Raw genomic sequence first — 115,343 nt, 5'->3', positions numbered from 1 at the left:
TGATACAACTGTACAAAGCGTACATCTTTTTCTATTAGCCGTCTGGCTAGTATGCAGTTTGCTGCAAAAGTTCCCGGAATCTGAGAATCAGGACCGTACATTCTAAAGATATGATCCGGTTCATCATCTATATTCATAGTTTCAGGAACAGAGGTTTGCATTCGATAAGCCATTTCATATTGAGCGATACGGCTATTGATTTCGGGATCTCCAAATTCTGATTCTTGTTTATGATTTAACTCACTTAAATAATCCAACATTTTTCTGCGATCTAATCTGGACATTCCATCTGGGTCTTTTAAGTACAGTACTGGATCTTTTCCTGATCGGAATTGAACTCCTTGATGAAGCGAACTCAAAAACCCATTTCCCCATAGCTTCGAATACAAAGGTTGTGCATTGGGCCGCCCGGTTCCTCTGCTTAATAACACAGAAAAGGCAGGGAGATTATTATTGAGACTTCCTAAACCATAGCTCATCCAAGATCCAATACTAGGTCTACCCGATTGTTGCGATCCTGTCTGAAAAAAAGTAATCGCCGGATCATGATTTATAGCATCAGTCTGCATTGATTTTATAAAACATAGTTCATCTACTACTTTAGAAACATAAGGCATCAAACTACTAACCCATGCTCTGGATTCTCCGTATTGTTTAAATGTGAAGTTACTATCTACCAATGGGAAACTTGCTTGACCAGAAGTCATACCTGTAAGTCGTTGACCTTTTCTAACAGATTCTGGTAAATCCTGCCCTCTCATGTCTGTTAGTTTTGGTTTATAATCGAATAAATCTAACTGTGAAGGCCCTCCACTCTGGAATAGGTAAATTACTTTTTTCGCTTTAGGTGCGAAATGGGGTAATTTTAAAGATCCCGGACTTAAATCCAAATTCTGAGCAGTATCTGACGCTCGAAACATTTGTACAGGGTCAATTAAAGAACCTAAAGCTAATCCCCCAATCCCTAATCCTACTTTCTTTAAGAAATGTCTCCTGTTATTATTATTAAAATGCTTGAATAACTCGTTCATGACTATTAACTTTTGGTAATTGTTTCGTCTAAGTTGAATAACAAACTAACTAAAGCCGTATACGCTTTATACTCTTTTTCATCAATACCTTTTGGCAATTCTCTAGTACTTTCTGAAAACTCCTTTGTAATCTCACTTTCGGCATTCTCAATTCGTTGTTCATTCAAGTATGCCGATAACTTATTTACTTCTGACTCATCTGGTTTTCTTGAAGTTATTTTTTGAAATAAAGTTTCAATCTTTTTTGGTTCTGAAGAAGAATTGTTTTTTAATACTTGAATAGCCATCACTTCTGAAGCTTCTATAAACTGTGGATCGTTCATTAGCACTAAAGCTTGCAAAGGTGTACTGGTTTTTTGTCGTTGTACTGTACAAAAATCTCTGGAAGCAGCATCAAAAGTGAGCATCGAAGGAGGAGGTACGGTACGTTTCCAAAAAGTATACAAACTTCTCCTATACAACCCTTCTCCTTTATCCTGAATATATTCGGTAAGACCAACTCCAGAGGTAGTTTCAGCCCAAAGGCCACTGGGCTGGTAAGGTTTTACACTTGGCCCTCCAACTTTCTCAACCAACAATCCACTAGCAGCTAGTGCATTATCTCGAATAGCTTCGGCCGGTAATTTATACCGAACTCCCCGTGCCAATAATTGATTCTCCGGGTCTTTTTCTAATAATTCTGGAGTAATTTTAGAATTTTGCTGATAGGTTGCAGATAAAGCCATTCTTTTTAGCATACGTTTAATATCCCAACCTTCTTCTTTAAAAGTAACGGCTAACCAATCTAATAATTCTGGGTGAGTGGGTAAAGCTCCCTGGTTACCAAAATCATCTGCAGTGGCAACAATACCTGTCCCAAACATTTGTTGCCATAGGCGGTTAACCATTACTCTTGCTGTTAAGGGATTGTTATCATCAAAAAACCAGGTTGCTAGCCCTAATCTATCTTTGCTATACTCTTCAGAAAACGGAAGTACATTTTCTGGTAATGCATAAGGCACTTCCTCTCCTGGGGCGTCATAAAGACCTCGATTCAATAATTTATTTTTTCGGATTCCCTTTTCATCTTTCATTACCATCAATTTGACTTCGGCAATAGAATCAGGTATATTCATAAATGATAACTTGGCATCGATTGTTTTTTTATCGAGAGTGATATACGGTTCAGGTATTTCTCCATAATCCATTTGTCCCTTTTCATTCAATTGATTGAAAAAACTATACATCCCGTAAAATTCTTCTTGAGAAATTGGGTCATATTTATGATCATGACAACGCGCACATTCCATAGTAAGCCCCATAAATGCTTTTGCAGTAGTATTGGTTCGATCCATCACATACTCTACACGATACTCTTCATCTATAACCCCTCCTTCTTGAGTGATTTTATGATTTCTATTAAACCCAGAGGCTACTATCTGTTCTAAATTTGCATTATCAATTTGATCTCCTGCCAACTGCCATTTTACAAATTCATTATATGGTAGATTTTCGTTAAAGGCATGTATTACCCAATCTCTCCAAGGCCACATCGTGCGCTCCAAATCATCTTGATACCCATGGGTATCGGCATATCGTGATACCTCCATCCAGTCTAACGCCATGCGTTCTCCATATGCTTTAGATGCTAGTAATCGATCTACTACTTTTTCGAAAGCATTTGACGATTTATCTTTAACAAAGTCTTCTATATCTTTAATAGTTGGTGGCAAACCCGTAAGATCAAAAGATACTCTTCTTATTAATCTTTCTTTTTTAGCTCTATCGGCAGGCTTAAGTTTTTCATTTTCTATTCGCTTAAGAATAAAAAAATCGATTTCATTCTTTACCCAATCCTGATTTACTACTCTAGGAATCGAAGGTTTTTCTGGAACTTTAAATGACCAGTGTGAATCCCATTTTGCTCCCTGTTCGATCCATTTTTTTAGTACTTCCTTCTCATAATTACTCAAGGTTAAATTAGAATCTTTAGGAGGCATAACTTTAAGAGACTCCTCAGTGTAAATTCTCTTTATCATTTCACTATTTGCAATATCTCCTGGTATTACCGCATAACGATCTTTATTTTCTCCCAAAGCTATATAGGCGCCGTCTTTGGTGTCAAATCGAAGTCCGCTCTCCATTGTTGCTTCGTCCGGCCCATGACACGCAAAACACTTGTCAGATAGAATTGGTTTTACATGAAAACTATAACTTATGTTATTAGGTATCGCTTGTTCTAACTCACCTTCGGCTCCGGTCTGTTCTGTACTTGTCTCTGCGTTTTTTTTGAGTGCTACATATTCCTCATTTGGAGAGGAAAACATCCACTTTATAAAAATTGCAGCAATAAAAAAAATCAAAAAGTACATCAAAGCTTGTCTCTTTTTCATCTGTTGATTTCTTTTGGTTATACAATCAAATTCTTAGTTTATCTTATAATCTGCATTTTTCAATTCATTGTTAACAAGAGAGTTTTTAACAGCATAATTAAATCCGGGTCTTAAGCAATATGATCCATATTCTCCGTTTTTATTTAATGCTATAAAGCCAACTTGTAAATATTCTAAATCGCTGTGATTTTTATGTACTTTATAAATACGTTCTACAACTTCTTTACAAGCTTCATACGGTGATTTTCCTTGTCGCATTAGCTCTACCACCATAGCGCTTCCTGCAGTTCTAATTATGGCCTCACCAAGTCCCGTTGCTGCTGCAGCTCCTACTTCGTTATCTAAAAACAACCCTGCTCCAATTATAGGAGAGTCTCCTACTCTCCCATGCATTTTCCAGGCAGCTCCACTGGTAGTACACGCACCAGATAAATTACCATCTTCATCTAGGGCAAGCATGCTAATGGTATCATGATTCTCTATATTAATAGTTGGTTTGTAATTTGATGTTTGCAACCATTCTTCATATGCTTTTTTAGAAGCAGGAGTAAGTAAGTTTTCTTTCTCAAAACCCTGTTCCAATGCAAACTGTAAGGCGCCTTCGCCTGTAAGCATAATATGCGGTGTATTTTCCATAACCTTACGAGCCACAGAAATTGGATGTTTTATATGTTGTAAAAATGATACAGCTCCACAGTTACTGTTATGATCCATAATACATGCATCAAGAGTTACATTACCTTCTCGATCTGGAAAACCTCCCAATCCAACAGTTTGAATATCGGGATTTGCTTCAGCTGTTCGCACTCCTAATTCCACAGCATCTAATGCATTTCCTCCGGTTTCCAATACTTTCCAGGCTTCTTCATTTGCCGGCACACCATGATTCCAGGTAGAAATTACCACTGGTTTTACCGAATTAACCTCTTCTTTCTTTTCTATATTAAGACTCTCGCTCTTTTTTTCGTTGGTACAACTCAAAAAAACAGCGATTAACATCAGTATGGAATAGCGATATGTATATTTTCTTATTATCATTGATATATCTTATTAATTTCGGGTAATCCCATATTTATAAATTTCGCATCATTGGGTTTATCGCTCATTTCAAATTCTAAAACTCCTCCATTTATAATTGTCTTATGAGTAATAAATAATTGTTCCAGAGACGTTCCATTAAGTGTAACATTTGAAATGTATGTATTCTCCTTTGAGAGGTTTTTGGCCTTGATTGTAAAAACTTTTCCTTCTGGCAATTGTATCACAACTTCTTCAAAAATGGGTGATGTTAAAAGATAAGTTCCTTGTGCCGGGTTTACAGGGTAAAAACCAAGCGAGCTAAAAATATACCAAGATGACATTTGCCCGCAGTCCTCATTCCCGCAATGCCCATTAGGTTGATTTTGATATTGTTTTGATAAAATCTCCTGAGTTAATTCTTGAGTTTTAGAAGGTCTTTTAACATAGTTATACAAGAATGCTACATGATGGCTTGGTTCATTTCCATGGGCATATTGTCCAATCATACCTGTACTAAATATGGGTAATTTATCTCCTGGTTCGGGAGCATAAGAAAACATAGAATCTAGTTTTTGCGTAAATCGTTCGTTTCCTCCCGTCTTTTCGATTAAACCATCGATATTCTGAGGAACAAACCAATAGTATTGCCAGGCGTTACTTTCACAGAAATATGGTGTATATTCTTTGGGGATAAATGGTTCAATAAAATCTCCATTATTGCTTTTAGGTTGTATCCAAGATCTTTTATTGTTATAGACGTTTTCCCAATTTTTTGATCGATTGATAAAGTATTCATAATCATCTTCTCTTCCCAAATCTTTTGCAAACATGGCTATGCACCAGTCGTCATATGCATATTCTAGTGTTTTTGAAACCGACCAATTTTCGTGATGCTCATCGATTGGGATATATCCCAAACTCTTATATACATCAATTTGTCGATCGTTTACCATAGCACTCTCCTTACAAGCTTTATATGCAAGCTCAACATCAAATTCAAATCCTTTAAAATAAGCATCCACAATTACAGGAACCGCATGATAGCCGATCATCATGTTGGTTTCATTTCCTTGCATAGACCACACGGGTAGTTTGTTGGTTTCTTTATAATGTGCCAAAAGAGACTTTATCATATCTGGTACACGTTCTGGTTGAGTAATGGTATATAGAGGGTGTGCAGCTCTAAAGGTATCCCATAGCGAAAATGTATCATACCTATCAAATCCTACTGCACGAGCAATAGTGTCATTGGCTCCTTTATAGTTCCCGTTGGTATCGCTTAATAAAGTTGGTGCCAACATAGACTGATACATCATTGTGTAGAAAATTGTTTTCTTATCTACATCAGCTGTGGTTATCTTCATCTTTTGTAATTCCTTCTCCCATGTTTCCTCTGCTTTTTTCTTGTAATGGTCAAAGTCAAAATCCTTTGTTTCTTGTTCTAAGGAAGCCAATGCTCCTTGAATATCTGCAGTAGAAAGACCTGTTTTTATGACGATCTGTTCATTTTCGGAAGTGTTATAATTGACTACAATTTTTGTATTTTCTCCTTGTACAGGTAAAGAATTTATACTATCATTTTTAAATACCGTATAGCCATGAAATGGCTTAGAAAATTGCATTACAAAATAAACTCTTTGATCCTTTGCCCAACCGGTAGACTTTCGATACCCATGAAGTGTTGAGTCGTTGACTTTTTCTATAAAAGTATCCGTAGGTTTATCCCAATTAAGAGCATACCCTAAATCTATATGTATTGCAGTTGCAGAATCTTTAGGAAATGTATAACGATGTATTCCTACTCTTTTGGTAGTGGTAAGCTCTGCTTTGATACCATAATCTAATAAATCAACGGTATAATATCCTGGTGCAGATTTCTCTTTTTCATGACTAAACTTAGAAAATGGTTTATAATTGTTTTCTTTTATTCTTTCTGAAAACCTGCTATTTGTGGGTATTACCAAAATATCATATAAATCACCGGCTCCGGTACCAGTAAGATGGGTGTGTGAGAAACCACTAATGATAGAATCTTTATAATAATATCCTGCAATACGGTCCCACCCAGGAATTCCTATGTCTGGACTCAGTTGTACCATTCCGAAAGGAAGAGTAGCCCCGGGATATGTGTTCCCGGGACCATCGGTTCCTATAAAAGTATTCACATATGAGGTCAATAATGATTCGGAAAAAGCATTATTCTCCCTCTTGGCTTGTTCCTCTTTACAAGACCAAAGAAATAGCATGATGACGATATTTATGTATACTGTTTTCATTAGTCCGATTTCATCAGGAAATGTGCATTTTAGTTGTTTTTTGAAGATTTTATTACTGCAAACTGCTCATCTGTTATTGCCTCACCGTCGAAAAAAGATACCCCAGAAGCTCCATTGTTTTTTGCCAACTCAATAGCTACAGAAACATCTTTTGCGCTCATAGGTGGCAAATAAATACCCGTATGTAGTTTGGTATTTTTTCCTTTAAGGTCTGCTACTCCTTGTCTAGTAGCAAAACCTACCCAATCTACAGTTTCGTTATAAAAATTATAATAGATCATGGGTAAAACTTCATCTACATTCCATTTATCCCAACGTTGTCGTACCATATGATCTGCCATTTCAGGATAGGGGAAAACCGCTGCCGTCAATTTTTTCCCGTGTTTATGTGCTATTTCATACGCACCATCTACAACCGCTTTGATTTCATTTAATCTAAACTGTTTCCACTCAATATCTATTGCTGGAACTTCAGATTGTCTAATATCTTTACCATATAATCGTTCAAACTTTTCTACCGAAGCTTTAGAATAATCAAAATCAAAATCTGGCAACTCTTCATTTTGTACCAAATTATACTTTGGCAATAGTCCCACGGGTAAATAAACATCTGGATATCTTATATAATCTAGATGTACGCTGGCTACGTCCTTAACTTTTGCCAAACCTTCTACCAAATCCCAAACATGTTGTCGCGCTTCTGGATGACTAGGAGATAACCACTGGTAGTAGTCTACATAGGGTCTATCGTCAAAACAAGATTTGCCACTTCTGCTTACCATATACCAATCTGGATGTTGCAAAGCAATCTTATCATCTGGTCTGTTCATGGTAAACATCCATGCATGAACTTCTAACTCTTCTCTTACTGCCAGTTGGGTTAATTTTTCTAAAATTTTAGGATCTGCAAAAGTATTAATCAACACAGCGTCTATGCCATTATTTTTATATTTCTTGAATTCGGTTGTATACTCCTCATCTGTTTTTTCCTGGTTAGCGGTTATCCATGTCCAATATTTAAAAGGTTCTGTTTTCATTTCTAACACTCCTTCTTTCTGTGTAATTGTTTCCTTTTTTTCTTCGGCTTGACAACCGATAAGAATAAGTATGATTACTAGATATATACCTTTGATCATGTTCATATCAATCTTCTTTTTCAACTATTTTACCGTCTTCTTTTATGATGAATAAACGATTAGTAAATGGGCTCACTACTGTTATATTAAATCCTGTTTGATGATTTTCTAAATTCCGTATAAGTCTATTCCCTTCTATTTCAAGGTTACTTGAAGAAATTTCGTCAAAAGTAGTCCCCCATCGTTTGTTTTTCTTGTAGAACTCTTTTTGTTTTCGATACTGCTCATATAAATATTGTTTCACTATATGATCTTTAGGTATTTCAAAGGCATCTTGCTCTCCAGCTTTTTTTGAGGAGAAATATACGTACCCCCAATCTTCTGGGCGATGCATATTAACCACTCCCATAGGAGACCAAACCCAATTGTATTCTGACTCGAATTTTCCTTGTTTGTTTTTCTTTCTTTGGTATCTATTTTGTTCGAGCTGAAAATCCCAATTTACCCTCGAAAAATTCACTCTCCAAAAAGTATCTTTTGGAATGTTTTTATGATAATAAGAAGTTCTAAAAACTTTGAATGGGATAGCTACTTCAAGTGTCCACCTTTTATCAACATCAGATGGGTTATTTATAGTACCATTTATTTTTACTGCTGATTTTAAGCCATTCGCATCCCAATCGTTTAATACGGGAGTTCCTTCTCTATAAGGTTTGGTAATGAATAAATCCCAAAGCGTATTCAGGGCATTAATTTCGAATTCATAATAGTTATGAGTATCATTATCTGGATCTATAAAAATTTCAAAATCATTATTATAGAAAATAATAGTATCTCTTTGTTTTAAGTTTCCCCAAACATGAGGTTCTTCCATTTTGGCTAAAAAATACACGTATTTTTGATCCCATAACATTTTTACAGATGTTTTATACTTAGGAGTTTTTATACCCTCGATATCTATAAAGTGTTCTGTTGCTTTTACTTTTTTCCAGGATTCTTCAGATTCATTTCCATCTATATCAATAGATTGATCGGTAAAATATGCTATATATTTTTTAGGAGATACCCGCTCATTACTCTCCTGTGCATAAGACCAAAATACTACGAATAGAAATACAATCAAGCATTGTATATTACTATATTTTTCTACGCTGTAAATATGGTCTTTTGTTTGAATCATGATTATAAGGTATTGTCCTTAGTAAACTTAATAATTTCGCTTATCCTTCCAAAGGCAATGGCCACTGAGGTATCTGCGGCACCATAATAAATGGTTACTTTATCTTGTTCTATATCTTGCAGTGTAGCACAAGGAAAAATTACATTGGGCACATCACCTATTTGTTCATAATATACAGATGGAGATAGGAGATAGGGCTTTGTGCGATATTTTACATTTTCAGGATGTTTTTCATCTAAAATTGCTGCTCCCATGGCATAACGAAATCCATTGCAAGTATTAATAACACCATGATAAAACATTAACCAACCTTCTTCTGTTAAAAATGGCACCGAACCTGCTCCAATTTTGGTGCACTGCCAGGCACTTTCTTCAAAGGGGGCAACCTTCATTACATTTCGATGTTCTCCCCAATATTTCATATCTGGACTGTAACTAATAAATATATCTCCAAAAGGAGTATGCCCATTATCACTAGGTCTACTTAACATAGCATATTTCCCATTGATCTTTTGGGGGAATAAAACTCCATTTCTATTAAAAGGTAAAAAGGCATTTTCGCATTGAAAAAACTCTTCAAAATCATAGGTATATGCAATCCCTATTGTAGGCCCATGGTACCCATTGCACCAGGTAATCCAATATCTATCTTCGATAAAAGTGACCCGAGGATCATATTTATAATCGGAATGAATCATTTTGGTATTCCCTTGTTTCATTACTATGGGGTCATGGTTAATTTCCCAATTGATACCATCTTTACTAAAGCCAGCGAAAATATTCATTTGTACTGCCTTATTATCACATCTAAAAACCCCGGCAAAACCATCTTTAAACGGAACCACTGCGCTGTTAAAAATGCTATTTGAGGAGGGGATAGCATTCCTATGAATTATTGGATTTTCCTCATACCTCCAAACTACATCGGTAAACCCTTTTGGCGGGTCCTGCCAGGGAATATTACTCATTGGTTATCTTTTAATAAATTTATGAATATTGAAGTTTTGTTGCCCTTCAAGTTTCAAAATATAAATACCACTATTTAAATTTTGTAAGGCATCAAACTGAATGTGATCTTGCCCTGGTATTACCTTTTTCGCACTCACTAATTGTCCAGAAAGATTGAATATCTTAGCACTTGTAAAACTATGACTTCTCAATAATTTGATTTGTAAAGATTCTTTAATTGGACTTGGATAGATTAACACATCTTTGTCTGCCAAATTACCTATAGGTTCATCGTCGAGTTCATCTACAATATTTATACTTTTATTCATAGTGAGATTAGCCGATCGCGTACTTTCGTAAATTCTAACATTTCTAAATGAACTATTATTGCCGCTACCAGCGTCGTTATCATTTACAAGAATCAGATTCATGGTATTTCCTGTGTAAGAATTACCAATAGGGATCACATATGTTTTATAACTACCGTTAGCATCGTAATTATCATGGGTTCTAATTCCCCAGTTCTGAGTACCATGTACTTTAAAAATTCTATTGCTACTTAATGAATTGTTTTCATCAAAGCCAATACCATGAATTTCTCCTTCATTAGAGCTTTTAAAATCAAATTCTAACATCGTATTAGCTGTTATTGTATATGTACTTGATGACCGTTTCCAAGTATTATTTACCAATCGGGCAGTTTCACCATTATCTTCTATAAAGTATGTCCCATCAGCATCTTGATTAGAATAAGATCCCAATGTTACGGTATTAAAATCGATGCAATCTCCACACCCAACGGGAGGATTGGTAGCACTTGCTGGCCCTATTAATTCAATTTCGCAGATTTGGGTCATTGAGATTCCTCCTCTATTCTTGGTAGTATTTAAACGATAATAGGAATAATTGGTTGTGTTAATGAAGCTAAATTCTTTACGCTGAAACCTAGTAGACCATGTTTGTCCTACCCAACTATTTAAGTTAGTCCAATTGGTTCCATCATTTGATCCTTGAATGTTAAAGTCTTCTGGGTCTCTATCGGGCACATCGTTTGCGCTGGTGATTGCTAGTTTATTTACTACAACGGCATTAGGTAACTGTATCTGAATCCAACTAGGGTTGGCAGCTCCAGGTATCCCACCATTATCTAACCACTTACTCCAATTGGTATTTTGGGTACCATTGGTACTTAAATTATCAAAAGCTCTATTGGCTGATTCTGCACTATTTATTTCTGCCCTAGCGGTAATGGTTCCTGTTCCAACGGGATCTGTATGATCTACCTCATTGGTATTTGTATTGGTGGTAGTAAAGCTCCATACCGTGCCAGTTGTGGTTCCTATGGTATTTACCTCATCTATTCTCCAGTAATATGTGGTATTTGGATTTAAAATACCCGGATTAAAGGTAGTTCCAGGTTGATTTCCCTGAGCATCTCCCGATCCCAAGCTAGAAGTGGTTCCAAAAAACACATTATGAGAAGTCGCTTCAGATCCTGCAGACCAACTTAACGAAATATTGGTACTCACATTGGTTGCATTATTTGAAGGGTTAGGAGCACTAGCCGTTCCTGGCGCATTGCCCGGAGAAAGAGCATTATTAATTGCCGTAGCATATCCAGCCACGTCTGGACTATTATCAAAATCATCATAAATCCACATAAAACCTCCTGTAATTCCGCAACTGTTTTGCCAAGAGTTCATCCTACTTTCTACTGTTGCTATACTAGACTGCCCCGATCCTCCCCAAAGTCCAGGATATACCGGTATTCCAAAATCCCAGGTTGAAGAACAAGGATTATTACCGCTTCCTCCTGCATAGCATTGTAGATAATTTCTATCTATATTGCCAGGATAATCAGCATTTACCTGACTTACCAGAGCACTCCAAAAGCTACTTCTGGTATAGGGTACAATAGCATTTTTATACCCTAATCCTGCAAGCATTTTTGTAAATGCAACTGCTGATGGCACATGATATGTTCCTTCATCATCATTGTTAAATGCATCTATCCCTGGAATGGCATTCTTGAGCGCTAAAAAGTTTTCATACAACGTTGTACCAGGACCAAATCCTTCGGAGTTATAAAAATTGCGAACTGCATCAAATGTTCCAGAACCCGCTGCACTCAACCCAAATTCTACCCTATTAATTGATGTTGGCGCAGTTTTTAACCTAACAATATCGTTTGGAAAGTTAGGATATGTATTACCGCCAACATAAACCCCGTTTTGCACCAGTGGGAACTCTCCATTAAATCCTAAATCACCATTTGCCTCTATATGAATTGTCCATACAATTACCGTAGTGTATCCAGAATTACGTAATTCATCAATCGAAACATTTCTATTATTATAGATTGGTCCTCCGGCATAAATAGCCGTTTCCTGAGCGTTCATCTGAAAACTCACTCCTATCCAAAATAGAAGTAGTATTAATTTGAAAATGAATCTGTATGTTTTCATAATATTAATGGTTTTGGTTGTAAGAGTTATCTTTTTGTATTTATAATAAGTTTATCATACCACGTTTTTTTTAAAATAAATGTTGTTACCAGCATAATACAAATGACAATACTTAAATAATCATATTCTCTGATTATTAAATACATTGGAATCAAGACGAAAGTCATTTGCCAGATCACCCCAATAACACAATTGAAAGTATCTTTCCAAAAATCTGTATTAGAAGTAAATTCGGGATCTTCAATTTTAATTTGGTCGTACACTGGTTTCCAAAACCCCCATGGTTTTGTTGTCTTATAAAAGTGTTTCAAAACCCTCATATCATCAGGTTTACCTAAATAAACTCCTAAAAAACACCCTATAAACGATAATAGAAGTATCAAAGGAAACAGATAAATTGCAGGTGTTTCAGGAAAAAAAACAGGCACAATAGAAGCAGCAATTAAACCTGCCAACATGCCTCCAAAATAGCCATATGAATTAAAACGCCACCAAATCCATTTTAACACATTGGCTGCTGCGTAGCCACCGTACAAAGCCGAGGTCAACCAAACTGTTAGTGTATTAATTGACGAGGCAAAAAAACCAAACAACAGTCCAATAATTACTATTAATATTGATGAAAGGTAGCTGAACCTAACGTATGTTTTACTGGAAGCCTTGGGGTTGATATATTTTTTATAAATATCATTGACTAGATAAGCAGGAGCGGCATTAATAAATGCTGCAAAGGTTCCCATAAAAGCGGCTAATAACCCTGCAAGTAACAACCCTTTAAGCCCCACTGGTATAAATCGTTGAATTGCTAGTGGCAAAATGGTTTCAAAATCTATTCCTGTTCCTGCTATTTGTAACTCTGGTCCTAGATATACCAGTCCCAAAACTGCAAAACCAGTAATCATAAGATAACGTGGTATAGACAATACCACAATAGTTAATGCACTCATTTTTGAAGCTTCCACCTCATTTTTTGTAGACAATATGCGTTGCATATCATAACTTGGTACAGGGCCAGCCAAACTTGCAAAAATACCTTTGAAAATCATCATCATGAATAAAAATCCGAAAAGAGAAAATCCATCTTCTTCGATTTTGGTATTCACACTATCGATATATCCTGTCCAATCTATATCTAGTTTCGTCCCAAAAAACAAATTATCCCAATTTTGAGGTACTGAAGAAGAGATCTGCTCTGCAGAAACTGTTGTAAAAGCAATATATCCTATTACCAGACAGGAAATTGTCATGATTATGAATTGAATCACTTCTGTTCCCACCACACTGTACATTCCTCCTTTCAACGTATAAATTGTAGTAATTGCGATAATTAACAGTGCATAAGACTGCTCTGAGGAAATTAATAAAGAACCAATGGTGAACGAAAGATCCCATGGAAAAAATATAGTAGCAAATTTGCCTATTCCTTCAAAAAAATAAGCGATAAACCCAAGTGTACTAATAATTGCGAATACCGTTACAATGATATGGGATAGTCTTGCTCCCAAGTCTTTTCCAAATCGATATGTGATCCATTGCGCTCCTGTCATAACATTAGATCTTCTTAACCATGCTGCTAAAAACACCATAATAAAAACCTGATTCCATACTGGCCATAACCAGGGCAACCAAGCACTTTTAAGTCCATACACAAACATTGCTGTTACTGCCCACATCGTTCCAGAGATATCAAACATTCCAGAGGCATTCGATAAACCCAGATAATACCACGGAATTTCGTTTCCTCCTAAAAAGTAAGATTTTATATCTTTTGATGCTTTTTTAGAAACATAAAATCCCAGAATAAGAGTAATAATGATGTAACAAATAATTATTACAATATCGATGGTAGCTAGATTCATGTAAAGGTTGTTAGTTCTTTACTCCCCAGTTTTTATTAGGAGATGATCCCATAACAAAATGTAATGTTCCTCCTTCTATGATTTCCTGATGAGTAATATATGATCGATTAATTTCTTTTCCGTTTAATGTTGCCGATTGTATATATATGTTGTTATCTGAAACATGCTCTGCCTCAATGATAAAATCGACCCCATCCTTTATTTTTATGGTTGATTTCTCAAAAAGCGGACTTCCAATTTCATATTCACCAGAAGCGGGATTCATTGGATAGATTCCTAACCCACTAAATACATACCAAGCAGACATTTGACCACAATCTTCATTTCCACTAAGACCATTTGGAGTAGTGTTATATTGTGTTTTTAAGATTTGATTGACCCAATACTGGGTTTTCCAAGGCATATTGGCCTTATTAAACATATAGGCTATATGATGACTAGGTTCATTACCATGTGCATACTGCCCAATTAAACCAGATATATCTGCTGAAACATTGTCTCCTGTTATCTTAGAGTCTTCAGTGAATAATTGCTCCAATTTTGTAACAAAAGAACTTTTGTCTCCAAACAATTGAATTAATCCTTTAACATTATGCGGAACAAACCAACTGTGTTGCCAGGCATTTCCCTCTGTATAATCTGCATGAATACGATGAGCAGAAAATTTTGGATCAAAAGGTTCATGCCATGCAGTGCCTTCCTTATTTTTTCCTCTCATAAAGCCTGTTTCCTTGTCAAACAAATGTGTATATGCTTCGGAACGTTTTATAAAATATTGGTAATCCTCTATTTTATTAAGGGCTTTTGCAATTTGCGCTACACACCAGTCATTATATGCGTATTCTAATGTTATGGTAACCGATTCATCTAATAATTCATAAGGGATATATCCGTATTTTTTATAAAAATCTAACCCTCTTTCATCTTGCATCATGGTTTGCTTCATGGCTACATACGCTTTCTCGATATCGAAATCTCTAATACCTTTTAGATAGGCTTCGGCTATTACCGATACAGAATGGTAGCCTGTCATGGTATTTGTTTCATTTGCATATAAGGTCCAAACGGGTAATATCTTTTTATCCTCATAATATGCCAACATAGATTTAATAATATCTGAAACTTTATCAGGAGCAGTCAAAATAAGTAGCGGGTGCTCTGCGCGAAAAGTATCCCAAAGAGATAATGTAGAATATGCAGTATAATCATTAGCGTATAGAATACTGTCATTCTCTTTCCTAAAGGCCCCATTATTATCACTGTAGGTTACAGGTGCTATTTGCGAATGATACAAGGCTGTATAAAAGATTGTCTTTAGAGAATCTACCTCCGTATCAACGGTTATACGAGAAAGCACATTTTCCCAAGAAGTTTCTGATCTTTCTTTTACCGAATCGAATTCGAAATTATTTTTATGTTCACTAATATTTCTCTTAGCATTCTCTACACTAACCGAAGAGATTCCTACCTTTACTTCTAACTGATTTTTTATCACCTCATTAAAAAATAGTTGTACAGATGTGGCCGTGTCTCGAACGGTATTTGATTTTTCTACTTTAGTATTCCCTTTATATAAATCATAACCATTAATAGATTTTGAAAATTGAAGTACATAATATACTTTTTGATTTTTGGCCCATCCGGTACTGTGTCTAAATCCTGATACCGTGTATTTATCTTCAATGGTGATTTTTGAATCAACTGTTTTGTCCCAATTGACAGTATACCCCAGATCCAGAATTAAAGATTGATCATCACCATCATTAAAGGTATATCTATGAAAAGCAGTTCTAAGATCTGCAGTAAGCTCTGCCTTTATGCCAAAATCTTCGAGAAAGACACTATAATATCCCGGATTTGCCTTTTCATTTGCATGGGAGTACTTAGAAATATAAGGTATGTCATCTCGTGACTTTACAGGAAGAGAAAGGTCAACTTTTTTGTTAATTGGCATTACCCTGATATCCGTTAGATCACCTATTCCTGTTCCACTAAGATGTAAATGACTAAATCCAATAGTTTTAGAATCTGAATAATGGTAACCAGAACACCAATCCCACCCAGAAATACCATTATCTGGACTCACCTGAACCATTCCAAAAGGTACTGTGGCACCAGGATATGTATGACCATGACCACCGGTACCAATAAAAGGGTCTACAAATCCGGTTAAATTTGTTTCTATTATATTTATACCATTGCTACTAGTTTTTTTTCGGTCGCACGAAAAAAATATGATCAATAAAATTCCTAGTAACAGTTTAACATTGTAAAGTATTTTCATCTGTATATAATTTGCGTTTAAATGATTTGTAGACCACTAAAACAACAATAATATAAATATTTACAAATCTTATCTTTAAACGAATAATTTTAGACCAATAACAAAGCAACTCTGTTAAACGTCTAAAAAAAACACGGGGAATATGTTGCAAAAAGTTAGACAACTTATAAATATCACTCCCAGCAATAATTATAATATTACATTAAAGCATCATGTAATATTTTGGCTGGTATATTTCTTATTTACCACATTTAGATGGGGGAGTTACTTTAATGATTATGTGTATTCTTTTAAAACCACGGTATTAGGGTTTATCATACATATGACGTTGAGTTACTTCAACATCTACTTCTTAATGCCAAAATTTATTCATAAGCGTAAATACCTATTATATATCATATCGGTAATTATTGCGTTGTTTTTAATGCTCTTGGCTAAATTTTATTTAACCTATTTTATGGTGAGTCATAATGTTTGGCCCGAAGGTCCAGAAGTCACCAATGAACTTACTTTAAACTATGCCATAGAAATGATGTTGGGTGAGCTCTATGTAATGGCTTTTGTAGCAGCAATAAAGGTTACTTTGGATTGGTTACGTGAACATAAAAAACTAGTAGACGTAGAAAAATTGCAATTAGAAACAGAACTCCGTTTTTTACGAACTCAAATATCTCCTCATTTCTTTTTCAATACTTTAAATAACATTTACTCTTTGGCTGTAGAGAAATCAGAAAAAACACCTAAAACCATATTAAAGCTATCTGAATTAATGAGGTATTTGCTTCATGAAACAAATCAAAAACGTCAACATCTCTCCAAAGAAATTATTTGTTTACAAAATTATCTCGATCTTGAACGTATTCGATATGGTGAACTATTAAAAATCAATATTAACATTTCTGGTGAAATTGAAGATAAAGAGATTGCACCTATGTTATTATTATCATTTGTTGAGAACTCATTTAAGCATGGAGCCAATAAAAACATTGGGGAAGTTGAAATTAATATTGACTTTAACGTAATCGATGATTTTCTTCATTTTAAGATCACAAATCCACTTCCTACACAAATTAATAATAACGAAATCGTATCTTACCCCGGTGGTATCGGAATTGGAAATGTTAAAAAAAGACTAGAACTAGGATATAAACAAGAAGAATACGATTTAACCATAGGGGAAAACAACAACTTATACGTAGTGGATTTAAAAATTAAAGTGTAATGGATTTAAAATGCGTAATTATTGATGATGAGCCATTGGCAATAAATGTTATTAAAAACTATATAGATCAAACCAAAGGGCTCATATTATTGAACTCTTTCAACGATGCAACCGAGAGCGTCGATTACTTACGAAATAACGAACCTGATCTTATTTTTCTAGACATTAATATGCCACTATTGGATGGTCTAAACCTTTTGAAAAGTATCCCCAAAAAACCATTAACCATTATCACTACTGCTCATGAAGAATTTGCAGTCGAGAGTTACGAATTAGAGGTCGTAGATTACCTGGTAAAACCTATTTCTTTTCATCGGTTTTTGATGGGAGTAAATAAGGCATTTAAAATGAAGGAATACCAACAAAAGGATGATTTTGCCTCTCATAATGATAGAGCTTATCTTTTTATAAAAATTGATAAGAAAAAGATGCAGAAAATTTATCTGGATGAAATCTTATCTATTGAAAGTTTAGGAGATTATATCAAAATAAATACTGGGGCAGACAAGTATATGATTCATCAAACATTGAGTAGTTTTACTGATGAACTCCCTTCAGACAAATTTATACGCATTCATAGATCATACACCATATCTATTGAAAAAATAGATGCAGTTGAAGGTAATAGCATAGAGATAGCAGATATTCGTTATCCTATAGGTAGAAGTTATCTTAATGATGTGCGAAATACTATATTTAAGGATAATGAATCTGGATCTTCCTCATAATTTTTCTTTAGAAGAGAAAATCTATAAAAATACTTCGCTAAGGTTTTCTTGCTATAAGTAGGCATTGGGTCTAGTATCACCAATACTATATTTAATCTAAACCATGTTCTTATAGGCTTACATATAAATCTTAACAAAATTTATGTGTTTCAATGCTATTTGGGAATGAATTTTGAGACGTTATTCTTAAGATTTATTACTAAAAACCCCAAAAATCATAAGAACATGTTCTTTCATAAAAAAAATCTCCCCAAGGAGTTATCTCAGATAGATAACTTGTATGGAAAGGTAATTTCAAAATTCCCTGCCGCCAGCCGAATAGATTATTGTGAATCACTAATCTATAGAACACAAAATGATTTAACCAACACTAGATGTAGAATTAAAAAAATGAAATTAAAAAGACTGCTAAAAGCCGCTAAAACAGAAAGAAAAAGCCTGGCAAACTAAATGCACCAGGCTTTTGGCAAGAATCCTAATAATTAAACACCACTCATCATTGCTAATTATTATTTTTTGCTATTACTTTTTTTTATGACGACTACAATGTGAGGAGTTTTTGTTCCCAAAAGTATTTGCGCGTTTCCAAGTACCTGGAGCCGGTAAGAAATTCTGGCTACTTTTGGCAATATTCCCTCGAATATAATTTCTCAATTTTACCATTTCATTAGTATCATACATGATCTGAATCTTTTGTTCGGCACCAGAAGTTCCATCTGCGCTTCCAGCTCTAGTTACAAACACGGCAAAAACTTCGGCAATATCTTCTCCAGGATTTGTAGACGCGTATTGTGTTACAAATCGTTCTCTGTATTTATCATAAAATACCTGAGCATCTTCTTCGGTATTCACTCTTCGATATTCATCCCATATATCTTCCCAATGATTTTTATAGAGTGTATTGATTAATGCTCCATCTCTTGAGCATCCCTCTCCAGGAAAGTAATTTTTACAGTTATTCTGAGAAATAGATGAATCTAACTGGGTCTTATCTAAAGTAAGAATATGCCCAAATTCGTGGACAATGGTATAGGCCAATTCTCCACCAGCATTGAAACCTCCTTGGTACGCAAAGTCGATAGCAATTCCCATTTGCCATTTTTCAAGATCTTGTGTGCGTTCAACAACATAGCCAGCGGTACCACTCTCTTGCCCCATGTAAATCACAAATTCGCTCATTCGAGACCTATAATCTAACGGAACTATCTTTTTCACCAACTCCCATATTTCCTCATGCTTCTTTGTATCTCTTTGAAAACCCAAAGCCGCACCTGTTACGTTATAGTCTATTTCTTTCACAATATTATCTCCCTCGACCCTGTAAAGCGATATATTACCATTACTACTCTCATTACCAACACCTGGATTATCCTCATCATCTATATTAGAGTTTTCTTCTGGTACCGATGCATCATCATCTTTACTACAAGATTGAAATGTAATTGTTATAATACTCAGAAAAATTAATACTATATAGCTCCACTGGTTTACTTTCTTCATAATTCTTTGGGTTTATACTTTAAACTTGATTATATGTATACAACACCAAACTTTTAAATCACCCTATTTTTCTATTCGAATGAAGTTTATGATTTCACTATATAATTATCATAAATAACTGTATATAAACAGTTAATGATTATTTAAACAGCTCTGGAAAACTATCAATTTTTATATCCCAAACTGCAGGTAATAGGAAATAAAGTATAAGAGTGGCAAGCAAAATTGAAATTATATTCATCCATAATCCCACTTTTATCATTCTAGGGATGGTTAAAAATCCTGAGCCAAAAACTACAGCATTAGGAGGTGTAGCGACAGGAAGCATAAAAGCACATGATGCGGCTATGGTACCGGCAATCATTAAAAGATAAGGATGCACGTCGATTGAAAGAGCTAACGCTCCTAAAACTGGCATCAACATGGCAGCTGTTGCCACGTTTGATGTTATTTCAGTAAGAAAATTAACAACAGTTATAATTGAAAAAATCAATAATAGCGTTGGTAATACTTCGAATAGTGTAAATTGATTTCCTATCCATTGCGCCAAACCAGAGACCTTAAAACCTTCGGCAAGAGCCAAACCACCTCCAAAAAGCAGTAAAATCCCCCAAGGAATAGATTCCGCAGTTTTCCAAGTTATGATTCCAAGTTTTTTATTTTTTCCTGATGGAATTACAAAAAGGCTTATCGCACCAGCAATAGCGATTAAAGTATCATTAATTCCAGGAATTATTTTTTTTAATAAAAAAGAGCTAGATATCCAACATAAAGCGACTAGTAAAAAAACTACTAGAACTGCCTTTTCCTGATAAGAGATTTTCCCTAATTTTCGCAACTCGATTCTAATCGTTTCTTTTCCTCCAGGTATTCCTTCAACATCAGATACAAAAACAATTTTGGTTATATAAAACCATCCAATGATGAGCATAAATACCGAAAAAGGAAGCCCCAACATCATCCATTGTGTAAATGAAATTGTTTGTCCGTATACTTCTTCTACTACACCTATGAAAATGACATTGGTAGGAGTACCAATAATAGTTGCAATCCCTCCTATAGAACACCCATAAGCTATGGCCAACATTAATGATTGCCCCATACTTTTTTTGGTATGTTCTTTTGTTTGAATTTGTGATATTACAGCCAGACCAATGGGGAGCATCATAACTGCCGTAGCAGTATTCGATATCCACATGCTCAAAAAGGAGGTGGCAATCATAAACCCTAATATCACTTTGTTCCAATTACTACCAATACGATATATTATGTTAAGAGCTATTCGTTTATGTAAATTGGTTTTTTCTATAGCTACCGCCAAAATAAATCCTCCTAAAAAAAGGAACACCATCTGGCTTGCAAAAGCATTGGTTACATCTTTCACTTGCATTACACCGCATAATGGAAAAAGCACTAAGGGTAATAAAGCTGTCGCCGAAATAGGTATCGCTTCTGTGATCCACCAAATAGCTATCCAGGCAGCTATTGCCATAGTTGCTAAACCTTGAGACGATAAATGTTGTGGATCTAAAAACACTAAAATCAAAGTGAAAAACAAAGGTCCTGCAATCAATCCTATTGATTTAGCTTTCATGTAGTACGGCTTTAATTGTATTAGTTATGGAGCTATGCAGTGAATTTAATAGAAATTTTTGAATATATATTATACTATAACAATTCACTATTCCTTTTTATGTCCTGTACTTCTTAAACATAAGAAAAAAGGCCAAATCTAAAGATTTGGCCTTTTACTGGATATGAAACAAACCATAACTGATCTTTCCTTAAAATCGGTCAACAAAATCTTTTACTTCTTATACTATAGCTAGGGGCGAGTAAATATCATTTTCTTGACCGCGATAAAGATCTCAGTGTAGGCAAATTAGTGACTCATTTTATATTACTTTATTTTAATATTGAAATAAAAACGCACTCATAAAAGTTTGGCTAACCTATAATTTTAACCTTTTAGAACTTCTAGAAATCAACCAAAAAAGCACAAATACCTGAAATAAATTATAAATATTTAAAAGCTTCTTATTATATTGTGCTTTAGGAAAATAAGGTTGCACCCACTTATAATAAAAAATTTATAGTAGGATTCTTCGTTAATATATTCGAAACAATACTGGTCTTGAATATATTAACGATTATTAAGAATCCTTTTAATGGTTGATTTTATTAAATCAATCGTTATTCAGACCCTGCTTTTGTTGGCTCGCCAAAGTTTTACAATTGCGGGGTTGTTTTATTTCTAAGCATAACAAAACCCTTAATTATCTTTTCAAAAAAGAGGATAACAAGGGGTAATTGTCAAATGTATAATTAAATGGTGAGATTTCCTTACGGCTTTCCGTAAGCGCATCTTTTTTTGTCTACAAAAGACCTAAATCTTTGGTCATAGCAACCAGATGAATTGCATTTCTGGCCTTGAAGTTGAATTTTAATTTATTAAGTCTTTTCTCTATAGAACTTATACTATTAGGAGAAATATGATTCTTCTTAAAGTATTCTCCTATTTGTTCCTGGGTTAGCCCATCAGATAAATGTTTCAGCAACAGTAAATCATAATCTCTTAGTTCAAACACATTATTCTTACTCATCATATTTGATACACGTTGAGATATAAATCTACTACCTCTATATACTTCAGATACAGATTGCACCAATTCGTTTAGGCCATACCTCCCTTTACAAACATATCCATCTATATATTGTTCATCAAACATAGCTTTTATCTTTGCTGGGCGGTCTTCCATAGAATAAACTATAATTTTAATATCTGGGTGTATAGATCGTATTTCATCTATCAGTTCAATTCCTGAAGATAGCTTTCGTTCACGATGACTTTCTTTAAAGGAAAGATCTGTTACCAGTAGATCAAAAGGATCTCCATCTTGAAGTGCTCTTCTAAATTTGAGATAAGCATCATCACAATACTGTGCTTGTTGTATCTCTTTTACTCCGGTTCTCTCAAGAAGTATATGGGCTACCCCATGGTTAATACTTCCGAGATCTTCATTAACTAAAACTTTCTTAAACATAAGCTCGCTATTATAATTAATTCGGGAAATGTAATGTGGCTTTGAAGCCTCTTTCAATTTCTGAATCAAATATAAATGATCCTCCGATCGTTTTTATACGGTTTTCCGCATTTCGAAGTCCATTACTATAAATTATATCATCTTTTTTTACCCCAATACCATTATCGGCATAGGTGATTTTTATGTTTTTCTGTCCTTTTTTAAAGGTAATCGCTACCAGATTTGCCTCACTATGTTTTTTCATATTGATCATGAGCTCTTGCAAAATTCTGTAAACGATTATTTTTTTCTCGGGAGTAACCGAGTCCCAAGGTATCTCATCGATATCCTTGATTATAATTTTAGTATAATCTCCACTATAACTACTCATCATATGACCTAACTCTGCAGAAAAGTCCCGACCTTCATTAAAACTACTATTTTCTCGTGAAATATCTCTGGTACTATGGTAAATATCTTCCAATTTGTCTAATACGTCCTGATTACTTTGCTCATTTTGTATTTGCACCATCACATTATAGATATCATTGGCCAACTCATCATGCAATTTTTTAGAAATACGAGCTTCGGCATTGTATACATCTCTTATGATTTCTCTTTTATGTCGTTGTCGTAATAAATACACTACAATTACTGCTATTAAAGCAAGAATAATGGTCCCAAATAAATAAATGATACGTTGTCGTTCTTTTTTTGCAGTCTCAGCTTTAAGCACCAGATTTTCAGTGGTAAGTTTATCATTTTCATATTTGGTTGCTGCATAGATTTCACGGTTACTTTGATTTATTACTTGGCGTTTATCATTAAGCTTTAAAGCAATTTTGGCTTCTTCTTTAGTGTCATCCTTTAACTGTATTAAAAAGCCTAAAGCATCAACCATTGAAACTAATCCATTAATTTTTTCTGCATTTTGATATGCTGCCTCTGCATACTTTATGGCTTTTATTGTATCCTTGTCAAAATAATAATTAGTTAAGTAAATATTACTAGCTATTAAACCTCGCACATCCTTAATATATTCTCGGATGTTTTTGGATTTAAGTAATAATGGTTCTGAATTTAGATTTTGCGGATTCTTTAACCATTCTACATGACCTAAATTACCAAGTACACGAGCATATTCTTCTCTATTTTTCTTAATTAAAGTGTCATTTATAAGTTCCTTGAAAATTGAAATTGCCTCATCGTATTTTTCTTGATCAGATAATATATTTGCTCTAGTATTCCTTAAAATATGCAAACCTCTTACCGAAGTATCAATTTCTATTGCTTTTTGGTTATACTTTAAAGCTTCTTCATAATTTTTTTGTTTACGATTGGCAACAGAAATTCTATGATACAAGCCAGCCAAACTTCTACCATCATTGGTTTTTTCTAGATAAGAAAGACCATCTATAGCGGTGGTTTTACTGCCGGAGAAATCCTCAAAAAAATACTGAATATTAGCCATTTGCAATAAATTTCTTCCTGCTTTTATACTATCTTTTGTTTTCCTTGATATTATAAAAGATTCATTATAATATTTAAATGCCTCATCCAATTGATTATTTTGCCTATGATACAATCCTAATTTGGTAAGAGCTTTTTGAATATAAGAGGTATCCTTATTAAGAACAGCTAAATCATATAGTTCATTAGAATACTTTATCGCATCGGTATATTTTTTGTTTTTTCCAAGAAGTTTGGTTTTCCGCATCAATCCCATATAAACTAGAGAGTCTTGCTTATGTAAGCGCGCGAATTTCAAAAAGGAAGAAACATCACTTATCCTTTCATTAATGTTAATTGAGTCTAAATTACTATTACGATAAAAAACCAAAATGCTATCCAGCTGTTTTTGAGTCATTTTGGGAAGCTCCTTGTCTTGACCAAAAGCTGAAATAGTGATACAGGAAATAAGTCCCCATACACTAATTAGTCGGGGAAAGTTGACACGCCAAAGTTTCATACCTTAAAAGTACTAAATTTAATTCGGTGCATATATTATAAATGTAATACATGCACCGAATTAAAAGTACTTTTGTTTTCTTAAAATTGATAATAAATAATATTTTTAACCTTCATCTTCTTCTTCATATGAACCGTCCGAACCTTGGGTTCCGTACTCTTCAAAGGATACATCTTCGTCTGCAATACTATCGGTTGAACAAGAAGCTAAACTTATGGTCATAAAAAGGGCTGTAAGAATGTAAATAAATGTTCTCATGGGTATGAATTTTTTAGGTTTATGTATTGGATTACCGGCTGGTTTTCACCAACATAAGACACGGCAATCATTTTGAAAGGGAGTACTCCTTTTGATTTGGAAAGTGAAAATCCGATACGATAACTTTTAGTTACTTTCCATTGACCAATGGTTATCGACTTACGGATTTCCGTAAAAACTAAGTCTGTACATTTACTATGTTAGCAATATGTAACTGGAACTAATTTGTTAATGTGAATTTAATGAGAACCCAAATCTATATTCATAAACAATTCCAGGAATTCCAAAGATTCCTAAGAAATCCTAAAGATTCCAATAATTCAAGAACACTATGGAGACAAAAACAAGTATTACTTACAAGAATGAGATTCTTCAGAAGTACCAAAGGGAAAAAGGTGGAGAAATGAGCAACTATCTTTTTCAACCCACTCGCAAACAAATTAAAGAGGCATGTATGTGGCTATTGCCCAGGCGAAAAGGGAAGTATGATGAAGGCATTTTGAACAGATTTTTTAAATTTAAAGAAGGGGAAAACAAGTTGCACGCCATTGAACGTGTAAAAGGAGACAAGTTTAAACCTATTGTAAACTTTTTAAATGGAGAAACCAAGTCGACTACGCCAGCAAACTTAGAATTAATAAGTTGGCTCATCGATTTTAAACCCAGACCATTGTCAGTTTATCTTAAATCTAATCAATCTTTAGACGAGGAAGTTAAATCGGTACGATTTGCGCATCAAACCGATACTTATTATTCGAGGGGTAACCCTTTACAACTTACAAGAGAAGGTGAATTGATCGATATTCCCGAAACTAAGGTTATTGAACAAACCGATAAGAGTATTACGATCATTTCTCAAATTAATCCTAGTTTAAAAATTACAACGATCGTATCCTTGTAATCTTAAACAAAACTGTTAGCCAAAAACAAGTTATAAGAATAAAAAATTACCATTACATCACTTAAGAAAAGCCATAAATACCTTTTTATGGCTTTTTTACTTTATATTTTTCAAATTTACCTCGGTTCGTTTTATGAAAATGAATTTCGTTGTACTTTTACCGGTATAGAACTACAAGTTATGATAACAGTACCTCAGGCAATTCAATTGGTAGAAAAACATACTATACCAACTTCTAATACTATAAACATACCTACTACTGGTTCCTTAGGGTATGTTCTTGCAAAAGATGTAGTATCCCCCATAAACATGCCTCCTTTTAAGCAGTCTGCGATGGATGGATATGCTTTGGGTTCTACAAATCAAACAGAATTTTCCCTTGTCGGAGAGATCAAAGCGGGAGATGCACACATGCCCGAAATAAAAGAAGGAGAAGCTATTAGAATTTTTACCGGTGCACCCGTACCCCCAAAAGCCATGGCAGTAGTTATGCAAGAGAAAGTCGATGCTTCTGGCACCCATATCAAACTACATGAACCCATTGTAGCGAATGCAAATATTCGTCCTATGGGTGAACAAATTAAAACGGGAGACATTGCTTTACAAAAAGGAACCAAAATAACTGCATCTGGCATAGGTTACTTAGCTACTTTAGGCATTACTCATGTAGAAGTATATAAAAAGCCTTCGGTGGGTATCATCACAACGGGTAACGAATTGGTCCCCCCAGGACAATCTTTAAAACCCGGACAGATTTATGAAAGTAACTCGTCTATGTTAACAGCAGCATTATATCAATCTGGTATTACAGAAGTAAGTTGTTATAAAGTAGTTGATGAATACGATGCTACCAGAAATATTATTGAGAGTGCAGTTCAAAAACATGAAATGATTCTTATTTCTGGAGGAATATCGGTTGGAGATTATGATTTTGTGGGTAAAGCATTAAGAGAACTTAATGTCACTGAAATCTTCTATAAAGTAAAACAAAAACCTGGTAAGCCTCTGTTTTATGCTACAAAAGAAGATAAAAATATATTTGCATTACCTGGTAATCCTGCTTCTTCTTTAAGTTGTTTCTATATTTATGTTTTACCTGCTTTGTTAAAGTATTCTGGATTTTCTGAATATCATTTACAAAGAAGTAAAGGTGTTGCTCAATCTAAGTATATTAAAAAAGGGCAACGAGCAGAGTTTTTGAAAGCCATTTGTAAAGAAGGAAAAGTAATTATTCTCGACGGACAAGCCTCTTCTATGTTACGATCTTTTGCCTTGTCAAATGCCCTGGTTTATCTTCCCGAAGATATCACCGAAGTTAACCCAGGAGATACTTTAGAGGTCATCAATTTACCATAAAAAGTGACTGCTAAGACCAAATTTGTTAAAAAAACGCAGGTAAAAATCCTTATTTGCTAAAATTTATATAAAGAAAATGCCTTACTAAAAATTCGTTGTATCTTTAAAAACCAAACGGTTTTAGAAAGAATGAATTACACAATAAAAAGCAGGATTTGGATAGAGTCTGAAGAAGGAGTTTTTTTGGGAGAAGGTAGAGTTCGTTTGCTAAAGGCAATAGAAGAAACAGGCTCCTTACGTAAGGCAGCAAATCTATTAAACATGTCATATAAAAAAGCATGGAATCTTTTAGATAGCATGAACAAGGTAGCCGCAAAACCTCTAGTAATTACTGTCACTGGAGGTAAAGGAGGAGGAGGTGCCCATGTAACCGAGTATGGTAAAGCTGTAATTGAAACTTTTGACAACATCAATCAGAAATGTTGGCAATTTCTCGATAAAGAACTCAAGCAGATTTCACTATGATTGCCAAAACCAAAATAACCGGTATTATTCTGGCTGGAGGTAAGAGTTCTAGAATGGGAACCGATAAAGGATTGTTATTTTTTAATGAGAAGATGTTCATTCAACATATTATTGATAGCATTACACCTTTGGTATCTGAAATACTTATTGTGAGCGAAAACACCGAATATGATCAATTGGGTTATAAGAGAGTGGAAGATAGTATTAAAAATTCAGGACCTATTGGAGGAATTCATGCTGGGTTATCTTCTTCAGAGCGTGAATACAATTTGATATTAAGTTGCGATGTGCCCTTAATCACATCTAAACTCTTGAAGAGATTATTAACTAAGGAAAATTCGGTATTTGACATTGTTCAATTTGAAGCAAACGGCAATACCATTCCGTTAATAGCATTATTTAAGAGGCAATGCCTAAAGAAATGCCAGGAACTATTAGACCAAGGTGAAAAACGTTTAAGAAAATTGGTTCTTGAGCTACGTACAAAAACAATATCTCTTCCAAAAGAAGAACATATCTTGGTAAGCAATATAAATACAATGAAAGATCTTAACGAAATTAAAAATGGAGTTAACTATTAAATATTTTGGTATGCTTACCGAAGCAACAGAGATAGATAAGGAATCTTTTACTACGGAAGCCTGTTCTGTATCGCAATTGCTCAAAAAATTACAATCTACATACCCGAAATTACAAAACGTAGATTTTAAAGTAGCCGTTGATCAACAACTGGTAACTCTTGATTATATAATTAGTAATGAAGCAGAAGTGGCACTATTACCACCTTTTGCTGGTGGATAAAAATGACAATGAATTCATATAACTCTAGATATCACCGACAAATTCTTCTTCCCGAAATAGGAGAAGAAGGTCAACAAAAAATAGCAACAGCCAAAGTTTTGGTCATTGGAGCCGGAGGGTTGAGCTGCCCGGTCTTGCAATACCTTGCGGCGGCAGGAGTAGGAACTCTTGGTATTATTGATTTTGATCATGTAGAAGCATCTAATCTGCATCGACAGATTTTATATGGAAACAGTTCTTTGGGAAAAAACAAGGCCGTAGCTGCAAAAGAGAGACTCTCAGACCTTAATCCTGAAATAACCATTGAAGCCTATCCAGAAAAACTGACTCCAAAAAATGCCATTTCCTTATTTTCTAAATACGATATTATTGTAGATGGAAGTGATAATTTTTCGACTCGATATCTGGTTAATGATGCATGTGTAATAACTAATAAACCTTTGGTTTATGGGGCTATTTTTAAGTTTGAAGGACAATTATCTGTTTTTAATTATTTGAATGGTCCTACTTATCGATGTCTTTTCCCAAATCCCCCGAAAGCAGGAAGCGTACCTTCTTGCGCAGAGATAGGAGTTTTAGGAGTTCTACCGGGTATTATTGGAAGCATGCAAGCCAATGAAGTCATTAAAATAATTCTTGATATTGGTGATGTTTTAAGTGGGCAATTTGTGATGTATGATAGCCTCACTGCCAAAAGCTCAATGTTTTCTGTACAACGAGTAGATTCAGAAGTATCTAAAGTAAAAAACCTAGCTTCAGAGTTCAAAAATACCGATTATGATCTTTTTTGCGGTATCAACACTGTTAAAGAAATTAGTGCTCTAGAAGCTTTTACCAGAAACGAATCTTTATTTATAGATGTTAGAGAAGCCTCTGAGCAACCTAAAATAGACAACCTTCACCCTAAATATATCCCTCTGGGAACAATAGAGCAAAATATTGATCAACTAGATAAAGAAAAAGAAATTGTTGTCTTTTGTCAGTCTGGAATTAGAAGTAGAAAGGCTGTCGAAATTTTGATGGAGCATGGTTTTACCAATGTATGCCATATTAAGGGTGGTGCAATCTCCCTTTCAGAATATCAAGAATCTAAAATCGCATAATACTTATGGAAAAAAAGAAACTAAAAAATGTTTTTATAAACGGTGCCATTTCGTCTGAGTTTATTGGCGAATCTATTGCCAAACACCAAACTAAAACCAGTATTGGAGCACATAACATTTTTTTGGGACAAGTGAGAGCCGATGAGATCGAAGGAAAAACAGTATCTGCTATAGATTATACCGCTTACGAAGAAATGGCAAATCTCAAGTTTCATGAAATTAGAGAAGCAACTTTCGAAAAGTATGATCTTACTTGTATGCATATTTATCATAGCCTTGGCACCGTAAACATTGGAGAGATTTGCCTGTTTGTTTTTGTTTCTTCCCCACATAGAAAAGTAGTTTTTGAAGCTTTGGAATATGTAGTAGAAGCTATTAAAGCAGAAGTTCCGGTTTTTGGAAAAGAAATCTTCGAAGACCAAACACATCAATGGAAACAGAACACTTAATCTATTACTCAATACAAAACATAACCTAATATGGTAGATATCACCCATAAAAGTTCAACATTAAGAATCGCAACTGCGCAAGCCATCGTAAAAGTGAGCTCGTCTAAAACTATCGAGGCCATTGAAAACGGAACTGTTCCCAAAGGAGATGTGTTTGCAATGAGTAAAGCTGCAGGATTGCTCGGGGTGAAAAAAACACCAGATCTACTTCCTGATTGTCATCCATTACCCATAGAATATACCAGAATTGAGTATACCATTAATGACCTTGAGATCCAAATATTGGTAACCGTGAAAACTATTTATAAAACAGGGGTAGAAGTTGAAGCTATGCATGGAGCCAGTATTGTGGCTTTAAACATGTATGATATGCTAAAACCCATTGACAAAGGTGTTGAAATTCACCATATAAAACTACTTGAAAAGAAGGGTGGTAAATCTGATTATAAAGATAAATTTAGAACCGATCTCAAAGCTTCAGTTATTGTTTGTTCTGATACCATTTCTGAAGGCAAAAAAGAAGATAAAGCAGGAAAAGCTATTATTGCTAAGTTAAAACAATGCGATGTTGAAATTCTAGATTACATTATCATTCCTGATGAAAAAGATACAATTCAGGAAAAAGCAAAACATTATCAGGAACAAGGAGCCGACCTTATTATTTATACCGGAGGAACAGGCTTATCGAAACGTGATGTCACTCCCGAAGCACTTAAACCTTTACTAGATCGAACCATTCCTGGAATGGAAGAAGCCATACGTAAATATGGACAGGATCGTATGCCTTATGCAATGCTTTCAAGAAGTGTAGTAGGAACAATTAAAAACACTTTGGTTCTGGCGTTACCAGGTTCTACCAATGGCGCCAAAGAATCTATGGAAGCTATTTTCCCTGAAGCCTTACATGTTTTTAGAATATTAAAAGGAGCCAGACATGACTAAACCAGGTGAGGATAATAACGTACTTGTAGATACTTTCAAAAGAAAGCATAATTATCTGCGTATTTCTCTTACCGAAAGATGCAATCTTCGTTGTACCTATTGTATGCCTGCAGATGGCATTCAACTGTCGCCAAAAGAACATATTATGACCTATGAAGAAATCTACACTATCGCCAAAGAATTTGTAGATCATGGGGTTACTAAAATAAGGTTGACCGGTGGAGAACCATTGGTTCGTAAAGATGTCTCATTAATTCTAGATAAGTTATCTTCCTTACCTGTTGAACTTACTCTAACCACAAACGGGGTCATTGTCGATAGATTTATAGAACAATTTAAAAAATGTGGTATCACTTCTTTGAATGTAAGCCTTGATTCCTTGGATTCGGCCAAAAACGAAAATATCACGAGAAGATCTTATTTTGAAAAAGTGTATAATAACATTCTCTTATTGGTAAAAGAAGGATTTACTGTAAAAGTAAATTGTGTTTTAATGAAGGGGTTTAATGATAATGAAATTATAGAGTTTATTAACCTGAGCAAAGATCTACCTGTTCACATTAGGTTTATAGAATTTATGCCTTTTGACGGCAATCGATGGAATATGGAAAAGCTAGTATCGCTTCAAGAAATAATGGACAAGGTACATTCGCATTTCAATCAAAATGAAGTTGTTAAGTTACAGGATGCGCCTCACGATACCACCAAGAGTTACAAAATCAAAAACTATAACGGTACTTTTGCTATAATAAGCTCTGTAACCAATCCGTTTTGTGATGGATGTAATAGAATTCGGCTCACTGCAAACGGACAATTAAAAAACTGTTTGTTCTCTTCTTCTGAAACCGATTTGTTAACATCTCTACGACAAGGTAAGCCTATTACTCCAATTATAGCGCAGACCATAAAATCTAAACTCAAAATACGTAGCGGAATGGATACGCTAGAAAAATTCAAAAAAATAGATGGACATAATAATCGAAGTATGATTACCATTGGAGGATAATTACTTATTTAACCATACACACAGAGTTAATATTCCCTTTTCCATCATATTCTTTAACAGGATTATGAGGGTCCAAAATCCAGGTATCATCTACAATATATTTATAGTGGTGTTTCCCTCCTGGTAACATCGTTTTATACACCCAACCTTTTGAGGTTTTAGTCATGAGGTAATCACTCTCTGACCAATCATTGAAAGACCCGGAAAGAATAACTTTTTGAGCATCTAAATAGCCATCAAGTATAAAACTCGCCTGAGCCCTAACATCAACCACAGAGTTATACCCATTAAACTCATTTAATACTTTATTTGGATTTACTGGATCTTCGATCCATTTTCCATCTATTATAAATTTATATTGATATTCTCCCGGCCGTATTCTTAAAGTTAACGACCAACAATCTTCGGTTTTATTCATCTTAAAGATTTGCTCATTCCATTTATTAAAGCTACCACTTAGTACTACCTCTTTTGCTTCTTGATATCCATTAAGGGTAAAAGTTATATTGCCAGATAAATCAGGGTATGCCGAATAGATTTTAAGATTATATGCAGGTAGCGCATGCCCATCTTTGAACGCCCTAACCGCATTACCATAATTTTTAGACGGCTCTGCCCATAGGGCATTATTAATCACAAATTTAAATTCCCAGGAGAACTCATCGGTAAAATCACTTAGCTTTTTCTTCAATTCATATCTATGATCATCAACTTTGGTCATGCGCCACTTTTTTTTGGACCAATTATTGAATTCTCCAGCGACTACCACATTTTTAATAGCTAAGTCATCAAAATCAAAAACTTCGCTATATTGATCTGCAGTGGCTATTTTGTAATCTCTTTTATCAAAAGTAAAAATAAGCTCATCTCCCTCTATTCGGTATCCTTTAATGGTTTCGATCTGACCAAAAGTTGGGATACTCAACAAAGCAAGTGTTAGAAAAATGATATGTATTCTATGTCTTTTCAATTTCTTAGTATAGGGCTATTTACAAAATAAAGCTTTTCTTTTTGATAATTGATAATAGTTCTTTTTTGTTGAAAAAATTCATATCCCAAAACTCCATCTAATTTGGTACCAAAAGCAACATTCATTTTATTCAAATTGGTTAGAATTGTATTCATTGGTCCAAAATAGATCGTTTCGCTTAATCGTACTCTAAACAATTTCCCTGCCACTACTTCTATTTTATGATCGCTAGCTCCAGATAATAACATCCTTTTTTTAGGGTAAAACAATTTCAACGCTTTTCTACCTAACTTCTTATCGATCTGGTTAAATTCTGCTGCGGTATCCAATCCAAATGTCACCTTCTTATCTCCAACAAATCCTTCTAAAACGATCGTATGGTTTTTTAATTTAAAGGATACCGTATCTATGATTTTTTCAGCATACACATTCTTATCATACTTATTACCATAAGCATCGACCTTGCTTAAGGTAATTTGATTAAGGTGCATATCGATAAACACCTCATAATCTTTTAATATGTTATACCCTATTATTCCCAAAAGTCTCATTTTTTTAGTTCGTTCAATATGAGATAGGTTAACGATGTCTGAAGTCTTATTTTTTAAATTGAAGTTTTGTAATATAAATTCTTTTACGTTTTGTTCAAATGTATCATCTACCACCTCAATTACTCCTGTGGTTTGTCTTTTTCTATTACCATGTTCATATTTTAAAGGAAAATGTACCTCATTAAGTATCAAGGTTTCTGATCCGGTATCAATAATAAAATTTCCCTTTTTGTTAAGAAGTTCCGCTTCTACAACTATTAGTCGATCTACTAGTTTAAAAGGAATTCGAGCAGTATATTCATTTAAAATTTCAGCCTCAGAAAATACAATATTTTGATCTGACGAGAAGAAAACCGAACGAGCTCTATGATCTTCAGCAATCAACATAGTAATCGCAGAAAGATATAACCATATACAGAGCAGTACCTTCTTCATATTACATTAGACCCCTAAAGGCTTTCAAGCGTTACACTTTTTAGGTGTTTTACGCCAAAATTTAATATAAGATTAAGAAAGATTGCTTGAGCTTTATTATGACCAAAGTCATTTTAATTCTACTATACGCTATCTAATTTTGACTATATAAAATTAAATAGTCATGAAAAACATTTTGCTACCTACTGACTTTTCAAATAATTCAAAAAATGCAATTCACTATGCCATGCATTTATTTAAAAACGAATTATGTACTTTTTACATTCTTAATGTTCAAAAGGCATCAAGATATACCACAGATGACTTAATGTCTGCACCAGCAAATACTTCTATTCATCAAACTGTAATTGGTGACGTAAAAAAGAAGTTATCAATTTTTGAAGATGAACTAAAAACAACATATGCTAATGAGAATTATACGTTTTTTTCATTGACAGATTATGATGTTTTTGTAGATGCTATACGACAAGCTGTAAAAGCTAACAACATAGATCTCATAGTGATGGGATCTAATGGCGCAACAGGTGCATCAGAAGTGTTATTTGGCAGCAATACACTTAAGGTGATTCGAAAAATACCTTGTCCGGTATTAATTATTCCAGAAGGATATTCATTCACTCAGCCCCAAACAGTCTTATTCGCTATAGATTATGGGGATCATTTTGTCACCAAAGGCATAGAACCTTTGACGGACATCTTAAACAAAAACAAAGCTTCTCTACGAATCTTAAAAATAAAAGAAGACGACACACTTACCATTACAGAATTTGATGAAAAAAAACAGATGAAAGAGTTTTTTAAAGAAAATAATCATACCTTTCATTCTATTATTAATGTGCCTACAGCCTTAGCGATTAATAGTTTTGTACAAATAATGGATGTAGACATGACGGCTATATTTATTAAACAGGAGACATTCATGGATCGTTTTTTTAAGGGTTCAGAAACCTCAAAAATAAGTTATGGCACTAGAGTTCCTCTTTTAATTATGCACATGTAACTAATTTGAAAATGCTTCTAGATCCATGATATCTACACTTCTTATTATTGTATATATTCTTATTGGGATCTTTATTGTAGTACGATTACTGCTTAACGGTATTCGTCCTACTAAAACATTAGCTTGGTTACTTGCTATTTTCACAATTCCGGTTGGCGGTATCTTCCTATATTTAATGCTCGGGAGAAATCGAAGAAAAAACAAACTCTTTCAGTTAAAACATACTCCCAAAGTCACCGCATATATACAACGTGCACTTACCCATTATGCTCCTATCTCGAAACATGAATATTTGGAACACCAAAAGCTCATTTCTTTAATTACCAAAAATTCATATTTCGCACCTAGCTCAGGCAACAAATTGAAATTGTTAAAAAACGGAGAAGCTACATTTACTGCTATTTTTGAAGCTCTAAAAAAAGCAAAACATTTTATTCACTTAGAATATTACATTTTTGAAGAAGGCGAGCTTACACAGGAACTATTCGATTTATTTTATCAAAAGATTCAGGAAGGAGTTAAAATTCGCATTATCTATGATGGAGTTGGTAGTATGTCTTTAAGTAAAAAATACATACAAAAACTTCAGGAAATTGGAGTCGAAACCAATCGATTTCTTCCTATACGTTTTGGCAAATTTATAAGCTCTATCAATTATAGAAATCATCGTAAAATCATTATTATCGATGACCAAATCGCTTTTACAGGGGGTATAAATGTATCTGACAAATATGTAAAAGGAGATCCTAATCTAGGTATGTGGCACGATATGCACTTGCAAATAGAAGGACCCGTTGTACATAGTTTACAAACTATTTTTTCTATGGATTGGTATTTAATCACCGAAAAAGAGGATATTCTTGATACTGCTTATTTCTCTGCCCATCATCAACCAGGAAACTCTACCGTTCAAATTGTTCATAGTGGTCCCGATTCTGATTATTCCTCGGCTCAACAATTATTCTTTTCAATGATTAATGAAGCCAAAGACTATGTATATATTACTAATCCTTACATCATCCCTGGTGAAAGTATATTAGAGTCACTTAAAGTAGCCGCACTTAGCGGAATAGATGTACGATTACTTCTATCAAAAAAGTCTGACAGTAAAATCGTAAAATGGTGTGTGCGGTCATATTTTGAAGGTTTATTGCATGCGGGAGTGAAAATTTATTTGTTTCCTGAAGGTTTTTTACACAGCAAAACCATAGTCGCAGATGATACCGTTTCATCGGTAGGAACCTCTAATCTCGATATCAGAAGTTTTGAGCAAAACTATGAAGTGAATGCGGTAGTTTATGATGACTCGTTTGCTGTAGCTCTGAGAAACGATTTTTTAAATGATTCTCAACAAAGTATTCAATTAAACTATGATACCTTTGTAAAAAGACCCTGGCACCATAAAATTAAAGAGGGAATAGCTAAGGTATTTAGCCCTGTCTTATAAATCATTTGACTATGAAAGAAGCAAAGAACATCGGATTAGTTTTATCGGGAGGCGGCTTTAAAGGAGTTGCTCATATTGGGGTTATTCAAGCATTAGAAGAACTAGGGATTTCTACCGCATATATTTCTGGATCTAGTGCAGGAGCCCTTGTTGGAGCCTTATATGCTGCAGGTCATGAACCTCAAACAATTCTTAACTTCTTTAAAAAAACTTCACTCTTTAATTTTAATAGATTTACCAGAAAAAAAGCAGGTTTTTTAGATTCAGAAAAATTCTATTCCGATCTTCTTACTTTCTTTCCTGATAATAGTTTTGAATCGCTTCAAAAAAAAATGTTCGTTACTACAACAAATCTAATAGAAGGTAAAACCGAAGTATTTAGTACCGGGCAACTTATTAAACCACTATTGGCCTCTGCTGCTTTTCCTGGAGTTTTTTCTCCGGTAACGATACAAAACGAACTCTATGCCGATGGGGGTATTTTAGATAATTTCCCGGTAGGTCCACTGCAAAAAAAATGTGATTTCATTATTGGTGTTGACGTATCCCCCATAAAAAAACCAAAAATTAGCGATTTTAAACACTCTTATAATGTAATGCAACGTGCATACTATCTTAGAGCAATGCCCAATGCCGAAGCAATGTTTACGCTATGCGATATTGTTATTCAACCGAAAAAATTGGTGAATCATGGTATTTTTAGCACAAGTGGGTTAGATAAAGTATTCAACTTAGGATATGAAGAAGCAATAGCACAACTTGAACCACTTTTAAAAAACAACTAATAAATGATAGTAGAACTGGAAAAAAGTTACGGACACTTTTTTGAGAAAGATCTTATTGAAGAAATCAACCAAGTGGCTGTCTTCAAAGAAGTTTCTGAAGGCGAAGAATTAATACGCCCTGGTAGCTATATAAAATCGATGCCACTCATTCTTCAAGGAGCTATCAAAATTCTTAGACAAGACGATGATGGAGACGAACTACTTCTCTATTTTCTGGAACGAGGAGATACTTGTGCTATGACCTTATCATGTTGTTTAGGGCATCATAAAAGTGAAATTAAAGCCATAGCAGAAACAGAAGCAAAACTTGTCATGATTCCGGTTGAAAAAATGGAAGAGTGGACAACAAAATACAAATCCTGGAGAAATTTTGTTTTTGATAGTTATCATAAACGACTAATAGAAGCCATAGAAACTATAGATAGCATTGCTTTCCTAAAAATGGATGATCGCTTACTCAAATATCTTCGAGACAAACACAAAGTAACCAGTGATCATATTATACATAATACACATCAACAAATAGCTTATGATCTTCATACCTCCAGAGTGGTAATATCGAGATTACTTAAAAAACTTGAAACCGAAGGAAAAGTGAAACTTAATAGAAACAGTATCGAAGTTATACATATTTGACCTTCTGTAACAATTGTTACTGCACTGTCTTCCTCACAAAATTATTTTTGACCAAAAAAATAATTGATGGAAATAATAGAGGTGTTAGGATTTGCCAGTGCATTGGTAATAGGTGTCGTTTTAGGCTTGATTGGAGGAGGTGGTTCTATACTTACCGTTCCCATATTTGTCTATCTCATGAATATTAATCCGGTGACCGCTACTGCTTATTCTCTTTTTGTTGTAGGTATTTCTGCTTTGGTGGGCACCATAGTAAACCTAAAAAAAAGGCTGGTACATATTCGTACTGCTATAGTATTTTCTGTTCCAGCTTTTATTGCAGTATACCTAACCCGAAAATATCTGGTACCTGCAATTCCGGGATATATTTTTAGTCTTGAAGAGTTTATACTTACCAAAGAAATGGCTATCATGATTTTTTTTGCAGCAATCATGATTCTAGCTTCTATATCAATGATAAGAAATACCAGAAAAGAAGAGCTACCAAAAGAGAAAATACAGTACAACTATGTACTCATTTTAATAGAAGGAATTATAGTTGGTGTTGTAACCGGAATCGTTGGTGCCGGAGGAGGCTTCTTAATTATCCCAGCATTGGTCTTATTGGCAAAACTTCCTATGAAACAAGCTGTAGCTACATCACTGCTGATCATCGCATCAAAATCCTTAATTGGGTTTGTGGGTGATGTACAAAATATAGCTATAGAATGGAGTTTTTTATTCTTATTTACAACGATATCTATTGCTGGAATCTTTTTAGGAATGTACCTATCCAATTTCATTCAAGGTAAAAAGCTCGAAAAAGGATTTGGATGGTTCGTTTTACTAATGGGAATTTATATCATCTTCAAAGAAGTAAGTTATCAAGTTTTGTAACAATAGTTACTGAATTCAAATAATAATTGGCTTATTTTTGACAAATAATTAATGAATAAACTATATTTCGACCCCGAGATAGAAAATTTTCAAAAAAGAAGTAGTACCAAATGAAGATAGAACAAATATATACAGGATGTTTAGCACAAGGTGCTTATTATATAGAAAGTAATGGTGAGGTTGCAATTATAGACCCTCTTCGTGAAGTGAAACCTTATATAGAAAAAGCTGAGGAAGATAACGCCAAAATCAAATATATTTTTGAAACGCACTTTCATGCAGATTTTGTGAGTGGACACATTACTTTGGCCAAAGAAACTGGAGCAGATATCATCTATGGCCCATTGGCAAATCCTTCTTTTAAGGCCATTATTGCCAAAGACGGTCAAGAATTTAAATTGGGAGATATTACTATTATCGCATTACACACTCCTGGGCACACTATGGAAAGTACCACATATCTATTAAAGGATAAAACGGGAAAAGACCATGCAATTTTTAGCGGAGACACTTTATTCCTTGGAGATGTAGGTAGACCAGATTTAGCTCAAAAAGCGGCTCATATGACTCAGGAAGAACTGGCAGGAACCCTTTTTGAGAGCTTGAGAAATAAAATTATGCCTTTGGCTGATGATGTTATCGTATACCCTGCGCATGGAGCTGGTTCTGCTTGCGGGAAAAATATGATGAAAGAGACAGTAGATACCTTAGGTAATCAGAAAAAAATGAATTATGCGCTAAGAGCAGATATGACCAAGGAAGAATTTGTAAAAGAAGTAACCGACGGGCTACTCCCTCCTCCTATGTATTTTCCTCTTAATGTAAAAATGAATAAAGAAGGATATAGCGATATTGATGAAGTCATTGAACGAGGTGCAAGACCTTTAAATCCAGACAATTTTGAAGCTCTAGCCAATGATACTGGTGCTGTGGTTCTTGATGTGAGACACCAAAATGAATATGTAAAAGGGCATATTCCCAGATCTATTTTTATAGGGATCGATGGTGGATTTGCTCCCTGGGTAGGTGCCTTAATCGCCGATGTAAAGCAACCTATTTTACTTGTCGCTCCAGAAGGTCGGGTAGAAGAAACAATCACACGTTTATCTCGTGTTGGTTTCGATAATACCTTGGGGTATTTAGAGGGTGGATTTGAAAATTGGAAAAACGAAGGCAAAGAATTTGACACGATAACTTCTATACCTGCTTTAGAGTTTAAAAACATTGTAGAGACCAATGAAGTTCCTATTTTTGATGTTCGTAAAGAAGGTGAATTTACTGCAGAACATTTAGATAAAGCTCATAACACTCCGTTAGATTATTTAAATGACTACCTGGGGAAATTCCCCGAAGACAAAACTTTTTATGTACACTGTGCAGGTGGATATCGTTCTGTAATTGCAGCTTCTATTTTAAAAAGTAGAGGAATTCATAACCTTATCGATATTGCAGGTGGCTTTAAAGATATAAAAGGAGTAGGCATGGAAACTACGGACTATATATGCCCAACTACACTAAAATAAATTTAGCACTGTGTAACATAAGTTACTGATTCAAAATGTAGCTTTTAATTTCTTTGCCCAAAAGATTAAAAGCATGAATTGGATATATGATTCATGGCCCTGGTATATATCAGGGCCACTTATTTCTCTGGTTATGTTCCTCTTATTAATGATGGGAAAACGATTTGGGATGTCTTCTAACCTTAGAACTATGTGCACCCTTTGTGGTGCTGGTAAAACATCAGATTTTTTCAAATTTGATTGGAAAGCACAACGTTGGAACTTAATCGTTGTTCTAGGAGTAATTATTGGAGGTGCGATAGCAAACAATTACTTATCATTAAATACAGTTATACCTTTAGAAACCAAAGTGGCTTCAGACCTTAAAAGCCTAGGCTTTCAAAGTGCCGGTGAAGCTTATATGCCAGACTTATTATTTTCTGAAGATGCTCTTAAAGATCCTAAAATACTTATACTACTTATTCTTGGAGGCCTGCTAGTAGGTTTTGGAGCAAGATATGCCGGTGGATGCACGTCTGGACATGCAATATCTGGGCTGAGTAATTTACAAATCCCATCGTTACTAGCCGTTATTGGTTTTTTTATCGGAGGGTTAGTTATGGTACATTTTATTTTTCCTTTAATCTTTTAATACTATGAAGTCTATTATTTATTTAATTATTGGGGTGTTTTTCGGAATCGTATTATTTAAGTCTGAAGCTGCATCATGGTTTAGAATTTACGAGATGTTTCAATTTGGTTCTTTTCATATGTATGGTATTATTGGAACCGCAGTAATAACCGGCACTCTTTTGATTCAAATGATAAAGAGAAATCGCTTAAAAACCTTCTACGGAGAACATATCTATATTACCCCAAAAGAAAAGAAACTTACAAGGTATCTTTTAGGAGGGATTATTTTTGGTTTAGGCTGGGCCTTGGCAGGAGCTTGCCCAGGACCTATGTTTGTTCTTTTGGGAGCTGGCTATCTTCCTATGTTTATTGTGATAATCTCAGCTATCTTAGGTACATTTTTATATGGTCTGTTAAAGGACAAATTACCTCACTAATTCTTTGGTTAGTTCATTTGAAGGAGTTTTGCCTTGTTCCCAGCAGTTAATATTGTAAAACGTAGTTTCAGCGATATTGGTTAGTGCTTCTTTGGTTGCAAAAGCCTGATGAGGAGTAATAAGAGTATTTGGTAGCTTCAACAATACCTGTAAGTATTCATCTTCGGGTTTATTTTTAGAATGATCATAAAAAAACAGACCGTTTTCAAACTCATATACATCGGCTCCATATGCCATGATCATTTTTGTTTGCAAAGCTTGAATTAGATCCTTGGTATGCACAATAGCACCTCTAGCCACATTGATCAATATTGTGTTGTTTTTCATTTGTGCTATAGCTTCCATATCAATCAAATGATGAGTTTGACTATTTAAAGGAGCGCTTAAAAATATGACATCTGATTCTTGATACACCTCTCTTAAACTCATATATTCGACACCATATTTCTCTATCATGGTTACCTCTTCATAAGGATCATGTGCAACCAGATTACAACCAAAACCTTTCATAATCTGGACAATTACTTTTCCTATGCTTCCCATACCTATAACCCCGATTGTTTTTTGGTAAAGATCAAAACCCACCAATTCACTTAGTGAAAAGTTATATTCATGTACCTGTTTATGAGATAACATTAATTTGCGGTTCAACGCCAATAATAGTGCAATTGCGTGTTCTGCAATAGCATTAGGCGAATACCCCGCAGCATTGGCTACTTTTACCCCTAACTTTTTTGCTTTTGCAAGATTGATATTATCATATCCGGTAGAACGAAGCGCTATATGTTTTACTCCAAAATCTTTTAATTTTTCTAAAACTGAAGAAGACGCATCATCAGCAGAAAAAATAGAGATTACATCAAAACCCAAAGCCATAACCGCAGTTTTATCGGTAAGACGCTCTGGCACATATTTGATTTGGTGTATTTCGTTATTTGCTATTTCCAGAAATGGAACCTCAAAATCCTTAGCACTATATATCAATACCTTCATCTATAAATTCTTCTATAATTAATAATTCTTGTCCTTTCAATGCCCAAATCACAACTTTCACATAATCACTTACCGCTTTTCTTGTGTTTTCGGGCTCTGTAACATCTATAGATCCTTTCCATATTAATTCTTTGTCCTTATCTGGGCATATACAATACAAGGAAGACTCTGCATGAAAAACCTGGTATTCTTCATAATATTCTTGGTCATGAAATATATCCTGGTTTTCATAGTAATCATCCCTAAAACTTTTAAAGGTTCTATCTAAATTTCTATAGGCTTTCACAACGGTAACTTTATCTTCTACTCCTACAACTTTAGAAAGTAAAATTGCATCAAAACCATTATCTATCAGGTTAGATTCTAATGCCATAATCTCGTCTTCAGTTTTTGGCGATGTTGTAAAGGCTTTCTCAAAAAAGTCCATACTCTTAACGGCATTCACCCCGTTTTTTCCTAATTCAGAAACTAACTTTCTTTCAAAAAATCGTCGATCGTCATCATTAGAGGTGATCCCGATCACTAATACTTTTTGTGCTTCAAAAGTTATTATATCAGGATTTTTCCAGTTTTCAACCAATTCACTGGTAGAGCAACTGCTCAAAACTACTATTGTAATTATCCAGACTAAAGTTTTAATAGTTTTCATTTTATTTTGATTTTAGTATTTGGTCTAATCTATTGACCACAATTTCTGTATATTCTGGAGTCTTTTCGATAATCGACTCTCCAGAAATAACATCGACATTTTTAATAGTTATATGACTACTACCTACGGTAGAAAGAATGATTAATTTATCTGTATCATTAGGGTGATTCTTTATAAATCGCTTTACATTTTTAGGAGGACTACCATATTCCCAGGAATTTATGATCACTAGAGCGTCCCACTTATCGATGTTTGTAGCGAACAAGGTATATACATCTATTACTTTAAAGTAAATTGTATCTTTTTCATAATGACTTAGTATATTTTTCACCAAAGAATCTTTAAATCTACTTCCTTGTGAAGCAATTAATACTTTGGTATTATTGTGTGAACTATTTACTTCAAAAGGAATTACGGTATCCATCGAGTAGGTATATTCATACCAAATCCAAAACCCGGAAAACAATACTAAAATTAATACTACAACTACTTTTAAAGTGCGTTTCATTAAGGTCATCAATTCAAAAAACGTTTTTGTTTATTTTGTTTTATTAGGGGTTTAATAAGATCAAAAACTTTTCTTTTCACTTCCTTATAATTATCAAAATAAACATTAATCTCAATCGCCAATATTCTATGGTTTTCTTTATACCTTTTTTCTCGTTCAAGTTGATCAAGTCCGTCTATTAAAATCATAAGATCATTATGATGAGCTTTGATTTTTTCCATGAGTGGTTTATGTATATTTTCAATTCTATCTAAGTTTTTTACTAGTTCTTTACTTTTCCCAAACTTTTCTTCTGACAACAGGTCTAAAGTGTATTTTTTTACTAATTCGTCTAAAAAAGTACATTCTATTTTTATAAATTCCAGCTCAGATATCCATTGTAGACAAACTTCATGTAATTCTTCTGGGCTAAACCACTCTATATACTTTACATTAAGTTGTACTGGTTTCATTTGATTTCGTTTTAATTGGAAAAGGCAGAGAATAAACCCCATTTTATCTGCTCTGCCTTATAGGTTTAAGCTATATCAATTATTCTTTTAGGCGGTTCTTTTGCTTCTTCTTTCTTAACAAGATTCAGCTTTAAAATGCCGTCTTCATACATAGCTTTTACCTTTTCTTCCTGATTAACACTAGAAGGTAATTGCAGCTTTCTGTCAAATGAACTGTAATTAAACTCTCTTCGAGTATAGTTTTCGTTCTTATCTTCTACTTCTTTTTTTTGCTTTGCACAAATATGAAGCATATCATCTTCTAAGGTTACTTCGATATCCTTTTTAGAAAAACCGGGAACAGCAATTTCAATTTCAAAATCACCTTTGTTTTCTTTAACATTCATTGCCGGAAGATTTCTTTCTCTTGTGAAGAAGTCATCTGCAAAAAAGTCGTCGGTATCTAACCAAGTAGCAACCTTGTCGTTAATCCATGGAAATCGGTTTTTATTAAATTTAATTAATGACATAATGTTAAGGTTTTTAATGAGTTATTATTCAATCTATGTTAAAAGTACTTTCCTAAATTCTTTAAAAAAATGACAATTGTCACGTTGCATTTTTTATTAGTTTTTTCTGTGTTTTAATATGCCTCCGGCATATGCAAATATTTCTGCTTTTAATATTCTGAAATGTTTGTAGAATTTTTCAAAAGTGACACACATTAATTCATGTTCTTGGTAGTAAGAATGATCTTCAGAAATGGTATTACATTCCAATATCCCTCCTAACTCACTTTCATGTTTTCTAATGCTATTGTTAAGTTTTTCTACTTCCTCCTCAACCTTTATCAGGCGTTCTTTAAATTCTTGTAATTTTTCAAAAAGATTGGGAGTATTAGGCTCAAAAACGTACGAATTCAATAACTGATTCATGAAATGAATTTCTCCTTCTATGAACTGAAGGCCTGATTTCCATTCTAAAGTCGTAAAATGTATGTTCTTTAGTTCTTTTTCGGTGCTAGGTATTGTTGTCATAATCGGATAGTTTTTAGATGTATTCGAATTTACCTAACCTTGTTGACGAAAAAAATGACAAATATCAGATTTACTGATAGTTACATTTTAAAAATGGTATTTATTTATATAAAAAAACAGGCAACCCATTAAAATCTAGGTTACCTGTAGTATTTAATCTTTTAAGTATAATAAATTTCGTTACACGATCTGTTCTTTGGTATTTTTAAAATGATCACGTATCAATGCTCTGGTTTGATTCTCGGTCATACTATCGGCTTTAAAAACACCTTCTACGTTTTGTGCAATACTCTTATAATTCAGCTCTAATTCTTTCTTGAACTTCTCTCCAGCCTCTGCTGGTCCAAAAATTGCGATATTATTTGCATCATTAAGAAATGGAACAATTTCTGAGAAATATGCTTTGAACTGGCGTTTTTCCCGTTCAAGATATTTACTATCATGTACCACATCTTGAGGTCCTCCTTTTAATCGAGTTCCAGAACCTCCATGTATACGAAAATTCTCTATATTCGATGTAATTGTAGTCATTTCTTCTCCATTTTCATTTACGGTAATGACATACGCTTTCTCTTTATCCATCCAGATACCTATATTTTTCATAATCTTTAATTTATTTGAAAATCATGTAATGCTAATACTGGAACTTTAGAATGATATCCTAAGTTCTTAACCATTGGTTTAGAGAACATGCTGCCGAAGAAACTATGTTTTCTATTCACAAATGTGATCATATCACTTTCTCTACTTTCTACAAATGCACTCAAGCCGCTTCTTACATCCACATTATGAAGTGTATGAAAACTATACTCTAAATTCTCGAAGTTTTCTTCCAGAAGTTGTTTGTTTCCTTGCTGTTCCTCTGTAAGCTCATCAGACTCTGAAATATGTAAAATGCGTATGGCTGCATTGTTAATCTTTGCTATCTCTATTAGATATTGAAGTTCTCTACGTTTAAAACTAGTTTTGAAATCTGTTGGAAAAACAATCTCTTTCGGTTCTTGGAAACTTGCTTCATTTGGAATTGCCAATACAGGACAATTTCTCACTTTTTCCATAATCAAAACCGTATTACTACCATAAACTATTGTAGCAGCATCTGTGTCTCCCTTTGTTCCCATTACCACAAGTTCTATGTCCTTCTTATCGATTAAGTCTTTAATTCCGTCAAGAAGACTGTTAAACTGAGAAACTATAAAAAACTTATGATCTGGGTTATCATCCCTAAATGTTAATCGCTCTAGTGTTTTTGCCAATCCAATTTCAGATTTTTCCTTTGCTTCTTCATATAAACGCTCTCCTGGTTCTGGAACCATCATACTTTCCAACGCATAACCCGTTGTGCTAAACGTATTTAAAACATAAAAATCACATGCTTCATTCTTATATAACTCAATAGCATATACTATTGCATTCCAAGCGTTTTTTGAAAAATCTGTTGGTAATAATATCTTTTTTTTCATTACTCTGGTTTTTTAGATTTATAATATAAATGTATAAGTAACGTATACAGAAAACTATGATAATTATCAGCTCGAGGTAGGAATTACCAAAAAAGGAATATCTGCTGCAAATCCTATTTTTTTAACTATAGGTTCATGAGTAATGCTCTCTATAATACTGTGCCTATAACGTAGCATTACTAGTATATCTATTCCCATTTGATCAATAAAAGTTTGAATAGTTTCTGATTTTTGACCAGAACTTGGCACCCAATGTATACTGAACTCTGTTTCTTTGAAGTATTCTCTGAGTTTTGTAATATTATAATCCTGCTCTTTGGTTAACTTTTCTTCTTCATTGACGTGCAGGATATGAATCGAACCTCCAAACAACTCGGTCATTTTTATAAGAGGCTCTAGCTCTTCTCTACTATACAATCGACTAAAATCTGTAGCGAAAGCAATACTTTTAGGAACTCTAAAATCATATTCATTAGGTATAGTGAGTATCGGACAGTTTTTTATTTTCTGAATAACTTTCACCGTGTTACTTCCCATAAAAACTTCTTTTAACCCACTAGCTCCTTTAGTACCCATTACTACCAAGTCTATCTTCTTACTCCGTATGGTTTTATTGATGGTTTCTGCAAGATCTTTAGATACCGAAATGGTCTCGAAGCTATGCTCATAATCTTCTGTATCTCTCACGATTTTATGTGATATTTCGATAAGATTATCTTCAGACTCTGCACTTAATTGCTTATACAAAAGATCCCCTTTACTTGTATCTAGCCTACTCGTTAGTCCAGGAGTATTTACATCAAAAGTGTTTAATATAAAAAACTCGCAAGGTTCTTTTTGAAATAGCCGAGTTGCATAAAAAAGTGCACTATATGCATTATTTGAAAAATCTGTAGGAACAAGTATTCGTTTCATGATCGTCGTTTTATAAATTACTTGATATAAAACTATTCCGTAAACGTGAGGAATACTATGACAATTCTCAGTTATCTGCAGGAATTATTAAAAAAGGAATAGTAGTATGAAAAGATATTTTTTTAATAACTGGCTCTCTCATTAAACGTTCTATAAAACTATGTTCATATTTAACCATTACTAGTATATCTATTTCAAATTCCTCGCAAAACGCCTGTATCGCTTTTTCTATGGTAGAAAAATCAGGAATGACATGAAAATCATATTTTATGTTCTTAAAATACTGTTCTAACGAATTCGAATTATAACGCTGCACATGCGATAGTTTTGGGTCATCATAAACATGAATCATTCTTACTCTGGCATCATAATATTCTGCTAAATTTATGATAGGACGAACTTCTGATTTATAGTACATTCTCTCAAAATCGGTTGCAAATGCTAGTTCACTAATGTCTTTAAAAAAGGATTCTTCGGGTATAACTAAAACAGGGCAATGGTCCACCCCTTTTATCAAATTTTGGGCATTACTACCTAAAAATAGTTCCTTGGCACCTGTTGCGCCTTTTGTTCCTATTACAATCATATCAAAAACAGATGTTGTAACTAGGTTTTGGACAACCTCAACAAACGAACCTTGCTTTGAAAATGTTTTAAAAACATGAGCAGAATTTGTTCGACAATTATTGATGTCGTCTATTATCATTTTCAAACCTTCTTGTGACTCTTCCTTTACTGAATCATAAAAATACCCTACTCTCTGCGAGCTCAACGTACTCGCCAATTGCACTGATTTTAATTCGTAGGTATTTAATAAGGTAAACTCACAAGGAATATTTGCATAAAGTGCCATGGCGTATACGATTGCATTCCATGAATTATCAGAAAAATCGGTAGGAATAAGAACACGTTTCATATCAATATATATTAAGGTTAAGATTGTATTCTTTCCTCTGAAGGAATAACCAAAAAAGGAACATTAGTATGATATGCTATTTGATTAATGACTGGAGTGAACAATAAATTCTCAAAAAAAGAATGCTTATTGTGAACCATTACCAGCAAGTTTATTTTGTAAGTATCCTGAAAATCTTCTACAGCCTCCAACACATCAACCCCAACAGCAAGATGAAATATATGCGCATGTTCTTTGAAATATTCATCTAAGAACGTCTTGATTTTTTCTTGAGCTTCGTTCAAAGGCTCTCCATAGTATGCATTTAATATATTCAATCTACTTATATGTTTATTACAGACCTCTTTAAGAAATTGTAAATAAGGGTTATTCACACTTAGTTTGTAATCGGTAGGAAACAAAATATCTTTTGGCGTTTCATATACAAACCCTTCAGGAACAGCCAGAACAGGACATTTTACTTTCTTAATGGTGTACATAGTATGTGTGCCAATAAATACTTCTTTGGCTCCGGTAGCCCCCTGAGTTCCCATAACAATGAGATCGATATTGTGTTTATTGACTACTTCTTTGATTTCCCCGATAAGCGTATTAAAAGCAGATAACCTCACAAATTTATGATTAGGGTTGTTAAATTCTTTCTTCACTTTCTCTTCAATTCTTTCAACCTCTCTTTTCGAATTTACCATAGCAACATCTTCTAAACCAAAAATCGTTGGACTTTCTATTAGATAACCAGCATGATAAGAAACCGGAGTAAATGTATTTAAAATGTAAAAAGTTACTTTTTCATCTTTAAAAAACTGCATAGCATATTGTATAGCGTTATATGCATTGTCTGAAAAATCGGTTGGTAATAAAACTCGTTTCATAACACTAAATTTTAATATCGTTGTAAATTCTGCATGATTAAAAAAGGAATTTTGATCTGCAATCCTATCTTGTCTATTGTCGATTGATACAGTATATGCTCCAAATAAGAGCGTCTGGAGTTAAACATCACTAGCAGGTCGGTAGGGTTATCTATCATAAATTTATTAATTGCCATCGTAAGATCATCAGATGCCACACTGTGAAACTCCAACTCCAAATCGGGTAAGCAATCTTCTAAAAACTGCTTATGATCTTCTTGTCGAAGGGATAGATTTTGATATTTAGAGACAAATAGAAAATTGATTTTAGATCTGAAACTCTTTGCTAAAGTGCTTAATAATTTTAGTTCTCTTTTCTTATATGGTAACAAGAAATCTGTAGGGAGTAAAAGGTTTTTAGGTTGCGTATATGAACTCTCGCTAGGAATCGCCAGTACCGGGCATTTTACATATTTTATTACTTGCAGCGTATTGCTTCCGAAAGTTAAGGCTCTATCATTACTCTTACCTTGAGTACCCATAACAACTATGTCTATGTTCTCTCGATCGACCAGCTCATTTGCTTCATCAACCAGAGTTCCAAAAACCGAAAGTGTTTCATAAGTGTGTCTGGGGTTGGGTGAAATCTGTTGTATATCATCAAGTATTTTTGATAATTCCTTGTCAGAATTTTTGAGGGTAGCTACTTTTAATTCTTCCAAAGCTTGCCTAGATACCGTAGTATCATGATCATATACCTCATCGGCATATGCATGCATAATCAAAAAATCGCTGCGCTCATATTTAAAAAGCTCTACAGCATATCGAATGGCATTCATTGCATTTTCAGAAAAATCTGTAGGTATCAATATCTTTCTCATCATTTACGGTTTTAAAGAAAATCTTCTCAAAACTAAATAATGACCCCGCCAAAAAATATGACTTTTGTCATTCCTGCAACCCATCTTTATCTCATGATTTTCTGCATTATGACTATTATCATATTTTACACTCACAAATTTTTTGATTTTTGCGACAAACCATGAATATATGGCAACATCGACTTGTTTTCACTGCGGAAATGATTGTGAAAAAACCGTTGTAAACTTCGACCATAAAACCTTTTGTTGTAATGGCTGCAAAACTGTATATGAAATTTTTTCGAGCAATGATTTATCCTGCTATTATGATTTACAATCTACTCCTGGAGCCATTCCTAAAGAAATTGAAGGAAAGTACGATTATCTCGATAATCCTGATATTATCGAAAAACTAATTGAATTTAGTGATCAAAATGTTCATGTTGTAACTTTATACATACCTCATATACATTGTAGTTCTTGTATTTGGATTCTAGAAAATTTGAATAAGCTTCATTCTTCAATTTCTACCTCACAAGTAAACTTTCCAAAGAAAACGGTTAGAGTTACTTTTGATACTTCACAAACTACCTTGAAAGAAGTAGTTATCTTACTTAACTCTATAGGATATGAACCGTATATAAGTTTAGATGATTATACCAAAAGCACACAACATATTAACCGAAGTCTATTCTATAAACTAGGAGTAGCAGGTTTCGCTTTTGGAAATGTAATGTTTTTATCTTTTCCCGAATATTTTGAAGTATCAGAGTTTTGGCTAGAGCAATATAAATACGTTTTTAGATGGTTGATGTTTGCTTTTTCAATACCTGTTGTTTTTTATGCTGCTCAGGAATATCTGGTATCTGCCTATAAAGGACTACGAAACAAAATACTAAATATCGATGTACCCATTGCTCTGGGTATTCTAGTACTTTTTATTAGAAGTACTATCGAGATACTATTTGATCTGGGCACAGGTTTTTTCGATAGCCTAACTGGCTTAGTATTCTTTTTATTATTAGGTAAGTTTTTCCAACAAAAAACATATACGTTCTTATCTTTTGAAAGAGATTATAAATCCTATTTTCCTATTGCAGTCACCAGAATTTCTTCGAATCAAAATCTAGAAGAAAACATTCAGGTTTATGAAATCAAGCAAGGAGATCGTTTGTTAATCAGGAACGAAGAGCTAATTCCGGTAGATAGTATACTTATTAATGGTAACGCCCAGATAGATTACAGTTTTGTAACAGGAGAAAGTGAACCTGTTTCTAAACAATCTGGAGATAAACTTTTTGCAGGAGGAAAACAACTTAACGGAGCAATTGAAATTGAAGCACTAAAATCTGTAGAGCAAAGTTACCTCACTCAATTATGGAGTAATGATGTTTTTAAAAAAGACAAAACCACTTCTTTTACCAATCTCACCGATATGGTAAGCCAATACTTTACCTTAATTATTTTCTGCATTGCTATTATTGCCACTGGCTACTGGTTATTTGTAGATGCTTCCAAAGCAATCAATGTTTTTACTGCGGTCTTAATCATTGCATGCCCCTGCGCTTTGGCGTTGGCTAGACCATTTGCACTTGGAAATGTTCTAAGGTTCTTTGGTAAACATAAATTTTATCTCAAAAATGCCGATGTCATCGAGCAAATGGCAAATGCCGATACCATACTGTTTGATAAAACCGGTACTATTACGGTAAACAAGAAAAACAACATTGAATATCACGGGCAACCTTTATCATATAACGAAGAAGCCTTGTTAAAAAATGCACTACGAGCTTCAAATCACCCTCTTAGCAGATCTTTATATGATACACTCGCAGAACATGAAATTATGACTCTAGATGAATACCAAGAGTATATAGGTAGTGGTATAGAAGCAAAACATGCCGAAAACTCTATCAAAATAGGTTCTACAAATTTTGCAGGAAAACCAAATAGCGAAAAACAACTTAATACCTCGGTGCATATAAGCACAAACAATAATTACAGAGGTCACTTCATTTTTTATAATCAATATCGAAAAGGATTCGAAAAACTATTCAAAACATTATCTAACACCTATAATGTATCTGTTATTTCTGGAGATAACGAAGGAGAAAAATCATATTTACAACGAATACTACCCAACCCTACCTCATTACTTTTTAATCAAAAACCAAAAGACAAGCTTTCTTATATCAAGAACTTACAAGAAAATAATCAAAACGTAATTATGATTGGAGATGGGCTTAATGATGCAGGCGCACTAGCACAGAGCAACGTAGGAATTGCTATATCAGAAAACGTAAATGTATTTTCTCCAGCTTGCGATGCCATTATGGATGCATCTGTATTTGAAAAAATTACCGATTACTTGAGTATTTCAAAAAGAACTATTCGAGTTATTAAATCGAGTTTTATCTTATCTTTTTTCTATAATGCAATTGGTTTATACTTTGCTGTAACAGGCCAGTTATCACCTATTATAGCTGCTATTCTAATGCCATTAAGCTCTATTTCTATTGTAATTTATGTGACAGTGTTTACAAATTTCCTTAGTCTTAAATTATATCATAAAAAGAATGGAGATATCGAGAAACCATAACCCTATTGAACACTTTCAACAGTGGTTTCATGAAGTGCTCAACTCACATCCCGAGGATGAAGTAAATGCTATGCAACTTGCTACTATTGGAATAGACGGTTTTCCAAAATCTAGGATTGTTTTATTAAAGAGGTTTACCTGGGAAGGGTTTATCTTTTTTACCAATTATAAGAGCGAAAAAGGAAAGGCAATTGCAAATAATAATAGAACCTCGCTTTCGTTTAACTGGCGTAAATCAAAAAGAGAAGTACGTGTTTACGGCCATACCGAAAAAATATCTGAAAATCTATCTGAAGGGTATTTTGAATCCCGTCCTAGAGGAAGTCAACTCGGCGCTTGGGTTTCTAAGCAAAGTACCGTTATATCCTCTAAAACTGTTCTCGACAGGCGTATGGAACAATTCGAGCAGAAGTTTAAAAACAAAGATATTCCTAAACCAACATATTGGGGAGGGTACATCGTTAAGCCCATTCAAATGGAATTTGTAAAATACAATTCATTAACCACAGAACATGAGGTTATCAAATATACACTTCAACAGGATTATAATTGGCTCAAAACAATTCACTTAGATTTCTACAAATAGAACCAATAATTGTTCGCTCTTTTTAACAAAGCTTATTTTTCTGGATATGGGGAAAATATATCCAAAACCATTTCTACAATTCCCGTATTGTAAAACAGATAGGCCACCAGAATTCCAATACCTATAATTATTAATCCCGTGGTAACTTTTCTTCTAAAATTAAATTTGCTTAAAGTCGTTTTCATCACTAAAAATTTAAACCATTATTTACTTCTCAAAAGTTCATAAATAAATAAGGTTTAAAAGCTGATAAATGTCATTTTTTAAGAAAAGGTTCACCCATACTTTTGAAGCATAATAAAATAAGTATGGGTGTTATTTATGTGCTCTTAACGATTAGTATTCTAGTAGCGATTGTCTTTTTTATTGCTTTTGTGTTTTCTATAAAAAATGGACAATATGATGACGTTTATACGCCATCTATACGTATGCTTTTTGAAGACGAACTTGTAAAGGAAGGCAAAGAAAAATCTTCAGCACCTCCTAAAACCAAACAATCTTAACATGGAAATGGAACAGTTCTATTACGATAATAAAATCGTAAAAAAATTCTTGTATGCTACAATGCTGTGGGGTATTGTAGGAATGTCGGTTGGTCTACTTCTGGCATTTATGTTTTTATTCCCAAATCTTACCGACGGTATATCATGGTTGAGTTTTGGTCGACTAAGACCTTTACATACCAATGCTGTAATCTTCGCGTTTGTGGGGAATGCTATTTTTGCTGGAGTCTATTACTCTACACAACGTTTACTGAAGGCAAGAATGTTTAGCGATATTCTTAGTAATATTAATTTCTGGGGATGGCAATTAATTATTGTAGGAGCCGCTATTACACTTCCTTTAGGTTTTACAACATCCAAAGAATATGCAGAACTCGAATGGCCATTCGATATTGCTATAGCAGTAATTTGGGTTGTTTTTGGATGGAACCTTATCGGAACCATATTAAAGAGAAGACAACGCCATTTATATGTCGCCATTTGGTTCTATATAGCCACAGTAGTGACCGTGGCAGTATTGCACATTTTCAATAGTCTCGAACTACCTGTTAGTGCATTAAAAAGTTACTCGGTATATGCTGGGGTACAAGACGCATTAGTACAATGGTGGTATGGTCATAACGCAGTGGCTTTTTTCCTAACTACTCCTTTCCTGGGATTGATGTATTACTTCATTCCTAAAGCTGCAAACAGACCCATTTATTCATATCGGTTATCGATAGTCCATTTTTGGTCGCTTATTTTCATATATATCTGGGCTGGGCCACACCACCTATTGTATTCTTCATTACCCGACTGGGCGCAAAATCTTGGGGTTGCTTTCTCGGTAATGCTTATTGCTCCTTCTTGGGGGGGAATGATTAATGGTTTACTTACCCTTCGCGGAGCCTGGGATAAGGTCCGCACCGATCCTGTCCTTAAATTCATGGTAGTGGCTATTACAGGATACGGTATGGCCACTTTTGAAGGCCCTATGCTGTCCCTTAAAAATGTAAACGCTATTGCTCATTTTAGTGATTGGGTAATCGCTCACGTTCACGTAGGAGCATTGGCCTGGAACGGGTTTTTAACCTTCGGAATGGCATATTGGTTAATTCCTAAGCTTTTCAAAACCAAATTATGGTCTACAGGACTAGCAAATGTTCATTTTTGGCTTGGTACCTTGGGTATTATCATGTATGCGCTACCTATGTATGTAGCGGGATTTGTTCAAGCATCTATGTGGAAACAATTTAATCCGGATGGAAGCCTGGTTTACGGTAATTTCTTAGAAACTGTAAATGAGATAATACCTATGTATTGGATGCGCGCTATTGGTGGAAGCATATATATATTAGGAATATTCATTATGCTATATAATGTTGTGAAAACCGTGAAAAGTGGAAGTAAAGTCGCAGACGAACTTGCCGAAGCAGCTCCTCTTACCAAGGTAACACGACACAGAACTGCCAAAGAAGGATATCATACCTGGTTAGAACGAAGACCTGTAAAGCTTACCATTTTTGCAACTATCGCTATTCTCATAGGGGGAGCGATTCAAATCATACCTACATTAATGGTAGATTCAAATATTCCTACAATAACGAGTGTTAAACCTTATACACCTCTTGAACTCGAAGGACGTGATCTTTACATCAGAGAGAGTTGTGTTTCTTGTCACTCTCAAATGATTCGCCCTTTCAGAAGTGAGGTAGAACGCTATGGAGAATATTCAAAAGCAGGAGAATATGTCTATGATCACCCTTTCTTATGGGGTAGTAAACGTACAGGACCCGATCTCATGAGAATAGGAGGAAAATACTCAGATAATTGGCACCTCAATCATTTTTATGATCCACAAAGTACCTCATCGGGTTCTATCATGCCTAGTTATAAATGGCTCATAAAAAACAAACTCGACAGATCTCTAACAGAGACAAAAATGGAAGCCATGGTAGCTTTAGGAGTTCCCTATACTCCTGAAGAAATAGCAAGAGCACAAGAATGGATGGATGAACAAGCAACACAAATTGAAAAAAATCTATATACCGATCCAGATTTTGCCAAAACCTATGAAGCCGATAAAAAATATGCCGAAGAAAATGGGTTAGACTTTGTCGAGATGAGACATCGGGAAGTAGTAGCTCTCATCGCCTACATCCAGAGATTAGGAACAGATATTAAAGTCAAAAATCAAGACGAAGAAACTATAGTACAAACTAAAGAATAAAGCCATGCTAAAATTTGTAAAAGGTCATATGGAAAGTATTGAAGGAATAGAGATCTACCCTATGATTTCCCTACTCATATTTTTCATCTTCTTTGCCGCATTGTTCTGGTGGGTCATTTCGGCTAAAAAAGAACACATTAAAGAAGTAAGTCATATCCCACTAGAAACCGAAATGGATAAAGATCTAACATTATGAAAACGACTGCATCATACATCAGAGTATTTACCTTTTTACTCATTGCTTATATTTTAATAGAATTAACAGTTGAAACCAATGGTAATTCAGCTTTTATTGAAGAACCTCTTAGCTGGTTAGGACTAGGTATGATTGCCTTATTTGCCATTGCGATAGAAATTAGTCTAGCAGCATTGCAAAATATACTTTTCCAATCTCTAAAACCAGATGCTCAAGAACGTTATATACTAACGCAAAAGGTGAAGAAGGAAAACCAGTTTAAATGGTTAAAAGATATTTATCTAAAACTGCTTGACAGCAAACCGGTAGAACAAGAAGATGAAATCATTCTTGACCATAATTATGACGGTATTAAAGAACTAGATAACAATCTTCCTCCATGGTGGGTATACGGATTTTATGCTACGATCATTTTCGGTGTCATTTATATGATTCGTTTCCACGTGTTCAATGACTATACCCAAACCGAAGAATATGAAACAGAAGTTGCAGAGGCCAAAATTGCGATTGAAGAGTACAAAAAGACCGCCAAAGATTTAGTAGATGTAAATACAGTAACGCTATTGACAGATGCAGCCGATCTTAGTGCAGGAAAAGCCATTTTTGCGACCAATTGCGTTGCTTGTCACAAAGCCGACGGTGGTGGTGGAATTGGGCCAAATTTAACCGACAAATATTGGATTTTAGGTGGTGGAATTAAAAACATATTTCGCACCATTTCTGAAGGAGGTAGAGATGGTAAGGGAATGGTAGCCTGGAAACAAACACTAAAACCTGCCGAAATGGCTCAGGTGGCCAGCTACATCGTCACTTTGGGCGGAACAACTCCTGCCGAACCCAAAGAAGCCCAAGGAGAATTATGGGTAGATCCTGATACTCCAAAAGAAGAAAAATCAAACGAAGAAATACAAGAATTAGTATCAGATTCAACCACTGTTGCACTGAACGAATAATTGAAAATTAAGACTCTTGGAAACGCCAACAAATGAAAAGTTCAGAGATTCGATTGCTACTGTAAATGCAGAAGGAAAACGAGCATGGGTATACCCCAAAAAACCAAGTGGAAAATTCTATGCCTACAGAAAATGGGTAAGTTATGGGTTGTTAATCTTCCTATTTTCTGCTCCGTTTATTAAGATTAACGGAAATCAATTCTTGCTTTTTAATGTCTTGGAGCGACGGTTCAATATTTTTGGAGCCCCCTTCTGGCCTCAGGACTTTCATTTGTTTGTAATTTCTATGATTATAGGAGTCATATTTATAACGCTATTCACTGTAGCGTTTGGAAGACTTTTCTGCGGGTGGGTTTGTCCACAAACTATTTTCATGGAAATGGTTTTCAGAAGAATCGAATACTGGATTGAAGGTGATCGCGGAAAACAAATTCGACTTGACAAGCAAGCCTGGGATGCCGAAAAAATCAGGAAAAGAATAACAAAATGGAGTATATTTTTCATTATTTCCTTCTTAATTGCAAACGTATTTTTGGCCTACCTTATTGGTAGCGATCAATTATTACAATATATATTTGATGGTCCCTTAAAACATGTTAGCACTCTAATTTCATTGCTAATTTTTACGGCTGTTTTCTATTTTGTTTTTGCATGGTTTAGAGAACAAGTATGTATTATTGCCTGCCCATATGGTCGGTTGCAAGGTGTATTGCTTGACTCAAAATCAATCGTAGTTGCATACGATTACAAACGTGGAGAAAAAGAGGCAGGTAGAGCAAAATTCAAGAAAAATGAAGACCGACTAAGCACCGGAAAAGGTGATTGTATAGACTGTTTTCAATGTGTACATGTATGTCCTACAGGCATCGATATTCGTAACGGCACCCAACTCGAATGTGTAAACTGTACTGCATGTATAGACGCCTGCGATCATATGATGGAAAGCGTAAATCTACCCAAAGGACTTATTCGATATGCCAGCGAAGAAAACATTGCAAAAAAGTCAAAATTCAAATTCACTCCCAGGTTAAAAGGATACAGTGCAGTACTATTCATTTTGATAGGTGTGCTTACCGGGATGCTATTTTTAAGGAATGACGTAGAAGCTAATGTTCTAAGATTACCAGGACAGCTTTATGAAAGAAAAGAGAACAATATAATTAGTAATGTATATACGTATAAATTGGTAAATAAAACTACCGAAGATATTACCGATGTACATTTTGAATTGCTATCCCACCAAGGAAAAATCGAACAGGTAACACACAAAAACTTTATTGTTCCTAAACAAGGAATAGCCGAAGGAACATTATTTATTGAGGTTAATGCATCTGCTCTAAGTGGAGATAAAGACAAACTAAAAATAGGGGTGTATAGCAACAACACTCTCATAGAGACTACTTATGCAGCCTTTTTAGGGCCAAGAAGTTATAGATAGAATTATAAAATCTAAGAAAATGAAAATAAACTGGGGAACCGCAATCGTATTGGTATTTATAGGATTCATTTCTTTTATTATGTACTTCGTTGTGCATATGAATACCAATAAGAAATATGAACATGACCTTGTTACCGAAGAGTATTACAAAAAGGAACTTGCTTTTCAGGAAGAAATTGATGCCGAAAAAAATTCAAGAGCTCTCTTGAATGACGTTTCTATGAAAAAAACACCTCAAGGACTGTCTATTCAATTTCCACAGGAGAAAGAATTCCAGAAAATTAGTGGAGTAATTTCATTGTATCGCCCATCAAACAAACAACTGGACTTTACTATCCCCATTACTCTCCAACAAAATAGTATGATAATTCCCGATGAAAACATGATAGAAGGAAAATGGAAAATCACTATCGATTGGGAGTATGAAAACACTCGTTATTTATTTAAAAAATCATTTGCATATTAAGTGCTGGTATCTGCATTCATATTAGGTCTTTTAGGTAGTTTTCATTGCATAGGAATGTGCGGCCCTATTGCGTTTATGTTACCTGTACACAAGTCGAATAGTGCTAAAAAACTATTTCAGGTTTTTTTATACCATTTTGGCAGGTTATTGGCATACGGAATTATTGGTTTTTTCTTTGGTGTATTGGGTAAGAGTTTTCACATATTTAATTTACAACAGGGATTATCAATTATCATTGGAATTTTGATGATACTTATAGTTATTGTACCTTCTCTTCAAACCAAAAAACATGCTTTCACCCGACCTATATATCGTTTAATTACAAAGGTAAAATCTGCTCTGGGTTATAACTTGCAAAAGAAAACAACAGATACATTTTTAACCATTGGTTTTTTAAACGGATTTTTACCATGTGGTCTTGTATATATGGCTGTATTTGGCGCCATAGCTTCTTCAAACATTCTAATGGGTAGTATGTATATGATATTATTCGGATTAGGCACCGTACCTATGATGACCATTGCCGTGTATACTGGTAATTTTATTACCGGAAAAACACGTAATCGAATACAAAAATTGATCCCCATATTTATAGTAATCATGGGAATACTTTTTGTTTTGAGAGGAATGGGACTCGGAATTCCCTACCTCTCTCCTGAAGCTTCTTCAGAAATAGTTTCTGCTAATTTTGAATGTCACTCCTAGTTTTATGGGCAGAACTAATTAAGTGTAACCATTGTTACATACAGTCTATTTTAAAAACCTTACATTTAAACATAAAAAGTGACATCAGGATTGGGTAATATATGATGAAAAATTTCGTCTAATGATATCAAAACCAATCATAACTTTTTACAGTACTATGGAAAAATACCTCACTGCATTTACCGATGCTTTTATGAATAGTGTATTATGGACATGGGATTCTATTTTGTTTGAGGTTCCTTGGTATATGAATTATTTCTGGGGACTTACCATTATTTCTTTATTAGTCTGGGGTTTAGAAATTGTGTTTCCATGGCGAAAAAACCAATCTATATTCAGAAAAGACTTTGGGTTAGATGCGTTTTATATGTATTTCAATTTTTTTGTCTTTACCATTGTAATAAGTGGTGTCTACAAACTGCTATCCCTGGCTTTTTCAGGTATTGGTATACAAACAAAGAGTCTAACTATTTTTGATATTTCTGAATTACCTATGTGGCTACAATTGGTCATATTCTTTATCATTTTAGACTTTGTGCAATGGTTTACACATATGTTACTACACAAATATCATTTTTTGTGGAAGTTTCATAAAATTCATCATTCGGTAAAAGAAATGGGGTTTGCAGCTCATCTTCGTTACCACTGGATGGAGAATATATTTTATAAACCTCTAAAAACATTGGGGGTGATGATTATTGGTGGTTTTGAACCAGAACAAGCCTATATTGTTCATTTTTTGGCCATTACGATCGGACATTTTAATCATGCTAATATTAAAATTACCTGGGGACCATTAAAGTATATTTTTAATAATCCGGTAATGCATCTTTATCATCATTCTTATACCCTACCCCAAGGTTCATTTGGTGTTAATTTTGGAATTAGTTTAAGCCTTTGGGATTACATTTTTAAAACCAATTATATTCCAGAAGATAGTGGTAAAATTCCTCTTGGGTTTCCCGGTGATCAACATATTCCCAGTAATTTTGGTGGGCAAGTGTTATATGGCTTTAAAAAGATGAAAAGTATAGATACGGAAAAGTAAATTTAAACGGTCATTGAAAAAAGTTGTGTTTCCGGTTTATTACGCTGTAATCGCACGTCAAAAGCCATGCAAATATTACGAACAAAGGGCTTCCCTTTATCCAATATTTTCATTCCATTATCAGAAACCTCCAGTAGTCCATCAGTTTTCATTTCATCTAATTTAGATAAAACCAAAGGCAATTCCTTAAAATATAAATCTTTACCCCAATGGGTTTCAAAATTGCACATTAAGTTTAAAATATGTCGGCGTATAATTTCATCTTCTTGATTTAACATATGACCACGATATACCGGAATAATACCTTCTTTTACCAAATATTGATACTCTTCAATATTTTTTACATTTTGAGCAAACCCATACCAACTATCACTAATAGAAGATACCCCCAAACCTATCATTAATTGTGTTTTAGAAGCTGTATATCCCATGAAATTTCGATGTAAATTTCCGTTTTCCATTGACTTGTATAATGTGTCTTCTGGTAGTGCAAAATGATCCATTCCTATTTCTACATAGCCCACTTGAGACAGCATTTTTTTACCAGTTTCATATTGTATTCTTTTATGTTCTGCAGACGGTAAATCTGCATCTTGAAATCCTCGTTGTCCATTACCTTTTTGCCATGGCACATGGGCATAACTGTAAAATGCTAATCGATCTGGGAGTAACTCTTGGGTCTTTAAAACGGTATGTTTTACAGCAGCTTCGGTTTGAAAAGGTAATCCAAAAATAATATCATGCCCAATAGAAGTGTATCCTATTTCTCTGGCCACCTGAGTGACATATTCAACATTTTCAAAAGGCTGCTCCCTATGAATCGCCTTTTGCACCGTTTCGTTATAATCCTGCACTCCAAAGCTTACTCTTCTAAAACCAACATCATACAAAGCTTGCAAATGCTCTCGAGTAGTATTATTGGGATGTCCTTCAAAACTGAATTCGCAGTCTTCGGCTTTTTCTGCCTGCCAAAAAATTCCTTCAATCAGATATTTCAAATGTTTTGGCGAAAAAAACGTTGGGGTCCCACCGCCTAAATGTAGTTCTTTAATTCTAGGTTTCTTATCAAAAAGCTCGAGGTATAACCTCCACTCCTCGAGTACAGAATGTATATAAGGCAACTCCACTTCATGACGTTTTGTAATTCTCTTATTACAACCACAAAATGTACACATGCTCTCACAAAACGGTAAATGAATGTATAAACTAATACCATCTTCGACATTAGTTTCTTCGAATGATCTTTGCACAGACGCTGACCACTGTTTTAAAGAAAATGTATCCATATCCCAATATGGAACTGTGGGATAACTGGTATATCTCGGACCTGGTATATTATATTTTGTAACTAAATTTGTACACATATGGAGATAAATTAATGAGGTTGTATTATTCGTGTAAGACTAAAAAAGGAATATCAATATGGTAGCTGATTTTCTCAACCGTGGGACGGAACAAAATTCGCTGAAAAAAGTTGACATTTTTAGCAATCATAGTAATCATATCGATGTCTCTGCTTTCAACAAAACACTGTACTGCTTCTTCAATATTGGTATTAGAGAGAAAGTGAAAACTATGTTCTATGGTATCTCCCAAATAATCATGCAAAAAATCTTTATTCCTCTTTTGAAGTTCTGACAGTTCTTTTTCTTTTTTTGCTATATGTAGCACTCTTAAAGAAGCATTACTTAGTGAAATAATACCAGTTATAGTATCTAATATCTTGCTTTTGTAGTTTAAGTTATAGTCTGTAGGAAAAGCTATTTCTTTAGGTCTTACATATTTTGCGTTTTCCGGAACTACCAAAACAGGACATTTAACCTTGGTAATTACATCTCCTGTATTACTGCCTATAGTTCTTTCTTTTAGGCCTGAAGCTCCTTTGGTACCCATGACTATATAGTCAATTTCTTTTTCTTCAACCTGTTTTCTAATGGCATCGATAAAAAAAATGTATTCATGAACAGAATAAAAATGATGTTTGGTATTTAGAGAGAGTTTTTCAATCTTTTGAAGTAGCTTTTGCATTTGTTCTCTACCATTATATGTTATCCTTGCCGTAATAGTATCTTCGGTATGAAAAAAAGTATCACTTCCTACCACTTCATCATAGGGAGACACATGCAAGAAGTAAAAATTACAACCTACTTTTTTAAAAAAGGATAACGCATATATAATGGCGTTCCATGAATTTTCTGAAAAATCTGTTGGAACAAGAATATTTTTCATCTCTAATACATTGTTACCAAACAAATGTATTGAGACGTTTTCTAGAAAAGTATGACAAAAATCAGTTTAGCCTATTATTCCATTAATTGTAAAGCTGGTAAATCAAGAATTCTAATATTCCTTCCTTCAATTTCAATAAGGCCATCTTTCTTAAAACTTGAAAGAGTTCGTATCAAACTTTCTGTAGCTATTCCGGCTACACTGGCTAAATCATTCCTGGAAATTTTGATATTGTCTTCGGGTTTTTTGTTCAATATTTCGGCAAACTGAAGAATGGTCTGAGCTGTCTTTTTTCGAACAGAGCTATACGCCATTTGTAGCAATTGTTCTTTTATTTCAGAAAGGTTATCAGTAAGTAATTCCATAAGTTCTAAAGAAATATTTTTGCTCTTCTCCAGAATATCCTTCAGATCATTTTTTGATATTCCTGCCAGTTCTACATTCTCTACTGCAGTAGCCGACTCTTGGTAGGGTATATTATCTATAAACGAGGTAAATCCAAGAAAATCATCGGCTTTATACAAAGCGGTAATTAATTCTTTTCCGCTTTCATCCATTTTATGGCTCTTTATAACTCCTTTTAAAATGAGATATATTTTATTCGAATGCTCACCTTCTTTATATACAACATCTCCTTTTTCAAATTCGAAAATCTCTCCATTGTCATCAAAAAAATTCTTGAGTTCATGCAGGTTACGCAACCCATCATCATTTGTGGCATCCTGTATTTGTATAGTCGCTTGATCGGCGATGATTTTTGATAAGATTTGCGCTTTTGCTAATCGACTCTCGATCGCACTTAATAACTCCTCCTCTTCAAAAGGTTTGGTGAGATAATCATCGGCTCCCATATCCATCCCTTTTCTTATTTCCTTATGCTCAGTTTTGGCCGATAAAAATATGAACGGGATTTGATTTGTGGTTGGATCTTGCGACAATGCCTCTAGCACTCCATACCCATCTATTTCAGGCATCATGATATCACAAACAATAATATTCGGATGTTCTATTTTTGCTTTTTCTATGCCCACCTTACCATTTGGAGCTGTACACACTTCATAATCCGACAATTCTAGCAATTCAGCAGTGTTCTCTCGTAAAGCAGTATCGTCTTCTATCAATAGAATTTTAGTCATTTTGGTGATTGTTTGTTATTGGAATTAAAACCTTGAATGTAGTCCCCTTACTCTCTTTACTAGTAAAAGTAATACTCCCTCCAAGGTTTTCCAAATGGCTTTTTACAATATTGAGACCTATCCCGGTACCTTGGTCTAATAATGCATTTTCTGCTCTAAAATATCTGTTAAAAATGAACTTTTGTTCTTCCTCTGGTATACCTATACCTTCATCGATGATTTCAAAAACATATTCTTTATTTTCAACATTAACGTTAAGGCTTATTATTGTATGCTCTGGTGAATATTTGATTGCATTCCCTATCAAATTGGTAAGGATTAACTCCAATATTTTTTCATCAAATTCAATAATGTAATCATCAATATTAGCGGGGTAGTTTATTCTTTGACCGTCTTTTAGTAGCATATTTGCATCATAGACCACTTCATTAATTACTTTGCTCAAAGGAAAAGTAGAAAACTTATAATTTACTTTTCCACTATCAAGTCGTTCAACCGATAAAAAATCGGTCAAAATATTATCTAAATACTTTACTTTATTTTTAATAGTATCAAGGTGTTTATCTCTTTTCGCCTGTTGATCGGTTTTAGTGTATTTTCCTATTAGGGTGGTAGAAGTTAAAATCCCACTTAATGGTGTTTTAAACTCATGTGAAACCAATGATAAAAACTTTGTTTTTAATTCATTAAGATCTCGCTCTTTTTGTAAAGATTCTTTAGCCTTTGCTTCAGCTTCTACCCGAAGTTTCACCTCTTCTTTTAACTCTTCGATAGTTTGATGTAACTCTTTGGTGCGAAGTGCTATTTTTTGCTCTAATTGAGTATTTAGTTCTTGAATCTTTTGTTCTTGCTCCTTTCGCTCACTAATATCTATTACCAATGCCATTACATACTCATTGTCATAGATGGTGAAAGGATTTAATCCTGCCTCCAGAGGAAATTCACTACCATCTTTACGAACTCCAAAAATATCTCTTCCTCTACCCATGTTACGTCTTTCAGCCTTATTTATAAAACTTTTAAAATGTGCACCATGGTTATGATGATACTTTTGTGGTATTAAAATATTTAGTGATTTCCCAATAAGTTCATCTCGATCATATCCAAAAATTTCATCGGCAGAACCATTCGTAGCAACTATAGTTTGTTCTTTATTTACTACCAGAATTCCTTCGGAAATTGCTTCTGATAAAATCTTAAAAACATTACTCTGTTTTTCAAAAACCTTCATTTTTCAAATTTACATAATTTGATTTACGGGAACTGACGAATATCATAAAAAGCCTCATAAAAGGTACTTAATTTTATCATATAAATTATTTAATACAATTAAAAATGGATACAACACAAAATATAGGAATTACTTTTTACCAGAATTTGGGAAAGCTTTTTTATGCTGTCGCAGCATCAGATAAAGTGGTTCGAGAATCTGAATATAATTCTCTTCGGAAAATTGTAAAATCAAAATGGTTACAGGTAGATGATATAGTAGATGAATTTGGTGCAGATGCAGCTTTTCAGATTGAAATTGTTTTTGATTGGATGGATTATGAAACTCCAAATGCCGAATCTTGTTTTAAAGAATTTGAGACATTTTACAACGACTATAAAACTTACTTCAGTAAAAGGATAAAACAACTTATTTGGGAAACAGCAAATAATATTGCTGATGCTTTTTCTGGCAAAAACAAATCAGAATTAATGATGCTTGGCAGATTAAAAATAACTCTGGAAAACTGATTTTTATCATATTCTAAAAGTTTTTGTCCCTTTACTTTTACATCAAATTTAAAACACTTCATTATGACACTATATGCAAAATTGAATGCCGATTTTACCGAAAATTATACAGGATATTCAGCTCTAGCTATCATAGTTTCTACTTGTCTTGGATCTATAGCTATTATGACTACTTTAATGAATGGAAATGCACCACTGCAAATGTTCATGGTTTTTATAAGTGTTGTGGTTTGCAGTGCTCATAACGCGGCAATTCTAACGGTTCAAAAACCTAAATTAGTATTCGATCTTTTAATCACCAGTTTGGTAGTAAATACCCTAATAATTATTGGAAACGGGCTTTTTTAATCACACTACATATATATTTCTTTAAAAGGTGAGTTTTTAAGAAAACTCACCTTTTTTCTCTTATTCTCTATACCCATGGAAGAGCTGATCAATATCATATTTTTAAATGAGTAACTCTTTTAATTTTAGCATACAAAATTAATAAAGCATGCCAAGACCAAAGAACAAGAAAGAACTAGTAGAGTTAAGTACCAATAATTATCGCAGGTTGGTTGAAATGATACATTCTTTTTCTGAAGAGCACCTGCATCAAGAGTTTCCTAAAGGTACCCTAAACAGGAATATAAGAGATGTATTAGCCCATTTACATCATTGGCATATAATGATGCTCGATTGGTATTCTGTGGGAATGACAGGAAAGAAACCAGATATGCCAGCAAAAGGATACACCTGGAAAACGACACCAGATCTTAATCGGGAAATAAGAAAGAAATATCAAAACACAGATTTAAAAGAGGTTATAAACATGCTTGAAAAATCTTTTAAAGAATTACAAAAAATAATAAATAATCACACCGAAAAAGAATTATTCGAAAAGCGAAAGTATAAATGGACAGGAACCACTTCATTGGCTTCATATCTCATTTCAGCAACTTCCAGTCACTATGACTGGGCATTTAAATTAATTAAAAAGTGTATTAAATAATAATATTATGAAAACCTTAATCTCTTGTCTCGTTTTACTAAGTTTTATAGCTTGTAAAAAATCATCATCCCCAGAACACACTATAGAAACTCCAGAAATAGAAAATGAAACTCTTCAAAACACTCCAAACCAAAGTGTCCAGGATTCTTTGGCTGTATTCTCTGAAGAAAGCTTGGAATTAAATCAAGAAAAAACAAAGGCAATAAAAAGAGAAAAGCTCATCAAAGCTCAAGACGACAAACCTCAATTACAAGAATTAGTGGTCTCTAAAAAACTCTACAAAGAAGAAGATCTGTATATTCTTGATTATCAATACCCATACTTAAATGAAAAACACCCAGGTAGTGTTATATTTAATCGATACATACAAGAAAACTACTTAGATATTGAAAAAACCGAAAATCAAATTCTTGAGGACAAAGAGTTGTTATGCGATACTTTAAAAATTAATCGATTCAGAGATAAACGAATTATCGATTACAAAATTTACAATGCCAAAAATGACCTCATCAGTGTAGTATTATACAAAGAGAATTATTATTCTGGCATGAAGTATTCTACCTACCTTTTTGATTGTATTAACTATGATCTTAATACGAACGAATTCATATACTTTGAAACCTTTTTTGAATCGGGATCTGAAACAGTGGTATTCAACACCATTAACACAATAATAACCGATCATATTAACTCTGGAGAATTATACTATGACTGTTGGGAGTTATCTCAAGGTGATTTTATGGCGTATAAAAATAACTTTGTAGTAGACGATAATGTTGTAAAATTTTATTTTGATGATTGTGTGATTTGCCCTTCCTACACCGGAACGTACGCCATAGAAATACCAATATCTAAAATTATGCATGTACTCAAAAAATACAACGATCCTCCTGAAGTAAGTTAATACAATATAGTACCTTAGTCCCTAAAATTTAGCTGTAGTATGAAAAGTAGTTTTAGTGAAATTATAAATTCTGAAAAACCTGTATTGGTAGACTTTTTTGCAGATTGGTGCGGACCCTGTAAAATGCTAGCTCCAATATTAAAAGAAGTAAAAGACGAACTTGGTGATACTATTAAAATCGTAAAGATTGATGTAGATAAAAATCAGCCATTATCGTCAAAATATCAGGTTAGAGGCGTTCCTACTATGATATTATTTAAAGACGGAAAGCAGCTTTGGAGGCAATCTGGAGTATTACAGAAACAAGATATTATAAATGTGATTACTTCACACCAATAGATCATGCAGCTTAATACCTATATAGATCATACCCTATTAAAACCAACGGCATCGGTAGACGACATTAAACAACTATGTACCGAAGCCAAAGAGCATCAATTTTATGCAGTTTGTGTGAGTAGTTATTATGTAGCATTGGCTCATAGCGAATTAATGCATACACCACATAAAGTCGCTGCGGCTGTAGGGTTCCCTCTGGGTTCTACGACTATAAAAATTAAAGTTCTTGAAGCCAAACAGGCCATAGAACAAGGAGCAAATGAGATTGATATGGCGCTCAATATAGGGCTTTTGAAGTCTGGATATTATAAAATCATTGAGGATGAGATAAAAGCTGTAAAAAAAGCCATAAACGATACTGTATTAAAAGTCATTTTTGAAAATTGTTACCTAACAGAAGAAGAAAAGAAAATGGCTTGCAGATTATCTTTAAACGCCGGAGCAAATTTTATAAAGACTTCTACCGGTTTCGGCATAGGGGGAGCAACTCTTGAAGATATACAACTTATGAAAAATGAAGTTGGAGATTATATGCAGATAAAAGCTTCTGGAGGAATAAGGGATAAACAAACAGCCTTACAATATATAGATCTGGGAGTTTCCAGGATTGGCACATCTTCTGGAATCGCTATTGTTACTTCATCTTAATTTCAAAAAAAGACATACAAAAACTGAGATTGTTAAATAATAACAATCTCAGAATTAGTCATTATACGGACTATCAAATTTTAAAAGTCATCACTGGTTTGTTTGCATGATTGGCGATATCTTCTCCAATACTTCCATTAAAAAAGTGGGCCAACCCTCTACGCCCATGAGTAGGAATCGCTATTATATTTGCTCCAATCTTATTGCTATAGTTAAACACTCCACTTTCTACCGAATAATCACTGTAGTATACCACTTTATCATGCATATCTAGATTACCCGAATCGGCTTTGAAAAGAAAATCTTTCACCATTTCTTCCATCTGTTCAGAACTCCTAAACCGCTCTCCAGGAAGATTAACGTATAACAAATGAACATTGGCTCCCATAGCATTAAACAAGTTCATTGCATTTCGATATGGTCTTACGTTTTCTATCTTAAAATCGCAGGCAAAAACAACTTCTTCCATCTTAAAATTAACCCCAGAGCCTTTGATTACCAACACAGGAATATCTGAAGTGCGCACCACTTTTTCGGTATTAGAACCTATAAATACCTCTTCGGTAAATCCACTTACCCCATGAGAACCCATAACAATAAGATCAACATCATGCTCATGTGCAGCTTGGTTAATTTCGCTAAATATCTTATAATTCTGTACAGTCTCATGAACCTTTATCCCTTTAAGATATTCTTTATCTAAGAAAGTATCGAATCTCTTTTCGGCTAATTTCATATAATACACAGCCTCGGCAACTTCTTGACTCTCATCTTTGGTAAATACAGCTTCAGATAAACCTAACATATGCAATACTACTATTTCTGCCTTTTGTTGTTTTGCAATTACTGCCGCAGCTTGTAAAGCATACTCAGAATACTCAGAAAAATCCACAGGTACTAGAATCTTATTCATTTTGATATATTTTTTAGGGTTATATAGTTCAAAGCTAATTGAGAATAACACCAAATCATATGATAATTATCATGTAATGAATATCAATTGTAGTATCTTTAACTGTACTAACTTACAATCATGAAAAAACACTACAATATTACTGTTTCTGGTACGGTTCAGGGAGTTTGGTATCGAAAAAACACTTTAGAAAAAGCTATTGAACTGGGAGTAACGGGATATGTAAAAAACCTTATAAACGGTAATGTATACATAGAAGCCGAAGGAACTAAAGAACAATTACAAGCTCTTTTAGATTGGTGTGCAATAGGCCCAGAATATGCAAAAGTAGATCAAGTTTCTTTTGAAGAAGGAGCTCTTATGTCGTTTGCTCGTTTTGAAATTGAAAGATAATTTATAGTAGTACTCCTTTTTCATTATCTCCTTATATCTGAACCGAAAAGCAAGACGATCTAACCTTAAAGAAACAAAATGCAAGACCATTCGTCTTCCGTAAAAGAGGGGTCACTTATGGATAGTATAAAAAATAATGTTTGGGTACAGATTTTTATAATTTACACCAGATACCTTATTGGAGGTACATTTGTTTTTGCCAGTATTATCAAGATCAAAGGAGACCGATTTACGGGAAATAGCGGAGCACTAAACCCTATCGATAGTGCGTGGCATTTTTTTGAAACCATCTACCAATCTGGATTATATTGGCAGTTCATAGGATGGAGTCAACTCATCGCAGGTTTTTTATTAATGACTCAACGATATTCAAAACTTGGAGCACTTATCAATTTCCCGATTATACTAAACATCTTTGTCATCACCTTATCCTATTATTTTGCATATACCCCGGTCGTTACAGGATTAATGTTATTCGCCAATATTATCTTATTGCTATGGGAATGGGATGAACTCAAAATTTTAGTACATCTGAACCCAAAATTCAATACCACCATGAGATTAGAAAAAGACGTTTTATGGCAGGTCTTAGGCTTGATATTATTTTCTTTTTCGATTATATACAGAGCTTCAGTAGAAAAATACAATATCATCCTCTGGTTAGGGGTCTGTTTTTCGCTAGGACTTACTGGCCTAATTCTAGGAATATCGCGAGAAAAAAGAAGAAACAGGCAGTAAAACTACCTGTTCCCTACTTTTCTACATATAAGGTTTCATTTCTTGTTTACGTTTCTTAAGTTGTTTTTCTATATCACTTAAAGATTCTTTAAATGCCATTTCAAAATTTTTCTCATTAGAAGTTGCATATATTTTTGGGCCAGGAAGACTTAATTCTACATCACAGATTTTCCCTTCTCCTTTGGGGTCATTTTCTTTTTTAAAGGACACATCAGATTTTATGACCCAATCATATTTTTTGTATAGTTTATTTAGCTTTTCATGTACATATTCTTCCATACTTTCACTAGTTGGCATCTGTACAAATTGAATGTTAGTTTTCATAGATATTTATTTTAGTTTCTGAATTTTTATCTTGATTCTTTAATTTTTGAACAACACTAGTTGCTACATTTTTTGCTATTCTTTCTGCTAGCTTAACATTTGATTGCTCTTTTTGTGATTGATCATTTGGTTTCACTAACCAAAGTGATTTTGATTCTATAAGCTCTGCCTCTTTTTCAATAAGTAAACGTTCTAATATTCTTTGTGCTCTTTTAGTAGAACCACTCCCCAAAGTAAAGGCAACCACTTTTTTACCTCTTAGTTTATGAAGGTTTTTTATATAATCTTTGATGGCTTTATCTGGTGCCCAATTATATGTGTTGGCACAAAAAACGTACAGATCAAAATATTCGTCTTCTATTTTGGAAGCCGAGGCCACAGTTATTATTTTCGTCATCCAACCACGTTCAGAAAGTCCTTGGGCAAATGATCTACATACCTTTTCATCTAAATTATAAATAGGATCCGGATCATAAACGATTACAGCTTTTGGATTTTTATTCTCTTTTCCAATAATAATCTCTTTTTCTGGTCCCGGTTTTGCAACAAAAAAAGTCAAGAGCAACCAGGAGATTAAAGTCAACCCGAAAAGTACCAATGCTGTTATCATAATTCTTTTAAATCTCATTATTTGCTAATTTCAATACCTCACCCAGCCATAAGCAGCATTCAGTAAAAACACACCTGACAAAAACAAAAACATGTAGATTACTTGCACTAGCTTAATGTTTATGAACTTCAACCACATTGTAGTCATAGTTGGAAACATAAATAACCCAAGACCAATTCCTAAGGACGTCCAACCAATTAGTGTAATAATGATAGACCAATTAGCCTCCCAAACATTGTGAAAAAGGATATTAAGCAACCCAATAAGAATAGCTATAAATGAAGTGATGATTGAAAACTTTTGATCGTTAAGGTCTTCAAATATTTGTTTTATTCGACTTGGGTTGAAACTAAGTATCAGAAAAAAAATGATAAGATACCATCCCCAAAATTTCGCTAAAAAGATAGATACATCCATAATCTTAGATTTAATAATCTACCCAAAAATATTAGCTCCTTTTCATTCTAAATATGACAAATATCATGCTGTATCAATTGTTTAAACATTGACATTTATCATGGTTTTCATCATCATTTTCATATAGATTTGGCTTAAAACTATAAAACCATGAGAACTACGGTAACGATACAAAACCTAAAATGCGCAGGTTGCGAAAGTACTATAGCAAAGAAGCTACATCTACTAGAAGGAATACAAAACATCGAAATAGATCAAGAAAACTGTACCATTTCCTTTAGCTACAACACCGAAAACGGAATAAACACCGTTGAAAAAGAATTGTCCCGATTGGGATATCCTGTAGAAGGTGATAAAAACACATTGCAAAAAAAGGCAATATCCTATATTAGTTGTGCCATAGGAAAACTAAGTACCTAACATCTTATTTTTGAATTATGAAAGAAACAGCAAAAAAAGAAGCTTCATCCAGTAAAATTTACGGACTTGGTTTTATAGGGGCTGCAATTTATTTTATTGGTACCGCTACTAGTTTTTGGACAGGTGTACTGGGGTTTTTAAAAGCAATTGTATGGCCCGCATTTCTGGTTTATGAAACCTTAAAATTTTTAGGAGCATAATTAAACTTGTGTTATTCAGTAATATCATTTTCTATTGTATATTTACTGAAAACATAGTCTATGTCTTCTCAATCACGATTAGATCGTGCCTATAAAAAAGCAAAAGTAATTCCGTTTGACGATAACTCTAAATTTATACTATTTAGTGATTGCCATCGTGGAGATAATAGCTTTGCTGATGATTTTGCAAACAACAGAAATATCTATTTTCATGCATTAAGACACTATTACAACGAAGGGTTTACCTATTGTGAATTGGGAGATGGAGATGAGCTATGGGAAAATCTTAACTTTCAAACCATTTTTAGAGCGCATAAAAATGTGTACGAATTGCTTCAGCAATTTTATAAAGAAAATCGTTTAGAGATGATTTGGGGGAATCATGATATGGTATACCGTGACCCCAAATATGTCAAGAAACACCTTAGTTCTTATTTTGATCATAAAACAGATGCTATAGTTCCTCTTTTTCCTGGCATACAATATCAGGAAGCAATAATCCTAAAACATAAGCAGACCCAACAAGAGATGTTTTTATTACATGGCCACCAGGCCGATTTTATGAACTACATCGGATGGCGAATTAATAGGTTTTTGGTAAGAGTACTATGGAAACCTTTGCAAGTAGTTGGTATTGCAGATCCTACCAGCCCCGCCAAAAATTATAAAGAGACCATTAAGGTAGAGCGCCGAATAAAAAAGTGGATTGCCTCCAAAAACAATTTATTTACCATTATTGGTCATACTCATAGACCACGTTTTCCTGAAGCTGGTGAATTGGCACTGTTCAATGACGGAAGTTGCGTTCATCCCAGATCTATTACGGGTATGGAAATTCAAAATGGAAGTATTACACTTATCAAATGGCAAATCGCAACTACAGATGATGGTATATTAAAAATTATAAGAGTTCCTTTGGAAGGACCACAAAAACTAACTGATTTTGTGACCTCATAATGTATACTTGATTATGGATACCGTTCAGTACGTTATAGACCAAATTCCTATTCGCCATAATGCAGTCTCATACTTTATTTTTCTTGGTGTTTTTACCGGAATTTTACTGAGCTTGGTCATTCTGTTTAGAACCTCAAAAAAAGCTACTTCTTTTAAAGTATTCGGGTGGTCCTTACTCTTTCAATCCTTATTAGCTGCAGATGTTTTTTTATGCTACACAGGATTGATGAAATATGTGCCGCACCTCAATGACAGTACAGAACCATTGGTATTACTTCTGGCACCTTCAATCTATATGTTTGTGTATTCTTTGCTAGAACGCCAAACTATAACTCTAAAAAAACATTGGTTTCATCTTTTACCAGCTGTAGGATATTTTGTGACACAAGTTCCATACTATCTTCAATCAAAAGCCATTAAAATCAATGCATATTTAGGAGCCTATCATGATCATCTTGACAGAATACCTATTCCTAACGATATTACATATCCGTATTTATGGATTAAAGATGAATTTAGATGGCTTATATTATCTAGCTTTTTATGTTATATTTTACTTAGCATACGACTAGTGCTTAAACATTTATATGCCCGTAAAACAACCAATGCCGAGAACATAAAACTTAACAAATACAATTTTTCAAGAAATACTATTATCGGCTTTCTGGCCACTTTTATTCTAATTTTTATCGTTTTTCTCAATTTTGAAGATGATGGAGGCGATCATTACATCTTTATATTTCATACTGTACTAGTCATCACTACTTGTTTTGTATTATTATCTGAATCCAGGTTTTTTGAAAGTTCATGGATTGCCGATAAATATGAAACTTCGGGATTAACCTCGCATACATTATCTATTGATGATATTAGGAAGTATGTAGAAAAAGAGAAGTTTTATATCTCTGCGTCTGCGTCATTAAAAGATCTTGCAAATTCAATGGGGGCAAGTGCCAATTACATCTCCCAAATCATTAATACCTCAACAGGGTTAAACTTTAACGATTTTATTAATACCTATCGCGTAGAACTCTCTAAAAAACGGTTATTAGATGATCGGTATAAGCATCTCACTATAGAAGCTATAGGAAACTCTGTGGGTTTTAAATCTCGATCTGCTTTTTACAATGCTTTTAAAAAACATGTACATATGTCTCCGAAAGCGTTTATAAATGATCAAAACATATCTATTTCAAAATAAAATGTCCAGAATTACAATTTGAGACATTATCCATCAAAATCTGCAAGGTCATTGTTTTCAAAATGTACAATTTTGATCAACAAAAATTAAAACATTATGAAAACAAAAATAAGAAGGTATGACCTTGATTGGTTACGAGTAATCGTTTTTGGATTATTGATTTTCTACCATGTAGGAATGTTTTTTGTACCGTGGGGTTGGCATATAAAAAATAACCATATAGTAGAATGGATTCGCTGGCCAATGTTATTTTTAAATCAATGGAGATTACCTATCCTTTTTGTGATCTCGGGTATGGGCACCTATTATGCATTATCTTCAAGAAATCTATGGCAATTTAATCTAGAGCGTTACATACGATTAGGTATTCCACTGGCTTTTGGTATGCTTCTTATTGTTCCTCCTCAGGTTTATTTCGAACGTTTAGCAAACCATGAATTTACAGGTTCATATATGGCATTTCTCAGCGGGCCGGCCTATAAAGGTATCTACCCTGACGGAAATATAAGTTGGCACCATCTCTGGTTTTTACCCTATTTATTTTTGTATTCACTACTACTATCTCCAATATTGATTTTTCTCAAGAGGAAAAAGACTCGATTTATAACCTGGGTTTCCAATCTTTTGCAAAAATCATTCGGTTTCTATCTTTTTGTTATACCCCTTTATTTTGTTGAAGTCTTGATAGAACCTTTCTTTCCGGTAACACATGCTTTGGTAGATGATTGGTTTACCTTTATCAATTACTTTATTTTATTTTTCTATGGATTTGTCTTGCTAGCTACAGGAAATGTATTTTGGGAACAAATAGATCGAATTAAGAAAAGAGCACTTTGGATAGGCTGTGTAGCGTTTTTGATTCAAACGACCATTTGGATAATCGGTAAAGACAGTATCCTCATTCATTTTACAGAAGGAATGATTAAAGTTATTAATCTTTGGTCATGGATTTTAGTACTTTTTGGGTATGCAGCAAAATACCTAAATCGAAAAAGTAGCACTATTTCCTATTGTAACAGAGCTGTATATCCGTTTTATATTTTGCACCAAACCATAACTATTACCATAGGATACTACCTTATGGATCTGCACTGGAATACGGTTTCTAAATTTATAATTATGGTACTAGGAACTTTTCTGGCAAGTTGGGTATTGTATCACTTTGTGATACTAAAAATCCCTTTTCTTCACCCATTGTTTGGACTAAAAAAGGGATATTCATCTTACGATAAAAAATCTTGAAAATAACCTAAACAGGTTATCCAACATTTAAGACTTCTTCTATTTGTGGAGCATATTTCTTAATCGTCATTTCTACTCCAGATTTTAAGGTCATTTGGTTTACACTACAACCTACGCATGCACCTTCTAACTGAACTTTTACAGTTTTATCATCCTCAATGGCGATTAGGGAAATATTGCCTCCATCACTTTCTAAAAAAGGTCTTATTTCATCTAATGCTTTCTCTACATTTGCTTTTAATTCTTCAGAAGTCATTTCTTATTTTTTTACAGCAGAACAACCTGCCATTGTTGTTATCTTAATTGCTTCAGTAGGAGGTAAGTTTTCATTTCTTTGTACCACTTCCTGCACCACATTCTTTGTCAATTCTTCAAACGCCTTCTCGATAGAGCTTGCTGTTTGAAGTGCCGCTGGTCTTCCAACATCTCCTGCTTCTCGTATACTTTGCACTAACGGAATTTCTCCTAAAAACGGGACATCAATATCCTCTGCCAGATGCTTTGCACCTTCCTTCCCAAAGATATAATATTTATTGTTAGGAAGCTCCTCAGGAGTAAAATAAGCCATATTCTCTACAATTCCTAACACAGGTACGTTAATACTATCCTGCTGAAACATTGCCACTCCTTTTCTGGCATCTGCCAATGCTACATTTTGAGGTGTACTTACCACAACTGCACCAGTAATAGGTAATGATTGCATGATAGAAAGATGGATATCACCAGTTCCTGGAGGTAAATCTAGAAGTAAAAAGTCTAATTCTCCCCACGCAGCATCAAAAATCATTTGGTTTAAGGCTTTTGCCGCCATTGGGCCTCTCCAAACCACAGCTTGATTAGGCTGAGTAAAAAAGCCAATAGATAATATTTTAACCCCATAATTTTCTATGGGTTTCATTTTAGATTTGTCCCCAACCTTTACCGACAATGGTCGTTCTCTTTCTACATCAAACATTATCGGAGCTGAAGGACCATAAATATCGGCATCTAAAAGACCTACATTAAATCCCATTTTTGCCAGAGTAACTGCCAAATTTGAAGTTACTGTAGATTTACCAACTCCTCCTTTTCCAGATGCTACCGCAATAATATTCGAAATTCCAGGAATAGGTTTTCCTTTAATTTCATTTTTTGCAGGTTGTGCCGCTGGTGCAGCTTCGACCTTAATATTTACTTTTATTTTTGCCTTTTCATAAACATGTTCATGAATGGCTTTTAAGACATCAACCTCGGCTCGTTTTCTTATATGCAGAGCAGGTGTCGATAATACCAAATCTACTATAACCTCATCACCAAATGTGATTACATTTTTTACAGCTCCACTCTCTACCATGTTTTTCCCTTCACCGGCCACTGTAATAGTCTCAAGCGCTTTTAGTATCTCAGATTTTTCTAATTTCATGTATCTTTTTCTTTTCCAATACAAACAAATTCATCCAGAATTGTTCTTACTGCAAAGATAGTTCGAAAAGTTAAGATTATAAAGCCTCAAAATCGAAAAGGTTTATAACCATATTGTGGTTAGTGATACTTCATAAATAGAAAAAACATATCATAATTACGTGTTTCATTTTTCTTGCTCGTCAAAACTACACAGACAAAACAAAACGACTAAAACATGAAACACATATTTTTATTCTTATTTACTTTTTTCTTTTTAGGTACTATTCAAAATTACAGCCAAGGAAAAATTGATAAAGCAGAAAAAAGTCTATCACAAAAACAAGAGCAAAATAGAATAAGTTCAAGATCAAGAAGTAATAATGATGATGACGATCAATACTATGGTGATAGTTTTCTGGCCGATTCCTTCGGATTTATTTTGGTTGATATATTTTTATATTCATCATATTATGCATTGGTAGAAACTCCTATAGAACGAGAATATGCCGGCAGCAGGGCATCGATTACAAAATACCCTTACCTTTATGACCAGAAAGGAAATTACTCCTATGAACAAGATGATACTACCACCTTATTTAGGACCACTTTCTCAAGTCGATTTGTTGCAGAAAACAACAAACTGTACGGAAATCATCTCAACCTAAACATGCGATTCTTACACAGATTTGGATTAGAAGTAGATTATCTTCAACTATGGGAAGAAAACAGCAACTTTGGAACCAATACCCTCGCAATGTACACCGCCTTAGCAAAATATCATAGAGTGAGAACAGAGCGTTTTGATGCCTGGTGGGGTTTAGGAGCGACTTATGTAGATGGTGAAGTAGACGAATGGGGATTTACCTATGGAATAGGTGCAGAGTGGTTTTTTGCAAAACCGTTTAGTCTAGAAACTAATTTTAATCAAACCTTTATAAATGACAATACAGTAAATAAGTTTAATGCATTTGTAAACTATCATGTAAATCGATATAAGTTTTCTGCTGGATATGAACACCTCAAAATAGGGAGTGCAGATTTTTCGCTATTCACAGCTGGGGTTAGTATTTCTTTTTAGAGCTCTTTCATAGGGTCCCAAAACACTTTATCAAAATGTTGTATCTGGTTATCGATAACCTCTACCCCTTCATTTTCAAGGAGCTGTTGCATTAGATTGGTTCCTTGAAAATGGTGTTTACCAGTTAGAATCCCTTTGCGATTCACCACACGATGGGCGGGCACATCGTCACGACCGCCACAGGCGTTCATTGCCCAACCAACCATACGTGCACTTCTAGCAGCACCAAGGCACTTTGCTATAGCACCATAAGAGGTAACTCTACCATATGGAATTAATTTTGCAACTTCATAAACACGATCAAAGAAACTAGTGTCAGAACTGGTATTATCATTCTTTTTTACTCCCATGTGTATATAATTCTTGCAAGGGTAATTACTACTAAAATAAGCATTAAAATCCCCATAAAATAGTTAGAGTATTTTGTAATGGTAGCTGTTTTCTTTTCGATTTTTAAAAACGAAAACACATAAAAATAAAGAGTAACAAAAGTTCCAGATCCTGCTGCCAGAATAAATGTTATAATTTTTGGGGCATCATACTCAATTTTTCCGCTAACACTCATCCCTGCTGCAATAGCTACGAAATAGGGTATTGGCAAAACATTTATTGCCGACATCATCATACCTTTAAAAAAGCTTCGGGTATTATTATGCCTGTACACTTTTATCTTTGTTCTTCTTTGTTTAGCCTTAGCAAAAAAGTAAATAGCCATCAAAAAAAAGATTACCGCTCCGGTACGTAATAAAATATTTCGAACATAAGGGCTGAAAAAGATATATTTTGCTAAAAGAATAGCTACTAAAGCCTGAAGCACTACCACTATTGAAGCGCCAATTGCTACTAAAACACCATTTTTTTTACCGCGTTCCAGACAGGTTCTCGCGACGGTCATATTTACGAGTCCCGGTGGAATTACTCCTACTAATGAAGCAAAAAATGTAACGAGAAAGAGTTTGGTAGTTTCCAAAATCGCAATGCAATTAAGAGATTTTAAATTGGATGTAAGTTATGGGTTTATTTTGTTCTAAATATTGTTTTTCATAAAAAGTTTGAATCGAGGTAACTATCTCTGGAGCACCCTCATTATGATACACATTATGGTTAGCATATAACACTTCATGCCCTTCCCCATGCAACAAACCAAGAGTGTAACCATGCATAAATTCACTATCGGTTTTGAGATGAACTAGTCCATTGGGTTTGAGTATCTTTTTATAGCGTTGTAAAAACTCATGATTAGTGAGTCTATGTTTTGTTCTTTTATATTTAATCTGAGGGTCGGGAAAAGTAATCCAGATTTCATCTACTTCACCTTCATCAAAAATATACGCTATCAATTCGATCTGGGTTCTAATGAATCCTACATTATTCATTTCATTCTCAATTGCAGTTTTGGCTCCTCTCCAAAATCGAGCTCCTTTGATATCTATACCTATGAAGTTTTTATCAGGATATTTCTCTGCCAGACCTACCGAATATTCGCCTTTACCACAACCTAATTCAAGAACAATAGGTTGATCGTTTTTAAAAAACTTCTCTCTCCATTTTCCTTTGTATCCTAATGTATTATTAAGCACTTCATCTCGTGTAGGTTCGACTACATTATGAAATGTTTTATTTTCATTAAATCGTTTTAACTTATTCTTACTTCCCACCTATGTATTTATTTCTTGTATAAACTAGTCTATCGGATTATTGATTTGTTACAAAATTCTTGTATTACCTTTATCAGTTGGCATTGCTTTTTATCACCCCGTTTTATCTAAAGATAATTTTTTGGTAAAATTAAGGAAATATACGTACATGAAAATAGATTTAATTTTATTCTTAACATCAAATAGTTATTCAGTCTAACAAACTAAAAACTAAGACATTTGGACAAAAAAGTACTTGTAGCTCCATTAAATTGGGGATTAGGCCATGCCACACGTTGTATACCAATTATAAACGCTTTACTTCATGAAGGGTTCGAACCCGTTATAGCCTCAGACGGTGTTGCTCTTGCACTTCTAAAAAAGGAGTTCCCAAATTTGAGAACAAAAGAGTTACCTTCATATAAGATTGAATACTCAAAAAAGGCTAGTAACTTTAAATTAAAGATGCTTTTAAACAGTCCTAAGATTGCTCATGCTATAAGTGCTGAAAAAAAGGCCATAAAAAAGCTTGTTGAAGAAGAAAAATTTGCTGGTATTATCTCTGATAATCGAATGGGGGTACGCCATAAAAGCATTCCATCTGTTTTTATAACTCACCAATTAACGGTACTGAGTGGAAACACTACATCTTTCAGTACCAAAATTCATAATAAATACATTAAAAAATTCGACCTCTGTTGGGTTCCCGATATGGCAGATGACCCCAATCTAAGTGGTGAACTGGGGCATCCCAAAAAAAGTAGTGTTCCTGTTACATATTTGGGTCCGTTGAGTAGGTTTGAACATCAGGTAATGCCAAAGAAGTATGATATCATGGTATTGCTTTCTGGGCCCGAACCACAACGAACCTTGCTTGAACAAAAGCTTTTTCAGGAGTTTGAACAAAGTGATAAAAAAATAGTTTTTGTACGTGGTGTTATAGAAGAAACTCACAAAACGTATGTAAAAAACAACATCACAATTCACAATTACCTCATGGGTAAGGATCTGGAAAATGCTATTAACAGTAGTAATTTGGTAATTTCAAGATCGGGATACACCACTGTAATGGATTTAGCAAAATTAAAGAAAAAGGCATTTTTTATTCCTACCCCGGGTCAATTTGAACAGGAATATCTGGCACAAAGGCTAACCTATAATAAATTGGTTCCAAGCTGTGACCAAAATGAATTTACTTTAAAAAAGCTTCGGGATTTAAATATGTATAAAGGGTTAAGCAGTTTTAGTACCGACATCGACTACGGGGAACTTTTTCACTTTTTCCAAAGTAAATGAGAATTCGCTTCCTACGCGGTAATCGCTTTCTACATAAATACGCTCATGATGGGCTTCGATTATATGTTTTACAATAGCCAATCCTAGTCCGGAGCCTCCTTCTTTTCGGGAACCACTTTTATCAACTCTATAAAAGCGTTCGAATAAACGAGGAATATGCGCTTGAGCGATACCTTCTCCATTATCGGTTACTCTCACAATAACTTTATTACGAATAAGGTCTTCGATACTTACCTCGGTAGTACCGTCTTCTTTCCCGTATTTAATTGAATTTACAACCAAATTTGATAACACCTGTTGAATCCGCTCTTTATCGGCATGTACCATAATCGGATTCTTATAATTCATATCGAAAGCGAGTGCTATATTTTTTTTTGCAGCCTTCATTTCAAAAAGATCAAAAACACTCTGCACCAACTCTACAATGTCAAAATTGGTATAATTTAAATTAAGATCCCCCACCTCGAGCTTCGTAATCATATCAAGATCATTTACGATATAGATCAACCGCTCTACACCTTTATTGGCTCGATTAAGATACTTGTTTAGTATTTTAGGATCTTCCATAGCTCCATCTAGTAGCGTTAAAATATATCCTTGTACGGTAAAGAGTGGTGTTTTTAATTCGTGAGAGACATTCCCCATAAATTCTTTTCGGTAAGCTTCTCTAACTTTTAAGGTTTCGATTTCCGTTTTTCGATTTTGAGCAAACTTCTCTACTTCCTTAATCAAAGTTCTCATATCTGTGGTAACCGGACTGTCTTCTATTTTATCGACATCTAACATTTCGATATCATCATAAATTCTCCTTACTCTACGATAGATAAAGCGTTCTGCCCTATACTGCACAACGATAAAACAAATCGCATAGCACGCCACCGCAAAACCCAAAATAAAAAATGGATTTATTACCGATTGCATGTATAAAAAAACGCTCAGAGCGAGCGTTAATACTATAGTTATGTATAAAGACGAAAGGTATGCGAACCTATACGACTTCTTAAAGTTTTCTGCCATTTACACTACAAACTTATATCCAACTCCTTTAATCGTCTTAAAGCTATTGTCTCCTATTTTTTCTCTTAGTTTTCTAATGTGAACATCTATCGTACGTCCTCCTACAATAACTTCGTTACCCCAAACCTTATCAAGAATATCTTCTCGCTTAAATACCTTACCTGGTTTTGAGGCAAGTAAAGATAATAATTCAAACTCTTTTCTTGGTAAGATGATCTCTTTTTTGTCTTTTACAATTTTATATTCATCTCTATTAATGACCAAGTTTCCGATCTTTACAACATTATCTGAAGATTCATCTTCTTTCAATCTTCTTAATAACGCCTTTACTTTACTTATTAGAACTTTAGGACGAATTGGTTTTGTGATGTAATCATCTGCGCCAGCATCGAAACCTGCCACTTGCGAATAATCTTCACCTCGTGCGGTTAAAAAGGTTATAATAGTATTTTGTAAATCGGGCAGTTTACGAATTTGCTCACAAGCTTCGATACCATCCATTTCGGGCATCATTACATCCAAAATGATTAAATGTGGCTTCTTTTTTTTAGCTAATTTTACAGCTTCTACCCCGTTTTCGGCAGTAATAACATTATACCCCTCTGCGGTAAGATTATAACCAACGATTTCTAAAATGTCTGGTTCATCATCTACCAATAATATTGTAATATCTTTTTTATTCATTTTTTTGTTGAATTATATCACGACAGGTAAATATACATTGTTACTTCCAAAGTTTTAACAACTATTTCGCTGTAAACAATAAACTAACGTAAAAATCTTATAACCATAACATTTACTTAACGTAATGGATGATGAATATTTAATCTTGATGATCTCTATAAGTAGCCAATAAGTTCATTGTAGCAGTGATCAAATCTTTAGTTTCAGTTAGTAAACTAAAATATAAAGTTGTGTTTTTGGGACTACTTTCTTCGGTTCTGGTTCTTTCTATCTGTTTTGTGATTTTTGTACTCACCAGAGTATATAACTCTTGACGTTCTTCAATGATCCCGTTGAGTTTATTGAACTCTCTATTATCGAAAATAGTCTTTATATGACTAAAGAAATTGGCTAATTGATCCTCAATTTCTTTCAGGTCTTTTATCTGATTAAATCGTAAACGTTTATGATTATTATTCACATGTTTATGACTCACTTTTGCTATATACTCCAGAGATTGGGTAATATCTTCGAGATATCCCAGAATTGAAATATAGAAATCACTGGCACCAACGCTGGCCTCATCGAGGTTTTTAATGAAATAGAAAATACTGTCTCTTAACTCTTCGACTTCTGTTTCCAGTTTGGCAATTCCTTTTCTACTTTTCTTCAATGCTGCCAAGTCATATTTAGCAAGACTTTCTATAGTATTTCCGTATATCTTATTTCCTCTATTAATAAATGAAGTAATGTTATCTGAACTTTCTTCTATTACGCCCTGAATAGAACTACTTTCAGATTTTTTCAATCTATCTTCTGCTCTTTCTGCTCTTGTTTTGTTGCGGTATTTGATAGTACTTCTTACCAATAACAATATCGCAACCAATAACAATACTCCTGTCATTATGGGCTGGTGTAAATTGATAAGAAAAGCGATAGTTGCTGCTGCAAGAAATGCACTTATTGCAGTGAAGAACCACCCTCCAATTACATTAAGCACTCCAGCTACACGATATACTGCACTTTCACTTCCCCATGCTCTATCAGCCAAAGAAGTACCCATAGCTACCATAAAAGTTACATAGGTAGTAGATAGTGGTAATTTCATAGAGGTAGCGATCGATATCAAAATACCGGCTACCATAAGATTCACTGCTGCTCTTACCAAATCGAAAGCAGGTTTGTCTTCTTTTTTCGATGCAAAAAGAGAAGCGACCGTCGATTGTTCATCAAATTGTTTATCTGCGAAACTTTTGAAAGAACCTGGTGTTATTGCAGAAAACCACTCCGAAACTGAAATAGTCGTTCTCACAATCCCCCGTGATAAAAAGTTTGGTCTAAATTTTTCATCACCTTCTCCTTGTCTAGATAGGTCTATCGAGGTTTTTACAACATTTTGTGCTTTGGCAGAAAACCATAAGGTTAATACCATAATTAAACCTGCAGCTAGTAACAAATATGTAGGAGTAGCTACTTTTGATGCTAAAATACCCATGGTAAAAGTTTCTGCAGGCATACCCGACGCCGACCAAGCTTCATATGACTGCCATGCCGCAATGGGAACCCCAATAAAGTTTACCAAGTCATTACCAGCAAAGGCCAAAGCCAAAGCAAAAGTCCCTACAATAATAATAACTTTATAGATGTTTGTTTTAAATACAGAAACAATGATATAAGAAAGTAAAGACCAAAATACAAAACCTAAAGCCACGATTAATAACACATTGGTTTCTAGAAAACCTCTTAAGGTTAAAGCTATGGTTCCCGCTTCTGCATCTATCTCATATAAATCTTTTTTAGCCTTGATAAGTTCCTTTACAGATTCAAAAGAACTATTAAAGTAAGTATTTGCCCAATCTAATAAACCTTCGGCACCTCCATTATAGAGCATATCAACAGCAAGTTTGGCATAATTTGTTCCTTTAATACCTTTAATAAATATAAAATACAAAATCGCGGTAAGGGCTATACCCCCAAAAAGGGCTCCCACCCACTTCGCCTTTTTCTCGAAATTAAAAGATAGTAATAAGCGAGATATATATTGCACAATAGCTCCTACCGAGAACGCTACTACAACAGATAACAATATTCCGGTAATAATCTCTCCAGCTTTTTTGGTATTGATATAGTCTCCTAAATCACCTATAGAAAGTGATGCATCTGCAGATATCTTTAATAGCGCAACACACACGGCCGCTCCTAAAAGTTCAAAAACAATAGATACCGTAGTTGATGTAGGCATCCCCAAAGTATTGAAGAAATCAAGTAACAAAATATCGGTGATCATTACTGCCATAAAGATGATCATAATCTCATCGAAATAAAACTCGCCAGGAATAAATATTCCTTTACGAGCTACTTCCATTAGACCACTTGAAAAAATTGCTCCGGCAGCAATTCCCACACTAGCAACAATCATTATAGTTCTAAACGAAATCGCTTTAGAACCAATAGCAGAATTCAAAAAATTTACAGCATCATTACTAACCCCAACAATCAGATCTGCAATAGCTAGCACCGCTAGTGCTATGATCATGAATATGTAAATATCACTCATATATTTAATCAATACTTATAGACCACAAAAATGTTACTAATATTCAATCCACATGTTATTGAAATGTTATCTTTTCACTGCCTTTTGAGCATTAACGCCATACAATCAAAACTAAGGTTTACTGTTTACACCAGATTACCATTACTTTAATGCCCTACCTTCATATAACAAACAAAACCTCAAACATATGCTAGTTAAATATTAAATATTTGATTTTCAGTATTTTACTATATCTTCGCAATGATATTGAGTAAGATTTCTCCGCATTTTCCGAAAACGAAAGCGCTCATTTAGAAACGTTTGTTAAATCAATCAACCAAAAAAATAACATTACAAATACTTTATTATCAATGTTTTACGTATTCAATGTTAATTTAATGTTACGTAATTGTTGTTCAAAAGTAAAATTAATGTTACATTTGTAATGTAATCATTAAGAACCCCGAACAAAATATATTAAGACATGAAAAAAATAATTATAACATTGGCATTGTTGTTTTCGGCAACAATCTTTGCTCAAGAAGTAAAACCTACATTTGAAAAACAAGGAGATTTAATTAAAGGAACCTTCTACCATGAAGACGGAACTGTAAGACAACAAGGTTTCTATAATAAGGAAGGTAAGCTACATGGTGAATGGAAATCTTATGATGAAACTGGAAAGAAGATCGCCATGGGACAATATAATAATGGTGTTAAAACTGGAAAATGGTTTTTCTGGACAGCCGACAAGCTATCTGAAGTAAACTACTCAGACAATCAAATTGCTGATGTTACCACTTGGTCTAATAAAGACAACGTTGTGGTGAACTACGACAATAATTAATTGTTGAGAACAATAAAGTACAAAAAACGCTTCATGAATATGAAGCGTTTTTTGTTTGCTATACCCTCAAAAAATTATGAAAAGATATAGAGCAATTGACATTTTCAGAATTATTGTCTTTAATATTTTATTTACATTTTTATTCCAAAATTAACCTGCTTAACATAAACTTTTAAAAAGGTAAAGCCCAATAAACTCTTCAAAAATATTTTATTCACAGTACATTAAAACACGAATAACATACACCTAATGTTAAGAAAACATTTTACAAACAAACGCTGATAACAATTACCTAACATTATCATGACACATAATTAATTTTTGAATAACGAACATTTAACACTAAGATTCTTTCTTTGCCCGGAATTTCAGATCAAGTTAAATGAGAAAAATTGTTACCTTTTTTGCGTTCTTAATTGTAGGAATAACCTTCGCGCAAGAAACCGGATCAGTAACCGGAACATTATTAGACAAAGAATCTAATAACCAACCCCTTCCTTTTGCGAATGTGATCATTAAGGGAACCACAAAAGGAACCACTACCGATTTTGATGGTTTATATACTATCGAGAATTTAGAAGCAGGGACATATACATTAGAGTTTAGCTTTGTAGGATACGAAACTTTAGACAAAGAAGTAGTCATTACTGCCGGTCAAACTACTACCGTAAATGCAACTATTGGAGCTAGTGCCGCAGCACTAGACGAAGTGATTGTAAAAGCGACAAGCGTAAAGAAAGAAAGTGTGCAAGCACTACTTTTGGAACAACAAAACGCTGTTGTTCAAAAACAAAGTATTGGAGCTCAAGAACTTTCGAATAAAGCAGTAAGTAATGCTGCCGCAGCAGTTACCAAAATATCAGGAATCTCAAAACAAGAAGGCGGTGGTAATGTATACGTACGAGGTCTAGGAGACAGATACTTGAATACTACTTTTAATGGTTTATCGCTTCCTGCTAATAATGTAGATAAGAAAAATATGGATCTTAGTCTTTTTGCATCTGATGTTATTCAAAATATTGGTGTGAGTAAGACTTATGCAGCTAACTTTTATGGAGATTTTGCCGCAGGTAATGTAGATATCAAAGCAAAAGAACATAGTGGAGACGCATTTATTGATGCTGATCTAGGAACCAATATCAATACTGCCTCTGTTGGAAAAAACTTTTTAAAGAGTGAAGGAACTGGACTATTTGGTTTTTACAACAGATATAGTAATGACCCATTTGCTGTGATCTTATCTCATGGTGTTGACCCAGTTTCATCAGAAGGTCCTGTAGGTCTTTCTGGATCTATTACGGGAGGTAAATCTTGGGAGATAGGAGAAGAATCAAAATTAAGTGTGTTTGCTACTGCTTCTTTTGGAAGTAGCTACGAATATAAAAGAGGACAAGCGGCAAACGTAACTGCGGCAGAGAATCAAATATTCAGAGATTCTGAAATCTTCGAGTACAGTCGTACTACCACTGCAATGGCAAATATTGCTTACCGCATTAACACAGATCATAAAGTAAAATTTACATCTTTATTTATTAACGATGCTACCGATGAAGTAGGACGTTTTGGAATAGATGGAAATGGCTTTAATAGAAATACAATTGCCGATATAGACGACTTTGGATTTTTTACTCAAAACGTACAGTTTGAACAAGACATGATCTTTGTTAATCAAATATCGGGTACGAGTAAAATTAATGACAAGTTGAAGTTAGATTACGGAGTTGGTTTTAACAAGGTGTTAGCTCGCCAACCAGACAGAAAACGTATCGCAATTGAGCAATTTGATCTTGCTTTAGACAACGACCCAAATAGCAATCCTGTTCTTTTTCGCAATGTAGATTTTGACAACCAACGCTATTTTCAAAATATCGAAGATGAAGAATTGAATGCCAGAATAAATCTAGCCTATGAACATTCAGAAAATCTTTCTTTCAACTTTGGATACAACGGTCGTATAAAACAACGTGAATTCGACAACCAACGTTTTGGATTAAGTATTATTGAACCAAGAACAGAAGTTACAGATGTAAATAACTTAAACAGCATTTTTAATAGAGATAATCTAGGTGTTGTATTTAATACAGTGGTGATTAACCCTATAAACCCAGCAATTGGATTAGGAGACACCAATCTTCCTGGACTTCCTGAAAATACATATACAGGAGAACTAGATATACATGCGGCTTACGCAAGTGCTGTGTATAAAGTTGGCGAAAAGTGGACCTTCGTACCTGGATTACGTGTAGAGTCTTTCAATCAAAGTATTGAATATGATGTGATCAACCTTGCTTTTAACAATCCAGGACGCAATGAAGCTAGCGAAACTTTTTTCTTACCAAGTTTAAACATAAAATATGCGTTAAACGAAGATCAAAACATTCGTTTTTCGGCTAGTAGAACAGTTTCTAATCCAGAATTTAAAGAAGTTGCTCCTTTTGTTTATGAAAATGTAACCGATCGTATTGGAGGTAACCCAGACTTATTAAACGATCCTGCGTTCTCTTCTATTTTCAATTTAGATTTAAAATACGAATGGTTCTTTGAAAAAGGGCAGGTATTTTCTATTGCAGCTTTTGCCAAACAAATTAACGACCCTGTAAACTTAGTATCTGCAAATGATGCTACAGGAACACAACGTTTCTTTAGAACAGGTGATAAAGCAGAAGTATTTGGTATAGAATTAGAGGCACGTAAAGCACTTTTATTAGATGCCGAAGAAGAAAGTCTTCTTTCTGCCGGTTTAAACGTTACTTATACCTCTACTAAGCAAGATTTAAAGACGGTCTCGGGAACGTTTAACACAAACTTTAATAGAGATTCTGACGAATTACAAGGAGCATCTCCATTTTTGGTAAATGCAGATGTAAGCTATACTCCAACCTTTGGAAAATATAAACCTGTAGCAAACCTAGTGTTCTCATATTTCTCTGACAGAATAGATGCTCTGGGAGCAGGACAATTAGGAAATATTGTAGAAAAAGGAGTTCCAACACTTGATTTTGTATGGAAAAACAAAGTACATGATAACTTTGAAATCAACCTAAGTGTTAAAAATCTATTGAATCCTACAATAGAGAGAGTACGAGAAAATGCTACTATTTCAGAAGATGTACTTACTACTTACAACATTCCATTTACAAGAAATGCCAATAACGAGATTAATCCATTAGACGAATTTGCTCTTTCTAGCTATAAAAGAGGAGTGAATATCGGATTACAATTTAAATACACATTTTAACTGAATTAAAACGAACACAATTTTATTAAATTTTAGAACAAATGAAAGCTAATATACTTCTTTTAAAAACGGTTATTCTAGCAATGCTTTTTGTAGGATGTGCTAGTGATGATACCGCTGATATTACTATTAATATTGATGGAAATGGTAATACAAATGTAGATCCTGCCGATTTAATAATCGGAGGTACCTTGACAGAAGACCTAACCCTAGTAACAGGAACTGAATACTCACTTAATAGTGCATTAATTGTACCAGAAGGTTTCACCCTTACTGTAGAACCTGGTGTAGTGGTAAGAGCAGCTACTGGATCTGATGTATATATCGCAGTATTGCAAGGAGCAACTATCAACGCCGAAGGAACTTCATCTAATCCTATCGTATTTACCTCAGCTTCTACAACTCCTAATCCTGGTGATTGGGGAGGTCTAATTATTCTTGGTAGAGCACCTATAAACTCTGTAGTAGGGGGTGATGCTACTTCTACTTCTGAAATCGGAGGATTACCATATGGTGGTAGTGCAGTAAATGACAACTCTGGTATCCTTAGATATGTTCGTATCGAGTATTCTGGAGGAGCGGCAGATGCAGCTTCAGAAAATAATGGATTCTCTTTTTACGCAGTTGGAAACGGAACTACTATCGAGTACATACAGGCTTTCGAAGGAGCTGATGATGGAGTAGAGTTTTTTGGTGGAACCGTTGATGCTTCATTCATTTCTGTAATTGGAGCACAAGATGACTCTGTAGACTGGACAGAAGGATTTACAGGAACATTAACAAATGTATATATTGAGCACAGACAAACTCATGATAAAGGAATAGAGGGTGACGGCTTCAATACTGATATAGGGAACAACTCTAGCCCGGTATTTTGGTCTGCTCCTAGAGTAACCAATCTTACTATTAACGGAATTGGATCTTCAAACGAAAATGAAGCTATCAGATTACGTGCTGGAACAAGAGCAATATTTACCAATGTTTCTCTACAAGGATTTGCAGAAGGTTTTGACCTTGATGACTCTGAGACTGGAAACGGTGTTTTAGATGGAGAAACTACTGTAACTGACATTACTTTTGACGATATCACGCTTAACCTTAAAAATGATACAGGAGCTACCTTTGTAGAAGCCGATGTAATCTCTGGTGTAGGTAACGGTACTGGTGCAGACTACAGTTCATGGAACTCTGGATGGACTCGTAACTAGTAGCATTCAAAATATTTTAAAAGAAAAACCCTGGGAAATCCTAGGGTTTTTCTTTTAAATAATGGTAACTACCTAAAAATCAAATGAAAAGATACTTTTAACAAAAAACAAAAAGTACAAATCTTGAATTTTGTCAATTAAACTTTATCCCAATGTTAACCGTAATGACTCCATTTTTACAGTTTTAACGGTTACATAACTTTTCTATAATATTTTAGGAATATCAACTTTTTAACAAGCTTACCTCTACATTCCTAATAATATCTTCGTAATTTAAAAATCTCTACATTGGTCAACTCTCTGTTTTTTAGCCCTATTAAGCAGAATTTTCTTACTGAATCAAAGTCTAAAATTTCCCCCAAAACTCTGCAATATTTGAGTTTAAAGAATCCCTAACATGCATCACAATCCCTTAAAACAACCATAATGGTGGCATAAAATCAATTACTGTAAAACCGTATTTATTTGTATCAGATTTGAAATTTAGAAATGAGAAAAATATTTACAGTTTTAGCACTAGTATGCTTTGGAGCTACTTTTGCACAAGAAACCGGTACGATCGCCGGTAAATTATTAGACAAAGAATCGAACAATCAACCCCTTCCATTTGCCAATGTAGTCGTAAAAGGAACCACTAAAGGTTCTTCTACAGATTTTGATGGTTTGTATGAAATTACAGATGTTCCTGTAGGTACGTATACATTGGAATTTAGTTTTACAGGTTATCAAACCGTAGAAATTCCAAATGTAGTAGTAGAAGCAGACAAGGTTGCTGTAGTAGATGCAACTATGGGGGCTACAGCTGCTGCACTCGAAGAGGTAGTAATCAAAGTAGTTACCAATCGAGAAAGAGAAGAGGCACTATTGCTTGAACAGAAAGAAGCTGTTACTCTTAAAACATCGATCGGAGCTCAAGAACTTGCCAAAAAAGGGGTAGGTGATGTAGCTACCGCAGTATCTAAAGTAACTGGTATCTCTAAGCAAGAAGGATCAGGAAATGTTTTTGTAAGAGGTTTGGGAGATCGCTACAATGTAACAACCTTTAACGGATTACCTTTACCTTCTAATGACCCGGCCAAAAAGAATATTGATTTAGGTATTTTTAATACCAGTATTGTTGAGACAATCGGTATTGATAAAACTTATAACGCTCAAAACTTTGGTGATTTTGGCGGTGCCAATATCGATATTGTCTCTAAAGATTATAAAGGTACCGGATTTATCGAAATAGGATTCAATGCCGGAATTAACACCGAAGTTACCGGAGTAGATGACTTTTTCTTAACAGATGGACCTAACCGTACCGGATTTTATGATGCAGATATTCCTGCATTTCCATTAAACAACTACAATTTTACAACAAGCTGGGACAGAAGAGAAAGTTCTGCTCCTCTTAACTCAAGTTTTTCTCTAAAACTTGGAGATTCATATAACATCTTTGGTGGAGACACAAAATTGAGTGTTTTTGGTGTTGGATCATTCAGCAATAAATACACCTATAGAGAAGGTATATCTAGAGGAGGTGTAACGGTAAACTCTGTAGCAAATAGCGACTTCGATTTCTTCAACTATAATTACAATACCAATACCACCTTAATGGGGAATCTTGGTTTGAAGCATGGAAACAACAAAATTAGCTACAATGCATTGTATTTAAACACTTCTAGTGAGCAACAACAAGAGTTCTTTGGTATTATTGATATTGAAGATGACGCACCAAATGGTGGAGGTTTTATTCAAAGAGCTGTATTTTTAAGAACTCAATTGATCACACACCAATTACTTGGAGATCATGAGATTTCTGACAATTTTCAAATTAATTGGGGCGCTTCTTACAACTTCCTTGAAAGTACAGAACCTAACAGACGACAAGTAACATTGGTTCCTAGAGTAATTAGTGAGCCTGAGGGACCAAGATCATTCTTATTGGTATCTGCTGCCTCAGACAATCATAGATTTTATTCTGACCTAATCGAAGAAGAAATCGCTGGAAATTTTAAAGCTGATTACAAATTCAGTAAAAACGCTGAAGACGAATACAGAGGTAAAATTACCCTCGGATATAGCGGTAGATTTAAAGATGTAGATTTTGAAGCTACACAATTTAACTTTCAGATATTTCCAAGAGCAGAGCAACCCAATGTAGATATCTATAACGTTGATGCGTATTTTAACCAACAAAATCTTAACAATGGTCTTTATAGAATAAACACTTTCAGAGGAACAGTTGATGTACCTAATGCATTAGACCCACAGTTCTATAGAGGTGACCAAACGATTAATGCAGGTTTCCTAAACTTTGAGTATGCTTTTTCTCCAAAATTCACTCTTCTTGCTGGTGTAAGAGGAGAACAGATTAACCAAAACATCGAATGGTCTACTTCTTTAGAACCACAAGGAGACGAAAGTGAATTAGACACTTTTGAAATTCTCCCTTCACTTTCATTGAAATATGCTGTAGATGAAAGAACGAATCTGAAATTTGCTGCTAGTAAGACATACACACTTCCTCAATACAAAGAAAGAGCACCTTTCTTATTCCAAGAAGTAAACCAGGATTATTTTGGTAATGAAAACTTAGATATTTCTACAAACTATAACGTTGATCTTAAATGGGAATTCTTTCCAAAATCCAGCGAAATCATATCGGTTGGAGTATTCGGGAAACTTATTGAAAACCCTATCAATTCAATAGTGATTCAATCTGCATCCAATGATATTACCTGGGTAAACACAGGAGATCAAGCTACTGCGCTTGGTGCTGAATTAGAGTTAAGAAAAACGCTTTTCGACAACGAGGTAGATAAAATTGATTACAGCTTAAAAAACAGCTTAACCGCCGGGTTAAATGTGGCATACATGACCACCACTCAAGAACTTGATGGTGAAAAAGTACTAGAAGACACTGGTCTAGGTTTTATTCCTACCTATACCGATACTGGTATATCGGGTGCTTCAGACCTAGTCGCAAATGCCGACGTAAGCTTTTACAACGACTTTTCAGAACATAGAAACATCCGTTTGACACTTACCGCTAATTATTTTTCTGACCGAATTTTTGCCATCGGTAACTTCGGAAAAGGAAATATTATCGAAAAAGGAGTGCCTACAGTTGATTTTATCGCAAAAGCACAATTAACAGAAAATATCACATTAGGATTATCTGCCAGAAACCTTTTAAATCCAGACATCGAGAGATTTCAAGAGGCCGTAGACGGTGATACTAATGATGACCCAAGTTTAAATTTAAATTTTCAGCAACGAGACATTACTGTGTTATCCTATAAGAAAGGATATGACTTAAGGTTCTCATTTGCCTATAAATTCTAATTAAACCAACCTACTCTTAAACCTAAAAAAAAGCGAGAACAAATTTTAATCAAAATTCAAAAACAATGAAAAAAATCTTTTTTACATGTATGTTATCTTTAGCTGCTGTAGCGATGATTGTATCGTGTAACAGTGATGATGACTCTCCAGGTGGTACGGCATCTTGTACTGATGGAGTTCAAAATGGCGATGAAACTGGCGTTGATTGCGGTGGTTCTTGTGAGCCATGTGAGGTAAACAACACCCTTAATGGTGATGTTACTGAAGACACAACATTAGATGCTTCTATCGAGTACCAATTAACAGGAGCATATGTTGTAAAATCTGGTTCGGCATTAACTATTCCTGCTGGAACGGTAATTAAAGCGACCGGAGGAACAGCTGCTTATATTGCAGTTGAGAGAGGTGCGCAAATATTTGTAAATGGAACTTCTGCCGACCCTGTTATAATGACTTCTGGTGCTGCTACTCCTGCTCCTGCAGATTGGGGTGGATTAGTTGTGGCTGGAGATGCTCCAACAAACAAAGGATCTAATGTAACTTCTGAGGTAGCAGACCTTCAATATGGAGGTAGCAACGCTACAGACAACTCTGGATCTATTCGTTATTTAAGATTAGAATATACTGGAGCTACGTTCTCTAACGACAAAGAATTTAATGGTTTATCTCTTTTCGGTGTTGGTTCTGGAACTACTGTAGAGTTTGTACAGTCTTTCAACGGGGGAGATGACGGAATCGAATTCTTCGGTGGAACTGTAGATGGTAAAAACCTAGTTTCTACATTTAGTGGTGACGATTCTATCGACTTCGCTGATGGATGGGCTGGAGAAGGAGAAAACTGGTATATCTCTGGTGGTGCAAAAGCTGGTATCGAAGGATCTAACAATGGAGACGATGGTGATGCTACTCCTGTAACTATGGCTACGCTTTCAAATATTACTGTAGTAGGACCTGTAACAGAAGGTGCTCTTTTCTTCAAAGAAGGCGGAGGTACTTTCACTATTAATAACTTCTACACTAGTAATGTTGATCTTGGAGTAAACGTAAAAGATACAGATGCTGAAGCTGCTGTAAGAATCGAAAATGGTGATTTAACCATTACAAATATTCAATTTGCTGATGCTCCAGCAGGTCTTGAAGCAACTAACTATACTGGTGCTAACCAATCTTTCTTTACTGAAGGTATTGCAACTGGTGCCGGTAATGGTGCGGCTGCTCCAGATTGGGCAGCAGGATGGACTACTGGTCTTGATAACAGTTCTGCTGGTTCTGAAAATATTGCAGGTGAAGTAACTGGTGATGTTACTTTAAACGCTAATGTAGAATACATTCTTACTAGTGCTTTTGTTGTAAAATCTGGTGGATCACTTACGATTCCTGCAGGTACAACTATCAAAGCTACTGGGGGTACTGCTGCTTATATAGCTGTTGAAAGAGGTGCACAAATTTTCATAAACGGTACTGCTTCTGACCCTGTAGTTATGACTTCTGGTGCTGCTACTCCTGCTCCTGCAGATTGGGGTGGATTAGTAATTTGTGGAGATGCTCCAACAAACAAAGGATCAAACGTAACTTCTGAAGTTGCAGATTTATTATACGGTGGTAGCAACGCAACAGATAACTCTGGATCTATTCGTTATTTAAGAGTTGAGTACACTGGTGCTACATTCTCTAACGATAAAGAATTTAACGGTGTATCTCTTTTCGGTGTTGGTTCTGGAACTACATTCGAATTCGTACAATCTCTTAATGGAGGTGATGATGGAATTGAGTTCTTTGGTGGAACTGTAACTGGTAACAACCTTGTTTCTATCGGAAGTGGTGACGACTCTATCGACTTCGCCGATGGATGGGCTGGAAACGGATCTAACTGGTATATCTCTAAAGGAGCTAAAGCTGGTATCGAAGGATCTAACAACGGTGATGATGGTGATGCTACTCCTGTAACTACTACCACACTTTCTAATATTACTGTAGTAGGACCTGTAACTGAAGGTGCTCTTTTCTTCAAAGAAGGTGGAGGTAACTTTACAATTACAAACTTCTATACAAGTAATGTAGACCTTGGAGTAAATGTAAAAGACACAGATGCTCAAGCAGCTGTAAGACTTGAAGCAGATGCTCTTTCTATCAATCCTATGCAGTTTGATAATCCTGCTACTGGATTAGAACAAACAAATTATACTGGCGCAAACCAAGACTTCATCACTGTTGGTAACAACACTGGTGCTGGTAATGGTGCTGCAGCTCCAGACTGGGCTACTGGTTGGGCCATTGGCTTCTAACCAGAGACTCTTATTTCTAAATAACGAAAAAGGCTGCCAGTTGGCAGCCTTTTTTAATATTCAAACAGTTTAATGTATGTTACACTTTTACTTCTTTCCAGGTTCCTTTCTTAAACCAAATAATACCAATAACAGCAATTAAAACTTCTGCAAAGGTAATGGCTAGAAAAACACCCATAGCTCCCCATTCAAAAACAAGAGCAGCTAAATAAGCAAACGGTAGTTGAAAAACCCAAAAACAAAAGAAGTTAATGATGGTAGGTGTTTTGGTGTCACCCGCACCATTGAACGATTGAATAATTACCATCCCATATGCATAAAATACATATCCAGCAGCAATAACTCGTAAACTAAGAGCTCCATATTCTATAATTAATGCTTCACTACTGAAAACTTTGATAATCATCTCAGCGAATAGCAAATAAAACAATGAAACACCTAGCATAAAATAGGCATTGTATTTGCCTGTTTTCCAAACCGATTGCTCGGCACGATCGGGTTTTTGAGCACCCAGATTCTGTCCTACCAAGGTAGCTGCAGCATTACTCATCCCCCACGAAGGCATTAAAGTAAACATTAAAACACGTATGGCTATAGTATAACCTGCTAGTACTTCACTACCAAATTCAGCCATTATTCGCATTAAAAACACCCAACTCGATGTTCCTATAATGAATTGCCCTATTCCACCTAAAGAAACTTTGACAAGATTCATCATTGTTTGTGCTCTAAACACCAAATCTTTGAATCCTACTTGTATAGAGCTCCAACCATAAAAAAGGATAAGCAATTGAAAAATCACCGCACTACCGCGTCCAATGGTAGTGGCAATAGCAGCTCCCTGAACTCCAAAAGCAGGAACAGGGCCCCAACCAAAAATGAATAATGGGTCTAGTAGTATATTAAGCACGTTAGAAAATATGAGTACTCTCATCGCTACAGAAGCATCTCCTGCCCCTCTAAAAACGGCATTTATTAGAAACAGTAACATAATAGTCACATTCCCTCCGAGAAGTACCTGAGTATATTTATATCCTTCACTAATAAGGCCAGATTCACCTCCCATAAGCCCAAGTATTTCTTTAGGAAAAAGTATCCCAATTGCACTTATGATAATAGCGATTCCTACCCCTAGAAAAATAGATTGTACCGCAACCTGAGAAGCTCCATCTCTGTCTTTCTCTCCTATGCGACGAGCTACAATAGCCGTAACTCCCATACTTAATCCAATGGCGACTGCATATACCAATGTTAACACAGATTCTGTTAATCCAACGGTAGCAATAGCATTAGCTCCCAAGCTTGAAACAAAGTATGCATCTACCAGAAAAAATACAGATTCCATCATCATTTCCAGTACCATAGGTACCGAAAGCATAAAAATGGCTTTGCGTATACTACCAGAAGTAAATTCTTGCTCTTTACCTGCGATTGCAGCTTTAAAATAAGAGAATAAACGAGATATATTGAGTTTATTTTGAGTCATGATGTAAAAGAATTATAATTTAAAATATATGTAGTGTGAGGCTAAGGAAGAAATTCTTAGCTTCTAAATCGCGGAGTGACTATGTGCACAATTATGTACATAAATTCTTTATAACTTCATGATGCAACAAATATGCGGCATTATTTTTGAATATCAAAACATAATTTGAGGCAAAAACCATACTTTAACATACGGGTTAACCTTTTTTTAAGGATTTAACATAAAAGTACTTAGATCTTTTTAAAAGAATTAATTTTAAAATTGTATCTTTATTGCCCCAAAATAATTTTGTATGAAAAAAATCTACTTGCTATTAATATTTGTCGGTTTGATATGCTTGTCCTTCACCTCTGGGATTCAGGCGCAATCAAACACACCTCAGCGACAAGAAACCAAGGCCTTACAAAAAATCGAAGGACTTCGTGTTTACCCGAACCCTGCAACTGGTGACATATTATACATCACATCATATCTTCAACTTACTAAAACCGTTCAGATTTATACTGTTCTAGGCAAGAAAGTTATGTACAAAGTTTTAATTGGCAAGGAACTAGATATCAGTAATTTAAACCCAGGTGTTTATGTAATTAAGATCACCGAAGGAAAAAATCAAGATACACAAAAACTTATCATTGACTAGGGATACCTATGTTTCGTCAGCACTTATCCTTTTGTTTGAAATTTTCATAAAAAACTAGAAATAGAAACCGTTTTTTATACCTTTGTTCTACATGTTAATGTAGAACTTTTTTATGCTGTCAACTTCCATATTTTCTATTCAAAACAATTCTGATTTTGAGCAAGTAGCATTAAAAATTTTTCACCATCAATATATAAACACCAAAATTTATCAAAGATTTTGCAACCTTCTTGGAGTTACAAAAACCTCTGTAAAACATTTAGAAGACATCCCATTTCTTCCTATTGAGTTCTTTAAACAAGAAAAAATTGTAAGTTCTACTTTATCTCCTCAACAAATATTTACCAGCAGTGGCACCACGGGTAGTGTAGCCAGTAAACACTATGTTACCGATCTCAATATCTACGAAAAAAGCTTCAGAAAAGGGTTCAAACATTTCTATGGAGACATAACTCAATTCACCGTGTTAGCACTACTTCCTTCGTATCTCGAGAGGAAAGGCTCTTCATTGGTATATATGGCCGAAGAACTTATAAAAGATAGTTCTCAACCTAGAAGCGGATTCTATTTGTATGACACAGAAAATCTGGTTTCTATATTACGAACACTTGTTTCAGAAAATAAAAAAGCCATATTACTAGGCGTTTCATTCGCTTTGCTAGATCTTATTGAACAACACAGCATATCGCTGAACGAAAACATCATCGTTATGGAAACTGGCGGTATGAAAGGAAGAAGAAAAGAACTGATACGTCATGAGCTGCATGATGCACTTAAAAATGGCTTTGGAGTTTCAAAAATTCATAGCGAATATGGTATGACCGAACTACTTTCTCAAGCATATTCTAAAGGAGATAGTTCTTTTTCTTGCCCCCCATGGATGAAAGTGATGGTGCGAAGTCCAGAAGATCCGCTATCTTTTTTAGCAACAGGAAAAACCGGAGGCATCAATGTTATAGATCTGGCCAACATCAACTCTTGTTCTTTTATAGCCACTCAAGATTTGGGGAAAATTAATCCTGATGGAAGCTTTCAGGTATTAGGAAGGTTTGACAACAGTGATATACGAGGATGTAATTTAATGGCATTATAAGATGAGTAAAAAAACAGGATCAGGTTGTTTTTCATTTTTAGCCATAATTCTAATCTCACTAGTTTGCAGTAGCTTTATAAAAGTATTTTTATCTGTTTCTTCCTTTGTCGCCTTTATACTTACTCTATTTTTTATTTCATTCCTTTACGGAAGAATAACGCACAAAGAAAGCCAAAAGTCTACCTGGAGATATGTAAAATACAGTGTATTCTTTCTCGTTTTTTTATTAGGGATTCGATTTCTATTTCAGAATATCTCAAATACGATACAAGAGTTTCAACAACCGCAAATTTCAGAAAATATTTATACCGAAAAAATATATGAAAAAGGGGACTCTATTGTTGTACTGAGTCAGAATAGAAGGTGGAACGACAATTACGGAAACTCATTTCAAGGCCACTTTTCGGTTCGCGAAAAAGACTATGAATTAGCGAATGAAGAGTATTTTAAGTCGCATTCAAAATACAATTCCGGCACTTGGGGAGATCTATATCAATCCTTGGCAAATAACGATACCCCAAGGTTAGACCTTATCTTAAATCAATTGCAAGAAATACAATCATCAAATTCACTCAATCAATTCGAATTTGCCGATATGGTAGTTACTTTCATACAAGATATACCATATGCTCTTGTATTTCAACGCGCCTGTGAAGCACCAGAAAACTATGAAGAATCGATTAGAACTATACTTGAAAAATGCCCAAGCTGTTGTATTGGAAACATACCACATGGAGTACAGAATCCAGTAGGATTTATGGGGAACTTAAAAGGGGATTGTGACACTAGAACCGTAATTATTTATGCAATACTTAGTCATTTTGGCTATGATGTCGCCATATTAAACAGTGAATATTACAGGCACTCTATTTTAGGACTTAACATTCCCGCAAAGGGAACATACAAATTACATCAAGGGAAAAGGTATTATGTATGGGAAACTACCAATAAACATTATACCATTGGGACACTTCCGGATACCTTTGACAATATAAACCATTGGCAAATCATGCTTACTAACACTCTACATCATGGAAACTAAACTATTAACATTAGCTTTTATTGAAATCGCCCTTGCCATTTTGGTTTCTGTATTAATCTTATTCATTTCGTTTAAAATTCTACAAAAAGTCTTCTTTAAAAACATCTCTTTGAGTGAAGAAAATATGGCATTTTCTATTTTCTCTGCTGGAATTATCTTATCCATTGGAATTATACTTGCCGAAATAATTCCGTCTATAACCAATATGGTAAGATTATCGATGAGTTCGAATAACAACATTTCATTTGGGCAAATTATTCAATACTCAGGATTATATTTACTTATAGGATTTGTCTTTGCTATCCTTATTAATACTTCTGTATTTTTATTATTCTCTGCGCTTACAAAAGGGATTAATGAATTCAAAGAAATTCAACAAAATAATGTATCCACAGCCATCATAATTTCTGCAACCCTATTATCGATCACTTTAATAGCAAAAGACAGTATTGGTTTACTCATAAGCGCTCTTGTACCTTACCCAGAAGTTACCAACTACCTGATGTAACCCCTTAAAAATCTTATAATTATGTTAAACTTGTAATGATTATATTTTTTTTCGACTCAATACATGAAACTACAAGAAACAAAGGATGAAAAAAATAATAACTGCTTTATTATTGGTTGTAGTGACCACAATAAGCGCTCAGAATATCGACTATAATACGAGTAAAAGTTTTGTCGCTGAGGGTTATGATGTAACTGAATATTTCAATAACAAAGCAGTGAAAGGAAACAGTAAGTTTGTGACCACTCATGACAATGTAAAATACAAATTTGCTAATCAGGAGAATCTTGAAAAATTTAAAAAAGATCCAAATAAATACATACCACAATATGGAGGTTATTGCGCTTACGCAGTAGCGGTAAATAGTGAAAAAGTAGATATTAATCCCAAAACCTTTGAGATAAGAGACGGAAAACTATATCTGTTTTATAATTCCTGGGGAATAAACACTCTCGACAAATGGATTGAAGAAGATGCAGAAAAACTGCAAATCAAAGCAGATCAAAATTGGCAAAATATTAAAACAAAAAAATAGAAGATACTTTTGGTGTGGTAGCGTCGAGCCACATTGATTGCTAAGTTTTTTTCAATAATTGATTGGTTAGTTGACAAAGCCTACGAAGATTTCTCTAAGTAGGCTTTGTTTTTTTATGATTACAAATATCATTGAATAAAAATTACATCTTTCATCGCAACAATCTTCTTTAAACCCTTGTTTTAATACTATTTAAAACATTAAAGCTTTGATCTTATCTGCATACCCTCTACTCACTTTTACATTTTCTTGATTTAGAAGAATAAGCATATAACTTTTGCCATATTTTGCAACTTCTTTAATCTTATCAAGATGTACAATGGTACTGCGGTGAATACGTAAAAATTCCTTTGGATCTAGTTTTTCTTCTAATGTACTGATACCATGATTACTTATAAAAGTATCTGAAATTGTATGTAATTTAGAGTAATCTCCATATGCTTCTATATGGTAAATTTCATTTATACTTAAGGTAACATACTTTGTACCTTTCTGCACAATAATACGTTTAGGAAATTCATGTTTTTGCTCTATGTGATCTTCGGCTAAAGGAATAATTTGTTTTATATCCCCAATACGTGAAATAGCAGTATCAAAACGATCTTTGGTATATGGTTTTAGCAAATAATCTACTGCATGTACTTCAAAAGCTTTAAGCGCATACTGATCATATGCAGTACTAAAAACAATCTGTGGAAGCTCTTCTAAGTGCTCCAAAACATCAAAACCATTCATTCCTGGCATTTGGATATCCATAAATACCAAATCTGGCTTAAATTCATTGATAATCTTTATGGCATCTACACCATTATTAGCTTCTCCTAATAAAACTAAATCAGGATGCGATTCTAGGTATTCTTTAATCAAAGAACGACCAGATTTTTCGTCGTCAACTATAACTACTTTTTTCACATCTTTTTATATTACTGTTTTTGCTCAAATACTAAATTGCACTATTAAACCTTGTGGCTTATTATCAGCTAAAAACAATCCCGAGTTATACATTTTCTCTAATCGTTTTTGTGTATTACTCAAGCCTACCCCTGTGTTCATAATGTTAACTTTATCTTTAACTCCTATTCCTGTATCTCTAATTTCAAATAATAGCCTTCCTTTTTCCTCTTCTTTTATGATAATAGTCACTTTACCACCTTCGGTTAAAGGAGAAATCCCATGTTTTACAGAGTTTTCTACCAAAGGTTGTAATAACATTGGTGGAATTTTGCGATTCAATAACCCCTCATCGACTTGAATATCTATATGCAAACGATCCTCAAACCGTTTTTGTTCCAAATCTAAATATTTACGCACAAAGTCTAATTCATCCTTCAATGGAACCATATCTTCTCTACTCGCTCTCAGTTGATATCGAAATAAATCTGATAGATCTGCAATCATCTCACGAGTACCTTCCATCTCTTTAGGGATACTCGCATTTATAGTATTAAACACATTGTATAAAAAATGAGGGTTAAGCTGTGCTTTAATAGCACTAAGTTCACTTTTTAATGCTACATTTTTCAATTCGATTTCATATCTGATTTTACGTTGATTACTTATATAAGATTCATAAGCATGAAATATTGAAAACTGGATAAAATAAATTAAAGCCGGAATATAAATATCCCATTTTTCTTGATCTCCTACCAAATGACTTACACCTAACTGATCACAAACCCAGTAATAACCTTTCCAAACTACGATTATAAAAAATGGTAAGGTTAACAAATGTAATAATAAACGATAACGAAGTTTCCAGTGTTTGTATATTCTAAAAATTAATACCCAAATCCCAAAGGTGGTTAAAAGCATTATTAAATAATGTAATCCAGCATTATCAAACCATTCCCAAACACTGAAGAGTAATTTTAACGGATCTGGTTGATTTAGGTAAGAGGTCCAGAGTGTTAAACGATAAATACAAGAAAACAACAAATAGCCAGCAATAACAACTGTAAATTCCCCCAACCTAATACCAAATATACTTTTATTCCACATAATTATTAGTCTTTTGATTCATTAAAAACATATACTCGTATCATATATAACCACATGCCCCATATCTCCCAAAAGTTACACTATAGATATTCTAAGATACTGAACTAAGTTAATTCTAAACAAAACCTTAGAGAAGAATTATTCGATCAGTGGTACTATATACCGTTGAATCGCCCTAGGACCACTAGTCGATCTATTGGGCCATTCAACCAAAACACCTTTTAACAATAATCGAAAGTCCACATCTTTGAATCAAATCAGAAATTATGAAATCGTTACTATTTATTTTTATGTACTTCATTGCAAGTACCATTAATCTTCTTTACGCTCAAACAATTAGCGGAAATGTTAAAGATTCAGCTAATCAACCTGTACCATATGCTAATGTCATTTTAAGGAATTCTAACCAAAAACTGGTGAAAGCCGGAATAACAGACGAAAAAGGTACATTTTTACTAAAAGATATAGAAAACAATACTTATCAGCTTACCATTAGCAGTATTGGTTTTACCTCCTATAATAAATCCATTTTATTTTCTACTCCGTCTTTAGAATTGGAAACTATAGTTTTAGAACAAAACACAGAATCTCTTGAAGAAGTTACGGTTACTGCCAAAAAACCCATTGTAGAGGTTAAGCCTGACAAAACAGTATTTAATGTAGCCGAAACAATTACATCGTCTGGAAACAATAGCTTAGAAGTACTTCGTAAAGCTCCAGGAGTACGTGTAGACAATAATGATAATATTGTAGTAGAAGGTAAAAGTGGTGTTCTTATATATATTGATGACCACCAGAGCTTTCTTCAAGGTGATGATCTTACTTCTTTTTTACAATCATTACAAGCAGATGAGATAGAAAGTATAGAGATCATTACTCAACCCTCATCTAAATATGATGCCGCAGGAAACGCAGGAATTATCAACATACGCCTAAAGAGAGAAAAAGGACTTGGTACAATTGGCAGTTTTTCGAACACTTTAACTTATGGTGATTTTCTAAGAAATAATAGTCAAATAGGAATTACAACCAAAACTAAAAAATGGACATTAACTGCCAATTACAGTAATTTCATCGGAAAATCGACCAACTTCATTAATTTATTTCGAATACAAGGAGATAAAATATTTGATGCCCGTTCTAATACCGAAAATGATGTTACTAATCACAATATTAGAACCTCGGCAGATTATACAATTAACAAAAAAAATACGATTGGGATATCTGCCAACTTATCTCATAGAGATGCTTCTTCTGAAACAAATTCAAGGACTCCAATTATACAACGAAACACAGGTGTAATCGATAGTATATTGCTAGCACCAAATAACAGTGACAATGAAAGTTTAAATTTAAATACTAATTTCAATTATCGTTATAAAGATACACTGGGTAGAAGCTTGCTAATTGACCTAAATTATGGCTTTTACCAGAGAGATCGCTTCAACAATCAACCAAACTTTTATGTTACTGCTGATGGGAGCCCCCTAAACCAAAATATAACCGAACAAGACACTCCTATAGATATAGATATTTATGTTGCCAAAGCCGATTATGAACAAAAACTAGGAAAGGGAAATCTTTCTATAGGATCAAAGCTTTCTTTTGTTAAAACTGATAACATATTTGATTTCTTTACCATCGAAAACGGAATTCGTTCATTAGACGAGAATCGCAGTAACACTTTTGTTTATGATGAAGTTGTTACCGCAGGTTATATAAATTACAGCTTTGGAATTAAAAAATTCAAAATACAAGCAGGTCTTCGTGTAGAAAACACTGATTCTAAAGGGAACCTTACATCATCTAGTCAAAATGATAACGAAATTGTAGAGCGAAACTACACAGATTGGTTTCCCTCTGGAGGTATAACTTACCAAGCCTCAAGAAATAATTCTTTAGCTTTACTATACAGTCGCAGAATACAACGCCCAAACTACCAAGCATTAAATCCTTTTGAATTTCAACTAGACGAACTAAGTTTTAGGAGAGGTAATCCATTCTTACAACCGCAGTATACCGATAACATAAAACTATCCCATACTTATAAATATACGCTTACCACCAGCTTGAGCTATTCTTATATAAATGACTTTTTCGCACAGGTAACTGAAGCAGAAGGTGAAAACAGAAATTTTATTAATACTCGAAATGTTGCAGATCAAGAAGTCATTAATTTGAGTATTTCATATCCAAAAAAAATAAATGACTGGTGGAGTGTTTATATGAGCGGGTACATATTTTACAGTAATTTTAAAGCTACTGATCCTTCCTTTATTCCCGTTGATCAAACAACCTATGGCGGTTATGCCCAAAGTACATTTAAACTTGATAAAGGGTTCAATTTAGAGATTAGCGGTTGGTATAGCAGCCCTTCTATTTGGGGTGGAACCTATAATACAGATTCTCTAGGAGCATTAAATATTGGACTACAAAAGAAATGGGATAACTGGACCGTTAAGCTCACCGGAAACGATATCTTATATACCATCCCTTGGAGGGGAACTACCCAATTTGGAGATCTTTTTATTGACGGAAACGGAGGTAGCGATAGCCGAACAGTACAATTTTATATAAGTCATTCTTTCGGTAATAAAGATGTAAAAACCAAAAAACAGAGAAAATCTGGACTAGAAGATGAACAAGACCGAATAGGTAATTAATCGAGGGCATTCATCAATCGAAAAACCTTGTTCTATTCAATAAAAAATCTCTTGATTCCCAAAGCATAAACTCTATCTAGGAATCAAGAGATTTAATAATTTTAAATATGTAAAAGCACTTAAATAGCTCTTATCACAAAATAATTCTTCTTACCTCTTTGCAGTAAAACGAACTGACCATTAATCAAGTCTTCTTCTGTAATAGAAAAACCTTCTTTTACCTTTTCTTTGTTTACAGAAATTGAATTCTCTTTTAAAGCTCTTCTGGCTTCTCCATTAGATTTTAGGAATCCTGTCCCCTCTGCCAATGCCCCAATAATATCTAGACCAGTAGCAATAGTTTCTTTTGACAATTCTGCCTGAGGTACACCATCAAAAACATCTAAAAAAGTAGCCTCATCCAATTGCTTTAAATCTTCCGAAGTAGATTTTCCAAATAAAATATTCGAGGCTTTGATAGCATTATCTAAATCTTCTTGAGAATGAACAATTACCGTAACCTCATCTGCTAATTTTTTCTGTAAAATTCGCATATGTGGCGCTTCTTTATGCTCTTTTATAAGTACATCTATTTCTTCCTTACTTAAAAACGTAAATATTTTGATATACTTTTCTGCATCTTCATCACTAGTGTTTAACCAATATTGGTAAAACTTATAAGGAGATGTTCTTTTGGCATCTAACCATACATTACCCCCTTCAGATTTCCCAAACTTAGAACCATCAGATTTTGTTATTAACGGACAAGTAAGCGCATATCCTTTTCCTCCAGCAATTCTTCGTATAAGCTCAGTGCCAGTAGTAATATTACCCCATTGGTCACTTCCTCCCATTTGTAATGTACATTCGTGTTCTCGATACAGATGTAAGAAGTCATATCCCTGTACCAATTGATAGGTAAACTCTGTAAACGACATCCCTTCTGAAGATTCTGATGAAATTCGGTTTTTTACCGAGTCTTTGGCCATCATATAATTCACAGTAATGTGCTTACCAACATCTCTAATAAACTCTAAAAACGAAAACTCCTTCATCCAGTCGTAGTTATTCACCAAAACTGCGGCATTAGGAGCATCGCTTTCGAAATCTAAAAATCTTCCTAATTGCTTTTTTATAGCTTCCTGATTATGGCGAAGTGTTTTTTCGTCTAAAAGGTTACGCTCTGCAGACTTTCCTGAAGGATCACCAATCATACCTGTAGCTCCTCCTACAAGAGCAAATGGTTTATGCCCTGCTCTTTGATAATGCGCCAATAACATAATAGGAACCAAATTACCAATATGCAATGAATCAGCAGTAGGATCAAAACCTACATAGGCAGATCGCATTTGTTCTATTAGATATTCTTCGGTACCAGGCATTGCATCATGTAGCATTCCTCTCCAGCGTAATTCTTCTATAAAATTCTTAGCCATTTTTATATCATTCTTTTTAAGAGCGACAAAGATAAAAATAAGCACGAGATGTAACTAAAGTAATGGTATAGAAAAACTATGAAGATTCTATGGTAACATTTTTACGATATTTGATATTAACTATATAAAGGATATAAACTAATTAACATGACGCTACCTCGACCACCTATGCTGGTTAAAACCATATGGTTTTTAATTTTTATAATTTCATTTAGTAGAGGAGAGGCTCAAGTAGAACAGGATAGCGTATTAGAGTCACAATATCTTAACAAAACACAGTTTAGGTTATCAAAAAAAGAGTTAGGCACATCTCTTACTTATTTGAAAAACGCACTGGACTTTGAGTTACAGCGGATCGACCAAGATCAAGAGAAAATCTTGATTTACTACGCCCAGATAGGATTTGTTTATAGAAACCTTAATGAATATGAAATTGCCCTTGATTACTTTAGAATATTTTTAAAGTTAGCAATCCAAAGATATGGAAAGAATCATTTATATACTGGATACGGTTTTTTAAACCTTGGTGTCACCTATAAAAATTTGTTACGCCATGAAATGGCCTTAAGAGCTTATAACAAATCTCTAATAGTCTTCCAATATTGCAAAAAAGCAGATATGGTTGCATTTGTTTATAATAGTATTGGGGATATTCTTGCTAAAAAAGGGGAATTTAGTAATGCTATTGATCTTTATGAAAGGAGCATACATATAATCGCCAAATTATTTGGAAAAAATTATGTTGAAAATGGCAAAAATTATAAGAATATAGGAGCGCTCTATTATCTTAAAGAAGATTATGAAAAAGCATTATTGTTTTACAAAAAAAGTTTAAATATTCTAATAGATGTTTATGGAGAAAATCGCTTAGATGTCGCTGATCTTTGTTTAGACATCGGAAATATTTACAACGACAAAAAAGAATATGATAGTGCACTAAAATATTATCACAAAACTCTTAATGGGTACATGAACGTCTTAAGCAAAGATGATCAAAAAATCGTAGATTTAAATTTGTTAATAATAGACGTTCAAGTCAAAAAAAAGAAACTTAATGAGTTTAACAAAACTATTTCCTATTTTGACAAGGCTATAGTATCAAATAAGAAACCATACTCCAAAGACAACAGGGATACATTTACCCCAAGTGAATATTACGACTCAAAGCTATTACTAAAAATTCTACACGGAAAAGCGAAAGTATTACAAGAGAGATTTATTAAAGATAAAAATATAAGAGATTTAAATAGTAGCTTAAAAATATATGAACAAGCTGACATACTAATCGATTATATTAGAAAATCTTACCAGAGCCATAAAGATAAAATGGCATTTGCCAAAAATGCAAGAAAAGTCTATGCTGACGCCGTTGATGCAGAATTTCTGCTATATAAAGAAGCAAAAACTCAACAAACACCTCAAAAAATAATCTATTACGTAGAAAAAAGTAAAGGTAATACCTTAAAGGATTTAATTAATGAAGCAAAAACAAAGGAATTTTCTGGGTTATCAGACAACCTATTAGAAATGGATAGAATTCAAAGAATTAATAGAGCATTTTACCAATCCCGAATCATTGAAGAAAGTTCTAATATCGATATAGATCAATCAAAAATTCAAGAATACGAAAAAAAGATAGCTAATATCGACAGAATAGAGGATTCTTTATCGAATATTTTTAAAGACAAACATCCCAAATATTATCGGCTTAAATTTCAAAACTCTGTCATTCTAGTAGATGAAATTCAAAAAATGTTAAATAAGGAGACCGATTTGTTAGAATTTTTTACCTCAGAAAGTACTACATATGTTTTTGCGATAACAAAGGACAAAATCGAAATAAAAGCACTTAATATTTTAAATATTCCCAAAAAAATAACACAATTTAGACGGGCAATCGCCAACAAACATACCAAAGCTTATAAAACAATTGCTCACCAGTTATATCAGGATCTTATCTCTCCTATTGCCCCATTATTAAAGGGTAGGGAGCTTATAATTGTACCCGATGGGTCTTTATGGCATCTCAATTTTGATTTATTACTTTATCAAAAGGACATTTCTAACAATCCGAAAGAACTATCTTATCTATTAAAAAAACACATTGTTTCATATGCCAATTCTGCTAACTTATTGTTTTCAGATCGAAATGAGAGTATTTTTGATTTTTTACACGTGCAAAAAGAGTGTTTAGCATTTTCTTTTTCCAGCAATGCAAGTTTTCAAAGTCCCAACAGTATAAAAACACACGCTATTTCATCTAAAGAAAGTGACTTACCAGGGACTCGAAGAGAGATTAAGTCTATTTCAAAAATTATGGAGGGCCAATATTTTTTTGGAGATCAAGCTATAGAAGCTAATTTTAAAAAAAATGCAAGTAATTACAATGTTCTACATCTTGCCATGCATGGTAAAGTTGATCATGAAAACCCTGAGAACTCTAAACTTCTATTTACAAAAAGTGAAAATTCAGAAGAAGATAACAACTTATATAGCCATGAGCTTTTTGGACTGAATATCCCTGCTGAGCTTGCTGTACTAAGCGCTTGTAATACTGGCAGTGGTAAAATAGCCAAAGGGGAAGGTATTATGAGCCTGGGCCATGCATTTCAGTATGCCGGTACCAAAAGCCTATTGCTATCTAGCTGGGAAGTCTCTGACGAAACCACCCCAGAAATAATGAAATATTTCTACACTTATCTTAAGCAAGGAATGAAAAAAAATGAAGCATTACAAAAAGCTAAGTTAACCTACCTAAACTATGCAGATGCTGATCGAACACATCCATTCTACTGGGGAAGTTTTTACTTAATTGGAGAAACTACACCAATGCATTTTGATAACCACAAATGGCTTTATTGGATTACTAGTATATGTATCTTAAGCATAATCCTTTTTCTATCATTCAAAACCAAAATTCTCAAATATAGAAGGTTAATTCCTTACATTAGCATTACAGAACATACATAATGATATTAGTAACAGGAGCAACAGGTTTAGTAGGTGCCCATCTGGTAATGAAACTGGTACGGGAACAAAAAAAAGTAAGAGCACTCTATCGTTCTGAAACCAAAAAAGAGCAGTTTAAAAAATTGTTTGATTATTATTTTGAACAAGATGAATCCTTATATAACACCATAGAATGGTATCAAGGAGATCTTACCGATATTCCTTCACTCACAGATGCTTTTGATAATATTACGCAGGTGTATCATTGTGCTGCCAAAATAAGTTTCGATCCATCGCATTTTAAAAAACTGCGTAAAGTCAATATTGAGGGTACAGCCAATATTGTTAACCTTTGTTTGATTCATTCTATTAAAAAGCTTTGCTATGTAAGTTCAATTGCCGCCTTAGGAGAAAACAGTACGGGAGAGTATATTGATGAAACAGCAGAATGGAATCCCGAAATTCCTAACTCTGTTTATGCCATAAGTAAATATGGCGCAGAAATGGAAGTATGGAGGGGAATTCAAGAAGGATTACAAGCAGTAATCGTAAATCCGGGTATTATTATTGGTCCAGGTTTTTTTAATAGTGGTAGCGGAATTCTATTTAAAAGAATCAACTCAGGAATGAAATATTATACCACCGGTACATCGGGATACATCGGGGTTAATGATGTAGTAGATATCATGTATTTACTTACTACGGGGAATTACTCAAATCAAAGGTATATTCTCACTGCCAAAAACATGAGTTACCAAAGTGCATTCACACAAATTGCAAAAGCATTAAACAAACCGGTTCCCTCAAAAAAGATTTCTCCTTTTACTATGAATATCGCTTATGAGTTACAGAGAATTGGGCACTTTTTGTTTAGAACGAAACGATCTATCTTTAAATCGTCGATACGAAGTGCATTTACCGTTTCTTTATATAAGAATGATAAAATAAAAGAAACTCTTAATTACAAATTTACTCCTGTTGAGCAAGCCATTAAAGAAACCGCTACTCTTCTTCTGAAGAATTTTTGAATCTTTTATTTCGGGCTTTTTCAATCTCTTTTTCCATTTCTTCTTGAGATGGCACCAATTTATCTTTTACATCAAGAGTATCTTTTGCCTTTTTGATAGAATCTTCTATTCTTTTAATTGAATCTTCTTTCTTTTTAATTTTTTCAAAACGCACTTTTGAGCTATCAACGTTTGCTTTTACTCTTTTAAAAATTTTCTCATATCTCTCCAGCTGACCCGAATACCACAAGTTATTTTCAGCAAAAACAATACTATCGATATCATACTTCTTAAGAATATAAGACTCAGGATTGATCATTTTTTCTTCAAAAACTTTTCTACTAGAAGCTTTGGCTGCCTTTATAAAGGCTATTTCTGTAAGTATTTCTACCATCAGATCTTCTTCAAGAACGACTTCTGGTTTAGAAAATTTTTCTATACTCTGGCATGAAAAAACTAGAACAAGAACAAAACAAAATAAAACTCTTAGTATCATCTTTCAAAAGTTAATCTTTGTGCGTTTTTAACATCATAGAATTTAAAGTTCTTATACACCAGACTTCCATTAATGAATGTATGTGTAATTCTAGATTTAAATGTGGTTCCTTCAAATGGAGACCACCCACATTTGTAGGCAATATTATCTTTATTTACGGTCCATGGAGCATTTAGATCCACCAAAACCGCATCTGCAAAATAGCCTTCTTTGATATACCCTCTTTTTTCTACCTGAAATAAGATTGCAGGGTTATGACTCATTTTTTCAACTATTTTCTCCAAACTAATTTTACCTTTATGATAAAACTCTAACATAGCTGGCAACGCATGCTGTACCAATGGTCCTCCAGATGGCGCTTTGGTATACATGTTTTTCTTTTCTTCAAGCGTATGAGGAGCATGATCTGTAGCAATCACATCTAATCTATCATCTAGTAATGCTTCGAACAACGCATCTCTGTCTTTGGCTGTTTTTACTGCAGGATTCCACTTAATATGTGTTCCTTTTTCTTTGTAATCCTGATCAGAAAACCATAAATGGTGAATACACACTTCGGCAGTTATCTTCTTTTCCCTAAGGGGTATTTTATTGGTAAACAGCTCTAATTCTTTAGCTGTTGAAAGATGAAAAACATGTAACCTGGCCCCTGTCTTTTTGGCCAAAGCTACAGCATTAGATGAAGAAATATAGCATGCTTCTTCACTTCTAATAATAGGATGTAGTTCAATAGGAATATCATCCCCGTATTGCTCTTTATATTTTGCAGTATTATCTCGTATTGTTTGCTCATCTTCGCAATGTACCGAGATTACCAAATCTGTAGAAGAAAATATCTTTTCTAACACTTCTGGATTATCTACCAGCATATTTCCTGTAGAAGAGCCTAAAAACAACTTAAGGCCTGCAACATTTTTAGGATCTACCTTTAAAATTTCTTCAAGATTATCATTGGTTCCACCAAACATAAAAGAATAATTTGCATAACTGGTCTTAGCTGCAATTTCAAACTTCTCCTCTAGTTTTTCTATAGTTGTAGTTTGCGGAACCGTATTTGGCATTTCTATAAAAGAGGTAATACCCCCAGCCACAGCTGCTTTAGATTCAGTTTCAATATTTGCTTTATGAGTAAGACCTGGTTCTCTAAAATGAACCTGATCATCTATTACTCCTGGCAATAAATATTTCCCTTCAGCGTCAAAAATGTGAATATCTGGAGATTTTGCGCTTATCTGTGCAGCTATTTCCTTAAAAACTCCATTCTCGATATACACATCTCCGTTAAAAATTTTTCCTTCGTTAACAATGTTGGCATTTTTGATTAATACCTTATCCATAATCATATTTCGTAACTTTTAAACAAGCTTTTTAATTTCATTTTAATCACTCCAAAAACAGCTTCAGAAATAATTCCTTTGCTCATTTTTGAATTTCCTCGTGTTCTATCGGTAAATATTACCGGCACTTCTTTAATTTTAAATTTCAGCAAATACGCTTTAAATTTCATTTCTATTTGAAAAGCATATCCTACAAATCGTATTTTGTCTAAATTAATTTTTTCTAAAACCTCTCTTCTATAACAGATAAATCCAGCAGTTGTGTCATGAATATTCATTCCTGTAATAAAACGAACATATTTTGAAGCCAACCAGGAAAGTAAAACCCTGCTCATTGGCCAATTAACCACATTTACTCCTGTGACGTATCTTGACCCAATTGCTACATGTGAACTCCCTTTGGCACATGCATTATATAATCGTATTAGGTCATTGGGGTTATGAGAAAAATCGGCATCCATTTCGAATATGTATTCATATCCTTTTTGCAAGGCCCATTTAAATCCGGAGATATAAGCAGTTCCCAGACCTAGTTTACCCTTTCTTTCCAAAAGAAAAAGACCTTCTGGAAATTCAGATTGTAATTTTTTCACCTCTGCAGCCGTACCATCTGGAGAATTATCATCAACAATAAGAATGTGAAAATTTCTTTGTAATGAAAAAACATTCTTAATGATTCGTTCTACATTTTCTATCTCATTATAGGTAGGAATTATGACTATCGCGTCTACCATCTAGACCATTTTTCACGCAAATATAATTAAATAATTACTAGATTTTTTCTTGTTTTTGTGAGTTATTTGATTGTAATTTTACCCTTAACAGTTTATGGAAATTATTACACGAAACATCATTGCAAATAATTGGCTTACTATTCTCATTATAGCTTGCCTTGTTTTACTGTCTGTAGCTAAAAGGATTAACAGTCTTTCATTCTCAAATTTCATGATGCTTTTAAGCAATAATAAATACATTATTTCTTATCAGAAACCAAATCGACTTTCGACCAGTTTCAATAGTGTTTTATTGCTTTTTCAGATCATCTCGGCATCACTATTTCTATACTTATGCTTTAACGTTTTTGATTCGCAAGTTACTTCGTCAGAAATCAACTTATATTTTAAAATTCTTATTATATATACTGTAGTCGTTATTTGTAAACTATTAATAGAAAAAATAATAGGAACTATTTTTGCTATTGACACCATAATTGACGAATACTTGTTTTACAAGGTATCTTATCGCAATTTTATGGGAGTGGTTCTACTTATTGCCAACATTCTATTTATTTATACATTTACCCCATCCAAAATTGCACTTATCGCTCTCGTTATAGCATTGCTTGTCCTAAATACTATCGTGCTTATTTCTTTTTACAAGAAAAATGAAAACATAATTTTAAACCATAAGTTTTATTTT

Annotated in this window: 111 protein-coding genes and 1 pseudogene (2 of these 112 cut by a window edge); 58 read left to right on the top strand and 54 right to left on the bottom strand. The window is 34.2% G+C overall.

All coding sequences use genetic code 11. The features are described 5' to 3' along the window. The 10 genes in view from M0D21_RS05415 to M0D21_RS05370 are tightly spaced (at most 33 nt apart) and all read right to left on the bottom strand, a layout consistent with a single transcriptional unit that may run on beyond the window. Positions 1–1,031: the 5' portion of a DUF1501 domain-containing protein gene (locus M0D21_RS05415; RefSeq protein WP_248327432.1), read on the bottom strand. 442 nt of this gene lie to the left of the window's left edge; the window shows 1,031 of its 1,473 coding nt (coding positions 1–1,031); it begins with the start codon at positions 1,029–1,031; its stop codon lies beyond the left edge, outside the window. 5 nt (positions 1,032–1,036) lie between these two features. Continuing rightward, on the bottom strand, positions 1,037–3,403 hold the full coding sequence (locus M0D21_RS05410) for a PSD1 and planctomycete cytochrome C domain-containing protein (RefSeq protein ID WP_248327431.1): 2,367 nt from the start codon (positions 3,401–3,403) through the stop codon (positions 1,037–1,039). 33 nt (positions 3,404–3,436) lie between these two features. Next, positions 3,437–4,441: an isoaspartyl peptidase/L-asparaginase family protein gene (locus M0D21_RS05405; protein WP_248327430.1), complete on the bottom strand. Its 1,005-nt coding sequence runs from the start codon at positions 4,439–4,441 to the stop codon at positions 3,437–3,439. Further along, positions 4,438–6,699, bottom strand: coding sequence for a GH92 family glycosyl hydrolase (locus tag M0D21_RS05400; RefSeq protein WP_248327429.1), 2,262 nt, complete (start codon positions 6,697–6,699; stop codon positions 4,438–4,440). Before M0D21_RS05400 ends, M0D21_RS05405 begins: the two co-directional genes overlap by 4 nt. Before the next feature lie 29 nt (positions 6,700–6,728). After that, positions 6,729–7,841, bottom strand: a complete 1,113-nt coding sequence (locus M0D21_RS05395) for a family 10 glycosylhydrolase (protein ID WP_248327428.1) — start codon at positions 7,839–7,841, stop codon at positions 6,729–6,731. Position 7,842: 1 nt separating this feature from the next. Then, a complete protein-coding gene (locus M0D21_RS05390; protein ID WP_248327427.1) occupies positions 7,843–8,955 on the bottom strand; it encodes a carbohydrate-binding family 9-like protein in 1,113 nt (370 codons plus the stop codon). Positions 8,956–8,957: 2 nt separating this feature from the next. After that, a complete protein-coding gene (locus M0D21_RS05385) occupies positions 8,958–9,923 on the bottom strand; it encodes a glycoside hydrolase family 130 protein (RefSeq protein ID WP_248327426.1) in 966 nt (321 codons plus the stop codon). 3 nt (positions 9,924–9,926) lie between these two features. Continuing rightward, a complete protein-coding gene (locus M0D21_RS05380) occupies positions 9,927–12,368 on the bottom strand; it encodes a T9SS type A sorting domain-containing protein (protein WP_248327425.1) in 2,442 nt (813 codons plus the stop codon). Between the two features lie 26 nt (positions 12,369–12,394). Beyond that, complete coding sequence (locus tag M0D21_RS05375) at positions 12,395–14,227, bottom strand: sodium:solute symporter family protein (RefSeq protein ID WP_248327424.1); 1,833 nt, start codon at positions 14,225–14,227, stop codon at positions 12,395–12,397. 10 nt (positions 14,228–14,237) lie between these two features. Beyond that, positions 14,238–16,511 (bottom strand): GH92 family glycosyl hydrolase, encoded by a 2,274-nt coding sequence (locus M0D21_RS05370; protein WP_248327423.1) that lies wholly within the window; start codon positions 16,509–16,511, stop codon positions 14,238–14,240. A gap of 142 nt (positions 16,512–16,653) precedes the next feature. On the opposite strand from M0D21_RS05370, the gene M0D21_RS05365 reads away from it, so the two are divergent. Both M0D21_RS05365 and M0D21_RS05360 read left to right on the top strand, forming a co-directional pair. Next, complete coding sequence (locus tag M0D21_RS05365; protein ID WP_248327422.1) at positions 16,654–17,733, top strand: sensor histidine kinase; 1,080 nt, start codon at positions 16,654–16,656, stop codon at positions 17,731–17,733. After that, on the top strand, positions 17,733–18,461 hold the full coding sequence (locus tag M0D21_RS05360; protein WP_248327421.1) for a LytR/AlgR family response regulator transcription factor: 729 nt from the start codon (positions 17,733–17,735) through the stop codon (positions 18,459–18,461). The genes M0D21_RS05365 and M0D21_RS05360 overlap by 1 nt, the downstream gene beginning before the upstream one ends. 522 nt (positions 18,462–18,983) lie before the next feature. Here M0D21_RS05360 and M0D21_RS05355 read toward each other — a convergent pair. The 5 genes from M0D21_RS05355 to M0D21_RS05335 all read right to left on the bottom strand — a co-directional run bounded on the left by M0D21_RS05355 (position 18,984) and on the right by M0D21_RS05335 (position 25,211). Beyond that, positions 18,984–19,961, bottom strand: a complete 978-nt coding sequence (locus tag M0D21_RS05355; protein WP_248327420.1) for a zinc-binding metallopeptidase — start codon at positions 19,959–19,961, stop codon at positions 18,984–18,986. 139 nt (positions 19,962–20,100) lie between these two features. Continuing rightward, positions 20,101–21,555: an SLC13 family permease gene (locus M0D21_RS05350; protein ID WP_248327419.1), complete on the bottom strand. Its 1,455-nt coding sequence runs from the start codon at positions 21,553–21,555 to the stop codon at positions 20,101–20,103. 781 nt (positions 21,556–22,336) lie between these two features. Beyond that, on the bottom strand, positions 22,337–23,005 hold the full coding sequence (locus M0D21_RS05345) for a response regulator (RefSeq protein ID WP_248327418.1): 669 nt from the start codon (positions 23,003–23,005) through the stop codon (positions 22,337–22,339). Positions 23,006–23,021: 16 nt separating this feature from the next. After that, a complete protein-coding gene (locus tag M0D21_RS05340; RefSeq protein WP_248327417.1) occupies positions 23,022–24,953 on the bottom strand; it encodes a tetratricopeptide repeat-containing sensor histidine kinase in 1,932 nt (643 codons plus the stop codon). Positions 24,954–25,058: 105 nt separating this feature from the next. Then, positions 25,059–25,211 (bottom strand): hypothetical protein, encoded by a 153-nt coding sequence (locus tag M0D21_RS05335; protein ID WP_248327416.1) that lies wholly within the window; start codon positions 25,209–25,211, stop codon positions 25,059–25,061. 331 nt (positions 25,212–25,542) lie between these two features. On the opposite strand from M0D21_RS05335, the gene M0D21_RS05330 reads away from it, so the two are divergent. The 9 genes from M0D21_RS05330 to moaA all read left to right on the top strand — a co-directional run bounded on the left by M0D21_RS05330 (position 25,543) and on the right by moaA (position 32,234). Beyond that, the gene (locus M0D21_RS05330) at positions 25,543–26,112 is read left to right on the top strand and encodes a hypothetical protein (RefSeq protein WP_248327415.1); all 570 of its coding nucleotides are present in this window, start codon (positions 25,543–25,545) and stop codon (positions 26,110–26,112) included. An 87-nt stretch (positions 26,113–26,199) separates the two neighbouring features. After that, on the top strand, positions 26,200–27,468 hold the full coding sequence (locus tag M0D21_RS05325; protein ID WP_248327414.1) for a molybdopterin molybdotransferase MoeA: 1,269 nt from the start codon (positions 26,200–26,202) through the stop codon (positions 27,466–27,468). Positions 27,469–27,597: 129 nt separating this feature from the next. Beyond that, positions 27,598–27,933, top strand: coding sequence for a winged helix-turn-helix domain-containing protein (locus M0D21_RS05320; RefSeq protein WP_248327413.1), 336 nt, complete (start codon positions 27,598–27,600; stop codon positions 27,931–27,933). Beyond that, positions 27,930–28,514, top strand: a complete 585-nt coding sequence (gene mobA / locus M0D21_RS05315) for a molybdenum cofactor guanylyltransferase (RefSeq protein ID WP_248327412.1) — start codon at positions 27,930–27,932, stop codon at positions 28,512–28,514. The genes M0D21_RS05320 and mobA overlap by 4 nt, the downstream gene beginning before the upstream one ends. Beyond that, positions 28,498–28,734, top strand: coding sequence for a MoaD/ThiS family protein (locus tag M0D21_RS05310; RefSeq protein ID WP_248327411.1), 237 nt, complete (start codon positions 28,498–28,500; stop codon positions 28,732–28,734). The genes mobA and M0D21_RS05310 overlap by 17 nt, the downstream gene beginning before the upstream one ends. Positions 28,735–28,742: 8 nt before the next feature. Next, positions 28,743–29,837 carry a HesA/MoeB/ThiF family protein gene (locus tag M0D21_RS05305; protein ID WP_317249746.1) on the top strand — a complete coding sequence of 365 codons (1,095 nt, stop codon included), beginning with the start codon at positions 28,743–28,745 and terminating at the stop codon, positions 29,835–29,837. Between the two features lie 5 nt (positions 29,838–29,842). Beyond that, complete coding sequence (locus tag M0D21_RS05300; protein WP_248327409.1) at positions 29,843–30,286, top strand: molybdenum cofactor biosynthesis protein MoaE; 444 nt, start codon at positions 29,843–29,845, stop codon at positions 30,284–30,286. A gap of 30 nt (positions 30,287–30,316) precedes the next feature. Next, positions 30,317–31,228 carry a bifunctional molybdenum cofactor biosynthesis protein MoaC/MoaB gene (gene moaCB / locus M0D21_RS05295; protein WP_248327408.1) on the top strand — a complete coding sequence of 304 codons (912 nt, stop codon included), beginning with the start codon at positions 30,317–30,319 and terminating at the stop codon, positions 31,226–31,228. Beyond that, the gene (moaA, locus tag M0D21_RS05290; protein ID WP_248327407.1) at positions 31,221–32,234 is read left to right on the top strand and encodes a GTP 3',8-cyclase MoaA; all 1,014 of its coding nucleotides are present in this window, start codon (positions 31,221–31,223) and stop codon (positions 32,232–32,234) included. Before moaCB ends, moaA begins: the two co-directional genes overlap by 8 nt. A 4-nt stretch (positions 32,235–32,238) precedes the next feature. Here moaA and M0D21_RS05285 read toward each other — a convergent pair whose 3' ends face one another. Continuing rightward, positions 32,239–33,159, bottom strand: a complete 921-nt coding sequence (locus M0D21_RS05285) for a hypothetical protein (protein ID WP_248327406.1) — start codon at positions 33,157–33,159, stop codon at positions 32,239–32,241. 41 nt (positions 33,160–33,200) lie between these two features. Then, the gene (locus M0D21_RS05280) at positions 33,201–34,190 is read right to left on the bottom strand and encodes a retropepsin-like domain-containing protein (protein WP_248327405.1); all 990 of its coding nucleotides are present in this window, start codon (positions 34,188–34,190) and stop codon (positions 33,201–33,203) included. 163 nt (positions 34,191–34,353) lie between these two features. Here M0D21_RS05280 and M0D21_RS05275 point away from each other — a divergent pair, with 163 nt between their 5' ends. The 8 genes from M0D21_RS05275 (at position 34,354) to M0D21_RS05240 (ending at position 41,506) form a co-directional block, all read left to right on the top strand. Beyond that, the gene (locus tag M0D21_RS05275) at positions 34,354–35,190 is read left to right on the top strand and encodes a universal stress protein (protein WP_248327404.1); all 837 of its coding nucleotides are present in this window, start codon (positions 34,354–34,356) and stop codon (positions 35,188–35,190) included. Positions 35,191–35,215: 25 nt separating this feature from the next. Next, the gene (cls, locus tag M0D21_RS05270) at positions 35,216–36,637 is read left to right on the top strand and encodes a cardiolipin synthase (protein WP_248327403.1); all 1,422 of its coding nucleotides are present in this window, start codon (positions 35,216–35,218) and stop codon (positions 36,635–36,637) included. Positions 36,638–36,648: 11 nt separating this feature from the next. After that, the gene (locus M0D21_RS05265; RefSeq protein ID WP_248327402.1) at positions 36,649–37,422 is read left to right on the top strand and encodes a patatin-like phospholipase family protein; all 774 of its coding nucleotides are present in this window, start codon (positions 36,649–36,651) and stop codon (positions 37,420–37,422) included. Positions 37,423–37,425: 3 nt separating this feature from the next. Beyond that, positions 37,426–38,058, top strand: a complete 633-nt coding sequence (locus M0D21_RS05260; RefSeq protein WP_248327401.1) for a Crp/Fnr family transcriptional regulator — start codon at positions 37,426–37,428, stop codon at positions 38,056–38,058. A gap of 66 nt (positions 38,059–38,124) precedes the next feature. Next, positions 38,125–38,934, top strand: coding sequence for a sulfite exporter TauE/SafE family protein (locus M0D21_RS05255; RefSeq protein ID WP_248327400.1), 810 nt, complete (start codon positions 38,125–38,127; stop codon positions 38,932–38,934). Between the two features lie 110 nt (positions 38,935–39,044). Further along, a complete protein-coding gene (locus tag M0D21_RS05250) occupies positions 39,045–40,457 on the top strand; it encodes an MBL fold metallo-hydrolase (RefSeq protein WP_248327399.1) in 1,413 nt (470 codons plus the stop codon). Between the two features lie 73 nt (positions 40,458–40,530). Then, positions 40,531–41,088, top strand: coding sequence for a YeeE/YedE family protein (locus M0D21_RS05245; RefSeq protein WP_248327398.1), 558 nt, complete (start codon positions 40,531–40,533; stop codon positions 41,086–41,088). 4 nt (positions 41,089–41,092) lie between these two features. Continuing rightward, complete coding sequence (locus M0D21_RS05240) at positions 41,093–41,506, top strand: DUF6691 family protein (protein WP_248327397.1); 414 nt, start codon at positions 41,093–41,095, stop codon at positions 41,504–41,506. On the opposite strand, the gene M0D21_RS05235 is transcribed toward M0D21_RS05240, so the two are convergent. The 12 genes from M0D21_RS05235 to M0D21_RS05180 form a co-directional block, all read right to left on the bottom strand. Beyond that, the gene (locus M0D21_RS05235; protein WP_248327396.1) at positions 41,495–42,499 is read right to left on the bottom strand and encodes a 2-hydroxyacid dehydrogenase; all 1,005 of its coding nucleotides are present in this window, start codon (positions 42,497–42,499) and stop codon (positions 41,495–41,497) included. The two genes, M0D21_RS05240 and M0D21_RS05235, sit on opposite strands and share 12 nt — an antisense overlap. Further along, on the bottom strand, positions 42,480–43,148 hold the full coding sequence (locus M0D21_RS05230) for a hypothetical protein (protein ID WP_248327395.1): 669 nt from the start codon (positions 43,146–43,148) through the stop codon (positions 42,480–42,482). The genes M0D21_RS05235 and M0D21_RS05230 overlap by 20 nt, the downstream gene beginning before the upstream one ends. Position 43,149: 1 nt before the next feature. Continuing rightward, positions 43,150–43,656, bottom strand: a complete 507-nt coding sequence (locus M0D21_RS05225; RefSeq protein ID WP_248327394.1) for a hypothetical protein — start codon at positions 43,654–43,656, stop codon at positions 43,150–43,152. An 8-nt stretch (positions 43,657–43,664) separates the two neighbouring features. Next, positions 43,665–44,108, bottom strand: a complete 444-nt coding sequence (locus M0D21_RS05220; RefSeq protein ID WP_248327393.1) for a hypothetical protein — start codon at positions 44,106–44,108, stop codon at positions 43,665–43,667. A 65-nt stretch (positions 44,109–44,173) separates the two neighbouring features. After that, a complete protein-coding gene (locus M0D21_RS05215) occupies positions 44,174–44,617 on the bottom strand; it encodes an Hsp20/alpha crystallin family protein (protein ID WP_248327392.1) in 444 nt (147 codons plus the stop codon). A gap of 96 nt (positions 44,618–44,713) precedes the next feature. Beyond that, positions 44,714–45,124, bottom strand: coding sequence for a hypothetical protein (locus M0D21_RS05210; protein WP_248327391.1), 411 nt, complete (start codon positions 45,122–45,124; stop codon positions 44,714–44,716). A 180-nt stretch (positions 45,125–45,304) separates the two neighbouring features. After that, complete coding sequence (locus M0D21_RS05205; RefSeq protein ID WP_248327390.1) at positions 45,305–45,727, bottom strand: hypothetical protein; 423 nt, start codon at positions 45,725–45,727, stop codon at positions 45,305–45,307. Between the two features lie 5 nt (positions 45,728–45,732). Beyond that, entirely contained in the window at positions 45,733–46,587 is an 855-nt protein-coding gene (locus tag M0D21_RS05200; RefSeq protein WP_248327389.1) for a universal stress protein, read from the bottom strand. 66 nt (positions 46,588–46,653) lie between these two features. Continuing rightward, entirely contained in the window at positions 46,654–47,502 is an 849-nt protein-coding gene (locus tag M0D21_RS05195; RefSeq protein WP_248327388.1) for a universal stress protein, read from the bottom strand. 67 nt (positions 47,503–47,569) lie between these two features. Further along, positions 47,570–48,418, bottom strand: a complete 849-nt coding sequence (locus tag M0D21_RS05190) for a universal stress protein (RefSeq protein ID WP_248327387.1) — start codon at positions 48,416–48,418, stop codon at positions 47,570–47,572. A 17-nt stretch (positions 48,419–48,435) separates the two neighbouring features. Beyond that, entirely contained in the window at positions 48,436–49,290 is an 855-nt protein-coding gene (locus M0D21_RS05185; protein WP_248327386.1) for a universal stress protein, read from the bottom strand. Positions 49,291–49,301: 11 nt separating this feature from the next. Next, positions 49,302–50,153, bottom strand: coding sequence for a universal stress protein (locus tag M0D21_RS05180; protein ID WP_317249736.1), 852 nt, complete (start codon positions 50,151–50,153; stop codon positions 49,302–49,304). Between the two features lie 166 nt (positions 50,154–50,319). Between M0D21_RS05180 and M0D21_RS05175 the strand changes: the two genes are divergently transcribed. Then, positions 50,320–52,728: a heavy metal translocating P-type ATPase gene (locus M0D21_RS05175; protein WP_248327385.1), complete on the top strand. Its 2,409-nt coding sequence runs from the start codon at positions 50,320–50,322 to the stop codon at positions 52,726–52,728. Then, positions 52,706–53,314 carry a pyridoxamine 5'-phosphate oxidase gene (gene pdxH / locus M0D21_RS05170; RefSeq protein ID WP_248327384.1) on the top strand — a complete coding sequence of 203 codons (609 nt, stop codon included), beginning with the start codon at positions 52,706–52,708 and terminating at the stop codon, positions 53,312–53,314. Before M0D21_RS05175 ends, pdxH begins: the two co-directional genes overlap by 23 nt. A 32-nt stretch (positions 53,315–53,346) precedes the next feature. Here pdxH and M0D21_RS05165 read toward each other — a convergent pair whose 3' ends face one another. Further along, the gene (locus M0D21_RS05165) at positions 53,347–53,499 is read right to left on the bottom strand and encodes a hypothetical protein (RefSeq protein ID WP_248327383.1); all 153 of its coding nucleotides are present in this window, start codon (positions 53,497–53,499) and stop codon (positions 53,347–53,349) included. 123 nt (positions 53,500–53,622) lie between these two features. Between M0D21_RS05165 and ccoS the strand changes: the two genes are divergently transcribed. From ccoS to M0D21_RS05125, 8 genes are all read left to right on the top strand, one after another. Continuing rightward, entirely contained in the window at positions 53,623–53,817 is a 195-nt protein-coding gene (gene ccoS / locus M0D21_RS05160) for a cbb3-type cytochrome oxidase assembly protein CcoS (RefSeq protein ID WP_248327382.1), read from the top strand. Position 53,818: 1 nt separating this feature from the next. After that, positions 53,819–56,026, top strand: coding sequence for a cytochrome-c oxidase, cbb3-type subunit I (ccoN, locus tag M0D21_RS05155; protein WP_248327381.1), 2,208 nt, complete (start codon positions 53,819–53,821; stop codon positions 56,024–56,026). A gap of 4 nt (positions 56,027–56,030) precedes the next feature. Then, positions 56,031–56,222 carry a CcoQ/FixQ family Cbb3-type cytochrome c oxidase assembly chaperone gene (locus tag M0D21_RS05150; protein WP_248327380.1) on the top strand — a complete coding sequence of 64 codons (192 nt, stop codon included), beginning with the start codon at positions 56,031–56,033 and terminating at the stop codon, positions 56,220–56,222. After that, positions 56,219–57,175 (top strand): cbb3-type cytochrome c oxidase N-terminal domain-containing protein, encoded by a 957-nt coding sequence (locus M0D21_RS05145; RefSeq protein WP_248327379.1) that lies wholly within the window; start codon positions 56,219–56,221, stop codon positions 57,173–57,175. Before M0D21_RS05150 ends, M0D21_RS05145 begins: the two co-directional genes overlap by 4 nt. A gap of 16 nt (positions 57,176–57,191) precedes the next feature. Beyond that, on the top strand, positions 57,192–58,613 hold the full coding sequence (gene ccoG / locus M0D21_RS05140) for a cytochrome c oxidase accessory protein CcoG (protein WP_248327378.1): 1,422 nt from the start codon (positions 57,192–57,194) through the stop codon (positions 58,611–58,613). Between the two features lie 19 nt (positions 58,614–58,632). Then, complete coding sequence (locus tag M0D21_RS05135; RefSeq protein ID WP_248327377.1) at positions 58,633–59,079, top strand: FixH family protein; 447 nt, start codon at positions 58,633–58,635, stop codon at positions 59,077–59,079. Continuing rightward, positions 59,080–59,784: a sulfite exporter TauE/SafE family protein gene (locus tag M0D21_RS05130; protein WP_248327376.1), complete on the top strand. Its 705-nt coding sequence runs from the start codon at positions 59,080–59,082 to the stop codon at positions 59,782–59,784. Between the two features lie 157 nt (positions 59,785–59,941). Next, entirely contained in the window at positions 59,942–60,832 is an 891-nt protein-coding gene (locus M0D21_RS05125; protein WP_248328217.1) for a sterol desaturase family protein, read from the top strand. A gap of 2 nt (positions 60,833–60,834) precedes the next feature. Here M0D21_RS05125 and hemN read toward each other — a convergent pair whose 3' ends face one another. From hemN to M0D21_RS05105, 4 genes are all read right to left on the bottom strand, one after another. Continuing rightward, positions 60,835–62,196, bottom strand: a complete 1,362-nt coding sequence (hemN, locus tag M0D21_RS05120; protein WP_248327375.1) for an oxygen-independent coproporphyrinogen III oxidase — start codon at positions 62,194–62,196, stop codon at positions 60,835–60,837. 25 nt (positions 62,197–62,221) lie between these two features. Next, on the bottom strand, positions 62,222–63,061 hold the full coding sequence (locus tag M0D21_RS05115; protein WP_248327374.1) for a universal stress protein: 840 nt from the start codon (positions 63,059–63,061) through the stop codon (positions 62,222–62,224). 74 nt (positions 63,062–63,135) lie between these two features. Continuing rightward, entirely contained in the window at positions 63,136–64,197 is a 1,062-nt protein-coding gene (locus M0D21_RS05110; protein ID WP_248327373.1) for a response regulator, read from the bottom strand. Next, the gene (locus M0D21_RS05105) at positions 64,190–65,428 is read right to left on the bottom strand and encodes a PAS domain-containing sensor histidine kinase (protein ID WP_248327372.1); all 1,239 of its coding nucleotides are present in this window, start codon (positions 65,426–65,428) and stop codon (positions 64,190–64,192) included. The genes M0D21_RS05110 and M0D21_RS05105 overlap by 8 nt, the downstream gene beginning before the upstream one ends. Positions 65,429–65,532: 104 nt before the next feature. Here M0D21_RS05105 and M0D21_RS05100 point away from each other — a divergent pair, with 104 nt between their 5' ends. Further along, entirely contained in the window at positions 65,533–65,937 is a 405-nt protein-coding gene (locus M0D21_RS05100) for a hypothetical protein (RefSeq protein ID WP_248327371.1), read from the top strand. Between the two features lie 63 nt (positions 65,938–66,000). Beyond that, positions 66,001–66,285, top strand: coding sequence for a hypothetical protein (locus tag M0D21_RS05095; RefSeq protein ID WP_248327370.1), 285 nt, complete (start codon positions 66,001–66,003; stop codon positions 66,283–66,285). A 125-nt stretch (positions 66,286–66,410) separates the two neighbouring features. Here M0D21_RS05095 and M0D21_RS23115 read toward each other — a convergent pair. After that, positions 66,411–66,479: pseudogene (locus M0D21_RS23115) on the bottom strand (hypothetical protein); the annotation flags it as partial. 14 nt (positions 66,480–66,493) lie between these two features. On the opposite strand from M0D21_RS23115, the gene M0D21_RS05090 reads away from it, so the two are divergent. Genes M0D21_RS05090 through deoC form a run of 4 tightly spaced genes read left to right on the top strand, consistent with a single transcriptional unit; the run spans position 66,494 to position 68,822 of the window. After that, entirely contained in the window at positions 66,494–66,931 is a 438-nt protein-coding gene (locus tag M0D21_RS05090; protein ID WP_394802452.1) for a ClbS/DfsB family four-helix bundle protein, read from the top strand. Positions 66,932–66,938: 7 nt separating this feature from the next. Then, positions 66,939–67,835 (top strand): DUF3298 domain-containing protein, encoded by an 897-nt coding sequence (locus tag M0D21_RS05085; RefSeq protein WP_248327368.1) that lies wholly within the window; start codon positions 66,939–66,941, stop codon positions 67,833–67,835. 39 nt (positions 67,836–67,874) lie between these two features. Then, positions 67,875–68,174: a thioredoxin gene (gene trxA / locus M0D21_RS05080; RefSeq protein ID WP_248327367.1), complete on the top strand. Its 300-nt coding sequence runs from the start codon at positions 67,875–67,877 to the stop codon at positions 68,172–68,174. Positions 68,175–68,177: 3 nt separating this feature from the next. Next, positions 68,178–68,822 carry a deoxyribose-phosphate aldolase gene (gene deoC, locus M0D21_RS05075; RefSeq protein ID WP_248327366.1) on the top strand — a complete coding sequence of 215 codons (645 nt, stop codon included), beginning with the start codon at positions 68,178–68,180 and terminating at the stop codon, positions 68,820–68,822. A gap of 73 nt (positions 68,823–68,895) precedes the next feature. Here deoC and M0D21_RS05070 read toward each other — a convergent pair whose 3' ends face one another. Then, positions 68,896–69,735 carry a universal stress protein gene (locus M0D21_RS05070; protein ID WP_248327365.1) on the bottom strand — a complete coding sequence of 280 codons (840 nt, stop codon included), beginning with the start codon at positions 69,733–69,735 and terminating at the stop codon, positions 68,896–68,898. A 120-nt stretch (positions 69,736–69,855) separates the two neighbouring features. On the opposite strand from M0D21_RS05070, the gene M0D21_RS05065 reads away from it, so the two are divergent. Both M0D21_RS05065 and M0D21_RS05060 read left to right on the top strand, forming a co-directional pair. Next, positions 69,856–70,128 carry an acylphosphatase gene (locus M0D21_RS05065; RefSeq protein WP_248327364.1) on the top strand — a complete coding sequence of 91 codons (273 nt, stop codon included), beginning with the start codon at positions 69,856–69,858 and terminating at the stop codon, positions 70,126–70,128. Between the two features lie 117 nt (positions 70,129–70,245). Further along, positions 70,246–70,866 carry a hypothetical protein gene (locus tag M0D21_RS05060; RefSeq protein WP_248327363.1) on the top strand — a complete coding sequence of 207 codons (621 nt, stop codon included), beginning with the start codon at positions 70,246–70,248 and terminating at the stop codon, positions 70,864–70,866. A 21-nt stretch (positions 70,867–70,887) separates the two neighbouring features. Here M0D21_RS05060 and hpf read toward each other — a convergent pair whose 3' ends face one another. From hpf to M0D21_RS05045, 3 genes are read right to left on the bottom strand one after another with little or no spacing between them, the layout of a single operon-like run. Then, a complete protein-coding gene (gene hpf / locus M0D21_RS05055; protein ID WP_248327362.1) occupies positions 70,888–71,190 on the bottom strand; it encodes a ribosome hibernation-promoting factor, HPF/YfiA family in 303 nt (100 codons plus the stop codon). Beyond that, a complete protein-coding gene (locus tag M0D21_RS05050; RefSeq protein ID WP_248327361.1) occupies positions 71,180–71,818 on the bottom strand; it encodes a flavodoxin family protein in 639 nt (212 codons plus the stop codon). The genes hpf and M0D21_RS05050 overlap by 11 nt, the downstream gene beginning before the upstream one ends. 12 nt (positions 71,819–71,830) lie before the next feature. Next, on the bottom strand, positions 71,831–72,217 hold the full coding sequence (locus M0D21_RS05045; RefSeq protein WP_248327360.1) for a hypothetical protein: 387 nt from the start codon (positions 72,215–72,217) through the stop codon (positions 71,831–71,833). Positions 72,218–72,367: 150 nt separating this feature from the next. On the opposite strand from M0D21_RS05045, the gene M0D21_RS05040 reads away from it, so the two are divergent. The 5 genes from M0D21_RS05040 to M0D21_RS05020 all read left to right on the top strand — a co-directional run bounded on the left by M0D21_RS05040 (position 72,368) and on the right by M0D21_RS05020 (position 76,237). After that, the gene (locus M0D21_RS05040; RefSeq protein WP_248327359.1) at positions 72,368–72,637 is read left to right on the top strand and encodes a heavy-metal-associated domain-containing protein; all 270 of its coding nucleotides are present in this window, start codon (positions 72,368–72,370) and stop codon (positions 72,635–72,637) included. A gap of 17 nt (positions 72,638–72,654) precedes the next feature. Next, positions 72,655–72,837, top strand: a complete 183-nt coding sequence (locus M0D21_RS05035; protein ID WP_248327358.1) for a hypothetical protein — start codon at positions 72,655–72,657, stop codon at positions 72,835–72,837. Between the two features lie 60 nt (positions 72,838–72,897). After that, positions 72,898–73,794: a metallophosphoesterase family protein gene (locus M0D21_RS05030; RefSeq protein WP_248327357.1), complete on the top strand. Its 897-nt coding sequence runs from the start codon at positions 72,898–72,900 to the stop codon at positions 73,792–73,794. A 13-nt stretch (positions 73,795–73,807) separates the two neighbouring features. Further along, a complete protein-coding gene (locus tag M0D21_RS05025; RefSeq protein ID WP_248327356.1) occupies positions 73,808–74,995 on the top strand; it encodes a helix-turn-helix domain-containing protein in 1,188 nt (395 codons plus the stop codon). A gap of 96 nt (positions 74,996–75,091) precedes the next feature. Further along, a complete protein-coding gene (locus M0D21_RS05020) occupies positions 75,092–76,237 on the top strand; it encodes an acyltransferase family protein (protein ID WP_248327355.1) in 1,146 nt (381 codons plus the stop codon). Between the two features lie 16 nt (positions 76,238–76,253). Here the strand turns inward: M0D21_RS05020 and M0D21_RS05015 are convergent, their stop codons facing one another. Together M0D21_RS05015 and M0D21_RS05010 are read right to left on the bottom strand one after the other, a co-directional pair. Beyond that, positions 76,254–76,493, bottom strand: a complete 240-nt coding sequence (locus tag M0D21_RS05015) for a NifU family protein (RefSeq protein WP_248327354.1) — start codon at positions 76,491–76,493, stop codon at positions 76,254–76,256. A gap of 3 nt (positions 76,494–76,496) precedes the next feature. After that, positions 76,497–77,639, bottom strand: coding sequence for an Mrp/NBP35 family ATP-binding protein (locus M0D21_RS05010; RefSeq protein WP_248327353.1), 1,143 nt, complete (start codon positions 77,637–77,639; stop codon positions 76,497–76,499). Positions 77,640–77,855: 216 nt separating this feature from the next. On the opposite strand from M0D21_RS05010, the gene M0D21_RS05005 reads away from it, so the two are divergent. Beyond that, the gene (locus tag M0D21_RS05005) at positions 77,856–78,698 is read left to right on the top strand and encodes a porin family protein (protein WP_248327352.1); all 843 of its coding nucleotides are present in this window, start codon (positions 77,856–77,858) and stop codon (positions 78,696–78,698) included. Here M0D21_RS05005 and M0D21_RS05000 read toward each other — a convergent pair. From M0D21_RS05000 to trmB, 3 genes are read right to left on the bottom strand one after another with little or no spacing between them, the layout of a single operon-like run. Beyond that, a complete protein-coding gene (locus M0D21_RS05000; RefSeq protein ID WP_248327351.1) occupies positions 78,695–79,048 on the bottom strand; it encodes an MGMT family protein in 354 nt (117 codons plus the stop codon). The two genes, M0D21_RS05005 and M0D21_RS05000, sit on opposite strands and share 4 nt — an antisense overlap. Continuing rightward, on the bottom strand, positions 79,039–79,668 hold the full coding sequence (locus tag M0D21_RS04995) for a LysE family translocator (RefSeq protein WP_248327350.1): 630 nt from the start codon (positions 79,666–79,668) through the stop codon (positions 79,039–79,041). The genes M0D21_RS05000 and M0D21_RS04995 overlap by 10 nt, the downstream gene beginning before the upstream one ends. 13 nt (positions 79,669–79,681) lie before the next feature. Next, positions 79,682–80,356: a tRNA (guanosine(46)-N7)-methyltransferase TrmB gene (gene trmB / locus M0D21_RS04990; protein ID WP_248327349.1), complete on the bottom strand. Its 675-nt coding sequence runs from the start codon at positions 80,354–80,356 to the stop codon at positions 79,682–79,684. 219 nt (positions 80,357–80,575) lie between these two features. Between trmB and M0D21_RS04985 the strand changes: the two genes are divergently transcribed. Then, positions 80,576–81,631, top strand: coding sequence for a glycosyltransferase (locus M0D21_RS04985; RefSeq protein ID WP_248327348.1), 1,056 nt, complete (start codon positions 80,576–80,578; stop codon positions 81,629–81,631). Here M0D21_RS04985 and M0D21_RS04980 read toward each other — a convergent pair. From M0D21_RS04980 to M0D21_RS04970, 3 genes are all read right to left on the bottom strand, one after another. Then, positions 81,569–82,648 (bottom strand): sensor histidine kinase, encoded by a 1,080-nt coding sequence (locus tag M0D21_RS04980; RefSeq protein WP_248327347.1) that lies wholly within the window; start codon positions 82,646–82,648, stop codon positions 81,569–81,571. The genes M0D21_RS04985 and M0D21_RS04980 overlap by 63 nt on opposite strands. Then, positions 82,649–83,332, bottom strand: a complete 684-nt coding sequence (locus tag M0D21_RS04975; RefSeq protein WP_248327346.1) for a response regulator transcription factor — start codon at positions 83,330–83,332, stop codon at positions 82,649–82,651. Positions 83,333–83,471: 139 nt separating this feature from the next. After that, on the bottom strand, positions 83,472–85,868 hold the full coding sequence (locus M0D21_RS04970; protein ID WP_248327345.1) for an inorganic phosphate transporter: 2,397 nt from the start codon (positions 85,866–85,868) through the stop codon (positions 83,472–83,474). A 463-nt stretch (positions 85,869–86,331) separates the two neighbouring features. Here M0D21_RS04970 and M0D21_RS04965 point away from each other — a divergent pair, with 463 nt between their 5' ends. The 5 genes from M0D21_RS04965 to M0D21_RS04945 all read left to right on the top strand — a co-directional run bounded on the left by M0D21_RS04965 (position 86,332) and on the right by M0D21_RS04945 (position 96,755). Next, positions 86,332–86,694, top strand: coding sequence for a toxin-antitoxin system YwqK family antitoxin (locus tag M0D21_RS04965; RefSeq protein ID WP_248327344.1), 363 nt, complete (start codon positions 86,332–86,334; stop codon positions 86,692–86,694). 382 nt (positions 86,695–87,076) lie between these two features. Then, a complete protein-coding gene (locus M0D21_RS04960; protein WP_248327343.1) occupies positions 87,077–89,932 on the top strand; it encodes a TonB-dependent receptor in 2,856 nt (951 codons plus the stop codon). A gap of 41 nt (positions 89,933–89,973) precedes the next feature. Beyond that, the gene (locus tag M0D21_RS04955) at positions 89,974–91,140 is read left to right on the top strand and encodes a multidrug transporter (RefSeq protein ID WP_248327342.1); all 1,167 of its coding nucleotides are present in this window, start codon (positions 89,974–89,976) and stop codon (positions 91,138–91,140) included. Between the two features lie 489 nt (positions 91,141–91,629). Next, complete coding sequence (locus M0D21_RS04950) at positions 91,630–94,470, top strand: TonB-dependent receptor (protein WP_248327341.1); 2,841 nt, start codon at positions 91,630–91,632, stop codon at positions 94,468–94,470. A 65-nt stretch (positions 94,471–94,535) separates the two neighbouring features. Next, positions 94,536–96,755 (top strand): hypothetical protein, encoded by a 2,220-nt coding sequence (locus tag M0D21_RS04945; RefSeq protein ID WP_248327340.1) that lies wholly within the window; start codon positions 94,536–94,538, stop codon positions 96,753–96,755. Positions 96,756–96,834: 79 nt separating this feature from the next. Here M0D21_RS04945 and M0D21_RS04940 read toward each other — a convergent pair whose 3' ends face one another. After that, positions 96,835–98,241 carry an MATE family efflux transporter gene (locus M0D21_RS04940; RefSeq protein WP_248327339.1) on the bottom strand — a complete coding sequence of 469 codons (1,407 nt, stop codon included), beginning with the start codon at positions 98,239–98,241 and terminating at the stop codon, positions 96,835–96,837. 292 nt (positions 98,242–98,533) lie between these two features. Here M0D21_RS04940 and M0D21_RS04935 point away from each other — a divergent pair, with 292 nt between their 5' ends. From M0D21_RS04935 to M0D21_RS04915, 5 genes are all read left to right on the top strand, one after another. Next, positions 98,534–98,881: a T9SS type A sorting domain-containing protein gene (locus M0D21_RS04935; RefSeq protein ID WP_248327338.1), complete on the top strand. Its 348-nt coding sequence runs from the start codon at positions 98,534–98,536 to the stop codon at positions 98,879–98,881. Between the two features lie 112 nt (positions 98,882–98,993). Then, positions 98,994–99,974, top strand: a complete 981-nt coding sequence (locus M0D21_RS04930; protein WP_248327337.1) for a LuxE/PaaK family acyltransferase — start codon at positions 98,994–98,996, stop codon at positions 99,972–99,974. A gap of 1 nt (position 99,975) precedes the next feature. After that, a complete protein-coding gene (locus M0D21_RS04925) occupies positions 99,976–101,016 on the top strand; it encodes a hypothetical protein (protein WP_248327336.1) in 1,041 nt (346 codons plus the stop codon). Then, a complete protein-coding gene (locus tag M0D21_RS04920; RefSeq protein WP_248327335.1) occupies positions 101,006–101,524 on the top strand; it encodes a DUF350 domain-containing protein in 519 nt (172 codons plus the stop codon). Before M0D21_RS04925 ends, M0D21_RS04920 begins: the two co-directional genes overlap by 11 nt. A gap of 85 nt (positions 101,525–101,609) precedes the next feature. Then, complete coding sequence (locus M0D21_RS04915) at positions 101,610–102,059, top strand: YHS domain-containing (seleno)protein (protein WP_248327334.1); 450 nt, start codon at positions 101,610–101,612, stop codon at positions 102,057–102,059. Positions 102,060–102,251: 192 nt separating this feature from the next. Here M0D21_RS04915 and M0D21_RS04910 read toward each other — a convergent pair whose 3' ends face one another. After that, on the bottom strand, positions 102,252–102,971 hold the full coding sequence (locus M0D21_RS04910; RefSeq protein ID WP_248327333.1) for a LytR/AlgR family response regulator transcription factor: 720 nt from the start codon (positions 102,969–102,971) through the stop codon (positions 102,252–102,254). 24 nt (positions 102,972–102,995) lie between these two features. Continuing rightward, positions 102,996–104,057 (bottom strand): sensor histidine kinase, encoded by a 1,062-nt coding sequence (locus M0D21_RS04905; RefSeq protein ID WP_248327332.1) that lies wholly within the window; start codon positions 104,055–104,057, stop codon positions 102,996–102,998. A 266-nt stretch (positions 104,058–104,323) separates the two neighbouring features. Between M0D21_RS04905 and M0D21_RS04900 the strand changes: the two genes are divergently transcribed. Further along, positions 104,324–106,720, top strand: a complete 2,397-nt coding sequence (locus M0D21_RS04900; protein ID WP_248327331.1) for an outer membrane beta-barrel family protein — start codon at positions 104,324–104,326, stop codon at positions 106,718–106,720. 119 nt (positions 106,721–106,839) lie between these two features. Here the strand turns inward: M0D21_RS04900 and tyrS are convergent, their stop codons facing one another. Next, complete coding sequence (gene tyrS / locus M0D21_RS04895; protein WP_248327330.1) at positions 106,840–108,135, bottom strand: tyrosine--tRNA ligase; 1,296 nt, start codon at positions 108,133–108,135, stop codon at positions 106,840–106,842. 147 nt (positions 108,136–108,282) lie between these two features. On the opposite strand from tyrS, the gene M0D21_RS04890 reads away from it, so the two are divergent. Together M0D21_RS04890 and M0D21_RS04885 are read left to right on the top strand one after the other, a co-directional pair. Continuing rightward, a complete protein-coding gene (locus M0D21_RS04890) occupies positions 108,283–111,105 on the top strand; it encodes a CHAT domain-containing protein (RefSeq protein WP_248327329.1) in 2,823 nt (940 codons plus the stop codon). Next, positions 111,105–112,112, top strand: coding sequence for an NAD-dependent epimerase/dehydratase family protein (locus tag M0D21_RS04885; RefSeq protein WP_248327328.1), 1,008 nt, complete (start codon positions 111,105–111,107; stop codon positions 112,110–112,112). Before M0D21_RS04890 ends, M0D21_RS04885 begins: the two co-directional genes overlap by 1 nt. Here M0D21_RS04885 and M0D21_RS04880 read toward each other — a convergent pair. From M0D21_RS04880 to M0D21_RS04870, 3 genes are read right to left on the bottom strand one after another with little or no spacing between them, the layout of a single operon-like run. Continuing rightward, positions 112,087–112,587, bottom strand: coding sequence for a DUF4296 domain-containing protein (locus M0D21_RS04880; RefSeq protein WP_248327327.1), 501 nt, complete (start codon positions 112,585–112,587; stop codon positions 112,087–112,089). The genes M0D21_RS04885 and M0D21_RS04880 overlap by 26 nt on opposite strands. Beyond that, a complete protein-coding gene (locus tag M0D21_RS04875; RefSeq protein WP_248327326.1) occupies positions 112,584–113,924 on the bottom strand; it encodes a dihydroorotase in 1,341 nt (446 codons plus the stop codon). Before M0D21_RS04875 ends, M0D21_RS04880 begins: the two co-directional genes overlap by 4 nt. Before the next feature lie 2 nt (positions 113,925–113,926). After that, the gene (locus M0D21_RS04870) at positions 113,927–114,658 is read right to left on the bottom strand and encodes a polyprenol monophosphomannose synthase (protein WP_248327325.1); all 732 of its coding nucleotides are present in this window, start codon (positions 114,656–114,658) and stop codon (positions 113,927–113,929) included. Between the two features lie 94 nt (positions 114,659–114,752). Here M0D21_RS04870 and M0D21_RS23110 point away from each other — a divergent pair, with 94 nt between their 5' ends. Continuing rightward, positions 114,753–115,343, top strand: the 5' portion of a protein-coding gene (locus M0D21_RS23110) for a DUF4271 domain-containing protein (RefSeq protein WP_394802448.1). 63 nt of this gene lie beyond the right edge of the window; 591 of the gene's 654 nt are visible here — the first part of the coding sequence; the start codon lies at positions 114,753–114,755; its stop codon lies off the right edge, out of view.

The sequence above is a fragment of the Aquimarina acroporae genome (assembly GCF_023195925.1).
GTDB lineage: Bacteria > Bacteroidota > Bacteroidia > Flavobacteriales > Flavobacteriaceae > Aquimarina > Aquimarina acroporae.
Note: the sequence above shows the minus strand (reverse complement) of the source record. Positions and strands in the feature narration are given on the sequence as shown.

What these genes read in the sequence shown, in the direction of transcription:
- M0D21_RS05195 (WP_248327388.1), bottom strand. Translation starts at nt 47,502, where the DNA reads ATGAAACGAATACTTGTTCCTACAGATTTTTCAAATAATGCATATAGT.
- M0D21_RS04915 (WP_248327334.1), top strand. Translation starts at nt 101,610, where the DNA reads ATGAAAAAAATAATAACTGCTTTATTATTGGTTGTAGTGACCACAATA.
- M0D21_RS05215 (WP_248327392.1), bottom strand. Translation starts at nt 44,617, where the DNA reads ATGTCATTAATTAAATTTAATAAAAACCGATTTCCATGGATTAACGAC.
- M0D21_RS04875 (WP_248327326.1), bottom strand. Translation starts at nt 113,924, where the DNA reads ATGGATAAGGTATTAATCAAAAATGCCAACATTGTTAACGAAGGAAAA.
- M0D21_RS05045 (WP_248327360.1), bottom strand. Translation starts at nt 72,217, where the DNA reads ATGGATGTATCTATCTTTTTAGCGAAATTTTGGGGATGGTATCTTATC.
- M0D21_RS05250 (WP_248327399.1), top strand. Translation starts at nt 39,045, where the DNA reads ATGAAGATAGAACAAATATATACAGGATGTTTAGCACAAGGTGCTTAT.
- M0D21_RS05255 (WP_248327400.1), top strand. Translation starts at nt 38,125, where the DNA reads ATGGAAATAATAGAGGTGTTAGGATTTGCCAGTGCATTGGTAATAGGT.
- M0D21_RS05010 (WP_248327353.1), bottom strand. Translation starts at nt 77,639, where the DNA reads ATGAAATTAGAAAAATCTGAGATACTAAAAGCGCTTGAGACTATTACA.
- M0D21_RS05110 (WP_248327373.1), bottom strand. Translation starts at nt 64,197, where the DNA reads ATGACTAAAATTCTATTGATAGAAGACGATACTGCTTTACGAGAGAAC.
- M0D21_RS05175 (WP_248327385.1), top strand. Translation starts at nt 50,320, where the DNA reads ATGGCAACATCGACTTGTTTTCACTGCGGAAATGATTGTGAAAAAACC.
- M0D21_RS04905 (WP_248327332.1), bottom strand. Translation starts at nt 104,057, where the DNA reads ATGTGGAATAAAAGTATATTTGGTATTAGGTTGGGGGAATTTACAGTT.
- M0D21_RS05180 (WP_317249736.1), bottom strand. Translation starts at nt 50,153, where the DNA reads ATGATGAGAAAGATATTGATACCTACAGATTTTTCTGAAAATGCAATG.
- M0D21_RS05070 (WP_248327365.1), bottom strand. Translation starts at nt 69,735, where the DNA reads ATGAATAAGATTCTAGTACCTGTGGATTTTTCTGAGTATTCTGAGTAT.
- M0D21_RS05205 (WP_248327390.1), bottom strand. Translation starts at nt 45,727, where the DNA reads ATGAAAAATATAGGTATCTGGATGGATAAAGAGAAAGCGTATGTCATT.
- M0D21_RS05310 (WP_248327411.1), top strand. Translation starts at nt 28,498, where the DNA reads ATGGAGTTAACTATTAAATATTTTGGTATGCTTACCGAAGCAACAGAG.
- M0D21_RS05345 (WP_248327418.1), bottom strand. Translation starts at nt 23,005, where the DNA reads ATGTTTAAGAAAGTTTTAGTTAATGAAGATCTCGGAAGTATTAACCAT.
- M0D21_RS05115 (WP_248327374.1), bottom strand. Translation starts at nt 63,061, where the DNA reads ATGAAAAATATTCTTGTTCCAACAGATTTTTCAGAAAATTCATGGAAC.
- M0D21_RS05050 (WP_248327361.1), bottom strand. Translation starts at nt 71,818, where the DNA reads ATGAGATTTAAAAGAATTATGATAACAGCATTGGTACTTTTCGGGTTG.
- M0D21_RS05060 (WP_248327363.1), top strand. Translation starts at nt 70,246, where the DNA reads ATGGATAGTATAAAAAATAATGTTTGGGTACAGATTTTTATAATTTAC.
- M0D21_RS05355 (WP_248327420.1), bottom strand. Translation starts at nt 19,961, where the DNA reads ATGAAGAAAGTAAACCAGTGGAGCTATATAGTATTAATTTTTCTGAGT.
- M0D21_RS05210 (WP_248327391.1), bottom strand. Translation starts at nt 45,124, where the DNA reads ATGACAACAATACCTAGCACCGAAAAAGAACTAAAGAACATACATTTT.
- M0D21_RS05230 (WP_248327395.1), bottom strand. Translation starts at nt 43,148, where the DNA reads ATGAAAACTATTAAAACTTTAGTCTGGATAATTACAATAGTAGTTTTG.
- M0D21_RS05300 (WP_248327409.1), top strand. Translation starts at nt 29,843, where the DNA reads ATGGAAAAAAAGAAACTAAAAAATGTTTTTATAAACGGTGCCATTTCG.
- cls (WP_248327403.1), top strand. Translation starts at nt 35,216, where the DNA reads ATGATATCTACACTTCTTATTATTGTATATATTCTTATTGGGATCTTT.
- M0D21_RS04980 (WP_248327347.1), bottom strand. Translation starts at nt 82,648, where the DNA reads ATGGCAGAAAACTTTAAGAAGTCGTATAGGTTCGCATACCTTTCGTCT.
- M0D21_RS05030 (WP_248327357.1), top strand. Translation starts at nt 72,898, where the DNA reads ATGTCTTCTCAATCACGATTAGATCGTGCCTATAAAAAAGCAAAAGTA.
- M0D21_RS04960 (WP_248327343.1), top strand. Translation starts at nt 87,077, where the DNA reads ATGAGAAAAATTGTTACCTTTTTTGCGTTCTTAATTGTAGGAATAACC.
- M0D21_RS05020 (WP_248327355.1), top strand. Translation starts at nt 75,092, where the DNA reads ATGAAAACAAAAATAAGAAGGTATGACCTTGATTGGTTACGAGTAATC.
- M0D21_RS05260 (WP_248327401.1), top strand. Translation starts at nt 37,426, where the DNA reads ATGATAGTAGAACTGGAAAAAAGTTACGGACACTTTTTTGAGAAAGAT.
- M0D21_RS05035 (WP_248327358.1), top strand. Translation starts at nt 72,655, where the DNA reads ATGAAAGAAACAGCAAAAAAAGAAGCTTCATCCAGTAAAATTTACGGA.
- M0D21_RS05235 (WP_248327396.1), bottom strand. Translation starts at nt 42,499, where the DNA reads ATGAAGGTATTGATATATAGTGCTAAGGATTTTGAGGTTCCATTTCTG.
- M0D21_RS05340 (WP_248327417.1), bottom strand. Translation starts at nt 24,953, where the DNA reads ATGAAACTTTGGCGTGTCAACTTTCCCCGACTAATTAGTGTATGGGGA.
- M0D21_RS05200 (WP_248327389.1), bottom strand. Translation starts at nt 46,587, where the DNA reads ATGAAAAAAAAGATATTATTACCAACAGATTTTTCAAAAAACGCTTGG.
- M0D21_RS05240 (WP_248327397.1), top strand. Translation starts at nt 41,093, where the DNA reads ATGAAGTCTATTATTTATTTAATTATTGGGGTGTTTTTCGGAATCGTA.
- M0D21_RS05125 (WP_248328217.1), top strand. Translation starts at nt 59,942, where the DNA reads ATGGAAAAATACCTCACTGCATTTACCGATGCTTTTATGAATAGTGTA.
- M0D21_RS04975 (WP_248327346.1), bottom strand. Translation starts at nt 83,332, where the DNA reads ATGAATAAAAAAGATATTACAATATTATTGGTAGATGATGAACCAGAC.
- M0D21_RS05335 (WP_248327416.1), bottom strand. Translation starts at nt 25,211, where the DNA reads ATGAGAACATTTATTTACATTCTTACAGCCCTTTTTATGACCATAAGT.
- M0D21_RS05325 (WP_248327414.1), top strand. Translation starts at nt 26,200, where the DNA reads ATGGCTTTTTTACTTTATATTTTTCAAATTTACCTCGGTTCGTTTTAT.
- M0D21_RS04945 (WP_248327340.1), top strand. Translation starts at nt 94,536, where the DNA reads ATGAAAAAAATCTTTTTTACATGTATGTTATCTTTAGCTGCTGTAGCG.
- deoC (WP_248327366.1), top strand. Translation starts at nt 68,178, where the DNA reads ATGCAGCTTAATACCTATATAGATCATACCCTATTAAAACCAACGGCA.
- M0D21_RS05330 (WP_248327415.1), top strand. Translation starts at nt 25,543, where the DNA reads ATGGAGACAAAAACAAGTATTACTTACAAGAATGAGATTCTTCAGAAG.
- M0D21_RS04965 (WP_248327344.1), top strand. Translation starts at nt 86,332, where the DNA reads ATGAAAAAAATAATTATAACATTGGCATTGTTGTTTTCGGCAACAATC.
- moaCB (WP_248327408.1), top strand. Translation starts at nt 30,317, where the DNA reads ATGGTAGATATCACCCATAAAAGTTCAACATTAAGAATCGCAACTGCG.
- M0D21_RS05370 (WP_248327423.1), bottom strand. Translation starts at nt 16,511, where the DNA reads ATGAAAATACTTTACAATGTTAAACTGTTACTAGGAATTTTATTGATC.
- M0D21_RS05220 (WP_248327393.1), bottom strand. Translation starts at nt 44,108, where the DNA reads ATGAAACCAGTACAACTTAATGTAAAGTATATAGAGTGGTTTAGCCCA.
- M0D21_RS05145 (WP_248327379.1), top strand. Translation starts at nt 56,219, where the DNA reads ATGAAAACGACTGCATCATACATCAGAGTATTTACCTTTTTACTCATT.
- M0D21_RS04890 (WP_248327329.1), top strand. Translation starts at nt 108,283, where the DNA reads ATGACGCTACCTCGACCACCTATGCTGGTTAAAACCATATGGTTTTTA.
- mobA (WP_248327412.1), top strand. Translation starts at nt 27,930, where the DNA reads ATGATTGCCAAAACCAAAATAACCGGTATTATTCTGGCTGGAGGTAAG.
- M0D21_RS04950 (WP_248327341.1), top strand. Translation starts at nt 91,630, where the DNA reads ATGAGAAAAATATTTACAGTTTTAGCACTAGTATGCTTTGGAGCTACT.
- M0D21_RS05320 (WP_248327413.1), top strand. Translation starts at nt 27,598, where the DNA reads ATGAATTACACAATAAAAAGCAGGATTTGGATAGAGTCTGAAGAAGGA.
- M0D21_RS05400 (WP_248327429.1), bottom strand. Translation starts at nt 6,699, where the DNA reads ATGAAAACAGTATACATAAATATCGTCATCATGCTATTTCTTTGGTCT.
- M0D21_RS04880 (WP_248327327.1), bottom strand. Translation starts at nt 112,587, where the DNA reads ATGATACTAAGAGTTTTATTTTGTTTTGTTCTTGTTCTAGTTTTTTCA.
- M0D21_RS05150 (WP_248327380.1), top strand. Translation starts at nt 56,031, where the DNA reads ATGCTAAAATTTGTAAAAGGTCATATGGAAAGTATTGAAGGAATAGAG.
- M0D21_RS05100 (WP_248327371.1), top strand. Translation starts at nt 65,533, where the DNA reads ATGGATACAACACAAAATATAGGAATTACTTTTTACCAGAATTTGGGA.
- M0D21_RS05040 (WP_248327359.1), top strand. Translation starts at nt 72,368, where the DNA reads ATGAGAACTACGGTAACGATACAAAACCTAAAATGCGCAGGTTGCGAA.
- M0D21_RS04970 (WP_248327345.1), bottom strand. Translation starts at nt 85,868, where the DNA reads ATGAGTGATATTTACATATTCATGATCATAGCACTAGCGGTGCTAGCT.
- M0D21_RS05135 (WP_248327377.1), top strand. Translation starts at nt 58,633, where the DNA reads ATGAAAATAAACTGGGGAACCGCAATCGTATTGGTATTTATAGGATTC.
- ccoN (WP_248327381.1), top strand. Translation starts at nt 53,819, where the DNA reads ATGGAAATGGAACAGTTCTATTACGATAATAAAATCGTAAAAAAATTC.
- M0D21_RS04955 (WP_248327342.1), top strand. Translation starts at nt 89,974, where the DNA reads ATGAAAGCTAATATACTTCTTTTAAAAACGGTTATTCTAGCAATGCTT.
- M0D21_RS05390 (WP_248327427.1), bottom strand. Translation starts at nt 8,955, where the DNA reads ATGATTCAAACAAAAGACCATATTTACAGCGTAGAAAAATATAGTAAT.
- M0D21_RS05165 (WP_248327383.1), bottom strand. Translation starts at nt 53,499, where the DNA reads ATGAAAACGACTTTAAGCAAATTTAATTTTAGAAGAAAAGTTACCACG.
- M0D21_RS05190 (WP_248327387.1), bottom strand. Translation starts at nt 48,418, where the DNA reads ATGAAACGTGTTCTTATTCCTACCGATTTTTCTGATAATTCATGGAAT.
- M0D21_RS05405 (WP_248327430.1), bottom strand. Translation starts at nt 4,441, where the DNA reads ATGATAATAAGAAAATATACATATCGCTATTCCATACTGATGTTAATC.
- M0D21_RS05015 (WP_248327354.1), bottom strand. Translation starts at nt 76,493, where the DNA reads ATGACTTCTGAAGAATTAAAAGCAAATGTAGAGAAAGCATTAGATGAA.
- M0D21_RS04925 (WP_248327336.1), top strand. Translation starts at nt 99,976, where the DNA reads ATGAGTAAAAAAACAGGATCAGGTTGTTTTTCATTTTTAGCCATAATT.
- M0D21_RS05095 (WP_248327370.1), top strand. Translation starts at nt 66,001, where the DNA reads ATGACACTATATGCAAAATTGAATGCCGATTTTACCGAAAATTATACA.
- M0D21_RS05275 (WP_248327404.1), top strand. Translation starts at nt 34,354, where the DNA reads ATGAAAAACATTTTGCTACCTACTGACTTTTCAAATAATTCAAAAAAT.
- M0D21_RS05185 (WP_248327386.1), bottom strand. Translation starts at nt 49,290, where the DNA reads ATGAAACGAGTTTTATTACCAACCGATTTTTCAGACAATGCATATAAC.
- ccoS (WP_248327382.1), top strand. Translation starts at nt 53,623, where the DNA reads ATGGGTGTTATTTATGTGCTCTTAACGATTAGTATTCTAGTAGCGATT.
- hemN (WP_248327375.1), bottom strand. Translation starts at nt 62,196, where the DNA reads ATGTGTACAAATTTAGTTACAAAATATAATATACCAGGTCCGAGATAT.
- M0D21_RS04900 (WP_248327331.1), top strand. Translation starts at nt 104,324, where the DNA reads ATGAAATCGTTACTATTTATTTTTATGTACTTCATTGCAAGTACCATT.
- M0D21_RS05375 (WP_248327424.1), bottom strand. Translation starts at nt 14,227, where the DNA reads ATGAATCTAGCTACCATCGATATTGTAATAATTATTTGTTACATCATT.
- M0D21_RS05395 (WP_248327428.1), bottom strand. Translation starts at nt 7,841, where the DNA reads ATGAACATGATCAAAGGTATATATCTAGTAATCATACTTATTCTTATC.
- M0D21_RS04935 (WP_248327338.1), top strand. Translation starts at nt 98,534, where the DNA reads ATGAAAAAAATCTACTTGCTATTAATATTTGTCGGTTTGATATGCTTG.
- M0D21_RS05105 (WP_248327372.1), bottom strand. Translation starts at nt 65,428, where the DNA reads ATGAAGGTTTTTGAAAAACAGAGTAATGTTTTTAAGATTTTATCAGAA.
- M0D21_RS05025 (WP_248327356.1), top strand. Translation starts at nt 73,808, where the DNA reads ATGGATACCGTTCAGTACGTTATAGACCAAATTCCTATTCGCCATAAT.
- M0D21_RS04930 (WP_248327337.1), top strand. Translation starts at nt 98,994, where the DNA reads ATGCTGTCAACTTCCATATTTTCTATTCAAAACAATTCTGATTTTGAG.
- M0D21_RS05065 (WP_248327364.1), top strand. Translation starts at nt 69,856, where the DNA reads ATGAAAAAACACTACAATATTACTGTTTCTGGTACGGTTCAGGGAGTT.
- M0D21_RS05085 (WP_248327368.1), top strand. Translation starts at nt 66,939, where the DNA reads ATGAAAACCTTAATCTCTTGTCTCGTTTTACTAAGTTTTATAGCTTGT.
- M0D21_RS04920 (WP_248327335.1), top strand. Translation starts at nt 101,006, where the DNA reads ATGGAAACTAAACTATTAACATTAGCTTTTATTGAAATCGCCCTTGCC.
- M0D21_RS05280 (WP_248327405.1), bottom strand. Translation starts at nt 34,190, where the DNA reads ATGAAGAAGGTACTGCTCTGTATATGGTTATATCTTTCTGCGATTACT.
- M0D21_RS05380 (WP_248327425.1), bottom strand. Translation starts at nt 12,368, where the DNA reads ATGAAAACATACAGATTCATTTTCAAATTAATACTACTTCTATTTTGG.
- M0D21_RS05365 (WP_248327422.1), top strand. Translation starts at nt 16,654, where the DNA reads ATGTTGCAAAAAGTTAGACAACTTATAAATATCACTCCCAGCAATAAT.
- M0D21_RS05000 (WP_248327351.1), bottom strand. Translation starts at nt 79,048, where the DNA reads ATGGGAGTAAAAAAGAATGATAATACCAGTTCTGACACTAGTTTCTTT.
- M0D21_RS04870 (WP_248327325.1), bottom strand. Translation starts at nt 114,658, where the DNA reads ATGGTAGACGCGATAGTCATAATTCCTACCTATAATGAGATAGAAAAT.
- hpf (WP_248327362.1), bottom strand. Translation starts at nt 71,190, where the DNA reads ATGAAAACTAACATTCAATTTGTACAGATGCCAACTAGTGAAAGTATG.
- M0D21_RS05005 (WP_248327352.1), top strand. Translation starts at nt 77,856, where the DNA reads ATGAAACACATATTTTTATTCTTATTTACTTTTTTCTTTTTAGGTACT.
- M0D21_RS05350 (WP_248327419.1), bottom strand. Translation starts at nt 21,555, where the DNA reads ATGAAAGCTAAATCAATAGGATTGATTGCAGGACCTTTGTTTTTCACT.
- tyrS (WP_248327330.1), bottom strand. Translation starts at nt 108,135, where the DNA reads ATGGCTAAGAATTTTATAGAAGAATTACGCTGGAGAGGAATGCTACAT.
- pdxH (WP_248327384.1), top strand. Translation starts at nt 52,706, where the DNA reads ATGGAGATATCGAGAAACCATAACCCTATTGAACACTTTCAACAGTGG.
- M0D21_RS05410 (WP_248327431.1), bottom strand. Translation starts at nt 3,403, where the DNA reads ATGAAAAAGAGACAAGCTTTGATGTACTTTTTGATTTTTTTTATTGCT.
- M0D21_RS05265 (WP_248327402.1), top strand. Translation starts at nt 36,649, where the DNA reads ATGAAAGAAGCAAAGAACATCGGATTAGTTTTATCGGGAGGCGGCTTT.
- M0D21_RS05305 (WP_317249746.1), top strand. Translation starts at nt 28,743, where the DNA reads ATGAATTCATATAACTCTAGATATCACCGACAAATTCTTCTTCCCGAA.
- moaA (WP_248327407.1), top strand. Translation starts at nt 31,221, where the DNA reads ATGACTAAACCAGGTGAGGATAATAACGTACTTGTAGATACTTTCAAA.
- M0D21_RS05225 (WP_248327394.1), bottom strand. Translation starts at nt 43,656, where the DNA reads ATGAAACGCACTTTAAAAGTAGTTGTAGTATTAATTTTAGTATTGTTT.
- M0D21_RS04885 (WP_248327328.1), top strand. Translation starts at nt 111,105, where the DNA reads ATGATATTAGTAACAGGAGCAACAGGTTTAGTAGGTGCCCATCTGGTA.
- M0D21_RS05385 (WP_248327426.1), bottom strand. Translation starts at nt 9,923, where the DNA reads ATGAGTAATATTCCCTGGCAGGACCCGCCAAAAGGGTTTACCGATGTA.
- trxA (WP_248327367.1), top strand. Translation starts at nt 67,875, where the DNA reads ATGAAAAGTAGTTTTAGTGAAATTATAAATTCTGAAAAACCTGTATTG.
- M0D21_RS05245 (WP_248327398.1), top strand. Translation starts at nt 40,531, where the DNA reads ATGAATTGGATATATGATTCATGGCCCTGGTATATATCAGGGCCACTT.
- M0D21_RS04940 (WP_248327339.1), bottom strand. Translation starts at nt 98,241, where the DNA reads ATGACTCAAAATAAACTCAATATATCTCGTTTATTCTCTTATTTTAAA.
- M0D21_RS05360 (WP_248327421.1), top strand. Translation starts at nt 17,733, where the DNA reads ATGGATTTAAAATGCGTAATTATTGATGATGAGCCATTGGCAATAAAT.